This is a genomic window from Streptomyces sp. NPDC058812 (genome assembly GCF_042744565.1).
GTDB classification, from domain to species: Bacteria; Actinomycetota; Actinomycetes; order Streptomycetales; family Streptomycetaceae; genus Streptomyces; species Streptomyces thinghirensis.
Window position 1 is genome coordinate 11,855 of sequence record NZ_JBHYOB010000014.1, and the last position, 113,897, is coordinate 125,751.

Sequence of the window (113,897 nt, forward strand, 5' to 3'; positions counted from 1 at the left end):
GCACCCGACGCGGGCCGCAGTTCGCCAGCAAGCGCGCGTGCACGCGCGGTTCACCGGCACACGTCTGCACCGACCGCTACGGCACCACAAGCACCCCTCGGTGACCACCGTCCAGGAGCGCCCACGCGGAGACGCGCCGCGCGCGTTGGCCGGCGGGTCCCGAACCGTTGCGGTCGGCCACCTTGACGCTCCCTGGGCGCCGGTGAACACTTCCGGTGTCAGTCGACATCGCCGTACATCTCGGCGTATTCCGGTACTGCGTCGCGCGGGCACTCCTGTGCTTCGAGGCCCACTCCCCCACGGGCGGTTCGGCTGCTACGGCACGCTCGTCACTCACGCCCCGCGGCGGAGGTCGCCGGGGGAGACGCACCCCGCACGGGAGGGCCGGGGCCGATCGCCCCGGGCCAGGGCCTAGGAGCCGCCATGAGCAACGGAGACATCTTCGTCGGCGAGATCATCGGTACCGCGATCCTCATCCTCTTCGGCGCGGGTGTCTGCGCCGCCGTGACTCTGAGGTACAGCAAGGCGCGGGCGTCGGGGTGGGTGGTGATCGCGTTCGGCTGGGGGTTCGGCGTGCTGGCGGGCGCCTACACCGCTGCCCCGCTCTCCGGAGGGCATCTCAATCCCGCCGTCACCCTCGGGATCGCCGTAGACACCGGCGAGTGGGGCAAGGTCTGGGTCTACGTGCTGGGGCAGTTCGTCGGCGCGATGATCGGTGCCGTCCTGTGCTACCTCACGTACTTCGCCCAGTTCCAGGCCAACGTCCGCAAGACCGGCACCACCGAGGGCACGGCGGACGAGCCGGTTCCGACGCTCGGCATCTTCTCGACCATCCCGGAGATCCGGAACCCCGTCGCCAACCTGATGACGGAGATCATCGCGACCGTCGGGCTCGTGCTGCCGATTCTCGCCTTCGGGCTGACCGAGGGGCTCGGCGAGTCGGGGACGCTGGTGCTGATCGTGTCGCTGCTCGTCGTCGGTATCGGCCTCTCCCTCGGGGGACCGACCGGCTACGCCATCAACCCCACCCGTGACCTCGGCCCGCGCATCGTGCACAGCTTCCTGCCGATCCCGAACAAGGGCACCTCCGACTGGGGTTACGCCTGGGTCCCGGTGGTCGGCCCGCTGATCGGCGGAGCGCTCGCCGGGCTCATCTACAACGTGGCCTTCTGAACGGCCCACCAGAGCCGTCGCCTCCGCGTCCTCTCCGCCTCGCCTCCGCAGTCCTCTGAACCCAGCCCAAGGGGTAGCCATGACGGACCACTCCACGAAGTACGTCGCCGCGATCGACCAGGGCACCACCTCGAGCCGCTGCATCATCTTCGACCAGGACGGCGCGATCGTCGCCGTCGACCAGCGCGAGCACCGCCAGATCTTCCCCAAGCCCGGCTGGGTGGAGCACGACGCCACCGAGATCTGGTCCAAGGTCCAGGCCGTGGTCGCCGGGGCGCTCGCGGGCGCCGGGCTGCGCGCCGACCGGCTCAGCGCGCTGGGCATCACCAACCAGCGCGAGACGACGGTCCTGTGGGACCGCGCGACCGGCAAGCCGGTGCACAACGCCATCGTGTGGCAGGACACCCGTACGTCCGCGCTGTGCCGCCAGTTGGGCGGCACGGACGGGCAGGACCGTTTCCGCGAACAGACCGGCCTGCCGCTGGCCAGCTACTTCTCCGGGCCCAAGGCGGCCTGGCTGCTCGACAACGTGCCCGGTCTGAGGGCCCGCGCCGAGCGCGGTGAGATCGCCTTCGGCACCATCGACTCCTGGCTGATCTGGAACCTGACCGGCGGCACCGACGGCGGGCGGCACGTCACCGACGTGACCAACGCCGGGCGCACCATGCTGATGGACCTCCGGACACTCCAGTGGGACCCCTCGATCCTCTCGGCGATGAACATCCCCGAGGCGGTACTCCCCGAGATCAGGTCCTCCGCCGAGGTGTACGGCACCGCCGTCGGCCAGCTCGCCGGCGTGCCCGTGGCCTCCGCCCTGGGCGACCAGCAGGCAGCCGTGTTCGGGCAGGCCTGCTACGACGTGGGCACGGCGAAGAACACGTACGGCACGGGCAGCTTCCTGCTGCTCAACACCGGTGACCGGCCCGTACCGTCGAAGAACGGGCTGCTGACCACCATGGGTTACAAGATCGGTGACGAGGCACCCGTCTACTGCCTGGAAGGGTCGATCGCCATCACGGGGGCCCTGGTCCAGTGGTTCCGCGACCAGCTCGGCATCATCCGCAGCGCCGACGAGATCGAGCGGTTGGCGGCGAGCGTGGCGGACAACGGGGGCGCGTACATCGTGCCCGCCTTCTCCGGACTGTTCGCGCCGTACTGGCGCTCGGACGCGCGCGGGGTCGTCACCGGGCTCACCCGGTACGTCACGAAGGCGCATCTGGCGCGCGCGGTGCTGGAGGCGACGAGCTGGCAGACGCGCGAGGTCGTGGACGCCATGTACCAGGACTCGGGGGTACGCATCACGACGCTGAAGGTCGACGGCGGCATGACGAAGAACAATCTGCTGATGCAGCACCAGGCGGACGTGCTGGGCGTGCCGGTGATCCGGCCCCGGGTGTCCGAGACGACCTGCCTGGGGGCCGCGTACGCGGCCGGACTGGCCACCGGTGTGTGGAACGGCCTCGACGAACTCAAGACGCACTGGCAGCGGGACGTCGAGTGGGCGCCCGCCATGGAGGCGTCGGTGCGGGACCGCGAGTACCGCAACTGGCGCAGGGCGGTGGAGAAGAGCTTCGGCTGGATGGAGGACGGCGACGACGACGGCTAGGCGCCGAGCAGGCTCGGAGGGGGCACGCGCGCGTGGAGGTGTCGTCGCCATGCCCCGAGCCGTCAGGTGGTGACGACCCTGCGGCGGTCCGCCGCCTGGGCCATGGCGTGCTGGACCACGCCGACGAGGACCTCCTTGACCGACTCCCGGTCACGGGCGTCGCACATCACCAGGGGCACGTCGGCGTCGAGGTCGAGGGCCTGGCGGACGGTCTCGGCCGGATAGCGGGCCGATCCCTCGAAGCGGTTGACGCCGACCACGAACGGGATGGAGCGGCGTTCGAAGTAGTCGACGGCGGCGAAGCAGTCCTCCAGGCGGCGGGTGTCGGCCAGGACGACGGCGCCGAGCGCGCCCTCGGACAGCTCGTCCCACATGAACCAGAACCGCTCCTGGCCCGGCGTGCCGAAGAGGTACAGCACCAGGTCCTCGCGCAGGGTGATCCGCCCGAAGTCCATGGCCACCGTGGTGGTGTGCTTGCCCTCCACACCGCTGACGTCGTCGACGGGCCGCCCGGCCTCGGTGAGCAGTTCCTCGGTGCGCAGCGGCCTGATCTCGCTGACCGCGCCGACGAGAGTGGTCTTGCCGACGCCGAAGCCGCCGGCCACCAGGATCTTGAGCGTGACGGGCTCGACCGGCGGCTTGCCGCGCTGAGAACGCCCGAAGATCATCGATCTCTTCTCCTTAACGTGCCACTTGCCGTGCCGCTTGCCGTGTCCGGGGGCCGGTTCACAGTGCCCTCAGCCCGCTGATCACATCGCGCAGAATGTCCTCGTCCGGCAGTTCGGCCGGGGGTACGGGCCGGTTCACGTGGACGAGTTCGACGTCCACGAGGTCTCCGATCAGGACCCGCACGACCCCGATGGGCAGGTCGAGTTCGGCGGCGAGTTCGGCGACCGACTGCGGGGTGTCCCGGCACAGCTCGACGATGTCCACGTGTTCCGGGGCGAGCGTGACGTCCGCCTCCGGATCGTCCGCGTGGGGTTCCGTGACGACCACCGCGATCAGGTCGAGGCGGTGCTGGGCCGCGCTGGTGGTGCGGCCGCGCGTCATGGCGTACGGACGGACGACGGGACCGGCCTCGTCGTCGAACCAGTGGTTTCTTCCCTGACCGTCTGCGCTCATGTCATCCCACTTACCCACCCGAGGGCAGATCGGTGCGCGGAGCGGTGCCCAGGTGCACGCCGACCCGCTTGACGAGGAGGGTCATCTCGTAGGCGACCTGGCCGACGTCGGAGTCGGCGGCCGACAGGACGGCCAGGCAGCTGCCGTCGCCGGCGGCCGTGACAAACAGGAAGGCGTCGTCGAGTTCGACGACCGTCTGCCGGACGCTGCCCGCCTCGAAGTGACGGCCCACGCCCTTGGCGAGGCTGTGGAAACCGGACGCCACGGCGGCCAGGTGTTCGCTGTCCTCCCGGGTCAGGTCCTTGGACGCCCCGGTCGCCAGACCGTCGCCGGACAGGACGACGGCTTTGCGGATGCTCGCGACACGGTCCACCAGGTCGTCTAGGAGCCAGTTGAGCTCCCCGGACCTGGTCGAGGTGTGGCCGGTCGCCTTCGGTGCGGTCATCGACCGTCCCCCTTAGTCGTTCCTTGTGGTGCTTGTGGTGCTGTGCCGCCGGGGACGTCGTCCTCCGCGGCGTTCTCCTTGCGGCCGCGCTGCCAGCCGCGCTGGAGCGAGGCCATACGGCTGCGTACTTCCTCGGCGTCCCGGTCGGCGGGGTCGGAGCGGTCCTCGGCGGGCGGTTCGGGGCTCTGCCTGAGCTGGGGGGCCAGGTTGGCCTGCCGTACGCGCCGGGGCAGCGCGCCCGATTCGGATGTGGAGCCCCCGCGCTCGGGAGACGCGCCGCGGCGGCGGGCCGGGAGCGACGGCAGCGCCTCGGACTCCGTGCGGTCGGCGTCACGCCTTTCGGCACGACCCTCCGGGCGACTCTCCATGCGTCCCTCGGCAGGGGCGTCGCCACGGCCACGGGCGCGGTCGGCGGCGCGGTCGTCGCCACGGCCACCGGCGCGGTCGTCGATTCGTTCCGGGCGACGACGGCGGGTGGGCAGGGCGGGTGGCTCGGCCGATCGTGACCGCGGGTCGGTCCTGCCTTCCGCGCGCTCGGCTCCTGCCGGGGAGACCTCGTCCGCGGTGTCCCGGGCGGCCCGTTCCGGCACCGGACGCCCGTGCGAACTGACCAGCTTGGGGGTCCGGCGACGGGGAAGCGCGACCGGCGCGTTCACCTCGTCCTCCTCCTCGCGCTGGGGCGACTCGCCTGTGTGGCCGGGCTCCTGACGTCGCCGTTCGGCGGGGCGGACCTCCTGGTCGTCGTCAGCCGCCACGAGGGAGCGGCGCGGGCGGAACAGACCACCCCGTTCGCTGTCCTCGTCGCCGAGCCCGCCCGGCAGGTCGTCGAGGGCGTCGAGGTCGACCGGCGCCTCGAGTTCGACCGGCCCGTCCAGCAGCGTGGCCGGGCGGCCCGGCAGCCGTGCGGGCACGTGGGCGAGGGGGGAACGGCGGCTCTCCTCCCGCTCCTTCTCCTTGGCGTGCTGAGGACGGTCCAGGCGGAAGCCGACGCCGTTGGTGTCCGGGGCGTCCTCCGTGAGCAGCGCGTCGGGGACGAAGACGACCGCGGTGGTGCCGCCGTACGGGGAAGGCTGGAGGGAGACCCGGACGTTCTGCCGCTGGGCGAGCCGGCTGACGACGAACAGGCCGAGCCGGTCGGTGTCGGACAGCTCGAACTCCGGTGTCTCGGCGAGCCGCAGGTTGGCGTCGAGGAGGGCGTCGGCCGCCATGCCGAGGCCGCGGTCGTGGATCTCCAGGGTGAAACCGTTGGCGACGCGCTCGCCCATGACCTGCACGGCGGTGTGCGGCGGCGAGAAGACCGTGGCGTTCTCCAGGAGTTCGGCCACGAGGTGGGTGAGGTCGGCGACGGCCGGTCCGGTGACGGCGATGCGGGGCAGCCGGCGGACCTCGATGCGCTCGTAGTCCTCGACCTCGGCGACGGCGGCCCGGACCACGTCCATGAGCTGGACGGGCTTGCGCCACTGCCTGGACGGGGCGGCGCCGGAGAGGATGACCAGGCCCTCCGCGTGCCGGCGCATGCGGGTGGTCAGATGGTCGAGGCGGAACAGGTCGGCCAGTTCCTCGGTGTCCTCGGTGCGGCGCTCCATGGTGTCGAGCAGGGTGAGCTGCTTGTGCAGCAGCACCTGGCTGCGGCGGGCGAGGTTGACGAACACCTCGGATACGCCGGCGCGGAGTTCGGCCTGCTTGACGGCGGCTTCCACGGCGGCACGCTGGAGGGTGTTCAGCGCCTGGCCGACCTCGCCCATCTCGTTCTTGTCGTACTCCAGGCGCGGGACCTCTGTCTCCACGTCCACCTGTTCGCCCGCCGAGAGGCGGCGCATCACGCTGGGCAGGCGGACACCGGACGCCTCGTGGGCGTCCAGGCGCAGTTGCCTGAGATCGCGGATGAGGGAGCGGCCGACGCGTACGGACAGGAAGAGCGAGAACAGCAGGGCGATCAGGCCGAGGGCGCCGGCGACGACCACCTTGACGATGGTGTTCATGGCAACCGGGTCGACCCGGTCCTGGTAGCGGTCGGCGGCGTGGTCGTCCAGGGCGCCGAGTTCGTCGAGCACGCTGCCGGCGGCGGTGTCCCAGCTCTTGGCGGTGACGCCGCGGGGCGTGCCGGCCTCACCGGCGACGGCCGCCTCCTCGGCGACGCGCAGGGGCGCGGAGGCGGCGTTCTTCCAGAAGCGCTGGTACCGCCCGCGTTCGGCGGCGGGCAGCAGCGGGAGGTTGATGTCGTACATCATGGTGCGCTGGGCCACGAGGTCGGAGACGTCACGTATCTCGCCGCGGGTGAGCCGACCGGTGACCAGGGCAGAGCCGAGGAGGGCGTCCTCGCGGGAGAGCAGTTCGCGGGCGCGGGAGACGTTGACGAGGGCGCGGTACTGCTTGTCCAGGCTCACGTCGTCGACGACGTGGAGGTTCGCGAGCAGTTCGTGACAGGGGTCGACCAGGCGGTTGTAGAGGCCGAGCGCCTGCGCGCGGTCGACGGTGCCGTCCTCGACGCTGCGGCGCAGCGAGCCGATGCCGTCGAAGGCGTCCAGGACGGCGGTGAGCCGCTCCTCCTCGGCCTGGCCCAGCGCGTCGCGTACGTCGGCGTTCGCGGCGTTGCCGCGGATCTCGGCGATGGCCTCGTCGGTGGCGGTGCGGCTGCGCTGCAGGGCGGAGAGCCCGTCGGAGGCGCGCGGGTCGGCGAGGTGGACGAGGGTCTGGCGGCGTTCCTGCTGGAGGACACGGACGGTGTCCTCGACCGGGTAGCCGATCTCCTCGACGACGGTCGAGACGCTGAACAGCCGGCCCGCCTCGCGTCCCGTCAGGACCGTGGCGAAGGCCCAGATCGCGGTCAGGGACACCAGCGGCACGAGGAGCAGCGCCACGATCTTCCGGCGGATCGACTTCCCGCGAAAGCGCATGGCCTCCCCCAGCTCGACCCCCACCGGCAGGGGGTACACATGTACGTCAACAAACGGCGCGAGCCTACTACTCACGCACGGGTAACTCGAAGACCCGTCCGGAGGCCGAACCTCCGCACCGGAGTCCGGCGATGGCCAGTTGTCCGGTCATTGGGGGAGATTCCCTCCCGGTATCCGGCGGCGGGCGGGGCAGAGCGCCCTTCCGGCCCGGCGGGCGAAATGGCCGAGATTTTTCGACTGCGCGGGATTCTCGGGAATCTTGAGGGCTGGTCGTTCGTCATTCACTACGGGAAATGGAGGCGGAATCGGCCACAGGAGCCGCATCCCGCCCCCGGGCGGCGTAAAGCAGCGCAAGCCGGGCAGCCAGAGGGGAGCCGTGTCTTCGGACACGGACGAGCTGTCTGCTGGCGGTGGGGAGTGACATGTTGATGGGCACGGCGGAGCGGCGCAGGGCGCCCGAGGACGGCGGTGCGGCCGAGTCGACGGCCCGCTCGGTTCCCGAGGCGCCGGATCGCGACATTCCGGCGGCCGGGCCGGACGCGTCGGCACGTAAGCGGTCGGAGGGGTCGGAAGCCCGGGAAGCCCGGGAGCAGTCGGCCTACCGGCCGTTGTGGACGGAGGAGCCCGCGCGGCGACGCCGTCTGCCGGATCCGGTGCGTACGGCGGCCGTGCGCGCGGTGCTCGTCGTCGCCGTGACGCTGATACTGGCGATGGTGGCCTTCCTGTGCACGATGGCGGGATCCTGGCTGGCGTTCCCCATGGTGATCGGCAGCGTGGCGGGCACGGTCGTGGCCACGTGGGGCGTGCTGGACGTCTGGGTGACGCGGCAGGTCTGGAATCAGCGGCACGGCGTGGTGTCGATGCCGAGCAGCACCGCACGGGCCATGCGCCGCGAGCGTCGGAGGGCCAGGCGGCAGGCCCGGTCCGCGGAGCGGGCCCAGGAGCGGATACGCCGGCGGGGCGGTGCGGGGCAGTTGTCGCACTCCTGAGTGGCCGGGTGAAGGGCCGGGCTCCGGCAGTGACCACCCTTCACAGCACCGCCGACTGACCCCGGTCGCCCGCCGACTGGCCCCGGTCACCCGCCGACTGACCCCGGTCGCCCGTCGGCTGGCCCCGTTCGCCCGCCGACTGGCCCCGATCATCTGTCGGCTGCGCCCGACCACCCGTCGGCTGCGTCTGACCGCCCGTCGGCCGCGTCCGCTCGGCGCCGGCGAGTTCGCGTCGGACCCGCATGAAGGAGCGAGGGCGGTCCACGGAGAGCACCGCGGTCGTACGGCCGTCCCGTTCGTAGCGGGCGAGGAAACCGTCGTCGGCCGGGGCGCCGTCGGCGACCACGCCCTCGACGATGCGGACGGTGTCTCCCTCCCGGCGCCGGCCGGCGAACTGGAGGCGGGCTCCGTACTGGTCGGACCAGAAGTACGGCACCGTCCTCACCCACTCCACGGTGCGCCCGGCGAGCAGGTTGGTCACGGCCACCCGGGGCTGCTCCGTGGCGGAGGTCCAGTGTTCCGCGCGCGTGCCCCCGACTCGGGCCACATCGCCGACGGCGACCACCCGCGGCAGCGACGTCACACAGCCGTCGTCGCAGAGGACGCCGTCGTTCAGCACCAGCGGCGAACCCGCCAGCCAGGCGGTGTTGGGTGTGGCGCCGATGCCGACGATCACGACGTCGGCGGGCAGATTCCGACCGTCGGAGAGTGCCACCGAGGTCACGGCGACCGTGCCGCGCAGCGCGGCCACGGAGGCGCCGGTGATGAGCTCGACACCCCCGCGGCGGTGCAGCGTGGCACACACGGCTGCCATCTCGGCGCCGAGTTGGGGCACGAGCGGGAGCGAGGCGGCCTCGACGACGGAGACCGTGTGACCGAGGCCGGCACACGAGGAGGCGGTCTCCGCGCCGATGAAGCCGCCGCCGATCACGACGACCCTGCGCGGACCGCGGGTGAGTTCCGCACGCAGGGCGCGGGCGTCGTCCAGGGTACGCAGAGTGTGGACGCCGGCGAGGCCGTCGCCCGGAAGACGCCGGGCCGAGGCACCGGTGGCGACGACGACGCCGTCGGTGGACACGGTGCGGCCGTCGTCGAGCAGCACGGTCCGGCCGCGGGCGTCCAGGCCGCGGGCACGGACGCCGAGCAGCCACTCGGCGTCCAGGTCGGCGGTCTCCTCGGCATCGGTGAGCGCCAATACTTCCTCGCCGGCCCGGCCGGTGAGGAAGTCCTTGGAGAGGGGAGGCCGGTCGTAGGGGCGGTGGGGTTCGTCACCGACGATCACCAGTCGCCCGTCGAATCCCTGGGCGCGCAGTTCCCGGGCGGCGTACAGGCCGGACAGCGAGGCGCCGACGACGGTCACGGTCCTCATGCGGCGCTACCCTCCTCCGCGGCGACGTGGACGTGAACGACACCCTCGTGGACGGTGACGCGGTGGGTGCGGACGGGCCTACGGGCCGGGAGGCAGGTCGGCCGGCCCGTACGGAGATCGAACGACGCGGCGTGCAGCGGGCATTCGATCAGGCAGCCCTCCAGCCAGCCCTCGGAGAGGGAGGCGTCCTGGTGGCTGCACGTGTCGTCGATGGCGTAGAGATCACCATCGTCGGTGTGGAAGACGGCGATCGGCGGACTCGTTCCGACCCGCGCGGACTCGCCCTTGGGGAGGTCTTCGAGGCGGCAGATGGGAATCATGGGCTCCCCTCTCGGTCCGGAACGCGTGTCCAGACGGGTGCGGGGACGCGTACCCTTCCGGGATCCGGACGCTTCGGTAACATGATGTTTCACATGGCGCACTGGAGAGCGCTATGCGCAACAGAATCCGGGCGGGCGGCCCGTGGCGTCAAGGGCTTCCCGCAGATGCGGTCCGGACGGGGCCGCCAGGTGGTGAGAGTTGAGCCATGACCCGCACACGGAAGCAGCCCGACCATGGTGAGGACCGCGTGGAGAACAAGCAGGTGGGCAGAGGGGCGGCGAGCGGCGTGCAGTCGGTGGACCGCGCCGTGAGCGTGCTGGAGATCCTCGCCCGGCACGGGGAGGCGGGCGTCACCGAGATCGCCGACGAGCTGGACGTGCACAAGTCCACCGCCTTCCGGCTGCTCGGCGTGCTGGAGAACCGCGGCCTGGTGGCCCAGGAGAAGGAGCGGGGCAAGTACTACCTGGGGGCCGGCGTACTGCGCCTCGCGGGGGCGGCGGCAGTGCGCCTGGACATCTCGCAGGAGGGCGTGCCCGTCTGCCGCGAACTCGCCGACGAACTCGGCGAGACGTCGAACATCGCGGTGCTGGACGACGACGCGGCGGTCAACGTCATGCAGGCGCGCGGCACCGCCTCCGTGACGGCACAGAACTGGCTCGGCCGGCGCACCCCGCTGCACGCCACCGCCAGCGGCAAGGTGCTCCTCGCCCACCTGCCGACCACGCTGCGCGAAGGCCTGCTGGCCCGCCCGCTGCACCGGTTCACCGAGCACACGGTCACCGGCGCGGCGGTGCTGCGCGGCGAGTTGGAGACCGTGGCCGGGCAGGGCTACGCGATCACACAGGAGGAGCTGGAGATCGGGCTCGCGGCCGTGGCGGCGCCCGTCCGTTCCCACGACGGCAAGGTGATCGCCTCGATCAGCGTCTCGGGTCCGGTGTACCGGCTGACGCCGGAGCGGCTGCCCGACCTGGCGAAGCGCGCGCTGGCGGCGGGGGTCGAGCTGTCCCGCCGTATGGGCCACGGCTGCTGACCCGGAACGGGCGGCGCGCGGCACGGGACGGCACAGGACGGGGCGGAGCGAGGCGAACGAGCGGCACGGGGCCGGGTATCCGACTGGATTCCTTCGGTCCCGTGCCGTCGCGCGTCCGGCTGGTCTCGGCTCCCGGCGCTTCCCCTCGCTCCTTTTGCCAAGGGTTAACCCGTACCTCTTGACGGCCGCTCGACGGCGTTCTCACTATGTTCCTCATAGCGCAACCCATCGTGCAATGCGCAACAGCAGAGGAGCTTGTCGTGCCACACGAGGTCCGTGCCGTAGTCGCTGTGAAGAAGGGCGCACCGGTCGAGGTGCAGACGATCGTCGTCCCGGACCCGGGACCGGGCGAGGTTCTCGTCGCGGTACAGGCCTGCGGGGTCTGCCACACGGATCTGCACTACCGTGAAGGCGCGATCACGGACGACTTCCCTTTCGTGCTCGGCCATGAGGCGGCCGGCACCATCGAGGCGGTCGGCGAGGGAGTCACCGATCTTCAGCGGGGCGACTACGTGGTGCTGGCCTGGCGGGCGCCCTGTGGCGGCTGCCGCTCCTGCCGACGCGGCCGCCCCTGGTACTGCTTCGACTCCCGCAACGCCGCACAGCCGATGACACTGCTCGACGGCACCCCGCTGACCAGCGCGCTCGGCATCGGCGCCTTCGCCGAGAAGACGCTGGTCGCGGCGGGCCAGGCGGTGAAGGTCGACCCGGCCGCGCGCCCCGAGGCGGCCGGTCTGATCGGCTGCGGCGTGATGGCCGGTTACGGCGCCGCCGTCAACACGGGCAACGTGGGCCGTGGCGACTCGGTCGCCGTCATCGGCTGCGGCGGCGTCGGCAACGCGGCGATCGCGGGTGCCGCCCTCAACGGCGCCATGAAGATCATCGCGGTCGACGTCGACGGCAGGAAACTGGACCGGGCGGAGCGCTTCGGCGCCACGCACACCGTCGACTCCCGCGGCACGGACCCCATCGAGGCGGTCCGCGCCCTCACCGACGGCCACGGCGTGGACATCGCGATCGACGCGGTGGGGCACCCGGAGACCTTCCGCCAGGCCTTCTACATGCGCGACCACGCGGGCGTGCTGGTCCAGGTCGGCGTACCCACGCCGGAGACGGCGGTCGAACTGCCGCTCATCGACGTGTTCTCGCGCGGCGGCGCGATCAAGTCGTCCTGGTACGGCGACTGCCTGCCGAGCCGCGACTTCCCGTTCCTCATCGACCAGTACCTGTACGGACTGCTGGACCTGGGCGCCTTCGTCTCGGAGACCACCTCGCTGGACCGGGTGGAGGAGGCGTTCGCCAAGATGCACCGCGGCGAGGTACTGCGCTCGGTGGTGGTCCTGTGAGCGCCCTCGGGTCGCATCCCTCCCCCCGTGTGGTCGTCATCGGCGCCGGCATCGTCGGCTGCTCGCTCGCCGACGAACTGACCGCCCGCGGCTGGAACGACGTCACCGTCCTCGAGCAGGGCCCGCTGCCCGCCCCCGGCGGCTCGACCTCGCACGCGCCCGGCCTCGTCTTCCGGACCAGCCCGTCCAAGACGCTCACGGCGTTCGCCCAGTACACCGTCGAGAAGTTCACCTCCCTCGCATCGGACGGCGTGCCCTGCTTCCGGCCGGTCGGCGGCCTGGAACTGGCCACCACCCCGGAACGCCTCGCCGACCTGCACCGCAGGGCCGGTCACGCCGCGGCATGGGGAGTGCGCGGCGAGATCGTCGACGCCGCCCGGTGCAAGGAACTCTGGCCGCTCCTCGACGCCTCGGTGGTGCTCGGCGGATTCCACACCCCCGGGGACGGCCTGGCCCGCGCCCTGCACGCGTCCCGCGCCCAGCTGGACCGCGCCACCGCGCGGGGCGCCCGCTTCCTGGACCGGCACACGGTCACCGGCATCGAGCGGCGGGGCGGCAGGGTCACGGGGGTCGTCACGGACCGGGGCACCTTCCCCGCCGACCACGTGGTCTCCGCGGCCGGCTTCTGGGGCCCGGTCATCGGCCGCATGGCCGGGGCCGACGTCCCCCTGCAACCGCTGGCCCACCAGTACGCCAGGACCGGACCGCTGCCGGGGCTGAGCGGCGCCACGACAGAGGCCTCGAAGCCGATCCTCCGCTTCCAGGACCGCGACCTGTACTTCCGGGAGCACACCGACCGCCTGGGCATCGGCTCCTACGCCCACCGTCCGCTGCCCGTGGATCCGTTCGCCGTCCCCGCCTACGACGAGGCCCGCGACCGCAACATGGACATGCCGTCCTCGTACCCCTTCACCCCGGACGACTGGGCGCCGAGCTGGGAGGACTGCCGCCGGCTGATGCCCGCCCTGCGCGAGGCGGAGATCGAGTCGGGCTTCAACGGCGTCTTCTCCTTCACCCCGGACGGCATGCCCGTCCTCGGCGAGTCCCGTACGCTGCGCGGCTTCTGGCTGGCGGAGGCCGTCTGGGTCACCCACTCGGCCGGTGTCGCCAAGGCCGTCGCCGAGTGGATGGTGAACGGGCGGCCGTCGCTCGACGTGCACGAGTGCGACCTCACGCGTTTCGAGGAGGCGCAGCGTTCCCCGGCGTACATTCGTGAGCGCGGCGCACAGCAGTTCGTCGAGGTGTACGACGTCCTCCACCCCCTCCAGCCGATGGAGCGTCCGCGCCCGCTCAGGGTCAGCCCCTTCCACTCACGGCAGCAGCAGCTCGGCGCGTACTTCCTGGAGGGCGGCGGCTGGGAACGCCCGCACTGGTACGAGGCCAACTCCGAACTCGTCAGGAGCGTGACGCTTCCCGACCGCGACGACTGGTCGGCCCGCCACTGGTCCCCGATCGCGGCCGCCGAGGCGCGGGCGACGCGCGAGAAGGTCGCCCTGTACGACATGACCCCGCTGCGCCGCCTGGAGGTCACCGGCCCCGGAGCCCTCGACTTCCTCGACCGCATGACCACCAACAACCTCCGCAAGAAGCCGGGCGCGGTCACCTACACGCTCCTCCTCGACGACACCGGAGGCATCCGCTCCGACCTCACCGTCGCCCGCCTCTCCCCCGATCGCTTCCAGGTCGGCGCCAACTCCCCCGCCGACCTCGACCACCTCCTGCGCCACGCGCCCGACGGAGTGCACATCCGGGACATCACCTCCGGCACCTGCTGCGTCGGCGTCTGGGGCCCGCTCGCCCGCGACCTCGTCCAGCCGCTGACCCCGGACGACTTCTCGCACGAGGCGTTCGGCTACTTCCGCGCCAAGGAGACGTACGTCGGCCATGTCCCGGTCACTGCCATGCGCCTGAGCTACGTCGGTGAACTCGGCTGGGAGCTGTACACCACCGCCGACCTGGGGCTGAGGCTCTGGGACACGCTCTGGGAGGCCGGCCGGGACCTGGGCGTGATCGCGGCCGGGCGTTCCGCCTTCAACTCCCTGCGCCTGGAGAAGGGTTACCGGGCCTGGGGTACCGACATGACCGACGAGCACGACCCGTACGAGGCGGGCGTCGGTTTCGCGGTCCGCATGGACAAGGCGGACTTCGTCGGCAGGGCCGCGCTGGAGCGCGCGGGCGAACCGGCCCGGCGCCTCACGCCCCTCCTCCTCGACGACCCGGCCGCCGTGGTCCTCGGCAAGGAGCCGGTCCACGTGGACGGCACGCCCTCCGGGTACGTGACCAGCGCGGCGTACGGCTACACGCTCGGCCGCTGTGTCGCGTACGCCTGGCTACCGGCCGGTCTGGCCGTCGGCACCGGCGTGCACGTGGAGTACTTCGGCGAGAAGGTCCCCGCCACGGTCGCCGACGAGCCGCTGTTCGACCCGAAGATGACCCGCATCCGCCGCTAGGACGGCCCCAGGAGGCTCCCGATGTCCCCCACCTACGACGTGATCGTCATCGGCCTCGGCGGCATGGGCAGCGCCGCCGCCCACCATCTGTCCGCGCGGGGCACCCGCGTACTGGGCCTGGAGAGGTTCGGCCCGGTGCACAATCGGGGCTCCAGCCACGGCGGCTCCCGGATCACCCGGCAGTCGTACTTCGAGGATCCGGCGTACGTACCTCTCCTCCTGCGTGCCTACGAGCTGTACGAGGACCTGGAGCGGGCCACCGGCCGGGACATCACCGTCCTGTGCGGCGGGGTGATGGTCGGTCGGCCCGACTCGTGGACCGTCTCGGGCTCGTTGCGCTCGGCACGCGAGTGGGACCTGCCGCACGAGGTGCTGGACGCCCGGGAGATCCGCCGCCGTTTCCCGACGCTCACCCCGCAGGACGACGAGGTCGCGCTGTACGAGGCCAAGGCCGGTCTCCTGCGCCCCGAGAACACCGTCGCCGCCCACCTCCAGCTAGCCACCCGGCAGGGCGCCGACCTGCACTTCGACGAGCCGATGACGCGCTGGGAGCCGTACCGGGACGGCGTCCGCGTGCACACCGCCGAGAACACCTACACCGCATCCCATCTGGTGGTCTGCCCGGGCGCCTGGGCACCGCGACTGCTGACGGACCTGGGCGTGCCTTTCACGGTCGAGCGGCAGGTCATGTACTGGTTCCAGCCGAAGCACGGCACCCGTCCCTTCCTCCCCGCCAACCAGCCGATCTACGTCTGGGAGGACGCGGCCGGCGTCCAGGTGTACGGCTTCCCGGCCATCGACGGCCCCGACATGGGTGCCAAGGTCGCCTTCTTCCGCAAGGGGCGGGCCACCACCCCGGAGACCATCGACCGGACGGTGTACGACCACGAGGTCGAGGCGATGGCCGACCACATGTCCGGCCGCGTCCCGGATCTGCCCGGGACCTTCCTCAAGGCCGCGACCTGCATGTACACCACCACAGCGGACGAACACTTCGTCATCGCCCGGCACCCCGCGCACCCCGACTCGACCACCGTGGCCTGCGGTTTCTCCGGGCACGGCTTCAAGTTCGCGCCGGTCGTGGGGGAGATCCTCGCCGACCTCGCCCTGACCGGCACCACCGCCCACCCCATCGGTCTGTTCGACCCGGCCCGACTCGCCGCCGCGCCCGTCTCAGGAGCACTCACGTGACGACGACTCCCCTGTCCCCCGCGTCCCCCAGCCTCATCGCGACCCTGCCGGGCCGCTACTACACCGACCCGGAGGTCTTCCGTCAGGAGCAGCGGCACGTCTTCGAGGCGATGTGGTTCTGTGCCGTCCGCGGCGCCGATCTGGACCGGCCCGGCGCCTTCCGCACCGTTCAGGTCGGCCGGGAGAGCGTCCTCGTCACCCGTACCCGCGCGGGCGAGCTGCGGGCCTTCCTCAACATCTGCCGGCATCGCGGGGCCCGGCTGTGCACGGAGGAGTCCGGGCAGGTGCGCCGCGGCCTCCAGTGTCCGTACCACGCGTGGACGTACGACCTCGACGGCAGGCTGGTGGCCGCGCCCAGCCTGACGAAGATGCCGGACGTCGACCGTTCCGCGTACGGCCTGGTCGGGGTCGCCCTGCGCGAGTGGCTCGGCTACGCCTGGGTGTGCCTGGCCGACACGCCGCCCTCCTTCGAGGAGACCGTGATGGGGGCGGCCGTCGAACGGCTCGGCGACGCGGCCGCGATCGAGCGGTACGGGACGGAGCGGCTGGCGCTGGGCCGGCGGGTGACCTACGACGTGCGCGCCAACTGGAAGCTGATCGTCGAGAACTTCATGGAGTGCTACCACTGCGCGACCATCCACCCCGAACTCACGGACGTGCTGCCGGAGTTCGCCGACGGCTACGCCGCCCAGTACTACGTGGGCCACGGCGCCGAGTTCGGCGAGGAGGTGAAGGGCTTCACGGTCGACGGCAGCGAGGGCTTCGGCAGGCTGCCCGAGGTGGCGAACGACCAGGACCGCCGCTACTACGCCGTCACCGTCAAGCCGACGGTCTTCGTCAATCTGGTACCGGACCATGTGATCCTGCACCGCATGTTTCCGCTCGCCGAGGACCGCACGGTCGTCGAGTGCGACTGGCTGTACGCACCGGACGTCGTGGCCTCGGGGACGGATCTGTCACGGTCCGTGGAGCTGTTCCACCGGGTCAACACACAGGACTTCGCGGCCTGCGAGCGGACCCAGCCGGCGATGTCCTCCCGGGCCTACCGGGCGGGCGGTGTTCTGGTGCCGACCGAGCACCACATCGGGATCTTCCACAAGTGGTTGTTGGAACGGCTCGGTGGCCCTGACTCCGGTGCTGCTGGCTCCCCCTAGGCCGGTGACTGCGCGGGGCGCTTGAACATGCGCGTCGCCGTGATCTCGCTGTGCACCGCCTCGCCCTCGCCCTCACCGGCCGGGACCGGCTGGGGCAGTCCCGGCCGCAGGTGTTCCTCCACGCTGATGTACTTCAGGCCGGCCCTGAGATCGGCGTCATTGCGCAGCCGGATGACCAGCGGGAACTCGGCGAGCGCGGTCGTGTCGAACAGGCCGGTGGTGTACAGGAGCTGGACGCCGAGGGCGTCGGACACGGCCCGCTGGAGCTCCAGCAGGTAGGTGGCGTTCGCCCGCCCGATGGGGTTGTCGAGGAACAGGGTGCCGGCGTGGCGGTGCCGGTCGCGGCCCCGGTCGTTGCTGCGGAGCGCGGCCATCGTGCAGTACAGGGCGATGGCCGCGGTGAGCAGCTGACCGCCGGAGAAGACGTCACCCATCTGGCCGACGGGGACGCGCTCGGCGCGCAGTACCGCGTCGGGCTTGAGGATCTCGACGGCGACGCCCTTGGGCGTCAGGGCGGCGGCGACACCGCGCAGCAGCAGGGACATGCCGTCGCGGCGCAGGTCGGAGTTCTTCTTGACGGCCGCTCGGGTGGCCTCGTCAACAACCTCGCCGAGCCGCTCGGTGAGCGTGGCCTGGTCGGGTTCCTCGAAGCGGATGCGCAGGAACTCCTGCCCCGACCATTCGCCGAGGCCCTCCGGGAGCCGGGAGAGCCGCTGGGCGGAGCGGAGCGTGGCGAGGGCCGACTCGACGAGGCCGCGCAGCCGGTCCACGATCGAGTCGCGGTTGCGTTCCAGCTGGGCCAGTTCGTCGGTCAGGACGCGGAGGCGGGGCGCGAAGGCGTCCGCCCACTTGCCCGCGTGCTCGGGCAGCGCGGAGGCGGGCAGTTCGCGGATCTGCTGGCGGGCGGGGGTGCGGACCTGCTCGTATCGGGTGGAGTTGGCGTGCCGGACGAGGATGTCGCTCGCCTCGCGTACGGCTGCCTCGGCGGCGGACAGGTCGGCGGCGCAGCCGCGCAGCGAGCGGCGGGCCTCGGCGGCGGACTGGCGGGCCTCCTCCAGACCGCCCGGGTAGGGCTCGGGCTCCTCCTGCTCCTCCTCGGGCGTGTGCTCGCGCAGCAGGTCGCGGAGCATGGCGGCGATCTCGTCGAATCCGCCGGCCGCGTCCTCGGCGGCGCGGTGCGTGTCGAGCAGTTCGGCGTGGGCCGCGCGGGCCTGGGTCAGTGCCTCGGTGCGGGAGGCGAGTTCGGCGGTCGCCGTGCGCAGCAGGGTCTGGGCGTGTTCGGCGTCGCGCGGGATGAGTTCCTCGGGGAGTTCGGTGTGGGCGTCGCCGTCCTCGGGTGCGAGCCGTTCGGCCTCGCCGCGCAGCCGGCCGAGCTGTTCGCTCGCGCTCGACATGCGGGTCTCCAGGAGCTGCACCAGTTCCTCGGCGCGGGCGGCGGCGGCCTGCCGGGACGGTCCGTCGGAGCCGTCGGGCGACTCCAGCAGCTGCCCGGCCCTGGTGCGGACCTTGTTGCTGAGCCGGTCCAGCTCGGCGCGGGCCGCGCTCTCGTCGCTCTCCGCGCGGGCCTGCTCGGCGCGCAGGTCGGCGCCGACACCGACCTTCTCGTAGAGCTGGGAGGCGGCGCGGTAGGCCTCGCGGAGGGCGGGCAGGGACGCCTTCGGCGCGTCCGTGCCGTCGTCCGGTGCGTCCTGCGATCCCTCCTGCGGTACGTCGTCGGGGGCGCCGGCGATCTCGGAGCGCTCGGCGCGCAGCGTGCGGGCGGTGCGGCGGGCGTCGTCGGCGGCCCGCTGGGCGGCGCGGCGGTCCTCGTCGGCGGCGCGGGCGCGCTCCAGGCAGGCCTGGGCGCGGGCCTCGGCCTCGGCGCCCTCGTCGGCCAGTTCGCGGAGCTTGGCCTGCCAACCGGCGCGCTCGCGCAGCCGGAAGGCTAGTCCGGCGAGGGCGTCCGCGGCGCGGCGGGCCTTCTGCGCGGCCTCCTGCCGCTCGTCCCGCATCCGTACGGCCTCGGCGGCGCTCTCGTCGGCCTCGGCCCGCGCGGTCCGCGCCTCGGTCAGCTCGGCCTCGGTCTCCTCGGCGAAGGCGCGCGCCTCCTCGGCGGTCCGTGCCAGCTCGGTGAGGCGTCCGGCGGGGCAGCCGGTGCGCCAGGAGGCGAGCCGGGCCGCCAGCTCCCGGTCCTTGCCGAGCCGGGCGGCGAGCGCGCGGATCTCCTCGTCCCGCTCCGTCGCCCGCGCGCGCAGCGCGTGCCGCTCCTCGTCGGCGGCGTGCTCGTCGTGCATGGCGGGGTTCGGCGGTACGAGGAAGACGTCGCCGGTGTCGGAGTCCGGCGCCGGGGTGGGCGCGAGCAGGGCGGCGGCCGTGCCGACGGCGACGGCGGAGCGCGGCAGCAGGGCCGCGTCGCCGAGGACGTCCCGGGCGCGGGTGTGCGAGTCGGGGTCGGTGATGATCACGCCGTCGACCAGTTCGGGACGGGCGGCCAGCACGCGCGCGTGGTCGGCGGGGTCGACGGCCTGCGCGAGGTAGCGCCAGCCGGGCAGGGCGGGGATGCCGTGCTCGCCGAGGAACTCGACGGTGGCCAGTACGTCCGGGCCGGGCGGCAGCAGCCCGCCGTCGCCGAGGGCACCGAGGATGCGGGAGTCGTCGGCGGCGGCGGTGCGCAGCTCGAACAGCTGGCGTTCGGCGGAGGAGACGGTGCCGTCGAGCAGCTCGCGCAGCTCGTCGGCGAAGCGGTCGAGCTCCTCGGGGGTCAGCGCCCCTTCCGAGGCCCTGGGAGGGGTGTTCCGGTCGTCACGGTCCGCGTCCTGGCGGGGTTGGGGGATGCCCGGGCGGGTCTCGGCGGCCAGGCCGAGCAGTTCGGCGAGCCGTTCCTCGGCCGTCAGGGCCTCGGCCGTGCGGTGCTCGGCCTCGTGGGCGCGCTCGGCCGCGGTGGCGGCGTCCGCCGCGCGGGCGGCCGTCAGTTCGGCGCGGCTCTCCGCGGCGGCGGCCTCGCGCGCGTGCTCGGTGGCCCGGCGTGCCGCCTCACGGGCGGTGTCCCAGGCCGCGACGGTCGTCTTCTCGGCGTCGCTGGCCGCGAGGGCGGCGCGGGCGGGGTCGGCGTCGGGCGTGCTGTCGTCGAGCCAGCCGGCGCGGACCGCCTCGGCGGTCTCCTGCTCGACCTCGGTGAGGCGCTGGCGCAGATGCCCGGCCTCGCTGCGGGCGCGCTGCGCCTCGGTGGCCGCGGTGGTGGAGTCCCGGTGGGCGGCGTCGCTCACCTCTTGGAGGGAAGCGGACCGCTCCTCCTCCTCGTTGGCGTGGTGTTCGGCCTTCCCGGCCGCCGCGTGCAGGGCGCGGACGAGTTCGACGGCGGCCTTGGCGCGGGCGGCGAGCGCGGGGGCGGCGTCCCGCTCGGCCTCCTGGATGGCGGCGGACACGCGGGCGACGCGGTCGGCGGCGGCGCGGTGGCGCAGCACGGCCTCGGCGGCCTGCCAGGCGGCGTGCAGGGTGCGGGCGTCGGCGAGTTCGCGCTTCTGCGCGGCGGCCGACTTCTCGGCCCCGGTCAGGGCCAGGGAGGCGTGCCGGTAGGCGAGTTCGGCGGCGATGAGGCCGCTGCGGTCCCGGGCCGACTCGGCGTGCGTGACGGCGTAGGCGGCGGCGGTGACCCGCTGGGCGAGATCGCCGGCCCGGACCCGCTCCTGGGCGCCGCGGGCGGAGAGCCGGCGGGCCAGGGTCCTGGTCCGGCGTTCGGCGGCGGTGTGGATGTCCCGCGCGCGGGTGCGGGCGTCGGCGGCCTCGACGATGCGTCCGAGGAGGTCGACGGACCCGGCGGTGAAGTCGCGTTCGGCGATCAGCTCGGCGCGTCGGCCGAGTTTGTTGCCGAACCCGCTGACCAGGTCGGCGAGTCCGTCGGTGTCGCGGGTGTCGGTGACGGCGCGCAGCAGCAGGTCGGTGAAGTCGGAGTCCTTCTTGACCGCGAAGAGGCCGGCCGCCTCGCCCTCGTCGGCGTTCATCTCGCGCTGGTAGCGGAAGAGTTCGGGGTCGAGACCGAGGTCTCCGAGGTGCTCGATCCAGCGGTCGTGGATCTCTTCCCAGTGCACCTCCAGGTGCGGGTATGCCTTGCCGGCCTCGGTGATGGCGTCCCGGAAGCCCTTCATGGTGCGGCGCCGGCCCTGGGCGCCGGAGACGCCCTCGACGGGCGGGCGTACGGCGGTGGCCTCGGCGACGGGCAGGTTGTCCAGGGTCATTCCGGGGCCCGGCCGGAAGGAGTACCAGGCCTCGGCGAACTTCCGCGGGTCGCCCGAGACCTGGCGACCACGCCACTCGCTGGCCTTGCCGACGACGACGCACTCGCCGGTCTGCACGTGCTGCCACTCCAGCGCCACGTGTCCGCAGTCGTCGGCGAGCAGGAACTTGCGCAGCACGCCGGAGCTGGCGCCGCCCAGGGTGTTGCGGTGGCCCGGCAGCATCACCGAGAAGATCAGCTTGAGCAGGACGGACTTGCCGCCGCCGTTCTCCAGGAAGAGCACGCCGGCCGGCGCCGGCCGGCGCGGCGGGCCGACGGGCTCCTCCTCGAAGAACTCCGCCTGCGCGGGCGCGGGATCGGGCACGGGCTCGCCCACACCGCGCAGGTCAAGCACGGTGTCGGCGTAGCGCGCACCGGCGGGTCCGATGGAGTAGAGGCGGACCCGGGACAGCTCGTACATGGCGGACTCTCGTAAGTCTTCGTGAAAGTGGGGGTGCGGGGGCGTGAGCGGGGTCAGGAGGAGTGGAAGGGCAGTCCGGCGTCGGCGACCAGCTCCAGGTCCTCCGTCTCGTCGGCGGGCAGCAGTGTCGCCGTGCCGTCGGTCACCGGGACGACGCCCAGGTCCAGCAGCTCGGCCATGGCGGCGCTGCCCGCCATGTCGCGCACCTGGAGCTGGTAGCGGGCCGTCGTGCGGTAGGTGCCGCCGTTGTCGTCGCCGGTGCGCTGGAGGAAGCCGGACTCGGTGAGGAAGGCGGCGGCCTTGCCGACGATGCCCGTGGTGGAACCGGGGAGTCTGCGCGCGTCCTTGGTGGCGCCGGTCGCGCTGCGTCTGACCCAGATCCGCCAGGCCGACTCCAGGCCCGGGGCGTCGGTGGCCGGGTCGGTGTTCTCGCCCTGTTCCTCGGCCCGCTCCTCCAGGCGTCGGCAGGCCTGGCGGACGAAGGCGTCCACTCCGTTGACGGTGACGCGGCCGATGTAGCCGTCGTCGGCGAGGTCCTCGGGGCGCGGGTAGGCCATGGCGGCTACGGCGAGGTGGGCCAGTCCGTGCAGGAAGCGGTCGCCGGAGTCGGTGGCGGCACGACGCGCGTAGTCGCCCATGCGGACGGCGAACACCGAGTCCTCGGCGGCGGTCACGGCCATCCCCGCGCGCGGGGACACCTCCAGGACGACCAGCCCGAGCCCGGCCGCCACGGCGTCGGCGAGCCTGGCGAAGGGCGGGTCCTCGCGGTAGCGGCGCAGCAGATCGGCGTACTCCTGGTCGCGCGCGGGCAGCAGCTTGGGCTGGAGGCCGAAGGCGACGAGCCGCGCCGCGTCGGCGGCGTCGGCGGGCGTGACGGCCGCGGTGGCCGGCGCGGCACCCGCCTCCGGTTCGCTCCGGTCGACGTGCTCGGTCACGGTCGGTACTCCTTGCTGTGCTGGTGCTGGTGCTGGCTGTGCTGGTGCTCGGGGGTGAGGTCGTGGGAGCCGGTCATGCCGCCTCCGTGCGGTCCGCGGCCATCCCCGCCGCGTCCAGCAGCGCCGTGCCGACGACGAGGTCGGCGCCGCCGAACTCGGGGTCGTCCAGTTCGGTGCCGTCGTCCACGGCGAACAAGAGCTTCGGTTCGCCCTGGCGGTACGCGGTACCGACGGGCGGGCTGGCCGCGTGGACGGCGAGCAGCGCGACGAGGTACGGCAGCTCGGGATCCCGGGCGCGGGCGTCGGCCAGCAGGCCCGACAGCCGGCGCGGGGCGTCGTGCGGCAGGTCGAGCAGATCCATGGCCGCCGCGAGCTGCTCCTCGCTGAAGCGGCTGTCGTCCGGGGTGGCGATCAGCTCGGGTTCCGGCATCTCGGCGCCCAGGTGCTCCCGCTCCACGGGCGGGGTCAGCAGTATGTCGACGAGGTCACCGACCCGGACGGAGACGGGCGTGCGCATACCGGTGCCGCGGGCGAAGAAGGCGTCGGTGACACGGAGCGCGCGCTCCAGGGGCAACGGCAGGACGGGGGCGACGAGATGGCCGTACAGGTCCAGGCCCGAGGTCGCCAGGGGGGTGGCGAAGGCCTGCCGGTCCTGTTCGGCGCGGAAGAGCGGGCCTGCCTCCAGGAGGCGGGACTGGAGCTGGGTGTGGCGGCGGATGCAGTCCTTGACGATGTCGACGAGTTCGGCCGCGCGGCGCTTGTGCTCGGGGTCCTCGGACTCGTCGCGCGCCTTGCGGATGTTGGTGAGGATCGCGTTCTCGTGGCGGTACCGGTCGGCGACGTGGTCGAGGGCCTCGGCGATCATGTCGGGGACGGCGCTCAGCCAGTCCACCGCGCGGACGTTGCGCCGGGTGGCGTCCAGGGCCCTGCGCAGGGTCTCCGAGTACTGCACGGTCCGGTACCGGGCCTGCTCGGCGGCGAGCTGGGCGTCGGCGAGCCGGCCGCGGCTGATCAGCACCTCCAGCTTGACCTCGGCGGCGATCTGGGCGCTGGTGACGTCGGTGTCCAGGGCGCCGACGAGGACGTTGACCGCCTCGTCGGTGGTGCGGAGGTAGACGGTGCCGCCGGGGCCGGGGACCTCCTCCAGCAGCTTGAAGTCGTAGTCGCGGCGCACATAGGTGCCGTCCGGTCCGAAGGTGCCGTACACCGCGCGGAAGCCGCGGTCGACGCTGCCGACGTTGATCAGGTTCTCCAGGACCCAGCGGGCCACCCGCTCGTGCTCGGCGGCGGGCCGCGCGGGCGCCTGGGCGGCGACCCGCGGGATCAGCCGGGCCACGATCTGGTCGTGGTCGGCGCCCGTGTCGAAGTCCATGTTCAGCGTGACGAGGTCGATGGCGGAGAGGGCGACCTCCGCCATGCCGTACACCGAGTACTCGCCCGCGAGGTTGGCCTTGCGTGCGTCGAGGTCGTGCAACGGCGCCGTGCAGGCGAGCGCGCGCAGCCGCCGCGCCAGTCCTTCGTCGGCGGCCGGGCCCGGGGCAGGGCGCGGCCCCGCGCTGAGCTGGGGCGGAACGCTGTCCGTCGATGCAGGCGAAGTCACGGTGCACAGACTAGGTCCTCGGTCTGACAACGACCCAAACGGCACAGATGGGCCCCGAGGCGACAGGCGTCGCAGGCGGCGCCCCGGTTCGCGGTCCCGCCCGCGGTGGCCTCCAGGGGGTGTCGTTTGGATCTTGCCGGGGTCGCGTCAGTTGAACGGCACCGTTGCCCGGAGCCGGCCTGATCCAACCGACACCCCCTATCCCTCGTCGCCGACCCGCCGCAGGTAGACCTCCACGACGCGCTTCAGCGAGTTCTCGAGGTAGACCGCGAGCAGCCGCTCCGCCGTCTCCCGCTCGCCGGACTCCAGGGCCGCGAGGATCTCCGCGTTCCGTGCGATGTACGGCTCGTGCAGGCGCCTCGGGTCGTCCACGACGTGGAATGCGAGGCGCAGTTCGGCGAAGACGCTGCGCATCAGCTCGTCGGTGCGTTCGCTGCCGGCGAGGGCCACCAGTTCCCGGTGGAAGTGGATGTTGGCCGTACCCACACCTTTCCAGTCACCTTCGCGGGCCGACCGGCGCCCGTCCTCGACGGCCCCGGCGAGTCCCTCCAGGCCGTACGGCGGCTCCCCGAGGCCCCGGACGACGGCGCATTCGACGAGGGCGCGGGTGCGGTAGATGTCCTCGACGTCCTCGACGGTCAGGACCCGGACGAAGACGCCGCGGTTCAGCTCGTGGACGAGCAGGCGTTCGTGGGTGAGCAGCCGGAACGACTCGCGCAGTGTGTTCCGGGAGACGCCGAGCGCGCCACCGATGCTGTCCTCCGACAGGCGGGTCCCGGGCGGGAAGTAACCCTCGGCGATCCGGCTCCTGAGAATGTCCGAGACCCGCTCGGCGGTGCTGGTCCGCCCGAGGAGGGCGCGGTCGTCGGCCAGTCCCGTCAACTGCTCTGCCATGCCCGGAATTCAATCGCAGATACCAGAACGAAACAACATGGGTATTGAGGGATCGTTGAACAATCCTCTACGGTGCCATGACGTGCCGACACGGCGCCCGCTCCCCTCACCCGCGCCGCCGCACCGACCGGCTCGCTCTCGACAAGCACCCTCCGTCCTCCCACTGCGAGGTGCCCATGAGCACAACCCCTCCACCGCAGGCCCTGCCCGCCGAGACCCGTCCCACCGGAGCGGGCGAACACCCCTCGGACAACGGTCCGTTCGGCTGGCTGCGCGCCCTCGGCCCGCGGGGCCGCCGCGCCTTCGGCGGCGCGTTCGGCGGCTACGCGCTCGACTCGTACGACTACTTCACGCTGCCGCTGACCATGGTCGCGCTGGCCGCGTACTTCGGCCTGGACAGCGGTCAGACCGGTCTGCTCACGACGGTCACGCTGGTCGTCTCGGCGATCGGCGGCGCCCTCGCGGGCGTCCTGGCGGACCGCGTCGGCCGGGTCAAGGCCCTGCTGCTCACCGTGATCACCTACGCCGTTTTCACGGTGGCCTGCGGTTTCGCGCCCAACTACGAGACGCTGCTGGTCTTCCGCGCCCTGCAGGGCCTGGGCTTCGGCGGCGAGTGGGCGGTCGGCGCGATCCTGGTCGCCGAGTACGCGAGCGCCAAGCACCGGGGTCGTACTCTCGGCGCGATCCAGAGCTCCTGGGCCGTGGGCTGGGCGCTCGCCGTGGTCGTGTACACGCTGGTGTTCTCGCTGGTCGGCGACGATCTGGCCTGGCGCGTCATGTTCTGGACCGGCGCGCTGCCCGCGCTGCTCGTGGTCTGGGTGCGGCGCAGCGTCCACGACGCGCCCAAGGCCGCCGAGGCCCGCGGGAAGAGCGCGGGGAAGGGCTCGTTCGCGGCGATCTTCAAGCCGGGTACGGCCGACTCGCCGGGCCTGCTGCGCGTCACGCTCTGGGCGAGCCTGCTCTCCACCGGCGTGCAGGGCGGCTACTACACCCTCGCCACCTGGGTGCCGACGTATCTGAAGGACGAGCGCGACCTGTCGGTCGTCGGCACCGGCGGCTACCTGACCTTCCTCATCTCGGGCGCCTTCATCGGCTACCTCACCGGCGGCTACCTCACCGACCGGTTGGGCCGCAGGCGCAACATCTGGCTCTTCGCGCTGCTGTCGGCGCTGTGCATCCTGGCGTACGCGAACATCCCCAGCGGCGCCAACACCCTGCTCCTGGTGCTCGGTTTCCCGCTCGGCTTCTGCATGTCGGCGATCTTCAGCGGCTTCGGTTCGTACCTGAGCGAGCTGTATCCGACGGCCGTGCGCGGCGCCGGCCAGGGCTTCACGTACAACACCGGACGCGCCGTGGGCGCCGTGTTCCCGACCACGGTCGGCTTCCTGGCCGACAGCTGGGGCGTGGGCGGCGCGCTGGTCTTCGGCGCCATCGGCTACGGCATCGCGGCGCTGGCTCTGCTGGGGCTGCCCGAGACTCGCGGAAGGGAACTGGCATGAAGCACTCGCACCACGTGACCGGGGACCGGCCGATCGCCCTCGTCGACGAGCACGCGCGCGCGTGGAGCCCGAAAACGGCCCGCTCCCGCTTCCGGGAAGGGCTCACCGGCCCCACGGCCGGAGTCGCGGCCGGCCGCACCCAGGCCAACCTGATCTCGGTGCCCGCCGACTGGGCGTACGACATGCTGCTGTTCTGCACCCGCAATCCGAAGCCCTGCCCGGTCCTCGACGTCACGGACGCCGGGTCCTGGACCACCGCGCTCGCCGACGGTGCCGACCTGCGCACCGATCTGCCGCGCTACCGGGTGTGGCGGGACGGCGAACTGGTGGACGAGCCGACGGACGTACGCGCGCACTGGCGGGACGACCTGGTGTCGTTCCTGATCGGCTGCAGCTTCACCTTCGAGTGGGCGCTGACCGCGGCCGGCGTCCCGATCCGCCATGTCGAGCAGGGGCGCAACGTCCCGATGTACGTCACGACGCGGCAGTGCCGTCCGGCCGGGCGGCTGCACGGGCCGATGGTGGTGTCCATGCGCCCGGTGCCGCCCGCCCATCTGTCGGCGGCGATCCGCGAGACCAGCCTGCTCCCGGCGGTGCACGGCAGCCCGGTGCACTGCGGCGACCCGTCGGCGCTCGGCATCGACGACCTGGACCGGCCGGACTTCGGCGACCCGGTGGACAGCGAGCCGGACGACATCCCGGTGTTCTGGGCGTGCGGGGTGACCCCACAGGCGGCGGTCATGGCCTCGCGGCCGCCCTTCGCCCTCACCCACGCGCCGGGGCAGATGTTCCTCACCGACGCACGGGACGAGCAGTACCGCGTGGCCTGATCCCGGGATGTCCCGACACAGGCCGGAGACCGGAGACACTGGAGACATGACCTCGATCGACCTCAACGCCGACCTAGGCGAGGGATTCGGCCGCTGGCGGCTCACCGACGACGCGGGCCTGCTCTCGGTCGTCACCAGCGCCAACGTGGCCTGCGGCTTCCACGCCGGGGATCCGGTCACCATGCGGCGGGTGTGCGAGCTGGCGGCCGAGCGGGGCGTGACGATCGGCGCCCAGGTCTCCTACCGGGACCTGGCCGGTTTCGGGCGGCGCGCGATGGACGTGCCGCCCGCCGAGCTGGCGGCCGAGGTGGCCTACCAGATCGGCGCCCTGGAGGTGTTCGCGCGCGCGGCCGGCACCCGCGTTGCGTACGTCAAGCCGCACGGTGCCCTGTACAACCGGGTGGTGCGGGACGCGGAGCAGGCCGCGGCGGTCGTCGACGGTGTGCTCCTCGCGGGTGGCGCGCTGCCCGTGCTCGGGCTGCCCGGCTCACGCGTGCTGGAGCTGGCCGGCCGGGCCGGGCTGCCGGTCGTCACGGAGGCGTTCGCCGACCGCGCGTACACCGACGAGGGCGCGCTCGTGCCGCGCGGGCAGGAGGGCGCCGTGGTCGCCGATCCGGACGCCGTCGTGGAGCGCTCGGTGGGCCTGGCCGTCTCCGGCACGGTCACCGCCCGCTCCGGGGCACGTGTCGAGGTCCGGGCCCGCTCCCTGTGCGTGCACGGCGACACGCCCGGCGCGGTGGAACTGGCCCGCCGGGTCCGGCAGCGGCTGGAGGCGTCGGGCGTCCGCGTGGAGGCCTTCGCATGAACGTCCTGCCGGTCGGCGACGACGCCCTGCTCGTCGAGGTCTCCTCGGGCGACGAGGCGGAGGCACTGCACGCGGAGCTGCTGCGGCGCCGCGCGGAGGGCACCCTCGCGGCCCGGGAGATCGTCCCCGCGGCCCGCACCGTCCTCCTCGACGGCCTCACCGACCCGGCCCGGCTGGCGTCCGAACTGGCCGCCGCCGAGGTGCCGTCCGCTCCCCCGCGCGCGGGGCACGTCGTCGAGATCCCGGTCCGCTACGACGGTCCGGACCTGGCCGACGTCGCCGCGCACTGGGGTGTGGCGGAGGACGAGGTGGGCCGCATCCACGCGGGTACCGAGTTCCACGTCGCCTTCTGCGGGTTCGCGCCCGGGTTCGGCTACCTCACCGGTCTGCCCGCGCGCTACGACGTCCCGCGCCGGGACACGCCGCGCACGGCCGTCCCGGCCGGTTCGGTGGCACTGGCGGGTCCGTACACCGGTGTGTATCCGCGCTCGTCGCCGGGCGGCTGGCAGTTGATCGGCACCACGGACGCCGTGCTGTGGGACCACACGCGCGTGCCCGCGGCGCTGCTGTCGCCGGGCACGCGCGTGCGGTTCGTCGCCCGTGGACACCTGCACGAGCGTCAGGGGGGTTCATGACGGACCGTGCGCTCGCCGTCGTCCGGGCCGGGGCCCTGACCACCGTGCAGGACCGGGGCCGCCCCGGACACGCGCACCTCGGCGTCCCCCGCTCCGGGGCGCTCGACGCCCCCGCGGCGGCGCTGGTTCTCCGGCTGGTCGGATGCCCGCCCGACGCCGCCGTCCTGGAGACCACGCTCACCGGCTGTGCCGTGCGTCCGCGTTGCGCGGTGACGGTGGCGGTCGGCGGCGCCCCCTGCCCGGTGACGGTGGACGGACGGCCGGTGCCCTGGGGCGCGCCGGTCGACGTGCCGGCCGGTGCGCTGCTGGACGTCGGAGCGGCCGACTCCGGCGTCCGCAGCTATGTGGCCGTCTCCGGCGGCGTCCTCGTCGAGCCGGTCCTCGGCAGCCGCTCCACCGACCTGCTGTCCGGCCTCGGGCCACCGCCCCTCACGGACGGCACGGTGCTGCCCCTGGGGCGGCCGCGCGAGCATTACGCGCGCGTGGACGTCGCCCCGCAGCCGCCGCCCCCCTCGGAGCTGGTCCTGCGGGTGACGCCGGGCCCGCGCGCCGACTGGTTCACGCCGGAGGCGGTACGGACGTTCACCTCCCGCGCGTACCGGGTGTCGCCCGCGAGCAACCGCATCGGACTGCGCATGGACGGACCGGCGCTGCAACGCGCCCGCCCGGGCGAACTCCCCAGTGAGGGCATGGTGCTTGGCTCGGTTCAGGTGCCGCCCGACGGCAGGCCGGTCGTGTTCCTGGCCGACCATCCGACGACCGGCGGCTACCCGGTGATCGGCGTCGTCCGCGGCGCCGACCTCCCGGCGGCGGCCCAGACGCCACCGGGGACCCCGGTGCGCTTCGTCGCCGTACGCAGACACTGACACCGCGGCGCCGCCCGCGCGTACACCGGGTGCCCGACGCCACTGCTGCCGGTCCGCGTACTGCCGTGCGCGAGCACCGACGCCGTACGACGACGGCGAGGTGCCCGCGCCGGGTGCCTCTGTGGTCCGCGCTCCGTCCGTGGCGCCGCGCGACCGTACCGGCACGCTCCGGGGCGCCGCCGGTCACGCCGCCTCCGGTCGCTCCGTCGTCGACAGCGCCGCGAGCGCGGCGGAGACCGCGGCGGACGCGCGCAGGTCGAGCCGGGCACTCGTCCCGCGCGCGTGGTGGCGCAGTTCGTCGGCGGCCAGCGTCAGCAGTTGGGGCAGCAGGTCCGTACAGCGCCGGGCCACCCAGCCGGTGCCGGCCGTGGCCAGCCACCACAGGCTCGCCGACCTGGTGGGAGCGGGGGACTCGTTCTCGGGCGAGGGCGCGGGCCCGGTGGCGTGGCCGCGCTCGGCGAGCAGGGCGTGGAAGCGCAGGGCCAGCTGCCGGTGGCCCCGCTCTCCGGGGTGCAGCCGGTCCGCGCTCCACATCGCGCGGTCCGTGATCCAGTCGCCCTCGCCCGCGTGCAGGTGGACCGCCCCGTACCGGTCGGACAGGGCGTGCACGACGGCGTTGACCGCCCGTTGCCGCCGGGCCAGTGGGCGGGCCAGCGCTCCCGGCAGCCCGAGCATCGCCCCGGGGTCCGGCAGGCACGCCGTGAGCAGCAGCGCGCCCTGTCCCGTGAAGGCGGCGTACACCGTGTCGAGCCGGGCGGCGACGGCTCCGAGGTCGAAGGAGCAGCGCAGGGTGTCGTTGACGCCGACGACGACGGACGCGACGTCGGGGCGCAGGGCGAGGCCCGCGGGCAGTTGCCGCTCGGCGACGTCCCGGGCCTGCGCCCCGCTGAAGGCGAGGTTGGTGAACTCCGCGGGCTCCTCGGCGAGCCCGGCGGCGAGCAGTGCGGCCCAGCCACGCCACTCGTCGCGCACCGGGTCCCCCACGCCCTCGGTCAGCGAGTCCCCGAGGGCCACGAACCGGACGGGTCTCATGACACGGCCTCCGGCAGCACGGGGAGCGCGGGAGCCGTCGCGTCGTGCGCGGCCAGGAACGCCCCGACCGCCGCGTCCCAGCCGAAACACTCCGCACGCGCGCGTGCCGCCTCCCGCCGGTCCGCCTCCCGGCGTCCGAGGAGCAGGTCCACGGCGTCCGCGAAGGCCTCCCCGTGGTCGGCGGCGACGGCCCCGGTGGAGCCGATCACCTCCGGCAGCGCCGAGGACGCGCTGGCCACCACGGGCGTGCCGCAGGCCATCGCCTCCAGCGCGGCGAGTCCGAAGGTCTCGGCCGGTCCGGGAGCCAGGCACACGTCGGCGGACGCCTGGAGCGCGCCGAGCAGCCCGCGGTCGGCGACGTGGCCGAGGAAGGTCACCGGCAGCCCGCGCTCCCGCGCCCGCTGTTCGAGCCTCGGGCGCAACGGCCCGTCCCCGGCCACCACCAGCACCGCCCGCTCGCCGCGCCGAAGCAGCGCCGCCAGCGCGTCGAGCGCCGTGCCCGGCCGCTTCTCCACGGACAGCCGGGAGCACATCACCAGCAGCGTCTCGTCCACGCGCGCGTGCCGGGAGCGCAGCCCGGGATCGCGCAGCGCCGGGTGCCGCCCGGCCAGGTCGACGCCCAGGGGAGCCCGTACGACGTTGCGGGCCCCAATGCGGACGAACTCCCGCTCGGCGAACTCCGTCGTGCACACCACACGCGCGTAGGTGTGCGCCGTGCGGATGTTCAGGGCGTCGGCGGTGCGCCGGGCCGCCTCTTCGGGCAGGCCCCAGGTGCGCAGTACACCGTCGGTGGTCTCGTGGGAGACCATCACGGCGGGGACCCTGGCCCGCCGTGCCCACTTGCCGGTCCAGCGCAGCGTGGTCCGGTCGGAGACCTCCAGCCGGTCGGGTGCCAGCTCCTCCAGCAGCGCCGCCACCCGCCGCTTGCCGGTCAGGACGCGGTAGCCGCCGGTGCCCGGCAGCGGCGGTCCCGGAAGGGTGATCACCCGGCCCTGCTCGGTCTCCCGGTCGTCGGCGTGCTCGCCGGGGACGACGAGGACGGGGTCGTGTCCGGCCGCACGGAAGCCCTTGCCCAACTCGCGCAGCGCGGTGCGCAGGCCGCCGGACGCGGGTGCGACGAAGTTGGCGAGCCGGACGATCCGCAGTGCGCCGCTCATGCCGCCAGCACCGCCTTCCGCGTGGCGAGTACGTCCGTGTAGTGCCCGATCAGCCGGTCGCCGACGGCCGCCCAGGTGCGCCCCTCGACGGCCGCGCGCCCGGCCGCCCCGTAGGCGGCCCGCAGCGCGGGGTCGGCGGTCAGCGACCACACCGCGTCCCGTACGGCGGCGGCATCGCGCGGTGGCACGAGCAGCCCGGTGCGCCCGTGGGCGACAAGGTCCAGCGGGCCGCCCGCGGCGGGCGCGACGACGGGCACGCCGCTCGCCATGGCCTCCTGCACGGTCTGGCAGAACGTCTCGAAGGGGCCGGTGTGCGCGAAGACGTCCAGCGAGGCGAAGAGCCGGGCGAGATCGTCGCCGGTACGGCGGCCGAGGAAGAGCGCGCCCGGCAGGGCCTGCTCAAGACCGGGCCGGCTGGGCCCGTCGCCGACGACCACGACTCGCACGCCGTCCAGGCCGCAGACACCGGCCAGCAGCTCCACCTGCTTCTCGGGGGCGAGCCGCCCGACGTAGCCGACGATCAGCTCACCGTGCGGGGCCAGTTCGCGGCGCAGGGCCTCGTCGCGCCGGTCGGGCCGGAAGCGGACGGTGTCCACGCCGCGTGGCCAGAGCGAGACCCGGGGCACACCGTGCGCCTGGAGGTCGCGCAGTGCCGCGCCGGACGGGGCGAGGGTGAGGTCGGCGGCGGAGTGCACGGAGCGGATGCGCCGCCAGGCGGCCGCCTCGCCCGCTCCCATGTACGTACGGGCGTATCCGGCGAGGTCGGTCTGGTAGACGGCCACGGCGGGGACACCGAGCCGGGCGGCGGCGGCCATGCCCCGGACGCCGAGGACGAAGGGGCTGGCCAGGTGGACGAGGTCGGCGCGGTGCTCGGCGATCGCGGCGGCCACGCGCCGGCTGGGGAGGGCGACGCGTACCTGGGGGTAGCCGGGGAGCGGGAGGGAGGGGATCCGGACGAGAGGGCACGCGGTGGAGGTGTCCGCCTCGTTGCCCGGAGCGGTGGCCGGGGCGACGACGACGCAGTCGTGCCCGCGGCCGACGAGGTGCCGGGCGGTCTGGAGCGCGCAGTGGGCGACGCCGTTCACATCGGGGGGAAAGGATTCGGTCACGATGACGACACGCATACGGGTGTTGTCGCCGGACTGGACGTGCTCGCGTCAACGTCGATCTTTCCGGCCGAGGAACGTCCCATGAGCGTTGCCCTGCTCACCCGGGCAGGTCAGCCCGCGGCCACACCCGACGTACCCGCGGGCCATCCGTCGTTCAGACGGAGGGGTTGCCACCCGGCGCCACGGAGGGGTTGCCACCCGGCAGCACGGAGGGGTCGGCACCCCGCGGCACGGAAGGCTGCCACCCCACGGCACCTGGTGGTGACGCCCGCGCGCGGAGCCGCCCCGCCGTCGGCGACGGGGGCGCCGCCCATGCCGGGAGTCCCTCTCTCTGGCCTCCGGCGGGCTTGGGACCGCCGGGACCGCTTGGCGCACGCGGGACCCGGTCTTCGTGGACCGATGGGGCGGCGCCCGGGGCGGGCCGCGTCAGTGCGGAAGGACGGCCACAGGCCCGCGCAGGCTTCTCCGTCCGCTCACGCCGAGCCGCCGCGGGCCGGCCCGTCCGCTCACACGGCCGGCGCGTCCGGTCCGAAGCGGCTGCGTACGGCCGTCTGGACCTCGTCCTCCTCGGCGGGATCGGCGGCGAGCCTGCGCAGGCGTTCGACGACGCGGTTGTCGCCGGTCTCGGCGTGGCGGGCGGCGAGTTCGCGGGTGGTCTCCTCGCAGTCCCACAAGCACTCGATGGCGAAGCCTGCGGCGAAGGACGGGTCGGTGGCGGCCAGCGCTCGGGCGGCCCGCCCGCGCAGGTGGGAGGAGGCGGTCTCGCGGTAGATGTGGCGCAGTACGGGCGCGGCGCAGGCGATGCCGAGCCGTCCGGTGCCGTCGACGAGGGTCCACAGGGTCGGCGCGTCGGGGCCTTCGCCGCGTACCGCCTCACGCAGTGCGGCGAGGACGAGGTCGCGGTCCTGGGCTCCGCCCCGGCAGGCGAGCACCCGCCCGGCGGCGGCGCCCAGGGCGTCGGGTCGGTGCACCCAGCGGCGCGCCAGGTCGACGGCGGCGAGGCTGCGCATGCGCTCGAAGGCGGCGACGGCGGCCTCCACGACCGGTGTCGAGCCGTTGGTCACGGCGCCCTCGATCAGGTCGAGGGCGTCCGGATCGTGGCCGTCGGCGAGATAGCGCAGGGCGGTGCAGCGGGCGCCCTCGTCGCCGGACCGCGCGGCCTCGACGATCTCGGGCCGGTCCTCGGGGCCGGCGACGGCCGTGAGACACCGGGCGGCCGGCACGTGGAGCGCGGCGCCGCGCTCGACGCCCTGCTGGGCCCACTCGAAGACGGCCCGCACGCTCCAGCCCGGACGCGGTCCGGTGGGGCTCATCTGCCGCTGCCAGCGGTCGAAACAGCCCGTCTCGTGGGCGGCACGCACGCGCGTGGCGATCGATTCGCGCGGGTCGTCGGCCCACAGCCGCCAGGGCCGGGGTTCGAAGGCGTCCCGCACGGCGACGGCCAGCTCGGCGTCGCCCTCGGCATCGTGCGGGAAGCGTGCCAGCACGGGCGCGGCGAGCGAGCGCAGACCGGCGTCGTCGTCGCGCAGCGCCAGTTCGTCCAGGGCCCACGCCCAGTTGACGCCGTGGGCGGCGTACCTGCGCAACAGCTGGAGCGCGTCCAGCCTGCCGTAGGAGGCCAGGTGCCCGAGGACCGCGAGGGCCAGCCCGGTGCGTGACTCGTCGGCCTCGAGGACGTCCTCGGGATCGAAGAGGTGGGCCTCGATCGCGTCCAGCTCGCCGTTGAGGTCGAGGTAGAGGCGGGCGTAGTAGAGGGAGCGGTTCTCGACCTGCCAGTCGTGGCGGGGGTCGTGCAGCACGCAGTGGTTCAGTGCCGCGAGCGCTTCGGCGCGCGGAGCGGTGAGCGCATGCAGCGTGCCGTCGCCGCGACCCCGCTGAAGCAGGCCGAGCAGCGTACCGCTGGGCGCTATGACCGGATCGAACATGGGAAACAGCCTCACATCAAGCGTCGACGCAACCGGGGAGCACGCGTTACCTGGCCGTGCGCCAACACGTCGGAGCGCCCGCCGTCTCTTGCTTGCTGAAGACCATGTTCCTCTGCCTCTCGTCGGTGGCCCTTGCGGGCCGTGTCACGGCCCGCGCGGTGCGGCAACATCTGCCCAGCCATCACGTCCGTGAACCACGTCGTCATGATGACCCGGCGGTCACATCTGCCGCGACCGAAATTTCGGCGGCCTGTTACCGCCTCCCCCGTTATTCGTATTTTCCCTGGTCAGAAAGAGTGGAGCAGACCCGGAGCAGTACCGGATCGGCTTCCGGTCACTGAGCGCCGAACAGCTCCAGCAGCTCGGTGCGGGCGAACATCCGCGCCGTGTCGACGGCCGACGGGGTACCGGCGGACGGATCCGCGCCGGCCTCCAGAAGCGCCCTGGTCACTTCCGTCTCACCCTTGAAGGCGGCACCGGCGAGCGGGGTCTGGCCCCGGTCGTTGACGCGGTCGGCCTCGGCGCCACGGGCCAGCAGCGCGCGCACCGCGTCGGCGTGGCCGTGGTAAGCGGCGAGCATGACGAGGGAGTCGCCGCGGTCGTTGGTGAGATTGGCGGGAACACCGGCGTCCACATAGGCCACCAGTTCCTCGGTCCGGCCCTGCCGGGCCAGATCGAAGATCTTCGTCGCCAGCTCCACGACCTCCGGGTCGGGGGCTTCACTCATCGGCCGGACCACCTCTCACTACGCATGCCGGGGACTGAGCGCACGACCGCGAGCGGTGCGGCCGTGCGAGTGAATCGCCAGGGTACTGGCTCGCGCCGCACATGAGCCGAAGTGCCCGAGGTAAAGATCAGCACGGACCCGGCAGGGCGCAACAGCCCTGCTCAACCGGCCCAAGGACTACTCCGCCACGTGGGGCAATTCCGGAAAATTTCCCCCATTTGCACCTTTTATCGTATGGATACATGCTGTGAGCCTGGAAGTACTCATGGTGACTGTCCCCGCGAACCAGGAGAACTCACATGATCCTCTCGATCTCAGGCGTGGTCCTGCTCGGCATCGTCGTCTTCATCTTCTTCCGCAAGGACGGCCTCAAGGCCTCGCACGCGCTGGTCGCGGTCCTGTTCGGCTTCTATCTGGCGAGTACGGCCATCGCCCCGAGCATCAAGGCGGGCGGCGAGAGCCTGGCGGGCCTCCTCGGCGGAATCAAGTTCTGACGGCCCGCTTCCCCGCCCGACATCCGCACGTACGCACTCCCAGGAGGCAGCAGTGGCCCGGCGGCCCCTCCCCCGCATTCTGAGCAACGGCGGCGCACAGCTCGCCCGGAGCCGGGAGCTGGCCCGGACGGCGGCCGACAGCGCCACCGACGTCCTCCAGCCGCTGATCACGATCGCCCGCGGTCTGCGCCGCCTGGCCGCGGCCGCGCGGCGCAGATGGACCGAGACCCCCAAGGACCGGCGCGGCGCGCTGCTGTTCCTGGTGGCCTCGGTGGTCCTGGTCGTGGCACTGGTGCCGTACGGCCCGCTGCTGGCCGTCATCGCCCTGATGGCGGCGGCGGCCTGGCAGGGCAGGGACCGCACCCCGCCGGAGCCGGACGGCCCCGACGACTCCCAGACCAGGCGCCTCCAGTCGCTCTACGAGGCGCTCGTCCCGTACTTCTCCCTCGCCGAGGACCCCGACCCCCTGTACTCCCACGGCGGCTCGTGGGAGAAGGCGTTCCCCGCGTACGAGTTCGACGACACCGGCCGCTTCGCCCACCTGGTGATCCGCTACCCCGCGTACTTCACCGACGGGGAGGCCGAGGCCCGCGCCCGGATCGAGCACCTGCTCACCGCCAAGTCCGGGCGGGGCCGGGAGTACCGCTTCACGTGGGACGAGGAGGCCAACCACCTCTCCGTCGACGTACTCGCGGCGCTGCCCACCGACATCGCCGCCCAGCGCTTCGTGACGGCGCCCGGCGAGACCGTCCTCGGCTTCACCGACCCGACCCGGGTCCAGCGCACCCTCCCGCTCACCCACGGCGAGGAGCGGCGCGACGTGCCCCCGGTCGTCTGGCGTACCGGCATCCGCTCGACCGAGCCCCACCTGCTGGTCCTGGGGCAGCCCGGTACCGGCACGTCCACCCTGCTGCGCTCGGTCGCACTGCAGGCCCTGCACCACGGCGACCTGCTGATCGTCGACGGCGGCGGCACCGGCGAGTACGCCTGCCTGGTCGGCCGGGACGGCGTCCTGGCCGTCGAGTGCGGCCTCACCGGAGCGCTGACCAGCCTGGAGTGGGCCGCCTCCGAGACGGAACGCCGGCTGATCTCCCTCAACCGGGCCCGCCAGGAGGGCCGGCCCGCACCCGACGACACCAAGCGGCCGCTGTGGGTCTTCATGGACCGGCCGAGCGCGTTCCCGCACCTGGCCGCCGCGGACGGCCGCAAGGACCCGCAGTCCCTCCTCCAGGTCCCCCTGCGGCACGGCCGCGCCGCGAACGTGACGGTGGTCGTCGCCGACCAGCTGGACTCCCTGGACAGCCTCAGCGACGCCGTACGGCAGCACACGCGCGCGCGTGTCGTCCTCGGCCCGGCCACGCCGGACGAGGTGGCTGCGGTGCTCGGCGCTCCCCCGCACACCACGCCCGTGGACCAGGTTCCGCCCGGCCGGGGATACGCCCGCCTGGGCAGCGGACCGGTGCACCGCCTCCAGGTCCCGGCCACGCCGGACCCCTACGACGACGCGACGAGCGACGCCCACCGACAGGCGGTGCTCGACCTGCTGCCCCCGCGCACGACCCCGGCGGACGGTGAGCGGGTGCCCGTGGACGAAGGGGCGGCCGAGAAGAAGATCTCCATCGAGAAGAAGGCCGTCACGGACCAGCCCGAGCCGGAGAGGCCGGAGGCGGACGCCGAGCCGACGCCGGACACCGAGCCGACGCCGGTCGCGGTGAAGGCGGTGGTCCAGGAGGTGACCGCGGTCGAGCCGGCCACGCCGGAGACGGTTCCCGCGAAGGCGGTAGCGGCCGAGACCTCCTGACGAACGCCGGCCCGGCCACGGCCCCGGCGCGCATCCCCTGCCGACCGGCCCCAGGACGGCTCGGGCTCGCCACGATCCGGCGCCCGGGCCGCCTTCCCTGTCCGAAGCCGCTTGCCACCGAGACGTCGGCCGTCAGGACGCCACCCCTTGGGAACGGACAGAGGCGACCCGCCCCTCCCGGCAGCTCCCCGCCTACGCCACGAACGTCCGCGGTGCCTCACCGCCCCCGACGCCTCCGTTCTCCACCAGCCGGGCAGCCGCGGCCAGTCGCGCCGCCGCCTCCTCGGCCACCGCGCCGCCGACGGTGAACGGCAGCCGGACGTATCCCTCGAAGGCCCCGTCGACCCCGAAGCGCGGCCCCGACGGGACCCGCACGCCCACGCGCTCCCCCGCCTCGGCGAGCCGAGAGCCCGAGAGGCCCCCGGTCCGCACCCACAGCGTGAGCCCGCCCCGCGGCACCTCGAACTCCCAGTCGGGCAGTTCCCGGCGCACCGCGGCCACCAGCTCGTCCCGGTTCCGGCGGGCCTGCTCGCGCCGCACCTGGACGGCCTGCTCCCAGCCGCCGGTGCTGAACAGCCAGTGCACGGCCAGCTGCTCCAGTACGGGCGTGCCCAGGTCGGCGTACGCGCGCGCGGCGACCAGGCTGCGGATCACGTCGGGTGCGGCACGGACCCAGCCGATGCGCATCCCCGCCCAGAAGGCCTTGCTGGCGGAGCCCACGGTGACGACCGTGGACCCGGCCGGGTCGAAGGCGCACACGGGGCGCGGCATCTCGACCCCGTCGTCCAGCCACAGCTCGCTCATCGTCTCGTCGGCCACGAGCACCGTCCCCGCCGACCGGGCGGCCTCCACCAGCCGCCGCCGCTGGTCGTCGTCGGCGAGCGCGCCGGTGGGGTTGTGGAAGTCGGCGACGACATAGGCGATGCGGGGCGCGGCCTCGCGCAGCACCTGGCGCCAGCGGTCCACGTCCCAGCCGGTGAGCCCCTCGGCCATCGCGACCGGGACCAGCCGGGCCCCGGCCTCGCGCATCAGCTGGAGGATGTTGGCGTACGAGGGCGACTCCACGGCGATGCGCTCGCCGCGCCCCCCGAAGAGGTGGCAGATGGCGTCGATGGCGCCCATCGCCCCCGTGGTCACCATGATCTGTTCGGGCATGGTCGGGATCCCGCGCGCGGTGTAGCGCTCGGCGATCATCGCGCGCAGCGCGGGCAGTCCGGCCGGATAGTCGCCATGGGTGTGCGCGTAGGGGGGAAGCTCCTCCAGAGCGCCCTGCACGGCCCGGGTGAGCCAGGGCTCGGGCGCGGGGAGCGCCGCGCAGCCCAGGTCGATCAGCGAGCCGAGGGCCTCGGGCGGCAGTGGTTCCAGGCCGCGCGCCGGCAAGGGGTTCCCGGCCGGTACGGCGGTCCAGCTGCCCGCGCCGCGCCGGGACTCCAGGAAGCCCTCGGCGCGCAGCGCCTCGTAGGCGGCGGCGACGGTGGTGCGGCTGACGGTCAGGGCCAGGGCCAGCTCGCGTTCGGCGGGCAGCCGGGCGGCGACCGGGACGCGCCCTTCGAGGACCAGCAGCCGGACGCCGTCGGCGAGCGCACGGTAGGCGGGCGGGCGGCGGGTGCCGGGCCCGGCGGGACGGTCCTGCTGGGAGCCGAGCAGCCGGGCGAGCTGCCCCGCCCCCACGGCCGAGGTCCACTGCGCCATGGAAATCAGTCCACCTTCCCCGAATTGGCCATGGTTGGCTCTGCTTCTCAAGCCACAGGGTGTCATGCAGCAGGCCACTACCACCACACAGGGGGCACCTCTTGTCCAGGCAGCGATCCGGGCAGCGGCATCTCGCACGACGACTGACACAGCTCTACGGCGGTCTCGTGCTGTACGGCGCGAGTTCGGCGCTGCTGGTCAGGTCGGGACTCGGTCTGGAGCCCTGGAACGTGTTGCACCAGGGCCTCGCGGAGCGCACCGGCCTGTCGATGGGCGTGGTGCTGACCCTCCTGGGCGCGGCGGTGCTGCTGCTGTGGATCCCGCTGCGCCAGCGACCGGGCCTCGGCACGGTCTCCAACGTGCTGGTGATCGGCGCCGCGATGGACGCCACGCTGGCCGTCGTGCCCGACGCCCACGGCTGGACGCCGCGCATCGCCATGATGGTGGCGGGGATCGTCCTGAACGGCGCGGCGACCGGGCTGTACATCGCCGCACGGTTCGGCCCCGGCCCACGGGACGGCCTGATGACCGGGCTGAACCAGCGCACGGGACTCTCGGTGCGCCTGGTGCGCACGGCCGTCGAGGTCACCGTCGTGGTGACGGGTTTCGCCCTCGGCGGCACGGTCGGTGCCGGCACCCTGCTGTACGCCGTGGCGATCGGCCCGCTCGCCCAGGTGTTCCTGCGCGTGTTCGCCGTCCCGTCGGCATCCGACGGCAGCACGGTGGTTGCCGCCGGTCGACCCCGGCGCGCGATACTGCGTCGGTGACCACCCCGATACGCCATCCGCGCCACCCCTACCTGGATCACCCCGGCCCCATCGCCTTCGCCCACCGGGGCGGTGCGGCGGACGGCCTGGAGAACACGCTGCGGCAGTTCCGGCGCGCGGTCGAGACGGGCTACCGGTACATCGAGACCGACGTCCACGCCACGCGGGACGGGAAACTCGTCGCCTTCCACGACGCGACGCTGGACCGGATGACGGACGGGGCCGGCCGGATCGCCGACCTCTCGTGGGAGAAGGTGCGCCGCGCGCGCGTGGCGGGCGGGGAACCGGTGCCGCTCTTCGAGGAGCTCCTGGAGACCTTCCCCGAAGTGCGCTGGAACATCGACGTGAAGGCGGAGCCGGCGCTGCTGCCGCTCCTGGAGCTGATCGAGCGGACGGACACCTGGGACCGCGTCTGCGTCGGTTCGTTCTCCGAGGCACGGGTGGTCCGCGCCCAGCGCCTGGCCGGCCCGCGACTGGCCACCTCGTACGGCACCCGGGGCGTCCTCAACCTGCGGCTTCGCTCCTGGGGCGTGCCGGCCGCGCTGCGCCGCTCGGCGGTGGCCGCGCAGGTGCCCGAGGCCCAGTCGGGCATCCAGGTGGTCGACCACCGCTTCGTGCGCGCCGCCCACGCGCGCGGGCTCCAGGTGCACGTCTGGACGGTGAACGACCCGGACCGCATGCACCGGCTCCTGGACCTGGGAGTGGATGGCATCATGACCGATCACATCGACACACTGCGCAAGGTCATGGAGGACCGCGGCGTCTGGGTCTGAGACGGTCCGGGACCGTCCGAGGTCCGCGGCCGAACCCTCGGGACGTCGCGCGTTCACGGGGAAGCGAGGGCACGGGTGGGCACCGACACCCTGCGGACGGACGCGGCCGACGGGGCCGCCGACCGGCGGCGCGAACAGCACGGCTGGTACTTCTACGACTGGGCGTGCTCGGTCTACTCCACGAGCGTGCTCACCGTGTTCCTGGGGCCCTATCTGACGTCGGTCGCCGAGGCGGCGGCGGACGCGGACGGATACGTCCACCCGCTCGGCATACCCGTGCGGGCCGGGTCGTTCTTCGCGTACTCGGTGTCGCTGTCGGTGATCGTGGCGGTGCTGGTGATGCCCCTGGTGGGCGCCGCCGCCGACCGTTCGGGCCGCAAGAAGCCGCTGCTGGCCGCCGCCGCGTACACCGGGGCCGCGGCCACGACCTGCATGTTCTTCCTCGACGGCGACCGCTACCTGCTGGGCGGACTGCTCCTGGTCGTCGCCAACGCCGCGCAGTCCGTGGCGATGATGCTCTACAACTCCTACCTGCCCCAGATCGCCCCGCCCGAGGAGCGCGACGCGGTCTCCTCGCGCGGCTGGGCGTTCGGCTACGCGGCCGGGGCCCTGGTGCTGGTCGCGAACCTGATCCTCTACACGGCCCACGACTCCTTCGGGCTGAGCGAGAGCGCGGCGGTCCGCGTCTGCCTGGCGTCGGCCGGCCTGTGGTGGGGCGCCTTCGCGCTCATCCCGCTACGGCGGCTGCGCGACCGCAGCGCTCCCGCACAGGAGCGCGGGAGCGCGCGGGAGGCCGCCCTTCCCGGGTTCCGGCAGCTCGCGGCGACCGTCCGCGACATGCGGCGCCGTCCGCTGACCCTGGCCTTCCTGCTGGCGTACCTCGTCTACAACGACGGCATCCAGACGGTGATCTCCCAGGCCTCGATCTACGGCTCCGAGGAACTGGATCTCGGACAGTCCACGCTCATCGTGGCCGTCCTGCTGGTCCAGCTACTGGCAGTGGCGGGCGCGCTGGCGCTGGGCCGGCTGGCCCGGACGTACGGGGCCAAGCGCACGATCCTCGGATCGCTGGTGGCCTGGACGGTCACGCTCGCGGCCGGGTACTTCCTGCCGGCCGGGGAGCCGGTGTGGTTCTTCGTGCTGGCCGCCGGGATCGGGCTCGTCCTGGGCGGCAGCCAGGCACTGTCCCGCTCCCTGTTCTCCCACCTGGTCCCGCCCGGCAAGGAGGCCGAGTACTTCTCGGCGTACGAGCTGAGCGACCGCGGGATGAGCTGGCTCGGGCCGCTGCTGTTCGGGCTCACCTACCAGCTGACCGGGAGCTACCGGGACGCGATCATCTCGCTGGTGGCTTTCTTCGCCCTCGGTTTCGTGCTGCTCGCGCGGGTCCCGGTGCGGCGGGCGATCGGCGACGCGGGCAATCCCGTACCCGAAAGGATTTAGCACTCGGCGCGAAAGGGCTGTAGTGTACGCGTTTGGCCTGCCAGGCGTACCGTTACTGCGCGTCAAAGGTGCCGAAACGCTATGTCACATCTGCTAGCAGAGGTGACAAACCGGACGTCGGCGGGTACTGCACTGGTTGCAAGGCTGCGACTGCGACGGCGACGCAGACGCCCGGAACGGGAGTCGGGACGGGAATCTTTACCGCCGCCCGGACGTTGACCGGATGACGACGACAGCGACACCTGTCCTGTGGGCGACAAGCCCGGGAGGCACGATTCATGAGTGAGCGAGCTCTTCGCGGCACGCGCCTCGTGGTGACCAGCTACGAGACGGACCGCGGCATCGACCTGGCACCGCGCCAGGCCGTGGAGTACGCATGCGAGAAGGGGCATCGATTCGAGATGCCCTTCTCGGTCGAGGCGGAGATCCCGCCGGAGTGGGAGTGCAAGGTCTGCGGGGCCCAGGCACTCCTTGTGGACGGCGACGGCCCTGAGGAGAAGAAGGCCAAGCCCGCGCGTACGCACTGGGACATGCTGATGGAGCGGCGCACCCGCGAGGAACTCGAAGAGGTCCTCGAGGAGCGGCTGGCCGTTCTGCGCTCCGGCGCGATGAACATCGCGGTACATCCGCGAGACAGCCGCAAGAGTGCGTAGCGGGAAACCGTAAGCAGCACAACCGAACACCGCGGGTGCCGTACGTGAGCTTCACGTACGGCACCCGCGGTTTTGGTGTGTCCCCCTTGACCGGGGCCGGGCCGCGGACCGCTCAGTGCGTCAGCGGAGGACGCGGGCCCTGCGGTGCGTCGTCGGGGTCGTCCCGTATGACCTCGCCCTGCACGACCTTGCCGTCCGGCTGGTGCATGCGGGCCTGGCGGAAGGCGTCGCCCAGGGTGCCCGGGCCGGCCTCCCGGAGCTTGCGCTCCACCGTCCGCTCGGCGTAGCGGCTCACCGCCTTCTGCACGGGGGGCAGCAGCATCAGCAGGCCCAGCGCGTCCGAGATCAGGCCGGGGAGGATCAGGAGCAGTCCGCCCAGCATCATCAGGCCGTTGCCCTCGCTGTTCGGGCGGGCTTCGGGCATGACGCCGGCCTGCTGCTGTTGCAGCGTCTCCGTGAGGTTCCGGAAGGCCCGGCGGCCCGCACTCTTGATCACCACGGACCCGAGGACGATGCCGCCCGCCAGCAGCAGGAAGACCACGAAACCGCTGGAGGCACCCGCGACCACGGTCAGCAGCCAGATCTCCAGCACGAGCCACGCGGCGATGCCCAGCGGCAGGAACGTGCGCAGCCTGGAGCGCGGGGGCCGGGCGGGGGAACTGGGGGTCTGAGCGCCAGTCGTCATACCCCCAGTGTGCCTGGCCCCGGCTCAGCGCGGCGTAAGGGGAGGATCAGGCGTTCTTGTCAGTCGCCTGTGTCGACTTGTCGCCCGACTCGGCCGGCTTCTTGTCGCCCGACTCGGCCGGCTTCGCGGTCGGCTCGGCGTCCCCCCGCTTCACGACCGGCCCGTCCGCCGCCCCGCCGGGCTGCCTGTCGCGGCCCAGGACCTTGCCGACCCGCTCCCCCACTCCCCACGTGGTGACCCGCCACAGCGCCTCCACGAGGATGTCGCGGCTCATCTTGGAGTCGCCGAGTTCACGCTCGACGAACGTGATCGGCACCTCGACGACGTGGTAACCCGCCTTGATCGCCCGGCGGGCGAGGTCGACCTGGAAGCAGTAGCCCTGGGAGGAGACCTCTTCCAGGCCGAGCCCTTCCAGGGTCTCGCGGCGGAAGGCTCGGTAGCCGCCCGTGATGTCGCGCAGCGGCAGGTCCAACGCGAGGCGTGAGTACATGCTGCCCCCGCGGGAGATGAACTCGCGGGACTTGGGCCAGTTCACCACCCTGCCGCCGGGCACCCAGCGGGAGCCGAGCACCAGGTCGGCGCCCTTGAGGGCGGTCAGCAGGCGGGGCAGTTCCTCGGGCTGGTGGGAGCCGTCGGCGTCCATCTCGATCAACACGCCGTAGCCGTACTCCAGGCCCCAGCGGAAGCCCGCGAGGTAGGCGGCGCCCAGGCCTTCCTTGCCCTTGCGGTGCAGGACCTGGACGTGGTCGTCCTCGGCGGCCAACTCGTCGGCGAGCTTGCCGGTGCCGTCGGGGCTGTTGTCGTCGGCGACCAGAACGTGCGCCTCGGGGACCGCCTCACGCACGCGCGCGACGATCGCCTTGATGTTCTCCACCTCGTTGTAGGTCGGAATGATCACCAAGGCCGTGCCCAGGGGGCCGAACCGCCTCCCCTGCCCCGCTTCCGCGGGCGTCCCGTCGCCGTCGTTCACCGCTGCCCCTTCATGTCCGTACGCAGAGGACCACCATAATGGCCGCGGCCTGCGGCGACGTGACAGGACGTCCGTACGGTGGTGTCGTTTTCCCAGGACCGGGGTATGGATGGCCGATTAGGGCCGTTTGCACGGCGGATGGGGGCCCGGCGCCCTTCGGGCCGACCTGGGACCCGCCGGCTGCGGGTCGACCTAAGCCGTTGTCTACTGAGCGCCCGGGCCCCACCCGGGTCACACCTCCCGACCGGCCGGAACGTTCCCTCGTCGCGGCGCGAGCGCTGAGCCTGGCTCCCAGTGGCGGTGCCCCGGTGCGGCACACCGTCCCTGACCCAGCGGCGCCGCGACGCGTGCGCGGAAGATTCCCCGGTCGGACGTCCGGTGGTGGACTCGGCCGAACCTACCGGCCCCCCGCCGTCGCCTGTCAACAGTCGTTCGACCTGCGGCTTCCATGTCAAAGCCCAGGTCAGCGCGGAGGACGCGCAGGTCGTACGCGGGAGAAGATCATCGCTCCGTCGGCCGTGTGGATCACTCGCCCGGCCGTACGAAGACCGTGCGGCCGCCCACCACGGTGCGCAGGCAGACGGGCAGGTCCCGGCCCGGAGTCAGATCCGGCAGGCCGGGGGTGCCGGAGCGCGGGTCGGTCGACCAGCGCGCCACCCGGTCGTCGGGGGCCTGGACCACGAGCTCGCCGGTACGCCACACGGCGTAGTCGGCGGGCGCGCCCGGCACCAGGACGCCCGCGTCGTCACGTCCGATCGCCCGCCAGCCGCCGCGCGTGTGCGCCGTGAACGCCGCGCGGACGGAGACGCGGTGCTCCGCCGTGCGGTGGAAGGCGGCGGCCCGGACGGTGCCCCACGGGTCGAGGGGCGTGACCGGGCTGTCGGAGCCGAAGGCGAGCGGGACGCCGGCGCGCAGCAGGGCGGCGAAGGGGTTGAGTGTGCGGGCCCGCTCGGCGCCGAGGCGCTGGGCGTACATACCGTCCTCACCGCCCCACAGCGCGTCGAAGGCGGGCTGGACGGACGCGGTCAGGCCCAGCTCCGCGAAGGCCGCGACGGTCTCGGGGGTGAGCATCTCGGCGTGCTCGACGCGGTGGCGGGCGGCGCGGACGCGGGCGAGGCCGACCTTGTCGGCGGCGGCGCGCACGCCCTCCACGACGGCGGTCACGGCGGCGTCGCCGATGGCGTGGAAGCCCGCCTGGAGGCCGGCCTCGGTGCAGGCGACGACGTGGGCGGCGACCGCGGCGGTGTCCAGGTAGGCGGTACCGGTGTGGCCCGCGTCCGCGTACGGCTGGTGCAGGCAGGCGGTGTGGGAGCCGAGGGCGCCGTCCACGAAGAGGTCGCCGGCGGCGCCGATCGCGCCCAGCTCCCGCGCCTTGTCGACGTCCTGTTCGGCCCAGTAGCCGATCACGCGCGGCCCGGCCTCCTCGGCCGCCAGCCGCAGCAGGCCGGTGAGATCGTCCTCGGAGGAGATCTCCGGTCCTGCGCACTCGTGAACGGTTCCGATACCGAGGGAGACGGCGTGCGCGAGGGCGGCGCGCTGGGCCTCGGCGCGCTGGGCGGGGGCGACGGCCCCGAGGGCGGCGGCGCGTACGGCGTGGTGGGCGCCGGCGGTGAGCGGGCCGTCCGCGCGGGCGACGTCACCGGGGACGAGGCCGAGCAGGGCGGTGGTGACGACGGCCGAGTGGACGTCGACACGGCTGAGGTAGAGGGCGCGGCCGCCGGTGGCCTCGTCCAGCTCGGCGCGCGTCGGGGGCAGCCCGTCGGGCCAGCGGGAGGCGTCCCAGCCGTGGCCGAGGAGGACCCGGTCGTCCGGGCGGGCCGCGGCGAAGTCCCGTACGAGGGCGAGGGCCGCCTCACGGGTGGGGGCGCCGGTCAGGTCCAGGCCGGTGAGGGCGAGGCCGGTGGACGTGGTGTGCACGTGTGCGTCGGTGAACGCCGGGGTGACCAGGGCGCCGTCCAGGTCGACCACCTCGTCCACACCGTCCGCGAAGGCGTCCGCGGCGCCCTCGGAGCCGACCCAGGCGACCTGGCCGCGTTCGACGACCATCGCCGTCGCGAAGGGGTCGGCGGGACTGTGGACCTCACCGCGGCGCAGCAGGACGGTCGTGGACGGGGTGGTGGGCTCGCTCATGAGCACCAGTCTCGCCCCTCGCGCGTACGGCTCCGCACGCAGGTCGCCACCGCGCGGCGTGTGGGCGCCCCGGACGACCGGATCCGCGCGGGCAGGGCCGCGCGGCCGCCGGTCAGATCCGCGGTGGCCGGGCCTCGTACGGCGTCGACAGCACCACGGTGGTCCGCGTCGACACCCCTGCGAGGGAACGCACCCGGGCGAGCAGTTCCTCCAGTCCGTGCGGGGTCGACACGCGCACCTTGAGGATGTAGTTCTCGTCGCCCGCCACGCTGTGGCAGGCCTCGAGTTCGGGGACGCCGGCCAGGCGGTCCGCGATGTCGTCGGGGGCACTGGGGTCGAAGGGTTTCACCGAGATGAAGGCGGTGATCGGCAGCCCGACGGCCTCCGGGTCGACGACCGCGGCGTAACCGCGGATGACGCCACGCTGTTCCAGCCGCCGCACCCGCTGGTGCACGGCCGACGTGGACAGGCCCGTGGCCTTGCCCAGGTCTGTGTAGCTCATCCGCCCGTCCTTGACGAGCAGCTGCACGATCTGTCGGTCCAGCTCCTCCATGGCGCAAGAACCTACAGTGCGGTTGATCTCCTCGGATACCTGAGCGGCCGAGGTCATGCCCGGTTCGTGATGTGACGGGGAGTCGGTCGGCGGGCCGAGTGGGGACAAACCCGCCGCACGGGGCACCTGCGAACGGCATGTGACGAAGACCACACCCTCCGAACAGTCTCCGTGATGTTCTCGTGATTACCCCGGAGGGGGGACGGGAAGTGCTTGCTGTGGTCGAGGCCGCAGTGCCGTCACGGCCCAGCCCGAGGGGGAGAATCCCATGCAGAGTCTTAAGCGCCCTGGTCGTACCGCGCCCAAGCGGCAGCAGCCGGTCGTCGAGCCCGTATCGGAGGGCGTCGAACCCGACGCCTTCGACGACGAGGAACTCGACACCTACGACACCTTCGAGATGTACCGGGTGATCTGCCCGGACTGCGCTCAGCCCATCGCCCTGCTGGCGGACGAGGAGGCGCTCCCGGAGCACGCCCTGTGCGCCTCGCCGTGGAACCCGTTCGGGCTCTCGGTCTGCGCCGGCACCGGCCGCCGGGCCACCGAGGCCCGGCCCGCCGACGAGTCGTTCCAGCCCCACGAGCAGGACACCGCCCTGCTGTTGACGCTCCCCCAGGGCCTCGACTGGCGGACGCAGCCCTTCTCCCACGTCGGCGGCCCGGGCTCGCGCCCGATGCGTGTGCCGACGATGCGGCGCGAGGCGGCCTGAGCGGCCACAGTCCGGGGGGACACCCGATTCCGCCGGCCCACCCGCGCCACGGCTCACAGCTGGCCGCCGTGGTGCGGGGCGGTGCGTTCTTCCCCGGCCGGTCGGACCGGTGCGGTGCGACGGTACGTCAGGTCCGGTACGGCAACGGCGACTCGACGGCGGACGCCCGCGAACTCACGCCCGATTCCGCGGGCCGGTGACCTGTCCGCCTTTGCCGCGTTGCCCGGGTATGACCCCCACGTACTCGGCGGCCGGGCGTCGGCGCCGTGTGTTCGTCCCGGTGCCCGCGGGACCGGTTCCGCCCGATCCGCAACTCCCGGACCCGCCGATCTACCGTGAGCTGATGCGGACCTGGGCCGACCGTGGCCGCACCCTGCCGGGGCGCCACGACCCGGAGTGGGTCCGGCTCGTGGCGCCTCCGCGCGGCCTCGGCGACTTCTTCACCACCGGGGACCTGTTCACCACCGGCGACTTCCGCGTCGCCGGCGCCTTCAGCGTCCCTCTGGACCCGCGAGGTGACGGGCGATGACCATCCGCTGGATCTGGTTGGTGCCCTCGACGATCTGCAGCACCTTGGCCTCGCGCATGTACCGTTCGGCCGGGAAGTCCGCGGTGTAGCCGTACCCGCCGAGGATCTGCACGGCGTCGGTGGTGGCCCGCATCGCCGTGTCGGTGCAGTGCAGCTTGGCCATGGCCGCCTGCTTGGCGAACGGCAGTCCGGCGTCGCGCAGCCGCGCCGCCGTCAGGTACAGCGCGCGGCCGGCCTCGATCTGGGTCGCCATGTCGGCGAGCATGAAGCGCAGCCCCTGGAAGTCGGAGATCGGCTTGCCGAACTGCCGCCGGTCGGCCGCGTACGACACCGCCTCGTCCAGGGCCGCCTGGGCCACACCGATGGCGCAGGCGGCGATGCCCAGCCGCCCGGAGTCGAGTGCGGACAGGGCGATCGCGAAGCCCTGGCCCTCGCCTCCGAGGCGCCGGGCGTCGGAGACCCGCACGCCGTCGAGGTGGACCTGCGCGGTGGGCGAGCCCTTCAGCCCCATCTTCTTCTCGGGCACCGCGGCGCTCAGCCCCTCGGCGTCGGCGGGGACGAGGAAGGCGGTGATCCCGCGCGGCCCCTCCTCGCCCGTGCGCGCCATGACGGTGTAGAAGTCGGCGATGCCACCGTGCGTGATCCACGCTTTGGTACCGGTGAGCACCCAGTCGTCGCCGTCCCGTACGGCCTTGGTGCGCAGCGAGGCGGCGTCCGACCCCGAGGCGGGTTCGGAGAGGCAGTAGGCGCCGAGCAGGCCGCCGCCGAGCATCGCGGGCAGGTGCTCGATCTGCTGCTCCTTGGTGCCGTAGGCGGCGAGCGCGTAGGAGGCGAGCGTGTGCACGCTGACGCCGAGACCGACGGTGAGCCGGGCCGCGGCGAGTTCTTCGAGGACCTGGAGATAGACCTCGTACGGCTGCTCGCCGCCGCCGTACTCGGCGTCGTAGGGCAGACCGAGCAGGCCGGAGTCGGAGAGCAGGGTGAAGACTTCGCGGGGGAAGCGTCCGGCGTCCTCCTCCTCGGCCGCGCTCGGGGCGATCTCACGCTGCGCGATGTCGCGGACGAGCGAGATCAGATCCCGTGCCTCGTCCGTGGGCAGTTGCCGGTCCACCGGCTGCGGGGCGCGGTCGGGCATGGCGACGCTCTCCTCCCTGTCGGGCACATCGGCGGACGTGCGCCTTGGGTGGAGGCGGTTCCGCCGGGTCGTTCGGGCCTGGCCGATGCTCGCACTCCCGGGTCGCGGAAGCGGCTGACCAGCGGCTGTGCGCTGTGAGTATGCCCGATCGGAGGCATGGAGTCACCAGTTAACGACCGCTTACTTCAAGAAATGCTCCGGCCGGTACGGAAGGGGCCGATTCCGGTGCCCGCGCCGCGCCCGTGCCCGTGCCCGTGCCCGTGCCCGTGCCGGGAAAATGGTCCGAACCATTGACCCCACTGGTCTAGTCCTCCTACGGTGACGGCCCGAACGCCTTACCGCGTTCATGCCAATCGGCGCGCGTTCCCTCTTCCCCCCACGAGGAGACACCCGATGCACGTCCCGCACCTCCCCCGCGTCCGCCCCGTCCGGGCGCTCTTCTCCGCGCTGTGTTCCGTCGCCCTCGGCGCGGGGCTGCTGGCCGGCGCCGGCACGACCACGGCCACGGCCGCCCCGGGGACGCCCGCCGCGGGGGCCTCGGCCGGTTCCAAGGTCGTCGGCTACTTCACCGAATGGGGCACCTACGACCGCAAGTACCACGCCAAGAACATCGAGACGTCCGGTTCGGGCGCCGAGCTGACCCACATCAACTACGCGTTCGGCAACGTCACCGGCGGCAAGTGCGCCATGGGCGACGCGTACGCGGCGACCGACCGGGCGTACACCGCGGCCGAGTCCGTCGACGGGGTCGCCGACACCTGGGACCAGCCGCTGCGCGGCAACTTCAACCAGCTGCTCAAGCTGAAGAAGAAGCACCCGGACCTCAAGATCCTTTGGTCCTTCGGCGGCTGGACCTGGTCCGGCGGCTTCGCGGAGGCCGCGAGGAACCCGGCCGCCTTCGCCCGGTCCTGCCACGACCTGGTCGAGAACTCCAGGTGGGCCGACGTCTTCGACGGCATCGACATCGACTGGGAGTACCCGAACGCCTGCGGTCTGAGCTGCGACACCAGCGGCCGGGACGCGTTCCCGAAACTGATGAGCGCGCTGCGTGCCGAGTTCGGCCCGGACTACCTGGTGACCGCGGCGATCACGGCCGACGCGACAACCGGCGGCAAGATCGACGCGGCCGACTACGCGGGCGCGGCCCAGTACGTCGACTGGTACAACCTCATGACGTACGACTTCTTCGGTGCCTGGGACGCCACCGGCCCGACCGCTCCGCACTCCCCGCTGAACTCGTACTCCGGCATTCCGAAGGCGGGCTACCACACCTCGGCGACGATCGCGAAGCTCAAGGGCCTCGGCGTTCCGTCGTCGAAGCTGCTGCTCGGCATCGGCTTCTACGGCCGCGGCTGGACCGGCGTCACCCAGTCCGCCCCCGGCGGCACCGCGACCGGCCCGGCGAAGGGGACGTACGAGAACGGCATCGAGGACTACAAGGTGCTCAAGTCCAAGTGCCCGGCGACCGGCGCGGTGGCCGGCACCGCGTACGCCAAGTGCGGAAGCGACTGGTGGAGCTACGACACTCCGCAGACCATCGCTACCAAGATGACGTACAAGAACCAGCAGGGCCTGGGCGGCACGTTCTTCTGGGAGCTGAGCGGTGACACGGCCGACGGTGAGCTGATCAAGGCGATCGACTGACTGACCCACGGGGGGGGGCGGAGGGGCGGAGGCCGGCTCGGGTCTCCGCCCCTCCGCTGCGCCTGTCAGGGGTCGCGGCGGGCGGGTGCCGGGGCCGGGTAGGCGGGGTCCAGTTCCTCGACGGCGCGCAGGGTGCCGCCGAGCGTCTTCACGAGCAGGTCGCGCATGCTCTCGCGGGGCAGTACGGGACGGCCGATCCAGTCCAGGGTGGCGCCCTCGACGCTGCACACCCAGGAGAGCAGTCCCATGCGGGCCAGCTGTCCGACGTCGGAGCGGCCGTACGCCCCTTCGGCGATGGTGGCGACGATCGCCTCGCGGACACCGTCCCGGATGGCGTGCACCTCGGCGTCGAAGCCGACTCCGCCGCTGACGATCGTGCGGTAGGCGGCCTGGTTCTGCTCGGCGTAGCGCAGATAGCCGTCGATGGTGCGGTGGACGCGGTCCACCTGGGGCAGTTCGGTGCCACGCGCGGCGGTGGTGACCAGGTCGGCGACGGAGTCCTGGATGATCGCCAGGTAGTAGCCCCGCTTGGACTGGAAGTAGTAGTAGATCAGCCCCTTGGCGACATGCGCCTGGCGGGCGATGTCGTCCATCGAGAGCGCGTCGTACGACGTGTCGGCGAACAACCTCCGCCCGATGGCGATGAGTTCGGCGCGGCGTGCCGCCGAGCGCTCCGTGCCGCGGGCCCGGGGACGGGCGTCGGCGCGCTGTTGACTAATATTCAATTTCGACCCTGGTCTCCTGCTGACGGCGGGACCTCCGCAGTATGGCAGGTCGGATCGTGGGGCAGGTCACACGAGGGTCACGTCACAGCAGACCCAGCTGCACCACGAACATCGCGATCACCACGACAAGGGTCCAGCCCATGACGTGCTCGAGGATCTTCGGACCGTCGTCCTTGGGGCCGCCGGTACGGACACGGGCGGCGGTGGCGGTGTGTGCGGTCATGGCTTCTCGCTGATCTCGACGTTCGATGGACTCCCCCGGCCCCCCAGCGGTTTGACCCTGTCCACCTTGCCACCGTGAGCGGCTTTTGCGGCGGAGACGTTGGTCACAGCGGACGGCCCCCGGCGGTGCCTCTGGTGGGCCGGGGGCCGTCGTCGCGGTGGGGGTCAGCGCACGCCCACCGCCGCGAGGGCCTTGCGCTGGCGCGGACTCGGGTGGGCCGGGAAGTAGAGGTAGCAGACGCCGCCGGTGCCGGAGGCGACCTTGCCACTGGCGTTGTACCGCTTGGTCCTGAGCCAGATGTTCTCCCACTCGCGCCGTTTGTAGACGCGCCGCACTGCCTCGTTGTCGTCCGAGGCCGGGTCGTTGGCGATCACGTCGCCGTCGGCGGTGAAGCCGATCACGGTCATCAGGTGTCCCGAGGTGCCGTACCCGGCCCCCGTCAGCTCCTTCTCCAGGAAGGACTGGGACGTTATGGCCGGGATGCCGGCCGCGATCAGCGTCTCCAGGTCGGTGAGGGAGCCGAGGCGGGTGACCACGCCCTGGAGGTCCTTGAAGGTGGCCGCGTAGGCGGCGTTGAAGGGCCAGTTGCCGCAGCCGGCGTACTGGTAGTCGTACGTGTACCTGGCCGCGTGGCAGACCTGCGGGTCGGCGTAGGAGGGGTTGACCCAGGCGAGCTGCTCCTCGGTGAGGCGACCGCCCCAGTACTCGATGATCATCTGCGAGGAGGTGGGGCTGCACCAGGCCTCGCCGCCGTTGTCGTACTCGGGGTACTGACCCTTGTGGATCTCCTGCGAGTAGCGCGGAACGCGCAGCTCCTGGGCGAGGCCGGGGGTGGAGGCGGGGACGGTGAAGCGGTCGGGGACGTCGGAGCCCATCGCGCCGAGCCGCCATACGGTGGGCGTGCTCCGCGTGCCGGGACGGCGGTAGAGGGTGAGCCTGAGCCGGTAGGAGGCCAGGCGCAGCCCCGTGGAGGCGTCGTCGATGGCGAACGTGTCCGTCCAGACGCTGCTCCTGCCGTCGCCCTGGTCGTCGACCGAGGTCCGCCGGATGTCCTGGTCGCCGTCGCCGGCCGCCCAGCGGCCCATCACGTACCAGGGAGTGTCCGTGCCGTCGGAGTAGGTGCCCTTCAGCTCGACCTGGAGCCAGGTGCCGCTCGGGGTGTGCGCGTTCCAGGAGGCGATGACCTCGGTCGAGGGCACGGCGAGCCGGTGGACGGGCGAGGTCCAGGTCGCGTACTCCCAGGCCGCGGTCCTGCCGGTGTGCGGGTCGGTGTAGTCGGCGGTGCCTGCCGGGGCGCCGAGCACGACACCGGGCCGGGCGCCCGCGACGGGGCGGGTGCCCTGCACGGTTCCGCGCCGCCAGTCGCGGAACGTGGTCCAGGCGCGGTAGTCGACCTGTCGGCCGGTGGCACGGTCGGGGTCCGCGCCGCCGGTGCCCGTGCCGGGCGTGGCTTCGGCGGTGGCCGGGATCGCGCTGCCCGCCACGGCGGCGGCGACGGCTGCGGCCAGGACGGTTCTGCGGGACGGCTGTTCGGCTCTGCTCATGGGCGGAAGACCCCCAGGTGTCCGAGTCGGGCGGGTCCGTTGCACGGTTGTGCGCCAACTATGGCCGCAGGCGCCCACTCCTGCCAGCACTTCTGCGCACGCCACGCCACGAATATTGGTGTCGACCAGTGGCGCGGAGGGCGGGGAGGGCGGGGAGGCGGAGGCTCACCCGCTCCGGTCCGGTGCAATCCGCTCCGGTCCGGTCCGGTAGGCGTGGCGCTCGGGAGCGGCGGACGGCCGTTAAAGTGCGGGACGAACGATGTCCGCCCCGACGTGCAGCCCAGGACCCGCCATCCGCAGCCCAGGAATCGCCATCCACGACCTCGCAGCCCGGCTCCGCCGGCTTCCCCCTTCCTGCGGGCCGGTGCGCCTGATCGGCGTCGACGGGTACGCCGGCTCCGGGAAGTCCACGTTCGCCGGGCGGTTGGCCGGCGAGCTGGGCGGCGTGCCGGTGCTGCACCTCGACGACATCGCCAGCCACGACCAACTGTTCGACTGGACCGGGCGGCTGCTGAGCCAGGTGATCGAGCCCCTGATGCGCGGCGACACCGCGCACTACGCCACCTACGACTGGCGGGCCCGGTCCTTCGACGCGTCGCGCCCACTGCCGCCGGCCCCGGTGGTCCTGGTGGAGGGCGTCGGCGCCGGCCGCGAGGCGCTGCGTCCGCACCTGGCCCACCTGCTCTGGATGGAGCTGCCGCGCGAGGAGGCGTGGACACGCGGACGGGCGCGCGACGGAGCGGAGCAGCGGACGTTCTGGGACGGGTGGATCCCGGCGGAGCGCCGGCACTTCGCCGACGACCCCTCGCGCCCCTTCGCGCATCTTCTGGTACGGCAGAGGGAGAAGGGGTACGAGGTGCTTCCGGGGCCCGCGGGAACCGCCACCGCGGCCTACTTCCTCACTCAGGGTGACGGACCCTCCGCAGTGTGCTGAACTCGTGAAGATCGCCGCCTGGCAACTCGCCGGAGTGCCCCAACTCCGCTTGACCCGGGGGCCGTACAGGTCTTACGTTCTGAATGTGCGGCCATTCGGAGCCGCCGGCAGACGCGAAGCCCCCGGTTGTTCCCCCGTGATCGGGGGCTTCGTTCTGCCCTGAGCGCGTTTTCCGGCTGCTCCGTGGCGCGAACCGCTCACCCACGGTCACCGCCCCGCGCGCCCCCCCCATCCGCTTCCACCTCGCACAACGGCCTGTCCCGGCACCCTTCGGAGGAAAGACCGCCGCGGGTACGATGCCCTCGGTGCGACCTACGGGCGGTTTCCGCGCGCACCTTGCAACTCCGGTCCGCGGCACAGCCGTTGACCGAGGCGGTCGGCGGGCGACGGCTCGGCGGCATACCGACGGGGGCACGGTACGTGGGGGACGGGATGGACTTCGGCACGCAGGGCGCACAGGCCCCGGCCGACCTCGCCTGGCTGCGCGGCGTGGACGCCTACACCATGGGGGCCTATCCGCAGGCGGAGGAGGAGTTCCGGGCCGCGGTGCGCATCGACCCCACGATGGCCGACGGCTGGCTGGGACTCCACGCGCTGCGCGTCGACACCACCAACGCGCTGCTCAGGATGTTCCGGCACCGGGACCGCTTCGGCGAGCAGCGCGCCCGCCACCGCCGCACGCTCAACTCCTGGTACTGGCTGGGCTGGTGGGTGCAACCGGTGCTGGAGAGCCCTCGCGATCTGCTGCTGGCGCACGCCTCGCACTGGCTCGACGGCCGCCACGTCCCGGAACTGGACCGGGCCCTGGCCGGGCTGCCGCCCGTGGACGCCGACCCCCAGGTCCGCTTCCTGCACGCCTGCCGCGCCTACCTCGTCAAGGACTGGGAACAGCTCGTCCGGCACACCGACCCACTGCTCGGCGACCCCCTGCTGGGCATCGAGGCCGGCCTGTTCAGCGGCATGGCCCGGGTGCGCCTGGAGATGTACGGGCAGGCCGAACCGCTGCTGTCGGCGGCCCTCATGCGGTGCCGCAGTGAGCAGCCCCAGCGCAAGGAACTGCGCTACTGGCTGGCGCGGGCCCACGAGGGCACGGGCCGCAGCGCCGCGGCGCTGCCGCTGTACCGGGCCGTGCACCGCGTCGACCCGGCCTTCATGGACACCTCGGCGCGGCTGGCGGCGATCGCCGAGGGCGACGGCTACGACGACTCCACCGACCTCGCGGGGCTCGCCCAGGCCGGTCTGGGCGCGGAGGGCCTGGACGGTCTCGACCCCCTCTTCGGCACCGAGGAGCGCGACCTCAAGGTCTCCGCGCCCGACCCCTCGCCGGCCGCCGCCCCGCTGCCCCCGCTGAGCGGTCCGTCGGTGCGCGAGAAGCCCGACGGACCGGACCCCTCCCTGCCCACCGGGCCCACCGACCCCGCGTTACTGGAGGAGGCGCTCGCCGAGCTGGAGCGCATGGTGGGGCTGGAGCCGGTGAAGCGTCAGGTGAGGGCCCTGTCCGCGCAGCTGAACATGGCGCGGTTGCGGGCCGGGCAGGGCCTGCCGGTCCAGCCACCCAAACGGCACTTCGTCTTCTCCGGCCCCTCCGGCACCGGCAAGACCACCGTGGCCCGCATCCTGGGCCGTGTCTTCTACGCCCTCGGCCTGCTCGGCGGCGACCACCTGGTGGAGGCGCAGCGGGCCGACCTGGTCGGCGAGTACCTCGGCCAGACCGCCGTGAAGGCCAACGAACTGATCGACTCCGCGCTCGGCGGCGTCCTCTTCGTCGACGAGGCGTACTCCCTGTCCAACTCCGGTTACGGCAAGGGCGACGCGTACGGCGACGAGGCGTTGCAGGTGCTGCTGAAGCGGGCCGAGGACAACCGGGACCACCTGGTGGTGATCCTGGCCGGCTATCCCGAGGGCATGGACCGGCTGCTGACGGCCAACCCCGGGCTGTCCTCCCGCTTCACGACGCGGGTCGACTTCCCGTCGTACCGGCCGCTGGAGCTCACCTCCATCGGTGAGGTGCTCGCGGCCGAGAACGGGGACGGGTGGGACGAGGAGGCGCTCGACGAGCTGCGCTCGATCGCCGGGCACGTGGTGGACCAGGGCTGGATCGACGAGTTGGGGAACGGGCGGTTTCTGCGGACGCTGTACGAGAAGAGTTGTGCGTACCGGGATCTGCGGTTGTCGGTGTATCCGGGGGTGTTGAGCCGGGATGACCTGGCTACGTTGCGGTTGCCGGACTTGATGCAGGCGTATGGGGAGGTGCTGTCGGGGAGGGGACCGGCGGATCCGTCGGCGTTGTAAGGCGCCGGTTGTCGGTGCGGGCCAAGGGTAGGTGCGCAGCTGGGGCGGCGGAGCTGCCCGCAGCTGCGGGGCTAAGTCGCCAGGGTCACCTCTCTGTGGGCCGGGTCGCGTACCTCTCCCACCAGCAGTTCCAGTACGTCCTCCAGGGCGACCAGGCCGAGCACCTTCCCGGACGCGTCCGTCACCTGGGCCAGATGGGTCGCCGCCCGGCGCATCACGGTGAGGGCGTCGTCGAGGGGCAGTTCGGGGCGGAGGGTCGTCATCGGACGCCAGAGCTGCCCCGGGACGGCCCGGTCGGAGTCCTCGGAGTCCAGGACCAGGTCGAGGACGTCCTTGACGTGGAGGTACCCCATGAAGGCCCCCTTCTCCGCCGCGACCGGGAAGCGCGAGTACCCGGTGCGGGCGGTGAGCGCGACGATCTCGCCCGGCGTGACCGAGGGGCTGACCGTGATCAGGGACTCGCGCCCGAGCAGTACGTCGGTGACCGGGCGGGAGCCGAGTTCCAGGGCGTCCTCCAGGCGTTCCTGCTCCTCCGGGTCGAGCAGGCCCGCCTGGCCGGCGTCCTCCACCAGCCGGTTGAGCTGCTCGCTGGTGAAGACCGCCTCGACCTCGTCCTTGGGCTCGACGTGGAAGAGCCGCAGGATGCCCTGGGCGCAGGCACCGAGCGCGGCGGTGATCGGCCTGCAGAGGCGGGCGAAGGCGACGAGGCCGGGGCTGAGCCACAGTGCGGCCTTCTCGGGGGCGGCCATCGCGAGGTTCTTCGGGACCATCTCACCGATGACGAGGTGGCAGAAGACCACCGCGGCCAGCGCGATCACGTAGCCGAGCGGGTGGATCACGCCGTGCGGCAGGTGGATCCACTCGAAGACCGGCTCCAGCAGGTGGGCGACCGTCGGCTCGGCGACCGCGCCGAGCGTCAGCGAGCAGACGGTGATGCCGAACTGCGCGGCGGCCATCATCTGCGGCAGCCGCTCCAGCCCGTACAGCACCTGCCGGGCCCGGGCGGTGCCGAGCGGTTCGATCTGGCTGCGGCGTACCGAGACGAGCGCGAACTCGGCGCCGACGAAGAAGCCGTTGGCGAGCACGAGCAGCGCCGCGAAGAGGAGTTGCAGGACGCTCATCGGGCGGCCTCCAGCACGGACACCGGCGCCGTTCGCACCAGCCGTATCCGTTCGGCGCGGTAGTGGCCGACCTGCCGGACGGCGAGCCGCCAGCCGGGCAGTTCCGCCCGGTCTCCGACTGCCGGGATGCGGCCGAGCAGGTCGGCAACGAGCCCGGCCACGGTCTCGTACGGTCCCTCGGGAGCGTCGAGGCCGATGCGCCGCAGGGCGTCGACGCGGCAGCTGCCGTCGACGTCCCAGGCGGGGCGGCCGTCCTCGGGCGGGGCGGGCGCGAGTTCGGGTACGTCGAGGACGTCGTGCTCGTCGCGGACCTCTCCGACGATCTCCTCCACGATGTCCTCCAGGGTGACGACGCCGGCCGTGCCGCCGTACTCGTCGACGACGACCGCGATGGGCTGCTCGCTGCGCAGGCGGGTGAGCAGCGGTCGTACGGGCAGGGTCTCGGGGACGAGCAGCGCCGGGCGGGCGATCCGGCCGGTCGGGGTACGCAGCCGGTCGTGCGCGGGTACCGCGAGGGCGTCCTTGAGGTGGACCATGCCGACGATCTCGTCGATCTTCTCCCGGTAGACGGGGAAACGGGACAGGCCGGTGGCGCGGGTCAGGTTGACCACGTCCTCGGCGGTGGCCGAGGACTGCAGGGCGCTGACCTTCACGCGCGGGGTCATGACGTGCTGCGCGGTCAGTTCGCCCAGCGACAGGGTCCGTACGAAGAGGTCGGCCGTGTCCTGTTCCAGCGCGCCGGCCCGGGCGGAGTGCCGGGCCAGGGAGACCAGTTCGCCGGGGGTGCGGGCGGAGGCCAGCTCTTCGGCGGGTTCGAAGCCGAGCGCGCGGACCAGGCGGTTGGCCACGGCGTTCAGCGCGGCGATCACCGGGTGGAACAGCCGGGCGAAGGCGTGCTGCGGGCCCGCGACGAAGCGCGCGACCTGCAGGGGCTTGGACACCGCCCAGTTCTTGGGCACCAGCTCGCCGATCACCATCTGGACGGCCGAGGCCAGCAGCATGCCGACGACGACGGAGACACCGGGTACGGCGCCTTCGGGGAGGCCGGTCGCGGTGAACGGGCCGTCCAGGAGCTGGGCGAGCGCCGGTTCGGCGAGCATGCCGACCACGAGCGAGGTGATGGTGATGCCGAGTTGGGTGCCGGAGAGCTGGAAGGACAGCTCCTTGAGTGACTCGACGACCCGGCGGGCACGCCGGTCGCCGTCGGCGGCTGCCTGCTCGGCGTCGGGGCGTTCGACGGTCACCAGGCCGAACTCCGCGGCGACGAAGAAGCCGTTGGCGAGAATCAGCAGGAAGGCGGCTGCCAGGAGCAGCAGGGGGGTGGTGGTCACGATGCCGCCGCCTGGGGGGAGTCACAGCAGGGGGCGGCGCAGGTACTGCAGGACGATCCGTCCATCGCCGGAGGGAGTCACTCCTCGGGTAGCGGGGACCCCCGCGCACCGGGCGGAGCGACGGGGGCGAAGACGCGACGGCCGCGTCTTCGTTCCCAGATTAATCACGAGAAGGGCGCCCGTGGCAGGGCCGCCGCTCCGCGTCAGCCGCGGGGAGCGTCGGGGCTGGCGGCGGAACGGTCCGCGACGAGGGCGCGCAGAGCACGCGCGTCCTGGATGGCACGCTGCCGTGCGATGCCCGGCTGGATGCCGAGGGCGGGCAGGCTGGTGCCGTCGCTGAGGTCCAGGAACGCCCAGGGGTCGCCCTGCCGGAGGTTGACCCGGAGGATCTCGGCCCAGGCGAGGCGCCGCTTGGTGGTGAGGTTGACGACGGTGACGCCCGCCTCGTCGGCCGTGACCCGGGGCCGGGCCAGCACGAACAGGACCCCGGCGAGGAGGAGGGCCGTCAGCACGAAGCTGAGGCGCTCTCCCGTACCGAGGCCGTCCAGCAGCATGCCGACCGCCGTGATGGCCGCGAACGTGGCGACGGCGAGGACGGTCAGGACCGCACGGGTACGCCCCGGCCGGAAGGTCACGGGCAGTGCGGGCAGGTCCGGCGTGTTGTCCGGCGAGGTGTCGGGCATGGCGTCGCTCCGGGTCGCGCTCAGAGACGGCAGGCGTGGATGGCCGTGGTCAGGATGGCCCGGGCACCGATCTCGTACAGGTCGTCCATGATCCGCTGGGCCTCCTTGGCGGGGACCATCGCGCGGACGGCGACCCAGCCCTCGTTGTGCAGCGGGGAGACGGTCGGGGACTCCAGGCCGGGGGTGAGCGCGACGGCCTTCTCCAGCTGCTCCACGCGGCAGTCGTAGTCCATCATCACGTACGTCCGGGCCACCAGGACGCCCTGCAGGCGGCGCAGGAACTGCTGCACCTTGGGCTCGGTCGTCTCGTCGGGCTCCGCGCCGGAGCGGCGGATCACGATGGCCTCGGACTTCATGATGGGCTCGCCGAAGACCTCCAGGCCCGCGTTGCGCAGGGACGTCCCGGTCTCGACGACGTCCGCGATGACCCCGGCGACACCGAGTTCGATGGCGGTCTCGACGGCGCCGTCGAGGTGGACGACGGAGGCCTCGACACCCCGGTCGGCCAGGTGCGCCGCGACGATGCCCTCGTAGGAGGTGGCGACGGTCCGGCCCTTGAGGTCCTCGACGCCGTTCGCGGTGCCCGGCTTGCCCGCGAAGCGGAAGGTGGAGCGGGCGAAGCCGAGCGGGAGGATCTCCTCGGCGTCGGCGCCGGAGTCGATCAGCAGGTCGCGGCCGGTGATGCCGATGTCGAGCTTGCCGGACGAGACGTAGATCGCGATGTCGCGGGGGCGGAGGTAGAAGAACTCGACCTCGTTCGTCGGGTCGACGATCCGCAGTTCCTTGGACTCGCGGCGCTGCTGGTAGCCGGCCTCATGCAGCATCTCCCCCGCGGGGCCTGACAGGGAACCCTTGTTGGGGACGGCGATGCGCAGCATGAGGTCGGCTTCCTTTGCGTGAAGGGGTGAAGAAAAGGGGGGGCTGGGCTTTACAGGTGGGCGTAGACGTCGTCCAGGGAGATCCCGCGGGCGACCATCATCACCTGGACGTGGTACAGCAGCTGGGAGATCTCCTCGGCCGCCGCCTCCTTGCCCTCGTACTCGGCGGCCATCCAGACCTCGGCGGCCTCCTCGACGACCTTCTTGCCGATGGCATGGACCCCCTTGTCCACCAGCTCGGCGGTGCGGGAGGTGGCGGGGTCGCCGTTCGCGGCCTTGTGCTGGAGCTCGGTGAAGAGCTCCTCGAAAGTCTTCTTGGACATGGTGGCGCCCACTTTACGCGTAGTGCCGGCCGGCCTAACGCCACGGTTCGGATACTGAGCGGAGGGTGGCCGCCGTGGCCACCGCCGCGGTCACCGCCTCGTGGCCCTTGTCCTCGCTGGAGCCCTCGATTCCGGCCCGGTCCAGGGCCTGCTCCTCGGTGTCGCAGGTGAGCACGCCGAAGCCGACGGGGACGCCGGTCTCCACGGAGACCTGGACCAGGCCCTGGGTCACGCCCTGGCACACGTAGTCGAAGTGGGGGGTGCCGCCGCGGATGACGACACCGAGGGCGACGATCGCGTCGTAGCCGCGGCCCGCGAGGACCTTGGCGACCACCGGGAGCTCGAAGCTGCCGGGGACCCTGAGCAGGGTCGGCTCGTCGATGCCCAGCTCGTGCAGGGCGCGCAGGGCGCCGTCCACCAGTCCGTCCATCACCTTGTCGTGCCACTGTGCCGCGACGACGGCGACCCGCAGGTCCCCCACGTTGCGTACGGACAGCTCCGGTGCACCCTTGCCGCTCACGTCTCTCCTCGCGTTCCTTGCTTACTGGTTGCCGCAGGTGGACACGGGCGTCGTGTCCAGCCAGGGCAGGTCGTGTCCCATCCGGTCCCGCTTGGTGCGCAGGTAGCGGAGGTTGTGCTCGCCGGCCTGGACGGGCATCGGCTCGCGGCCGGTGACCTCGATCCCGTGCCGGACGAGGGCGTCGCTCTTGTCCGGGTTGTTGGTCATCAGGCGCACGGCGCGCACGCCGAGGTCGTCAAGGATCTGGGCCCCGGCGCCGTAGTCGCGGGCGTCGGCGGGCAGGCCGAGTTCCAGGTTGGCGTCGAGCGTGTCCCGGCCGCGCTCCTGGAGTTCGTAGGCGCGCAGCTTGGACATCAGGCCGATGCCGCGCCCCTCGTGGCCGCGGAGGTAGACGACCACGCCCCTGCCCTCGGCCTGGATGCGGTCCAGGGAGGCGTCCAGCTGGGGTCCGCAGTCGCAGCGCTGGGAGCCGAAGACGTCGCCGGTGAGGCACTCGGAGTGGATGCGGACCAGGACGTCCGTCCCGTCACCGATGTCGCCGTGGACGAGGGCGACGTGCTCGACGCCGTCGACGGTGGAGCGGTAGCCGTACGCCGTGAACTCGCCGTGCCGGGTGGGCAGCCGGACCTCGGCCTCGCGGCGGACGGTGGGCTCCTCGCTGCGGCGGTAGGAGATGAGGTCCTCGATGGAGATGATCGTCAGCCCGTGCTTGCGGGCGAACGGGATCAGCTCGGGCAGCCGCAGCATGCGCCCGTCCTCGCCGGCGATCTCGACGATGGCGCCGGCCGGGCGCAGGCCCGCGAGGCGGGCGAGGTCGACGGCGGCCTCGGTGTGGCCGTTGCGGACGAGTACGCCGCCGGAGCGGGCGCGCAGCGGGAAGATGTGCCCGGGGCGGACCAGGTCGGTGGGTTCGGCGGTGCCGCTCGCCAGGAGCTGGAGGGTGGTGGCGCGGTCCGAGGCGGAGATGCCGGTGCTCACGCCGTGCGCGGCGGTGGCGTCCACGGAGACCGTGAAGGCGGTCTTCATCGACTCGGTGTTGTCGTCGACCATCTGCGGGAGGCGGAGCCGGTCCAGTTCCTCGCCCTCCATGGGGGCGCAGATCAGGCCGCGGCACTCGCTCATCATGAAGGCGACGATCTCCTCGGTCGCCTTCTCCGCGGCGATGACGAGGTCGCCCTCGTTCTCGCGGTTCTCGTCGTCGACGACCACGACCGGGCGGCCGGCGGCGATGTCGGCGACGGCCTGTTCGACGGGGTCGAGGGTGAGGTCCTCGTAGCCGTCCGTGCTGTAGAGGATGGGTGCCGTGCTCATGCGGGCGCTCCTTCCGGGACGGGCCGCGCCGCGGTACGGGAGCGCAGCCACCAGTCGCGCAGGCCCCACAGGACGAGCGCGCCGTAGATGACGTAGACGAAGCCGGAGAAGGCGAAGCCGTTGGCGAAGTTCAGCGGGACGCCGACCAGGTCGACCAGCAGCCAGGCGAACCAGAACTCGACCATGCCGCGCGCCTGGGCGTACATGGCGACGACGGTGCCGACGAAGATGTACGCGTCCGGCCAGGGGTCCCAGGACAGGGTCGGGTAGGCGGTGAACAGACCGCCCACCGCGAGGGTGCCGACGGCGGCCGCGGCGAGCAGGGCGCCGCGCTCGCGCCAGGTGGCGAAGCGGACTGCGATGGAGCCGTCCTGGGTCTGCTGTCGGCCGCGGTTCCACTGCCAGAAGCCCCAGGTGGCGACGGCCATGACGACGATCTGCTTGCCGGCGCTGCCGGAGAGGTGGGCGGTGGCGAAGGCCGTGAAGAGGATGAGCCCGGAGACGAACTGCACGGGCCAGGTCCAGATGGAGCGCCGCCAGCCGAGCGCGAGGCCGAGCAGACCGATCACGTTGCCGATCATGTCCGACCACTTGATGTGCTGGTCGAAGAGCGTGAACGCCTCGGAGTTGAGCCAGTTCACTTGGTGCCCCCCTGGGCGGTGAGCAGTCGCTCCACGTACTTGGCGATGACGTCCACCTCGAGGTTGACCGGGTCGCCGGGCTGCTTCAGGCCCAGCGTGGTCAGGGCGAGGGTGGTGGGGATGAGGCTGACGGTGAAGAAGTCGGGACCCGCGTCGACGACGGTGAGGCTGATGCCGTCGACGGTGATGGAGCCCTTCTCCACGACGTAGCGGGCGAGGTCCGCGGGCAGGGAGATCTTCACGAGCTCCCAGTGCTCGGAGGGCTCGCGCTCCAGGATCTCGCCGGTGCCATCGACGTGTCCCTGCACGATGTGCCCGCCGAGGCGGGCGCCGACGGCGGTGGGGCGCTCCAGATTGACGCGGGAGCCGGTGGTGAGGACGCCCAGGCTGGAGCGGTTCAGGGTCTCGGCCATCACGTCGGCGGTGAACTCGTCGCCCTCGTGGTCGACGACCGTGAGGCAGACGCCGTTGACGGCGATGGAGTCGCCGTGCTGTGCGCCTTCGGTGACCAAGGGGCCGCGCAAGCGGAAGCGACAGGCGTCGTCGAGCGTCTCGACGGCGGTGATCTCGCCCAGCTCTTCGACGATTCCGGTGAACACTTCCCGGGTCCTCCTGCCTCTTCGGGCACGGACTCCGGGGCTGTCGGTAACGACAGAGATCGCGAGCGAGGACACCGGGAACGACGCCGGACGGGACCCGCCCGGCAGCGGGCGAGCCCAGAGGTCGGCGGCGCGCACGTATGCTCGCCCGCCGCGCACTGCCTCCCATCCGGACTTTAACCGTCGGTCCAGGAATTTCACCTGGTCAACCGGCCGCTGGAGGCGACCGGGTCGCGGACTGTAACCGCCGGTTCGGACTTTCACCGACCCCGGAGTGCGCTGCTTCTGGTACAGGGCCAGTGTGCCACGCCTGATCGCCGTTCATGCGGACGGACTGTGTGGGGTGGCTCACAGAAAGCTGCCCCATGCGACTCGGGCGCGGCACGGCCGTCTCCAACTGGCCCGTCGCCGCCCCACCTTGAGATTGGTCCATACCTATTGACTCACTGGTCTAGTCCTCTCTAGGGTCTGCGCAACTTCCGTGGAGAGGAACCGACTGTGCCTTCCCCCTCACGCTCCAGAACCGGCCGCGGAGCGAGACCGGCCCTGCTCGCGGCGGCCGCCGCCGTCGCCGGACTGGTGCTCGCCGGCCTCCCGGCGACCGCGTCGCAGGCCGCCGACCAGGCGAGCTGCCGCCCCGACGGCCTCTACCAGACCCCCGGCGTCGACGTCCCCTACTGCTCGGTCTACGACTCCGCGGGCCGCGAGAAGATGGGCGCCGACCACCCGCGTCGCGTGATCGGCTACTTCACGAGCTGGCGCACCGGCAAGGACGGCAAGCCCGCCTACCTCGCCTCCGACATCCCGTGGGACAAGATCACCCACATCAACTACGCCTTCGCGCACGTGGACGGCGGCAACAAGCTGTCCGTCGGTTCGGACAGCGCGAAGAACCCGGCGACGGGCATGACGTGGCCCGGGGTCGAGGGCGCCGAGATGGACCCGGACCTCCCCTACAAGGGCCACTTCAATCAGCTGAACAAGTTCAAGAAGCAGCACCCGGACGTCAAGACCATGATCTCGGTGGGCGGCTGGGCCGAGACGGGCGGCTACTTCGCCGACGACGGCGGCCGCGTGGACTCGGGCGGCTTCTACTCGATGGCCACCAACGCCGACGGCTCGGTCAACCAGGCCGGCATCGAGACCTTCGCGGACTCGGCGGTCGACTTCGTCCGGAAGTACGGCTTCAACGGCGTGGACATCGACTACGAGTACCCGACGACGATGAAGGACGCGGGCAACCCGCTCGACTGGGCCTTCGCGGGCGGCCGCCGGGCCGGGCTGGTCGAGGGCTACGCGGCGCTGATGAAGACGCTGCGCGAGAAGCTCGACCGCGCGGGCGCCGCGGACGGCAGGCACTACCTCCTCTCGGTCGCCGCCCCCTCCTCCGGATACCTGCTGCGCGGCATGGAGACCTTCCAGGTCCAGAAGTACCTGGACTACGTCAACATCATGTCGTACGACCTGCACGGCGCCTGGAACGAGCACGTGGGCCCGAACGCCTCCCTCTTCGACGACGGCAAGGACTCCGAACTCGCCGCCGCCGGCGTGTACACCACCTCCCAGTACGGCGGCATCGGCTACCTCAACACCGACTGGGCCTACCACTACTTCCGCGGTTCGATGCCGGCCGGGCGCGTCAACATCGGGCTGCCGTACTACACGCGCGGCTTCAAGAACGTCACCGGCGGCACCGACGGGCTCTGGGGCAAGGCACCCTCCACCGACTGCCCGGCGGGCTCCGGCCTGACCAAGTGCGGTGACGGCGCGGTCGGCATCGACAACCTGTGGCACGACCTGGACACCAACGGCGAGGAGTCGCCCGCGGGTTCCAACCCGATGTGGCACGCCAAGAACCTGGAGAAGGGCGTCGTCGGCGACTACGTCACCGACTACGGCTTCCCGGCCGGCACGAAGCTCACCGGGACGTACGCCCGCAAGTACGACTCCACCCTGGTCGCGCCCTGGCTGTGGAACGCCGAGAAGAAGGTCTTCCTGTCCACCGAGGACGAGCAGTCGGTCAAGGCCAAGGCGGACTACGTGGTCGACCGCGGCATCGGCGGCACGATGGTGTGGGAGCTCGCGGGCGACTACGCCTGGGACGCGGGCCGGGGGCAGTACGTGCCGGGCTCGACGCTGACGGACACGATGTACGACACGTTCAAGAACGCCTCCCCCTACGGTGCCGAGCGCGCCACGATCGACATGCCGGCCGAGGCGCTCGACGTCGACGTGGAGTTCGGGCAGTTCCCGCTCGGCGACTCCAACTACCCGATCAGCCCCACGCTGAAGATCACCAACAACACGAGGACGGCCCTGCCCGGCGGTACGGAGTTCCGGTTCGACTACGCCACCTCCGCGCCCGGCAATGCCAAGGACCAGTCCGGCTGGGGCACTTCGGTGATCCGCAGCGACCACACGGGCGGCAACGTGGGCGGCCTGAAGGGCGACTACCACCGGGTGTCGCTGAAGCTGCCGGCCTGGCAGTCGCTGGCGCCGGGGGCGTCCACCGAGGTGGACTTCGTGTACTACCTGCCGGTGTCGACGCCGTCGAACTGGACGGTCTCCTTCGACGGGAAGACGTACGCCCTGGCGGGTGATCTGTCCCGGGGAACGACCCTGGTGGAGCCCGGGACGGAGACGCCGGGCCCGACGCCCACGCCCACCCCCACGGGAACCGGGTCGCCGAGCCCGAGCCCGACGGACGGCACCGGGCAGTGCACGGCCCCGGCCTGGGACGCGGCCACGCCGTACGGCGGCGGCATCACGGTGTCCCACGAGGGGCACTCGTGGAAGTCCAAGTGGTGGACGAAGGGCGAGGAGCCCGGCACCACCGGCGAATGGGGCGTCTGGCAGGACCTCGGCGCCTGCTGACCCCCGCGAGACCGGCCCGGCGGCGGTGACGAAGGCCCTTGCCCGCCGCCGGGTCTCCACGCCCGCCGGGTCTCCCCGAGGCGCCCGCCGGGCTTCTGGCAGGGTGAGGCGCATGACGACCACGACCGCCGAGGAGTTCGAGCGCCACCGGCCCCGTCTGTTCGGCCTGGCGTACCGCATGCTGGGTTCGGCCGACGAGGCGGAGGACACGGTCCAGGACGCCTACCTGCGCTTCAGCGGGGCCGACCGGGCGGGCATCGAGCAGCCGGCCGCCTGGCTGGCCAAGGTCGTCACCAACCTGTGCCTCGACCGTCTCACCTCGGCCCGCGCCCGGCGCGAGACCTACGTCGGCGCATGGCTGCCGGAGCCGGTCCTGACCTCCGACGGCGCCCTCGGCCCGCTGGAGTCGGCCGAGCGGCGCGACGCCGTGTCGACGGCGATGCTCGTCCTGCTGGAGCGGCTGACGCCGACCGAGCGGGCGGTGTACGTGCTGCGCGAGGCGTTCGCGTACGGGCACCGCGAGATCGCCGAGGCGCTGGAACTGACCGAGGCGAACTGCCGTCAGCTCTACCGGCGGGCCGTGGCACGGGTGGGTGAGCCGGGGACGCGTTTCCCGCCCTCGCCCGAGCGGCAGCAGGAGCTGGTCACGTCGTTCCTCACGGCGGCCCGTGACGGCGACCTGGCCGGGCTGGAGAAGGTGCTCGCCGAGGACGTGGTCTGGTGGAGCGACGGCGGTGGCAAGGTGACCGCGGCGCGGCGCCCGATCGAGGGCCGCACGAAGGTCGTCCGCTTCGTGCTGGGCGGACTCCCGAAGTTCGCGGCCGGCTGGGACGTCTCCGTCACCGAGGTCAACGGCGCCGGCGCGCTGGTCGCACGGGCCGGCGACACGGTCGTCGGTGTCCTGTCGTTCGAAGTGCGCGACGGGCTCATCACGCAGGTGCAGGCCATGATGAACCCGGACAAGCTGGACTTCGTACGCCGTCAGCTCGGGCAGCCCTGACATTCCCTCGCCGGAAGTGTCACATCCGGCACCGGCCACGTCGTCCCAGCTGACGGCGGGGCGCTCCGTCCGGGAGCGTCCGCCGCGGCGAAGGGGATGAACAGAATGACCACGATCCTGGTGACCGGCGGCACCGGCACGCTCGGACGGCTCGTCACCGAGCGGCTGCGCGCGGACGGGCACGAGGTGCGGGTGCTCAGCCGGCACGCCCAGCCGTACGCCGTCGACCTGCGTGCGGGCGGCAGTGGTCTGGACGTGGCGCTCGGCGGTGTGGACACGGTCGTGCACTGCGCGACCAGCCCGCGCGGCGGCGACGAACGGGCGGCCACGAACCTGATCGCGGCGGCACGGCGGGCCGGGGTGGCGCACCTGGTCTACATCTCGATCGTCGGCGTGGACCGGGTGCCCCTCGGCTACTACCGGTCCAAGCTCGCCGTCGAGCGGCTGGTGGAGGAATCGGGACTCGGCTGGACCGTGCTGCGGGCGACCCAGTTCCACGACCTGGTGGTGCAGGTGCTCCAGGCGCTGGCCAAGGCCCCGGTCGTACTGCTGCCGGCCCGTGTCTCCGACCAGCCGGTGGAGGTGGCGGAGGTCGCGGAGCGGCTCGCCGAGCTGGCCGGTGGCGCGCCCGCCGGGCGGGTGGCGGACCTGGGCGGGCCCGAGGTACGGACGTTCGAGTCGCTGGCCCGTGCCTATCTGGGCGCGACGGGGCGCCGGCGGGCCGTGGTGAAGGTGCCGCTCGCGGGGAAGACTTACCGGGGGTTCCGCGCGGGTGGGCACCTCGCGCCCGAGCGGGCGGTGGGCAAGGGGACGTTCGAGGAGTACCTGGCGGGGCGGTTCGGCGGCGGGACGGGCGGGCGGCGCGGATGAGCGGAAGGCGCGGATGAGCAGACGGACGTGGCTGCGGGCGGGGCTGGGGCTGCTCGCCGGCGCGCAGGTGGTGGTGGGGCTGTGGATCCTGCTGCTGCCCGAGCTGTTCTGGAAGTGGCCCTGGGTGTCGCACCTGCCGCCCTACAACGAACACCTGCTGCGGGACTTCGGCGGGGCGAGCGTCGCGCTCGCGGTGGTGCTGTGCTCGGCGGTGGCGGCGATGGAACGGCGGCTCGTGATCACGGCGCTGGTGGCCTACCTGGTGTCCTCCGTGGCCCACCTCGTCTTCCACGCCCAGCACCTGGAGCCCCTGTCCGCGGCGAGCGGTGCGGGGTTCATGGCGCTGCTGGGGGTGGCGGTCCTGCTGCCGACGGCACTGCTGTGGCTGGCGGCGGACGGGGCGGCCTTCCGGGAGCCCGGGCACGGAGGGCGTCAGTCCTCGCTCTGAGCGGATCCCGCCGCGGAACGCGGATGGGAGCGAATGCCCCGGCGGCAAGCGGCATGCGCGCTGTTCCGCCGGGACGTCCGCTTGGATCAGGGCCGCTCGGGCGGCGCGAACAGCTCGTCCTGGGCGCGGTCGCGGGCGGTCAGCAGGGCTCCGCGCAGGACCGCGCCGCCGCCCAGCGTGCTGGACCGTACCTCGGTGGCGAGCGGCGACATCCGGGTGAGGCGGTGCTGGACGCGTGCGGCGAGGGCGTCGGCGCCGGCCCGGCCGACCTCACCGGCCAGCACCAGACAGCCGGGGTCCAGGACGGAGACGACGGCGGCGGCACCGAGGGCGACCCGGTCGGCGAGCACGTCGAGGAAACGCTCGGCCGCCGGGTCCGGGCGGTGGCCCCGGCCCGTTCCCGACCGGCGTACCGCCTCTCGTACCAGCGCGGCGGCGTGCGGCTCGGGTCCGTCGGACGTCGCCGTCACGCCGTGCCGCGCCGCGAGGGCGGTCACCGCCGCCGCCCCGGCCACGGAATGGAAGCCGCCGTCGCAGTCGGTGGCCGACGGCAGGCCCGAGGTGCCGGGCACCGGCATGAAGCCGACCTCGCCGGCGCCGCCGGAGACGCCCCGCCGCAGCGTGCCGTCGAGGACGACCGCGGCGCCGATGCCCAGGCCGAGCCAGAGCAGGACGAACGTGTCCCGGTCCCGGGCAGCCCCGTCGCGCTGCTCGGCCAGGGCGGCCAGGTTGGTCTCGTTCTCGACGCCGACCCGCGCCTCGGGGAACTTCTCCTGCAACGCGGCCATCAGCCGCCGGTGCCACTCGGGCAGACCGGTGGAGTCGCGCAGCTCGCCGCTCGCCGGGTCGATCAGGCCGGGTGCGCCGATGCCGACGGTGTGCAGCCGGTCGGCCCCGGCCTCCTTCGCCGCCCGCTCGACCAGGCTCACCGCCTGCTCCACCGCGGGCCCGGTGCCGGTGTCGTCGCCGATCGGCACGGACCCCTCGGCCAGCACCCGGCCGAGCAGGTCGGAGACCAGCACGGCGACGCCCCCGGTGCGTACGTCGAGGGCGGCGAGGTGGGCGCGCTCGGCGACGATGCCGTACAGCTTGGCGTTCGGCCCCCGGCGCTGCTCGCCCGACTCCCCCGCCACCTCGATGAGGCCGGAGGCGGTGAGGCGTTCGACGAGGTCGGCCACGGTGGGGCGGGACAGGCCGGTCAGCTGCTTCAACTGCCCTGCCGTCAACGGGCCCTCCTGCTGGAGCAGGCGCAGGGCGAGCCGGTCGTTGATGGCCCGGGCGGTGCTCGGGGATGCGGGCATGCCGGGATCCTTCCAGATCGGCGGCGCGGGGGCCCCACGCCGGTAATCCCCTATCTATCAGGCAGGGTTCCTGATAGTTTACGCGGCGCAAAGACGCCAGGCGGCCGAGCCGGCAGCGCAGATCCGACGGGAGGGGCCCGAGAATGAGCGCAGTGGTCTACGAGCAACGCACGGTGAGGCGCGCGCGGTATGCCGTGGCGGCCGTGTTCGCCGTGCACGGTGCCGTCACCGGCTCGTTCGCCACGCGCGTGCCGTGGATCCAGGACCACGCCGGGGTGAGCGCGGGCCAGTTGGGTCTGGCGCTCGCGTTCCCGGCGCTCGGCGCGTCGGTCGCCATGCCCCTGGCCGGCAGCGTCAGCCACCGCTTCGGCGCCCGCACCGCCCTGCGCGGTCTGCTGGCCCTGTGGACACTGGCGCTGGTCCTGCCGGCCCTCGCCCCGAACCTGCTCACCCTGTGCCTGGCCCTGTTCGTCTACGGCGCCACGGCGGGCATGTCGGACGTGGCGATGAACGCGCTCGGCGTCGAGATCGAGAACCGGCTCGACAAGTCGATCATGTCGGGCCTGCACGGCATGTGGAGCGCTGGTGCCCTGATCGGTTCGGCGGCCGGCACGCTCGCCGCCCACCTGGGCTCGGACGCCCGGCTGCACCACGTCCTGGCCGCCTCCGTGCTGACCGTCGCGGGCCTGGTCGCCTGCACCTGGGTGCTGGACCTCCAGCCCGCCGAGGACGAGGACCCGCCCCCGAGGTTCGCGCTGCCGCCCAGGTCGGCGCTGCTGATCGGCGCGGTCGGTTTCTGCGCGGTGTTCGCGGAGGGCGCGAGCCTGGACTGGTCGGCGGTCTACCTGCGGGACCAGTTGGAGGCCTCGGCCGGTCTGGCGGCGGCGTGCACGACGGGCTTCACCCTCACCATGGCCCTGGCCCGGTTCGCCGGGGACAAGGTGGTGGACCGGTTCGGCGCGGTGCGCACGGTCCGGGTGAGCGGTGTACTGGCCACCCTCGGCGGCCTGCTCATCGTCGTCGGAGGCCATCCCGCGGTGGCGATGACCGGCTTCGCGCTGATGGGTCTCGGGATCGCCGTGGTCGTCCCGCTGTGCTTCGCGGCGGCCGGGCGCGCCGGCTCCAACCCCAGCCTGGCCATCGCGGGCGTCGCCACCATCACGTACACCTCGGGTCTGGTCGCCCCGAGCGCGATCGGCGGTCTGGCCCAGGCGACCAGCCTGGTGGTGTCGTTCGGTCTGGTGACCGCGCTGGCCTGCTGCCTGGTGGTGTTCGCGAAGGTGCTGCGCGCCGGGGACCGGGACCGCCCGAAGATCACTCCGTCGAACGCAGGAGTGCCCGACCGGCAGCCCTGAAGGTGTCGCTCCACGGCGCCGGGCGCAGCGTCCCGGAGTCGAGCCGGACCAGCACCCGGGCGCCGTGGGCGTACGTGGTGGCGCCGTCCGCCGAGCAGAACCGGAAGCCGTACGTCAGCCCGGTCGTGCCGAGCCGCTCCAGCCAGAGGTGGACGGCGTACGCGCCCGGCCGGGTGACCGGCGCCTCGTAGCTGATCGTCAGTTCCTTGACCGCGTTGCAGGCGTCGCCGGCCGCCGCCCAGTCGCCCTCGAAGCGGAAGCCGTGCTCGGTCCACAGCTCGGCCCAGGCCCGCTCGACCATCACCGGGTAGCGGGCGTTGTGCAGCAGGCCGAGCGCGTCCAGGTCGTCGAAGTGGACGGTGACGGGGACGAGCCGGCCGTAGGAGAGAAGGGGCGCGGCGGGGGCTTCGGCGGTCACGGGCGGGGCTCCTGGTCTTGCTCGGCTGTGCTCACGTACGGCCGGCCGCACGCGCTCACGTACGGCGGCCCTCTCCATCCTAAGCGGACGCTCAGCAGCGGTCGCCGGGAAGGTGCTGGTCAGCGGGGGGGGCGCGGGGCGGGGGACCGCCCGGCACCCCTGACAATGGTGCGGACAGTCCTCACGTACAGAGAAAGCGAAACCTCACCATGGACCTCGGCGTGCGCTGGAAGCTGCACGGTGACGGGCGCACGCCCGCACCCGGAGCGGTGGTCCGCCCCGACGAACGGCTCTCGTGGCCCCGCACGGCCGGGCTCGGCGCCCAGCACGTGGTGGCCATGTTCGGGGCGTCCTTCGTGGCTCCGGTCCTGATGGGCCTGGACCCCAACCTCGCGATCATGATGTCGGGCGTGGCGACCGTCATCTTCCTGCTCGCCACCCGCGGCCGGGTGCCCAGCTACCTCGGCTGCTCGCTCTCCTTCGTCGGTGTCGCCGCGGTGATCCGCGCCCAGGGCGGCACCAGCGCCACCGTGACCGGCGCGGTGCTGGTGGTCGGCGCCGCGCTGTTCCTGGTGGGCCTCGCCGTGCAGCGGTTCGGGGCGCGGATCATCCACGCCGCGATGCCGCCCATCGTCACCGGCGCGGTGGTGATGCTGATCGGCTTCAACCTGGCCCCCGTCACCGCGTCCACCTACTGGCCGCAGGACCAGTGGACGGCGCTGCTGGTGATGCTGTTCACCGGTCTGGCCGTGGTCTGCCTGCGCGGGTTCTGGTCCCGCATCGCGATCTTCCTGGGGCTGGTCTTCGGTTACGTACTCTCCTGGGTCCTCGACCGGGTCTTCGGCAAGATCCACTCGGTGGACGGCAGCGGCAAGCTCACCGACCACTGGCGGCTGGACTTCTCCGCCGTGGGCCAGGCCGACTGGATCGGCCTGCCGTCCTTCCACGGGCCGAGCTTCGAGTGGTCGGCGATCCTGGTGGCCCTGCCGGTCGTCATCGCGCTGGTCGCGGAGAACGCCGGACACGTCAAGGCGGTCGGCGAGATGACCGGCGACCCGCTCGACGACAAGCTCGGCACGGCGATCTCCGCGGACGGCGTCGGCTCGATGCTGTCCACCGCGGTCGGCGGCCCGCCCAACACCACGTACTCCGAGAACATCGGCGTGATGGCGGCGACCCGCGTCTACTCGACGGCGGCGTACTGGGCCGCCGCGGGCTTCGCCCTCCTCTTCGGCCTCTGCCCGAAGTTCGGCGCGGTCGTCGCCGCGATCCCGGGCGGTGTGCTGGGCGGCATCACCGTCATCCTCTACGGCATGATCGGGCTGCTCGGCGCCCAGATCTGGATCAACGCCAAGGTGGACCTGCGCAATCCGCTGAACCTGGTGCCGGCCGCCGCGGGCATCATCATCGGCGTCGGCAACGTCAGCATGGAGTTCACCGACACCTTCTCCCTCAGCGGCATCGCGCTCGGCACCGTGGTCGTCATCACCGGCTACCACGCGCTGCGGGCCTTCGCCCCGGCCCACCTCAAGACGCAGCAGCCGCTGCTGGACGAGGGCACGTCGTCGTACGACGAGAAGACCGGCGACGGCGGCGACGGGTCCGGCGACGGGTCTCAGCGCGCCAAGTCGTAGGCGTAGGACGGCGTGAAGGTGCCCGGCTCGCCCTTGCAGCCGTCCGACTCCCCGGGCAGCTTGACCCACAGGTAGGCGTCGACGCGCCCCATGCCGGTGCTCAGGGTCGGTGCGCGACCGAGCTTGCGGCCGTCCGGGTCGCACCACTCGCCGTCGGAGGGGGCGCCGTTGCCGTTGCGGCTGGTGTCGATGACGGCGCCCAGGCTCGCGGGGCCGCCGAGGGCGTCGAGGACCGCGCGGTCGTAGGCGACCTCGTCGGCGGTGGCGTGGAAGTTGGAGACGTTGCTGAAGATGCCGTCGGAGGAGTCGGCCGAGGCGGCGCCCGCCTGCTTGAGCCAGCCCGCCTGCTTGGCGGGCGCGTGCCAGCCGGAGTGCCCCGCGTCGAAGTAGACCCGGGCGTTCGGATTGGCGTCCTTCAGGACCCGCCCCGCGCGGGCCAGGGAGGCGAAGCGGTCGGCGCGTTCACCGGCGGACATGCACTCGGCCTGGGCGACCGAGTCGGGCTCCAGGACGACGATGACGTCGCCGGTGCCGAGCCCGGCGGCGAAGCGGTCGATCCAGTCGTCGTAGGCGTCGAGGTCGGGCGCCCCGCCCTGGGAGTGGCCGCCGCAGTCGCGGTCGGGTATCGCGTACGGCACGACGACCGGCACCCGGCCCGCCTCGGCACCGCCCGAGGTGACGGCGCGGACCCGGGAGGTGATGGTCGCGGGCGTGTGGTCGGCGAACCACACGGCGGCCGGATGGTCGGCTATCCGCGACTCGATGACGCCCTGACGCGGGTCGCCGGGGTGGGCCCGGACCCAGTCGAGGACCTGGGACTCGGGGTGCCGGTAGAGCCGGGTGGAGGCCGCGGCGGCCCGGGGCTTCTCCTTCCCGGCCTCTTCGGACTTCTTCCTCGGTGAGGGACTGGGACTCGCCTTCCTCGCCGAGGCGGAGGGCGCGGCGGAGACCGACGGCGTCGTCGACGGGGACGGGGACGGGGACGGCACGACGGGCGGGGACTGCAGCCGCGGTGACCGTGTCACCTCCGGACGGGCCTCGTCCGCCCCGCCGCCGTCGTCGCCGAGCGCGGACAGCATGCCGGTCGCGGTGCCCACCGCGACCACGACGGACGCCGCCGCGACCATCGCGCTGCGGCGGGCGGCCCGCCTGCGCTCGGCCCTGCGAGCGGCCAGGCGCCGGGCACGAAGGCCTGACACGTAGGGTTCCCCCTCCCCCGCACGGCGGGCGCGTTCCCCCGTTCTGGGGAAGCGTCGGGCCCGCCGGCACTCCCGCCAGCCTAAAGCTGCGACCCTGCCGCCATGGCGCACTGCGAACAAGTCCCGGCGGCCGTCCGGACGGTGGACACGGTCCTCTCTCGGATGCGCGCCCTCGACACGACGCTGCCCGCCCGGGACGGGGTGGCCGTCTTCAACCGCGTCTACCTGACCGTCACCGAGGCGGTCGACCGGCACATCGACACCGGTCGCTTCACGGACGCCCGGGCCGCGACCGCGCTGGACGTGCGGTTCGCGGAGCGCTACCTGGCCGCCCTCGACGCGCTGGAGGACGGGCGCCGGCCGCCCGCGTGCTGGCGGCCCCTCTTCCAGTTCCGCCGCCATCCCGGCGTACGGCCGCTGCAGTTCGCGCTGGCGGGCATCAACGCGCACATCGGCCACGATCTCGCGCTGGCCGTGGTGGACACCTGTCGTACGCTCGGCTGCGAACCCGTCGATCTGGAGGACGAGTTCGACCGGGTGGGTGATCTCCTCGTGTCGCTGGAGGAGCGCATCCGCGATGAGCTGATGCCCGGTCCCGACCTCCTGCAGATCGCCGACCCGCTGACCCATCTGCTCGGCTCCTGGAGCCTGGAGCGCGCCCGCGACGCCGCCTGGGTGGCGGCCCGCGCGCTGTGGGCGCTGCGCCGGCTGCCCGACGTCGCCGGGGAGTTCACCGAACGGCTGGACTCGGCGGTGGGCTTCGCGGGCCGCATGCTGCTCACCCCGCTGCCGGACTGATCCGTCCGGCGTTCCCGGTGCGCGCTCCCGGAACTCCCGTGCGACCGTTGTACGTTGAAACCTTGGGCAACATCGCACCCCGACTGCGAAGGAGCACCCAGGCATGACGACCCGGCTCGGACTCGGCCTCCCCCAGATGCGGCAGTACGACCTCGGCGAGGACGTCCCCGACGTGGCCCGCGCGGCGGAAGGGATCGGCTACGAGAGCCTGTGGGTCTTCGAACGTGCCCTGTTCCCCGAGCCCGCCACGCAAGGGCTGTACGGCATCGAAGGGCTGCCCTGGCCGGACCAGTACCGCGATGTGGCGGAACCGCTGGTCACCCTGACTCTCGCCGCCGCGGCCACCGAGCGGGCGGAGCTGGGCTCCAGCGTGCTGGTCGCCCCGCTGCACGTCCCCTTCCAGCTCGCGAAGGCGCTGGCCTCGCTGGACGCGGCGAGCGGCGGCCGGGTCGTCGCCGGCTTCGGCACGGGCTGGTCGCACGACGAGTACGCGGCGGCGTCCGTGCGGCCCTTCGCCGAGCGCGGGCGGGCCCTGGACGAGCTGATCGAGGTGTGCCGCGCGGTCTGGGGGCCGGACCCCGTGGTGTACGACGGCGAGTTCACGAAGATCGCGTCCGCCGTGGTCGGCCCCAAGCCCGCCCGGCCGATCCCGGTCCTGCTGGCGGCGGGCAGCGGCAGGGCCCGGCGCCGGCTGGTCGACCACGCCGACGGCTGGCTGCCGAACGCCCTCGGCGCCGAGACCGTGGCCGAGCAGTGGCGGCGGCTGCGGGACCTGGCCGCCGAGCGCGGCCGTACGGAGCCGATCCGGACGGTGCTGCGGGCCAACGCCCGCTACCGAAAGGCGCCTCTGGCCCCCTCCGGCCGGAGTCCCTTCCACGGCGACGTCGACCAGATCGTCGAGGACCTCGCCGCACACGCCGAGATCGGCCTGGACGAGATCCTCCTCGACCTCCAGAGCACGGCCCGGGACGCCGAGGAGCTGAAGGACATCGCCGCGGAGGTGTACGAGAAGGCGCGGGCGAACGGGATCTAGCCAGGGGGTGTCTGACAATTCACGTCGTCGCCCGAAGGGCGGCCTCGCGGCGTCAGGTGCGTGCTCTGGGGGTCCCCCCGGCCGGAGGCTGGGGGAGTGCCGGGCGTAGAGCCTCGTACTGGATGTACTTGGCTCTGCGCCCGGTGCGGCGAGAGTGCGTGCATGGCGTCGCGAGGCAGGCGGGAACTGTCAGACAGGCCCTAGTCCTCGGGCAGCTCGACCGGCGCGATCTCGTCGTAGACGTCACCCGGGCCGGGGTTGGTCGCGTCGGTCTCCCCGCCGAAGTGGTGCATGACGCCCCAGACCGCGTTCAGCGCGGTCTGGACGGCGCCCTCGGCCCAGCCGGCCGTCCAGGAGATGTCGTCGCCGGCGAGGAAGATGCCCCGCTTGTCCTCCGGCAGCCCCTCCTGCATGAAGTGCGTGAACAGGCGCCGCTGGTAGCGGTAGTGACCGGGCAGGTTGGCCTTGAACGCGCCCATGAAGTAGGGCTCGTTCTCCCAGGAGACCGTCACCGGGTTGCCGATGATGTGCTTCCTGATGTCGACCTTCGGGTAGATCTCGCCGAGCGACTTCAGCATGACCTCCATCCGCTCGTTCGCGGACAGCGGGAGCCACTTCAGGCTGTCGTCGCACCAGGTGTAGGAGAGGCAGATGACGGCGGGCTTGTCGGGTCCGTCGTCCAGGAGGTAGGTGCCGCGGGTCATGCGGTCGGTGAGCGTCATCGACATGACGTCCCGGCCCGTGTCCTCGTCCTTGTCCAGCCAGAAGGGCCGGTCGACCGGCACGAAGAGCTTGCTGGACTCCATGTAGTGGGTGCGTTCGATCGCCGTCCAGTGGTCGATCGGGAACAGCGAGTCGTCGCAGGCGATCTTCGAGAGCAGCATCCAGGACTGGGCGGTGAAGATCGCCGCCTGGTACGTGCGGATGTCGCCGTCGGCGTCGGTCACGGTGATGCGGTTGCCGGCGGTGCGGGTGAGCCGGGTCACCGCCGGGCGCGGCTCGCCGTCCACGTGCAGGGACTTCAGCGATGTGCCGTGGGGCCAGTGGACGATCTTCTCCGGCTCACGCTCCCAGAGCCTCAGCGGCAGTTGCTGGGAGCCGCCGACGATACCGCGGTGGTGGTCGTCGGCCTCGGTGTAGACGACGCGGAGGATCTCCAGGATGGAGTTGGGGAAGTCGGTGTCCCAGCCGCCGGTGCCGAAGCCGACCTGGCCGAAGATCTCGCGGTGGCGGAAGGACTTGAAGGCCTCCGAGTCGCAGAGGAAGCCGTAGAAGGTCTGGTTGTCGAGCTTCTCGACCAGCTTCGCCCAGATCTCGCGGATGCGCGGCACGTCGCGCTCGCGCAGGGCGCGGTTCATGTCGGAGAAGTCGGCGCCCTCTTCGAGGCACTTCGCCCAGGCGTCGGCGACGTCGCGGTAGACCTGGGGCAGGTCGTCCAGCGTCTCGGCGTAGTGCGACTCGCCCTTGAGGTCGACGACGGTCGAGGGCGTCGCCTCGGCGAGCGGGTTGGGGAAGGGGCTGGTCTTCAGGCCCACCAGGTCGATGTAGTGCTGGAGGGCGGTGGAGGACGGCGGGAAGCGCATCGCGCCCATCTCGGCGGTCAGGGACGGGTCGCACCCGTCGAAGCCCACGGTGCGCAGTCGCCCGCCGATCTCGTCGGCCTCGTACACGACGGGCTTGAGGCCCATCTTCATCAGCTCGTAGGCGGCCACGATGCCGGACAGCCCGCCGCCGATGACCGCGACCTCGGTGCCGTGCTCGGTCGCGGGTATCTGGCCGAGGCCCGCCGGGTGGGCGAGGAAGTCGTCGTACGCGTACGGGAAGTCCGGCCCGAACATGGTGATCGGCGGCTGCTGCTCATCTGCGTGCTCGATCGCGTTGGGCACGGTGGACGTCATGGGGTACGGGCTCCTTGCACAGGTGGAACGGGGGTGGGGGCTCGGGGCCCGGGACTCAGACGAGGGGCCCGTAGAGGCCGGGGCGGCGGTCCTTCAGGTACGGGTTGGCCTCGCGGGAGGCGGCGAGGAAGTCCGGGTCGACGTCGGCGAGGACCAGCTCCTCGGCGCGCCCGGCGCGGGCGCGGGCGGTCCCGTCGGGTCCGGCGAGTGCGGACAGCCCGACGAACTCGAACTCGCCCTCCCGGCCGACGCGGTTGACGTACGCCACGTACATCTGGTTCTCGAAGGCCCGCACCGGCACGACGGACTCGGCGACGAACTGGAACGGGTGCATCTGCGCGGTCGGGACGAGCAGCAGGTCGGTGCCGGCCAGGGCGTGGGCGCGGACGTTCTCCGGGAACTCCACGTCGTAGCAGATCATCAGGCCGACGGTCACCCCGTCGAGCTGGGCCTGGACGACGGGCTGCTCGCCGGGCGTGAAGTGGTCGCGCTCGAAGCAGCCGAAGAGGTGGGTCTTGCGGTAGTTCGCCACTCGGGTGCCGTCGACGGAGATCAACTGGACGGAGTTGAAGACGCTCTCGCCCGCCCGCTCCGGGTAGCCGTACGCGACGGCGAGTCCGTGGCGTCCGGCGATCTCCGCGACGGCGTCGGCGGAGTCGCCGTCGGCCGGCTCGGCGAGGACGGCGACGTCGTCACCGATCGCGTACCCGGTCAGGAACAGCTCGGCGGTGACCAGCAGCCCCGCCCCCGCGGCGGCGGCCCGGCCCGCGGCCGCGTCGAGGACCTTGAGGTTCTCGGCGGTGGAGCCGGGCCGGCCGGAGCTCTGGAGCAGGGCGGTGCGCATGCGTGTTCCTCACCGGTGGGAGGGGGTCGGGGGGCCAGATAGACGGTACGGTCGGCGGACTCGGCCGGACAAGAAGGACCTGTTGCGCGCCGGTGAGCGGATCGTTGCGTTCGCGGGGCACCCCACGGCGATTCGTTGTGCGCCCCACCCACCCGGGGCGGCCCTGGGCCCCGCCGCGCGCTCACGCCCGCTGCCTGCCGTACCCGCGGCTCCTTCCTGAGAGGCAGATCGGGCCCCTCCTTCCCCGCCGCGCGGCGGAGGGCGTGCCCGCCCTGGGCGCGATGTGGCGGGAGCGCGGCGCCGGGACAGTGGTGGGCGTCCAGTTCGCCAGTTTCCGCCTGCTGAGAGGACCTCCATGAAACGCCGTACGATGACCGCCGCACTCTGCGCCGCCCTGCTCCTCACCGCCGTCACGACGGGCGCCGCGGTCGCCTCCGGCCCCCACGAGGAGCGGCCCCCGAGGGAGGCCGCCGCGCTCACCGGCAGCGCCAAGCTGTACCGGTCGGCCGGGGACGACATCACCTTCACCTTCGACGCGCATCTGGCGGCCGAGAACAACGACGACCCGCTCAAGGCCACCGGAACATTCGAGTTCAGCCACTACCTGAACGGCGAGGGCGCCCGGGCGAAGGTCGACGTCGACTGCCTGCTGACCGGCGGTGACGTGGCCGTCGTCTCCGGCGTCATCACCGACTCCGACCTGCCCGGCGCCGAGGGCAGGCGGGTCGGCGTCACGGTCCACGACCGCGGCGGCCACGACCGCCTCGGTTACAGCTGGGCCTCGACGGGCAGCCCCACGGAGGGCGCGGAGCTGCCCCGGTGCGTGTCCTCGGCACCCTTCGAGAAGGTCAGGAAGGGAACCGGCGACTTCGAGGTCGTGCCCTGGCAGCCGCGGCTGTAGTGCGGGCGGCGGCGGCCAGCAGCAGCGCCGTCAGCAGATACGGCACCGCGGACAGGGCGAACGCGGTGCCGTGCCCCGCCACCGTGGCGACCGCCGCGTACGCGCCGTAGGTGGTGAGGGTGCCCAGCTCGGTGCCGAGGCCGGCGACCGAGGTCAGGGTGGCCCGGCCGGTGTCCTGGATGCGCTGCTGGAGACGGGCGTCGGCCAGCACGGTCGCCAGCTGGAAGCCGCCGAAGGCCAGCGCGACCAGGACCAGGGCGGCCGGTGTGCCCGCCGCGGCGCCCACGGCCAGGGCCAGCGCCGAGCCGGTGAGCAGGGCGGCGAACCCGGTCGTGGTCAGGCGTTCGGCGGCACCGGCCAGCAGGCTGCCGGCCGTGGCGCCGGCCCAGATCACCAGCAGCAGCCAGGGGACGGTCTCCTGCGCCACGCCGGTGTCGCGCGCCAGCAGCGGCGTGTACTCGTCGAGGGCGCCCCACACGGCGGTCACGGCCGGTACGAGGAGCAGCGCGCCGCGCACGGACCGGTCGGTGCGGGCCTCCGCGAGTCCGGCACGCAAGGTCGCGGACCATCGGTCGCCGTCGGCGGACGGTGTGCGGTGCTCGGGGAACCGGGTGGCCACGACCGCCCCGGCCAGGCAGACCAGCACGCTCGCCGCGCCCACCGCCTCGTATCCGCCCCAGGCGAACACCGGCCCGGCCAGGCCCATCGCGGTCATCGTCGCGGCGATCCCGACCGCCCGCGCCCGGCCCATGACGCGGGCGTACCGGTCGGCCGCGCCGGCCCGGTCCAGTTCGTCGTAGACCAGCGCCTCCAGCGCTCCCGAGCCGAGCGCTCCCCCGGCGCCCCACAGCACGAAGCCGAGCGCGAAGGCGCCGTAGGAAGGCACGAGCACCCACAGGGCGAACCCGGCGGCGGTGAGCAGCGGGCCCAGCACCAGCAGCAGCCGCCGGGAGACGGCGTCGGCCCAGGCGCCGGAGGGCACCTCCAGAACCACGCTGGTCAGCGACCACACGGCGAACAGGGAGGACATCTGCCAGACGGACAGACCGGTGTCGCTGAACAGCAGCGCGTACACCGGGTACAGCAGGACGAATTCGTCGCAGAACGCGGAGCCGTACAGCGTGCGCGTCAGCCGCCGGATACCGGCGGGGGCGGGGGCACGCTCGGGTGAGAGAGTCATGAGGCCTTCCCGAGGGGGCGGATCGGACACCGGAGGTACGGCGTCCGAGGCGGCCCCCGGGAGGAGGCACTGCTGGTGGATCAATGTCGCCAGGTCATGACACCGATGCTAGACGGCACACGGCCCGCTGCCCACCGATTACCCGTGCCCACCGACTGACTGCCCGTGCCCACCGACTACGTGGGTGACCCCGACGAGAAGCGCCGCAGCAGCGGCGACAGCACCAGCACGGACCGGGTCCGCTCCACGAACGGCTCCCCGGCGATCCGCTCCAGGACCCGTTCGAAGTGCCGCATGTCGGAGGCGAAGACCTGGGCGACCGCGTCCGCGTCCCCGGTGACGGTGGACGCGGCCACGACCTCCTGGTAGCGCTCCAGGCCCCGCTGGATGGTCTCCGGCGAGGTGTTGCGGCGGCAGAAGATCTCGACGAACCCCTCGGTCTCCCAGCCGAGCGCGGCGGGGTCGACCCGTACGGTGAATCCGGTGATGGCTCCGGTGGCGCGCAGCCGGTCCACGCGCCGTTTCACGGCGGGCGCGGACAGGCCGACGGACTGCCCGATGTCCGCGTAGGAGCGGCGGGCGTCCTCGGCGAGGGCGTGCACGATGCGTTCGTCGAGATCGTTCAGCACTGCGGGGGGTTCACTTCGTTTCTGGAGCTACTGGAGCTACTGCTGCTTCTGGGCTTCTGAGGTGTCCGGCGTGGCGAGCCGGGAACGACGATGGCCGTACCCGAAGTAGAACACGAGCCCGACGGCCATCCAGACACCGAAGACCACCCAGGTGACGGTGGACAGGCTGCCCATCATCCAGACGCAGAAGGCGAAGCCCAGCGCCGGCAGGACCGGTGCCAGCGGCACCCGGAAGGTGCGGTGCATGTCCGGACGGGTCCGGCGCAGCACCACGACGGCCACGTTGACCAGGGCGAAGGCGAAGAGGGTGCCGATGCTGGTGGCGTCGGCGAGCTGCCCGAGCGGGATCGCGGCGGCCAGGACGCCGCAGAACAGGGAGACGATCAGTGTGTTGGCGCGGGGCGCGCCGCTCTTCGGGTGGACCCGGGAGAACACCTTGGGCACGAGCCCGTCGCGGGACATGGCGAACAGGACGCGGGTCTGGCCGTAGAGCACGGTCAGGACGACGCTGGCGATGGCGACGACCGCGCAGAACGCCAGCAGGGTGCCCCAGAACTCCTGCCCGGTGACGTCGGTCATGATCTGGGCGAGGGAGGCCTCGGAGTCGGTGAAGGTCCGCCAGGGCCTGGCGCCGACGGCGACGGCCGCGACGAGGACGTACAGCACCGTGACGATGATCAGGGACAGCATGATCGCCCGGGGCAGGTCGCGCTGGGCGTTCTTCGCCTCCTCACCGGCGGTGGAGGCGGCGTCGAAGCCGATGTACGAGAAGAAGAGCGTCGCGCCGGCCGCGCTGACGCCGGCCATGCCGAGCGGCATGAAGTTCTCGTAGTTGCCGGAGCGGAAGCCCTGCACGCCGATCGCGCAGAACATCACCAGCGCGGCGATCTTGACGACGACCATGATCGTGTTGGCGCGGGCGGACTCGCGGGCACCGCCCAGCAGGAAGGTCATGGCGAGGAGCACGACGATCAGCGCGGGCAGGTTGAAGATGCCGCCGTCGCCGGGCGGCGCCGAAAGCGCGGCCGGGATGGTGACGCCGATGGTGCCGTCGAGGAGTTCGTTGAGGTACTCGCCCCAGCCGACGGCGACGGCGGCCACGGACACGCCGTACTCCAGGACCAGACACCAGCCGCAGATCCAGGCGACCAGCTCGCCCATGGTGGCGTAGGCGTACGAGTACGAGGAGCCGGCGACCGGGATGGTGCCGGCCAGCTCTGCGTAGGACAGGGCGGAGAAGAGTGCCGTGAGGCCGGCGATGACGAAGGAGAGGGTGACGGCCGGGCCGGCCTTCGGGACGGCTTCGCCGAGGACGACGAAGATGCCGGTACCGAGGGTGGCGCCGATGCTGATCATCGTGAGCTGCCACAGGCCGAGGGACCGGCGGAGGGTGCCGCCCTCGCCCTGGCCGCCCTCGGCGACCAGCCGTTCCACGGGTTTGCGGCGCATGAGGCGCGCGGCCAGGCCCGGGGACGAGGGGGTGGCCGGTCCGTCGTGGTGCGGGGGTGCGCCTTGGTCAAGCACGCGTTGACTCCTTTGTCGCTGCCGGTCGCGCCCGTCGGTGTGAGCGGACGGGCTCGCGGCGGGCTCTGGAGCGGCGGGGACCGGCGGGCACGCTCGTGAAGAGCGGGAACCCACCGAGCGGAGTCCCCGCCACGCCACGTACAGCGCAGAACACTACGAGGGGTGCGGTCTCCCGGTAATGCAGCAACCTTGCGCATCTCCGCACGATCGTTGCGTTCACCGGGGCCGGGCGCGTGTTCGTTGCGCGGAGGCTGTGGAGCGTTGCGTACGGAGGTCGGCGGGCAGTGGATCGTCCCTGGTCAGCGGCCGTCCGGCTCGCCCGCGATCGCCCGCGCCTCAGCCGCGTCCGCCGCGTCGAAACCGATCTCTCCGGGCCGGTCGCGTGCGGCCTCCTGGGCGTCGATCCAGCGCAGGTGCGCCTCCCAGGCGGCCTGCTTGCTGGTGCCCAGCGCGGCCCCGATCTGCGACCAGGAGGCGCCGGCCTCCCGGGCCGCCCGGACGGTGAGCTGGCGCCCGTAGGCCGCCTTGCGGGCCACCACCTCGCTCAGCGCGAGCAGTTCGAGGAGCTGGGTGCGGTCGAGCGCCTCCTCGTCACTGCCGTCCCCGGCCAGGGACTCACGGGTGCGCAGCTCGTCGAGACGGGCCACGGCGGTCAGCAGGGTGTACTGCGGCTCGATGCTCTGCGGTGCCGTCATGCGCCCCGCGTCGCGTCAGGGTGACTTGACGTCAAGCCACCCTGACGACGCCCGGACTCAGGTGTGCTCAGCTCCAGCTGGCGTGCAGCGGCTTGCCCTCGGCGTAGCCGGCGGCGCTCTGGATGCCGACGACGGCCTTCTCGGCGAACTCCTCCAGGGAGGCGGCACCGGCGTAGGTGCAGGAGGAGCGGACGCCCGCGATGATCGAGTCGATCAGGTCCTCGACGCCCGGGCGGGTCGGGTCGAGGAACATCCGGGAGGTGGAGATGCCCTCCTCGAACAGCGCCTTGCGGGCCCGGTCGTAGGCCGACTCCTCGGAGGTGCGGTTGCGCACCGCGCGCGCGGAGGCCATGCCGAACGACTCCTTGTAGGGGCGGCCGTTGGCGTCGTGCTGGAGGTCGCCCGGGGACTCGTAGGTGCCCGCGAACCACGAGCCGACCATGACGTTGGACGCACCGGCCGCGAGGGCCATCGCCACGTCGCGCGGGTGCCGGATGCCGCCGTCGGCCCACACGTGCTTGCCGTACTTCTTCGCCTCGGCGGCACACTCCAGGACCGCGGAGAACTGCGGCCTGCCGACACCGGTCATCATGCGGGTGGTGCACATGGCACCGGGGCCGACGCCGACCTTGATGATGTCGGCGCCCGCCTCGATCAGGTCGCGCACGCCCTCGGCGGAGACGATGTTGCCCGCGACGATCGGGACCCGCGGGTCGAGGTCGCGCACCACCTTGACGGCGCCGATCATCGACTCCTGGTGGCCGTGCGCGGTGTCGATGACGAGGGTGTCCACGCCCGCGTCGAGGAGCTGCTTGGCCTTGCCCGCGACGTCGCCGTTGATACCGACGGCGGCGGCGATGCGGAGCCTGCCGTTCGCGTCGGTCGCCGGGGTGTACAGCGTGGCGCGCAGGGCGCCCTTGCGGGTCAGGATGCCGGCGAGGCGGCCGTCCTTGTCGACGGCGGGCGCGTAGCGGCGGTTGGCGGCGTCGAGGGTGTTGAAGGCCTCGCGCGGGTCCATGCCCGCGTCGATGAGGATCAGGTCCTTGGACATGACCTCTTCGAGCTGGGTGAAGCGGTCCACGCCGGTCAGGTCGGTGTCGGTGACCACGCCGACGGGCTTGCCGTCCCCGTCGACGACGACACCGGCGTTGTGCGCGCGCTTGGGCAGCAGGGACAGCGCGTCGGCGACGGTCTGGTGCGGCGCCAGCACGATCGGGGTGTCCAGGACGTGGTGGCGGCTCTTCACCCAGGAGACGACGTCGGTGACGACCTCGATCGGGATGTCCTGCGGGATGACCACCAGGCCGCCGCGCCGGGCCACCGTCTCGGCCATGCGGCGTCCCGCGATGGCGGTCATGTTGGCGACGACGAGCGGGATGGTGGTGCCCGTGCCGTCCGGGGAGCCGAGGTCCACGCCCTGCCGGGAGCCCACGGCGGAGCGGCTCGGCACCATGAACACGTCGTCGTACGTCAGGTCGTACGAGGGCTGGATGTCATTCAGGAAACGCACGTGCTGCACATCCCAGTCGATCAGAGGTGGCCCCCGGACAGGTCAGCCAGGGGGAAAGAGCACGTACTTCATTCTCCCATGGCTGATGGCCGATAACCCCCGGGCAGATCATCCAGGCTGGTCAGCGACCTCCTTGGAGGATCCTCCAGGGCCGAGGGTCACGAAGAGCCCCGGACCGCGGTCCGTCGCCTCGGCGAAGACCTCCTCGGCGACGGACCACTCGTCCGGCCGCTCCCGCGCGTACGCGCCCCACCCCCGTACGACGAGCACCAGGCCCCGGTCCGCCGCGCCCTCGGGCCAGACGGAGGGGTCGGCGAGGGAGTCGGCGAGCGCGTCCCAGTTCCGGCCGAACCAGCCGGGCAGCGCCAGGTCACGGGCGCAGCGGTCCATCAGGCCCGCCTTGTCCGTGACCCCGTCGAGGTCCAGCGTGACCACGAGCCGTCCCGCGGGGTCCTCGTTCATGTCGCGCCCTTCTCCCTCTGCTGATCGCCTGGTCGCCCGATCGCCCGATCGGTCGTCAGATGCCGTCGGGGTCCGTCCGGTTGAGTGTCGACTTCGGCGCCGAGCCCACCGTCATCAGGTAGTCCGCGGCCGACGTGTCCGTCACCAGGCTGGTGACGAGACCGGAGCGCAGCACCGCGTCGATGGCCGCCGCCTTGCGCTGCCCGCCCGCGATCGCCACGACCTCGGGGATACGGCGGAGCTGGTCGGCCTTGACCGTGATGCACCGCTCCCCCAGGTCCCGGCCGACCCGGCGTCCCTCGGCGTCGAAGAGGTGCGCGGACATCTCGGCGGCGACACCGAGCGAGGCGTAGTGCGCGCGCTCCTCGTCGCTGAGCATGTCGTGCACCGTAGAGATGCCGGGCTCCCAGGAGCCGATGGAGACGCAGGCGACCGTGACCTTGTCGAAGTACTCGAAGGCCCGGGCGATCCCGGTCTGGTGGCGCAGCGCCTGCGCGGTCGCCGCGTCCGGCAGCAGCATCGGCGCGTAGATGGGGTGGGCGTCGCCGCCCGACACCTGGGCGGCACGGCGCACGGCCTCGACCGAGCCGCGCTCGGCGGTCCCGGCGTCGTACACGCCCGTCAGCTGCACCACCGTGCACGGCGGCAGCTTGTCGAGCGCCGCCGCCATGTGGATGGTGGACCGGCCCCAGGCCAGGCCCAGCACGTCGCCCTCGTTGACCAGCTCGCCGAGCAGGTCGGCGGCCACCTCTCCCAGGTTCTCCGGGTCGGGCGTCTCCTCGGCGTCGGCCGGGGACTCCACCACGACGGCGTGCCGGAGACCGTAGCGGGCCCGCAGGGCGTCCGAGCGCTCGGCGTCCAGCTCGGCCGGCACCCGGATCTCGATTCGTACAAGGTCTCGCTCGAGGGCGGTCTCGAGGACCCTGGCCACCTTGAAGCGGCTGACGCCGAACTCCTCCGCGATCTGGATCTTGGACTTGCCCTCGAGGTAGAAGCGGCGGGCCATGGCCGCCGCCTGGACCAGCTCAGCGGGTCCCATCCGCATGGCTGAACGGCCCGCCGACATACCCGACACGGCGATCTCCTCACTGCTGTTCACACTCTGGATACGCCGTTCATCCTTGCAGATTCGGCGCACTTGATCAGCCCTGATGGGAGCCGTTCACGTTCTGTTCCTCAGTGGTCGCACGCCCAGGACGCCTTGGCGGTCGCCGCCTCGGCCTGCGTGCGCAATGCACGTACCGCCTCGGCCGGGTCGGACGCCCCGTACACGGCGGAACCCGCGACGAAGACGTCGGCGCCGGCGTCGGCGCACTGCTCGATCGTCGATGCCGACACCCCGCCGTCGACCTGGAGCCACAGCTCCAGACCGTGCTTCTTGATCAGCTCACGGGTGCGCCGGATCTTCGGGAGCATGATGTCGAGGAACGCCTGCCCGCCGAAGCCCGGTTCAACCGTCATGATCAGCAGCATGTCGAGTTCCGGGAGCAGATCCTCGTACGGCTCGATGGGCGTCGCGGGCCGCAGCGCCATGGACGCGCGGGCGCCCTTGGCCCGGATCTCCCGGGCGAGCCGCACCGGCGCGGCGGCCGCCTCGACGTGGAAGGTGACGGAACCGGCTCCCGCCTCCACGTACTGGGGCGCCCAGCGGTCGGGGGCCTCGATCATCAGGTGGCAGTCCAACGGGGTGTCCGTCGCCCTGGCCAGGGATTCCACGACCGGCACGCCGAGCGTGAGGTTCGGGACGAAATGGTTGTCCATGACGTCGACGTGGAGCCAGTCTGCTCCCCCGACCGCCTTGGCCTCGTCCGCGAGGCGGGCGAAGTCGGCGGACAGGATGCTGGGGTTGATCTGCGCGGCCATGCCCCAAGACTGCCATGCCCTCCGGGGGTGGGGCGGGACGGGTCCCCAGGGGACGCGGTTGTTCTTCGGCCGCGGGCGGTGTGTGGCTGGTCGCGCAGTTCCCCGCGCCCCTGCGGAGCGCCTGCGTGGGCCTGCGTCTACGCGGTACGGCGGATCAGGGACAGGTACATCGCGTCGGTGCCGTGCAGGTGGGGCCAGAGCTGGATGTCGGGGCCCTCGCCGAGGTCGGGGACGCCGGGCAGGAGCGGGCGGGCGTCGATGAGTTCGGTGCCGGGGTGCTGCTTGAGGACGTCCGCGACGACGGCGCGGGTCTCCGCGAGGTGCGGTGAGCAGGTCGCGTAGCCGACGACGCCGCCGGTCCGCACCGCTTCCAGGGCGCCGCGCAGCAGCCCGCGCTGGAGCGGGGCGAACCCGTCCAGGTCCTCGGGACGGCGCCGCCAGCGCGCCTCGGGGCGGCGGCGCAGGGCACCGAGCCCGGTGCACGGTACGTCGACCAGGACGCGGTCGAAGCTGCCGGGCCGCCACGCCGGGCGGGTCCCGTCGGCCGCGATCACCTGGTACGGCCCCAAATTCCCGTCCAGTGCCTTGGCCACAAGACCGGCCCGGTGCGGCTGCTTCTCGGAGGCGAGCAGGAAGGCACCGCGCTCGGCGGCCAGGGCGCCGAGGAGCGCGGCCTTGCCGCCCGGCCCGGCACATCCGTCCAGCCAGCGCCGGTCCGGCCCGTCCAGGGGCGCGTTCGCCAGCGCGAGCGCGACGAGCTGGCTGCCCTCGTCCTGCACGCCGGCCCGGTTCTCCCGTACGGCGTCGACGGCCCCGGGCTCGCCGCCCTCGCTCAGCCGCACCGCGTACGGCGACCAGCGCCCCGGTACGGCGGCCTCCTCGCCCAGCAGCTCGTCGGCCGTGGCCCGTCCGGGGCGGGCGACCAGGGTGACCTCGGGCCGCTCGTTGTCCGCGGCCAGCAGCTCCTCGATGCCGGACCGGCCGCCGCCGAGCGAGTCCCACAGCGCGGAGACGACCCAGCGCGGATGCGAGTGCACGACGGCGAGGTGGTCCTCGGGGTCCTCGTCGTAGGGCGGGGCGACCCGCTCCACCCACCCGTCGAGATCGTCCCGCGCGACCTTGCGCAGCACGGCGTTGACGAACTTGGCCCGCCCGTCGCCGAGCACGACCCGCGCCAGCTCCACGGTGGCGGACACGGCGGCGTGGCTCGGGATCCGCGTCCCGAGCAGCTGATGGACACCGAGGCCGAGCACATCCAGCACCGGCGGGTCGACCTCCCGCAGCGGCCGGTCGACGCAGTCGGCGATGATCGCGTCGTACGTTCCCTGCCGGCGCAGCGTCCCGTAGACCAGCTCGGTCGCGAGGGCCGCGTCCCGGGCGTCGAACTTCTCGGGCCCCTCCTTCTCCCGTGCCTTGCGCAGCAGCGGCGGCAGGACGAGGTTGGCGTACGCGTCCCGCTCGTCGACGGCCCTGAGCGCCTCGAAGGCGAGGACGCGGACGGGATCCTTCTGGGGTCTGCGGTACGGCTTGCCGGGCTTGCGGGGACGGCGGGGCTGCTCGCTCACGAAAAGGTGCTCCGGGTGTGGGATGAAGTGCGCCCACCAGCGTACGCCGGGCCGGTGAGCGGCGGTGCCAAGGCGCAGGTCAGCCGCCGAGCGACTCGCCCTCGGCGATCCGCACGCCGCGCGCCCAGTCCGCGGCCCGCATCGGCTTCTTGCCCTGGGCCTGCACCCACAGCAGCTCGACGGCGTGGGAGCCGGTGCCGACGTGCACGTTGTTCTTGCCGGCGGCGAGCTGCCCCGGGGCGAGATCCGTCCGGTCGGGAGCGGGCAGGGCCTGCACGAGCTTGAGCCGCTCGCCCCGGAAGGTGGTCCAGGCGCCGGGGGCCGGGGTGCAGCCGCGCACCACCCGGTCCACGCGCAGCGCCGGGGCGGACCAGTCGACCCGGGCGTCCTCGACGGTGATCTTCGGGGCGAGGGTGACGCCGTCGGCCGGCTGCGGTACGGCCTTCAGGCTGCCGTCCTCGATGCCGTCCATGGTGGCCGCGAGCAGCCCGGCGCCGGCGAAGGCGAGCCGGGTCAGCAGGTCGCCGCTGGTGTCGGTGGGCCGGACGGTCTCGGTGACCGTCCCGTAGACGGGGCCGGAGTCGAGGCCCTCCTCGATCAGGAAGGTGGACGCGCCGGTGATCTCGTCGCCCGCCATGAGCGCGTGCTGCACGGGAGCGGCACCGCGCCAGGCGGGCAGCAGTGAGAAGTGCAGGTTGACCCAGCCGCGGGCGGGCACGTCGAGGGCCACGCGGGGCAGCAGGGCACCGTAGGCGACGACGGGGCAGCAGTCGGGCGCGATCTCGCGCAGCCGCTCCAGGAACTCCGGGTCGCGCGGTTTCGCGGGCTTGAGCACCTCGATCCCGGCCTCCTCCGCACGTTCGGCCACGGGAGAGGCGACCAGCCGGCGCCCGCGCCCGGCCGGAGCGTCGGGCCGCGTGACGACGGCGGCCACCTCGTGGTGCTCGGAGGCGATCAGGGCGTCCAGGGCGGGAACGGCGACCTCGGGGGTACCGGCGAAGACGAGCTTCATGGGTGGGACGGGCCTCTCGGGCGGGGGCGGGTGCGGGCGACGCACCAGTCTACGAGCCCGGAGACCACGAGCAGCCGCCGACGGCGACGCACCCCCAGGGCGGACCGGACCCCGGCCTCTCGACCGACTGGAACCGAGTGGTGCGCGGGTGGGAGAGAGGGCAGCCGACGGCCGAAGGCCGAGGCGCGCACCCCGCGAAAGCAGGCGCACGCATATGCCGCCACGCCCCCACCCCGTGACCACCGGAGCGCCCACGCGTTGGTCAAGGAAGAGTTGACCACCGGACCGCCCGCGCGGCCCGATTCCTTTCAACGCCGGTTCGAGAGGCTTGTTCATGGCCGACCACGCAACCCACGACGCCCAGGCTCGGGCCAGCCTGCACTTGCTGGTGCGGGACATCGAGCGGGTCCGCCGGCAGGTGGACGCACTGCGTACCCTCACCGCCCAGTTGGGCAACGTCTACCGCCCGCGCCGCTCCGGCCCCTCCACGGGCTTCGTCGTCTACGGGCGGGCCCCCGCCCCGACGGTCCGTCTCGCCCAGGAGCTGCGGGACAGCGTCGAGACCCTGGTCACGGCCGCCGTGGACTTCGACCGTTCGCTCGGCTTCTCGTGGGACGCGGTGGGCTCCGCACTCGGCGTCACCAAGCAGGCGGTGCACCGCCGCTACGGCTCCCGCCGCGCCGCGACCCAGGCGGCTCCCGCCGAGACCCCCGAGCACGCACCGGAACCGACGGGCACCCACCCGGTCAACGTGGGCTCCGGCCTCCCCACCGTGCCCACGGTCCCGGCCGCCCGGTCCATGCCGACCCAGCCGACGGCGGGCAGCCCGGCCCTGCGCGACGACGTCCGGCCGACGGCCTTCCCCGGCCCGCGCAACGGCTGAGCCGCGACGGCCCACCAGCCCGCTGTCCGCCCGGTTCACGCTGGAGGACAGCGGGTTCCCGTGTGTGTACGCCTCCGCGCACGCCCTCACCCGATGTCGGGCGGGTCGATCCGCACCCACACCGCCGCGTCGCTCCCCCGCGCCATCCGCGCCGCCTGAGCGGCCTTCAGCGCACCGGCCAGCGCCGCCCCGCGCCCCGGCGGCACCCGGACCAGCGCCCGCTCCCAGTGCTCCCCGGGCGGAGGCGAGCCCACCCGCCGCGGACGCCCCGCGGCCGTGACCGGCAGCGGCACCGGGCCCAGCACCTCGGCCTCGCGGGGCAGCTCGACCGCGCCGAGGAAGGCGGCCACCGCCTCCGCCGGTCCCGCCACGGCCGCCATCCGCGACACCGGCGGAAAGCCCAGCTCGGCCCGCTCGGCCAGTTCCCGCACCGCATGGCCGACGGGGTCCCAGCGCACCAGCGCCTGCACCGGCCGCAGGGTCGGCTCGGCGACCGCGACGACGGTGCCCCCGGCGCTCTGCGGGCGCACCAGCGCGGAGGCGGCCAGCCAGCGCCGCAGCGCGTCCTCACCGGCGCGCAGGTCCGGCCGCCCGAGCATCGCCCAGCCGTCGAGCAGCAGGGCCGCCGCGTAGCCGCCCTCGGCGACGGGTTCGGCGCCCGGGGTGCTCACCACCAGCGCGGGCGTCTCCGGCACGGTGTCCAGCACATGCTCGCGCCCCGAGGTGCGCACCGGCACCGCCGGGAACGCCCGCCCCAGTTCCTCGGCGGTGCGGCGGGCCCCCACGATCTGGGCGCGCAACCGGAACGCCCCGCACTCCGGGCAGTGCCACCCGCCCTCCTCGCGTCCGCACCAGCCGCACCGCAGCGCGGCCCCGGACTCCTGCCCCTCCAGCGGCCCCGAGCAGTGCCGGCATCGGGCGGGCGTCCGGCACGCGGCGCACGCCATCCGTGGTACGTAGCCCCGCCGGGGCACCTGTACGAGCACCGGTCCGTGCCGCAGCCCGTCCCTGACGGCCTGCCAGGCGAGGGTCGGCAGCCGTGCGGCGCGGGCGGCCTCGTCCCGGGCGAGGTCCTGGTCCCCCACCGTCCGCACCAGCGGGGCGGCGGCCCGCACCTGCTCCCGCGCGGCGACCAGTGGCCGGGCCCAGCCGGTCTCCACGAGCTGGGCGGCTTCCACGGTGCAGTTCCAGCCGCCCAGCAGGAAGGCGCACCTGTCCTGGGCGGCGCGCAGCAGCAGCACCTCGCGCGCGTGCGGCTGCGGAGCGTGCGGCTCGCTGTGGCTGTCGTCGCCGTCGTCCCACAGGGCGACCAGCCCCAGGTCCCGCACCGGCGCGAACATCGCGGCACGGGTCCCGACGACGGCCCGCACCGCCCCTCGGCGCACCGCGAGCCACTGCGCGTACCGCTTCTCGGGTCCGGCGTCGGCGGTGAGCACCGCGTGCCGTCCCTCGCCCAGCAGGGCGGTCAGCGCGGCGTCGGCGCGGGCGACGGCCCTCCCGTCCGACAGGACGACGAGCGCGCCCCGGCCGGAGGCCAGCGTCGCCGCCACCGCCCGCGCCAGCTCCTCGCTCCACTGCGGACCGGGCAACGCGTTCCACACCGCGCGCGGCGCACCCCCCGAGGCGAGGGCCGCCACGAACGCGGCCCCCTGCTCATACCGCGTCCAGGGCCCCGGCTCGGGCACCGGCGGCGGGGGCATCGGATCGGGTGACGTCCGCTTCTCGGCGCGCGCGTTGCGCGGCGGTACGGCGAGCTGCAGCACGTCGGCGAGGCTGCCCGCGTACCGGTCGGCGACCGCCCGCGCGAGTCCGAGCAGCTCCTCGTCGAGCACCCGCTCGGGCGAGACGACCTGGGCCAGCGCGGCGAGGGGACCCGAGTACTCGGACTCGGCGAGCCGCTCGATCAGGAAGCCGTCGACGAGCCCCCCGCCCTCACGCCGCCCGTCCCGCACCCGGTGCCGCCCGGCGCCGAACCGCACCCGCACCCGCACCCCGGGCTGGGCGTCGGCGTCGAGTTCCTCGGGCACGGCGTAGTCGAAGTACCGGTCGAGGTGGAGTACGCCCTTGTCGACGAGGACCCGGGCGACCGGCAGTTCCCTGGCGAGCGCGGCTCCGCGCCAGGTCCGCGGCTTGGCCCGCGGCGCCTTCGCCTCGCGCACGCTCGCCCGGATGAGCGCGAGCTGCTCGGGCGGCGCGTCCTGAGCGCCGCCGCCCGCCGGTTCGTTCTCGCTGCTCACGCCTGCATTCCTACCAAAGGCCACTGACAAACGACGGTGCCCGGACGCGCACCGCTGCGCCACGTGCCCGCCCCTGCACACGCGCGGACACACCGAGGCCCGGCGTCCCCACCGGGGACACCGGGCCTCGCGACGTGCCGTCGGGCGGGGCGCGTCGGGCGCCTTACAGACCCGCTGCCTGCCGCAGCGCCTCCACGCGGTCCGTGCGCTCCCAGGTGAAGTCGGGAAGCTCGCGGCCGAAGTGGCCGTACGCCGCGGTCTGGGCGTAGATCGGGCGGAGCAGGTCGAGGTCACGGATGATGGCGGCCGGACGGAGGTCGAAGACCTCGTCGATCGCCTTCTCGATCTTCTCGGTGTCGATCTTGGCGGTGCCGAAGGTCTCCACGAAGAGACCGACCGGCTCGGCCTTGCCGATGGCGTAGGCGACCTGGACCTCGCAGCGGGCGGCGAGGCCCGCGGCGACGACGTTCTTGGCGACCCAGCGCATCGCGTACGCGGCGGAGCGGTCGACCTTGGACGGGTCCTTGCCGGAGAAGGCGCCGCCGCCGTGGCGGGCCATGCCGCCGTAGGTGTCGATGATGATCTTGCGGCCGGTCAGGCCGGCGTCGCCCATCGGGCCGCCGATCTCGAAGCGGCCGGTCGGGTTGACCAGGAGGCGGTAGTTCTCCGTGTCGAGCTTGATGCCGTCGTCGAGCAGCGCCTTCAGCTCCGGCTCGACGACGAATTCCTTGATGTCGGGAGCCAGCAGGGACTCCAGGTCGATGTCGCTCGCGTGCTGGGAGGAGACGACGACCGTGTCGAGACGGACGGCCTTGTCGCCGTCGTACTCGATGGTGACCTGCGTCTTGCCGTCCGGGCGCAGGTAGGGGATCGTGCCGTTCTTGCGGACCTCGGACAGGCGCTTGGACAGGCGGTGCGCCAGGAAGACCGGGAGCGGCATCAGGGTCGGCGTCTCGTCGGACGCGTAGCCGAACATGAGGCCCTGGTCACCGGCGCCCTGCCGGTCCAGCTCGTCCTCATCGCCCTCGACGCGGTTCTCGTAGGCCGTGTCGACGCCCTGCGCGATGTCCGGCGACTGGGCGCCGATGGAGACCGAGACACCGCAGGAGGCGCCGTCGAAGCCCTTCTTCGAGGAGTCGTAACCGATCTCCAGGATCTTGCCGCGGACGAGGTTGGCGATGTCCGCGTAGGCCTTGGTGGTGACCTCTCCGGCCACGTGCACCAGACCGGTGGTGATCAGGGTTTCGACGGCGACCCGAGAGGTCGGGTCCTCACGCAGAAGCGCGTCGAGAATCGTGTCGCTGATCTGGTCAGCGATCTTGTCGGGGTGACCTTCGGTCACGGACTCCGAGGTGAACAGGCGACGGGACACAACGCTCCCTGGGGTTGCAGCGGCTGCTGGCTGATCATTGGTGGACGGCACGGGGAGCTGCACCCGGCGACGTCCGAGAACAGTTTATCGGTCGCACTCCACCACGGGCCCACCCGTCTCGCCTCTCGGAAGGGCTGTGACCTGCGGCACGGGCATTCTGCCTGGAACGCAGCACCCTTGGCCAGGGCCGCCACGCTCGAATGCGCGGGGTTCGCGAGCCGGGTGGCGTGAATGAGTCGTTCAGCCGAGCCGTTCGGCCACGAGGTCCCACACCGTTTCGGCCAGGGCTTCCTTGGGGCCGTGCGCCACCGGGGTCTCGCTGCCGTCGGCGCCGAGGACCACGGCCTCGTTCTCCTCGGACCCGAAGGTCTTGCGCTCCCCCACCTCGTTGACCACGAGGAGGTCGCAGCCCTTGCGCTTCAGCTTCGCCCGGCCGTTGGCGAGTACGTCGTCGGTCTCGGCCGCGAAGCCGACGACCACCTGCCCGGAGCGGGCCCGGTCCGTGGAGATCTCCGCGAGGATGTCCGGGTTGCGCACCAGGGTGATCGGCGCGGGTTCCTGGTCGTCCTTCTTCTTGATCTTCCCGGCGGCGTACGTCGCCGGGCGGAAGTCCGCGACCGCCGCGGCCATGACGACGGCGTCGGCGTCCGCCGCGGCGCGCAGCATCGCCTCGCGCAGCTCCACGGCCGTGCCCACCGGGACCACGTCGACGCCCGCCGGGTCCGGCAGCGACGGGTTGGCCGCGACCAGCGTGACGCGGGCGCCCCGGGCGGCGGCGGTGCGGGCGAGGGCGTAGCCCTGCTTGCCGGAGGAGCGGTTGCCGAGGAAGCGGACCGGGTCGAGGGGCTCCCGGGTGCCGCCGGCGCTGACGACGACGTGCCGTCCGGCGAGGTCCGGCTCGCGCACGCCGCGGGCGAGCACCCGGCGGCAGACCTCGAAGATCTCGCCCGGGTCGGGCAGCCGTCCCTTGCCGGTGTCGACGCCGGTGAGGCGGCCGACGGCCGGTTCGATCACGAGGGCGCCGCGCCGGCGCAGCGTCGCCACGTTCTCCTGGGTGGCCGGGTGCTCCCACATCTCGGTGTGCATGGCGGGGGCGAAGACGACCGGGCAGCGGGCCGTGAGCAGTGTGTTGGTGAGGAGGTCGTCGGCGAGGCCGTGGGCGGCCTTGGCGAGCATGTCGGCGGTGGCCGGGGCGACGACGACCAGGTCGGCGTGCTGGCCGATGCGCACGTGCGGGACCTGGTGGACGTCGTCCCACACCTCGGTCGACACGGGATTGCCGGACAGCGCGGACCAGGTGGCGGCGCCGACGAAGTGCAGCGCGGACGCGGTGGGGACGACCCGGACCTCGTGCCCCGACTCCGTGAACCTGCGCAGCAGCTCACAGGCCTTGTACGCGGCGATGCCGCCGCTGACCCCCAGAACGACCTTGGGCTTGTCCACCGTCTCTCCCCGTCTCCCCGGCTCGGATGTCGCGTACGACCCATCACACACCACAGGCCCGACAGTCGGACTGCCGGGCCTGTGGAAAAGTCAGCGTGAGGCTGAAAATAATACCGCCGGTGTTACTGCGCCGGACCCTCGATGGCCTCGGAGGTCAGCAGCCCCGCGTTGATCTCGCGCAGGGCGATCGAGAGCGGCTTCTCGTGGACGTGGGTGTCCACGAGGGGACCGACGTACTCGAGGAGGCCCTCACCGAGCTGCGAGTAGTACGCGTTGATCTGGCGGGCCCGCTTGGCCGCGTAGATCACGAGGCTGTACTTCGAGTCCGTGGCCTCGAGGAGCTCGTCGATCGGCGGGTTGATGATGCCCTCGGGCGCGGAGATGGAAGAGGACACGCTCTACCTTCCGATGGATGGGAAAGATTCAGTCGGGACAATCGCAGGGTGACCAGTAGCGATCACACGACGTTCGTCAAGGCTAGCAGCTCGCGCGCCACGTCCTCGACGGAGGTGTTGACCAGGGTCTGGTCGAACTCCGGCTCGGCCGCCAGCTCGACCTTGGCCGCGGTGAGGCGGCGCTCGATCACTTCCGGCGGCTCGGTGCCCCGGCCGGTGAGCCTGCGCACCAGCTCCTCCCAGGAGGGCGGGGCCAGGAACACCAGCTGGGCCTCGGGCATGGACCCGCGGACCTGCCGCGCGCCCTGGAGGTCGATCTCCAGGAGCACCGGCTCACCGGCCTCCAGGCGCTCCAGTACGGCCGCACGCGGTGTGCCGTAGCGGTTGCCGGCGAACTCGGCCCACTCCAGCAGCTCACCGTTGGCGATCAGCTTGTCCATCTCCTCGTCGGTGACGAAGAAGTAGTGGACACCGTGCTGCTCGCCGGGGCGGGGCCTGCGGGTCGTCGCCGAGACCGACAGCCAGACCTCGGGGTGTTCCTTGCGCATATGGGCGACGACCGTGCTCTTGCCGACCCCCGAGGGGCCGGAGAGCACGGTCAGCCGCGGACGTGCGTCCGGGGGTACGGGGGACGTCCCCCGGGGTGTTGCAGCCATGCAGCGATTATTCCAGCAATCCCGGAGTGGTCCGGACTCAGCTGCCGGTGCTGCCGAACTCGCGCTCCAGGGAGGCGATCTGGTTGGAACCGAGTCCACGCACGCGGCGGCTCTCGGAGATGCCCAGTCGCTCCATGATCTGCTTGGCGCGGACCTTGCCCACGCCCGGCAGGGACTCGAGGAGGGCGGAGACCTTCATCTTGCCGATGACGTCGTTCTCCTGGCCCTGCTTGATGACCTCGTGGAGGGAGGCGCCGGAGTGCTTGAGTCGATTCTTGACCTCGGCCCGCTCCCGGCGAGCCGCGGCGGCCTTTTCGAGCGCGGCTGCGCGCTGTTCAGGGGTAAGGGGCGGAAGAGCCACGCCTACGTCACCTCGGATGTCGAACTGTCGGATACGGACCGGTGAGGAACCTAGTCGCCCCACACCTGGGGAGCCACGAGCAACACGCTTGCCCGCGGACTCTCGTCGGAGACTAGCGGTCAAGTCCGCCGGAGTCAGCGAGAACAGCGGAAAAGTCCTGGTCAGCCTCCGTCAGGACGGACATTTAAGACATATTGCCTCGGATTTGAGGATGTATCCAGAGTCAGGACGCCGTGACCGCGGTCCTGATCTCCGCCGCGAAACGGTCCGCGGCCTTCCGCAACGCGGCCACATCGGGACCGTGACGCAGAACACCCCGGCTGACGTTCGGAACGACGTTGCGCACCGCGGCGCCGAAGACCCGCGGCAGATCCGCGGGGGTGGCTCCCTGGGCGCCGATGCCGGGCGCGAGGAGCGGGCCGTTGATGCCCAGGTCGTACGATGACAGGTCGCCGAGGGTGGCGCCGACCACCGCGCCGAAGGACCCGAGGGGCTCCTCCCCGGCGTTCTCGGCGGCCAGGTGCGCCAGCACCGTCGCCCCGACGCTCCGCCCGTCGGCCCGGACCGCGTGCTGGACCTCGCCGCCCTCCGGGTTGGAGGTCAGCGCCAGCACGAACAGGCCCGCACCGCTCTCGCGCGCCATGTCGACGGCCGGCTTCAGGGACCCGTAGCCGAGGTACGGCGAGACGGTCAGCGCGTCCGAGAACAGCGGGGCGTCCTTGCGCAGGAACGCCTCGGCGTACGCGGCCATGGTCGAGCCGATGTCGCCGCGCTTGGCGTCCATGACGACCAGGGCGCCGGCCGCCCGCGCCTGCTCGACCGACTTCTCCAGTACGGCGACGCCGCGCGAACCGAAGCGCTCGAAGAAGGCGCTCTGCGGCTTGAGCACGGCGACCCGGCCGGCCACCGCCTCCACGACGGTGCGGCTGAAGCGCTCCAGACCGGCCACGTCGTCGTTCAGACCCCACTCGGCGAGCAGGGAGGCGTGCGGGTCGATGCCGACGCACAGCGGCCCGCGCTCGTCCATCGCGCGGCGCAGCCGGGCGCCGAAGGGTTCGAGTACCGTCATGCGTTCTTCCTGACGTCGGCGCCGACCGCGTCGGCGAGGGTCGCGTACGGGCTCTGCCGCAGGCGCGCGGCGAGTCCCTTGTGGATGGTGCGGCCCCAGAAGGGGCCCTCGTAGATGAACGCGCTGTAGCCCTGGACCAGCGTGGCCCCGGCCAGGATGCGCTGCCAGGCGTCCTCGGCGGTCTCGACGCCACCGACGCCCACCAGGGTGATCCGGTCGCCCACGCGCGCGTAGAGGCGGCGCAGCACCTCCAGGGAGCGCTCCTTGAGCGGTGCGCCGGACAGGCCGCCGGTCTCCCGGACGAGCACCGGCGAGGACGTGAGGCCGAGTCCCTCGCGCGCGATGGTGGTGTTGGTGGCGATGATCCCGTCCAGGCCCAGCTCCACGGCCAGGTCGGCGACCGCGTCGACGTCCTCGTCGGCGAGGTCGGGCGCGATCTTGACCAGAAGCGGTACGCGCCGCGCGGTGACGGCGCGGTCGGCGGCCTCGCGGACGGCGCTCAGGAGCGGACGCAGGTGGTCCACCGCCTGGAGGTCGCGCAGCCCGGGCGTGTTCGGGGAGGAGACGTTGACGACCAGGTAATCAGCGTGCGGAGCGAGCCGCTCGGCGGACTTCACGTAGTCGCCGACGGCCTCCTCCTCCGGGACGACCTTCGTCTTGCCGATGTTGACGCCGACGACGGTCCGCAAGACGGGCGTGCGGGAGGCCAGGCGGGCGGCGACGGCCAGTGAGCCGTCGTTGTTGAAGCCCATGCGGTTGATCAGGGCGCGGTCGGCCACCAGCCGGAACAGCCGCTTCTTGGGGTTGCCGGGCTGCGGCTCCCCCGTCACGGTGCCGATCTCGACGTGGTCGAAGCCGAGCATCGCCATGCCGTCGATGGCGACCGCGTTCTTGTCGAAACCGGCGGCGAGGCCGAAGGGCCCGTGCATACGCAGGCCGAGAGCCTCGGTGCGCAGCTCCTTGAAGCGGGGCGCCAACACGGCCGCGACGAAGGTGCGCAGGACGGGAACGCGGACGGCGAGGCGGATCCAGCGGAAGGCCAGGTGGTGGGCCTGCTCCGGGTCCATGCGGGAGAAGAAGAGCTTGAAGAAGATCTTGTACATGGTGTCCTCGTGAAGCCTCATGAAGGGCTCATGAAGAGGGGGACACCGTTTCCGGTGTCCCCCTCGGGGCTGCTAGGGGGCGTCGTTTGGATCTTGCCGGGGTCGCGGGGCCTGGCACGCCCGTCCGCGGCGTTGCCTGGAGCCGGCCTGATCCAAACAACACCCCCTTGGGCCTGTCTGACAGTTCCCGCCTGCCTCGCGACGCCACGCACGCACTCTCGCCGCACCGGGCGCAGAGCCAAGTACATCCAGTACGAGGCTCTACGCCCGGCACTCCCCCAGCCTCCGGCCGGGGGGACCCCCAGAGCACGCACCCGACGCCGCGAGGCCGCCCTTCGGGCGACGACGCGAATTGCCAGACAGGCCCTAGTCGCGGGCCGCGGTCAGGAACTCCGCGTGTTCCTGGAGTGAGCGCACTCCCACGTCGCCGCGGCCCAGGGCGTCGATGCCCTGGACCGCCGCGGCGAGCGCCTGGACCGTCGTCAGGCACGGCACGGAGCGGGCCACCGCCGCCGTACGGATGTCGTAGCCGTCGAGACGGCCGCCGGTGCCGTACGGGGTGTTGACGATGAGGTCGACCCCGCCGTCGTGGATGAGCTGGACGATGGTCTTCTCACCGTTCGGGCCGGTGCCCTCGGACTGCTTGCGCACGACCGTGGCGTTGATGCCGTTGCGCCTGAGCACCTCGGCGGTGCCGGAGGTGGCGAGCAGCTCGAAGCCGTGGGCGACCAGCTCGCGGGCCGGGAAGATCATCGAACGCTTGTCGCGGTTGGCGACCGAGATGAACGCCCGTCCCTTGGTCGGCAGCGGCCCGTACGCGCCCGCCTGCGACTTGGCGTACGCCGTGCCGAAGACGGAGTCGATGCCCATGACCTCGCCGGTGGAGCGCATCTCCGGGCCGAGGACCGTGTCGACACCGCGGCCGTGGATGTCCCGGAAGCGGGACCACGGCATCACGGCCTCCTTGACGGAGATCGGCGCGTCCAGCGGCAGCTCGCCGCCGTCGCCGGTGGCCGGGAGCAGGCCCTCGGCGCGCAGCTCGGCGATGGTCGCGCCGAGCGAGATGCGGGCGGCGGCCTTGGCCAGCGGCACCGCGGTCGCCTTCGAGGTGAAGGGGACGGTGCGCGAGGCGCGCGGGTTGGCCTCCAGGACGTAGAGGATGTCGCCCGCCAGCGCGAACTGGATGTTGATCAGGCCGCGCACGCCGACGCCCTTGGCGATGCCCTCGGTCGAGGCGCGCAGCCGCTTGATGTCGAAGCCGCCGAGCGTGATCGGGGGCAGGGCGCACGCCGAGTCGCCGGAGTGGATGCCGGCCTCCTCGATGTGCTCCATGACGCCGCCGAGGTACAGCTCCTCGCCGTCGTACAGGGCGTCGACGTCGATCTCGATCGCGTCGTCCAGGAACCGGTCGACCAGGACCGGGCGGGACGGGCTGATCTCGGTCGACTCGGCGATGTAGGCCTCCAGGCGGGTCTCGTCGTAGACGATCTCCATGCCGCGTCCGCCGAGGACGTAGGAGGGCCGCACCAGGACCGGGTAGCCGATCTCGTCGGCGATGGCCTTGGCGCCGGCGAAGGTGGTGGCGGTGCCGTGCTTGGGGGCGGGCAGGCCCGCCTCGGCCAGGACGCGGCCGAAGGCGCCCCGGTCCTCGGCGGCGTGGATGGCCTCGGGCGGGGTGCCGACGACCGGCACGCCGTTGTCCTTGAGCGCCTGCGACAGGCCCAGTGGGGTCTGGCCGCCGAGCTGGACGACCACGCCCGCGATCGGGCCGGCCTGCTGCTCCGCGTGGACGATCTCCAGGACGTCCTCCAGGGTGAGCGGCTCGAAGTACAGCCGGTCGGAGGTGTCGTAGTCGGTGGAGACGGTCTCCGGGTTGCAGTTGACCATCACGGTCTCGTAGCCGGCGTCGCTGAGCGCGAAGGAGGCGTGGACGCAGGAGTAGTCGAACTCGATGCCCTGGCCGATGCGGTTCGGTCCCGAGCCCAGGATGATGACGGCCGGCTTCTCGCGCCGCGCGACCTCGGTCTCCTCGTCGTAGGAGGAGTAGAAGTACGGCGTCTTCGCGGCGAACTCGGCGGCGCAGGTGTCGACCGTCTTGTAGACCGGCCGGATGCCGAGCGCGTGCCGGACCTCGCGGACGACGTCCTCGCGCAGGCCGCGGATCTCGCCGATCTGCTGGTCGGAGAAGCCGTGCCGCTTGGCCTCGGCCAGCAGGTCGACGGTCAGCTCGGGCGCCTCGGCCAGCTCGTCGGCGATCTCCTTGATGAGGAAGAGCTGGTCGACGAACCAGGGGTCGATCTTCGTGTACTCGAAGACCTCCTCGGGCGTGGCGCCCGCGCGGATGGCCTGCATGACGGCGTTGATCCGGCCGTCGGTCGGCCGGACGGCCTCGCGCAGCAGCTCCGCCTTGTCGCCGGGCTCGCCGACGAACGTGAACTGGCTGCCCTTCTTCTCCAGCGAGCGCAGCGCCTTCTGGAAGGCCTCGGTGAAGTTGCGGCCGATGGCCATGGCCTCGCCGACCGACTTCATGGTGGTGGTCAGCGTGGAGTCCGCGCTCGGGAACTTCTCGAAGGCGAAGCGCGGAGCCTTGACGACCACGTAGTCGAGGGTCGGCTCGAAGGAGGCCGGGGTCTCCCGCGTGATGTCGTTCGGGATCTCGTCCAGCGTGTAGCCGACGGCGAGCTTGGCCGCGATCTTGGCGATCGGGAAGCCGGTCGCCTTGGAGGCGAGCGCCGAGGAACGCGACACGCGCGGATTCATCTCGATGACGATCACGCGGCCGTCCGCGGGGTTCACCGCGAACTGGATGTTGCAGCCGCCGGTGTCGACGCCGACCTCGCGGATGATCGCGATGCCGACGTCACGGAGCACCTGGTACTCGCGGTCGGTCAGCGTCATGGCGGGCGCGACGGTGATCGAGTCGCCGGTGTGGACGCCCATGGGGTCGAAGTTCTCGATGGAGCAGACGACCACGACGTTGTCGTTCTTGTCGCGCATCAGCTCCAGCTCGTACTCCTTCCAGCCGAGGATGGACTCCTCCAGGAGCACCTCGGTGGTCGGCGAGAGGGTGAGGCCCTGCCCGGCGATGCGGCGCAGTTCCTCCTCGTCGTGGGCGAAGCCGGAGCCGGCGCCGCCCATGGTGAAGGAGGGGCGGACGACGACCGGGTAGCCGCCCAGCTCCTCGACGCCCTTGAGGACGTCGTCCATGGAGTGGCAGATGTAGGAGCGGGCGGACTCGCCGTGGCCGATCTTCTTGCGGACCTCCTCCACGACGTCCTTGAACAGGTCGCGGTCCTCGCCCTTGTTGATGGCCTCCACATTGGCGCCGATCAGCTCGACGCCGTACTTCTCCAGGACGCCGTTGCCGTGCAGCGAGATGGCGGTGTTCAGGGCCGTCTGGCCGCCCAGGGTGGGCAGGAGCGCGTCGGGCCGCTCCTTGGCGATGATCTTCTCGACGAACTCGGGGGTGATCGGCTCGACGTAGGTGGCGTCGGCGATCTCCGGGTCGGTCATGATCGTCGCCGGGTTGGAGTTCACCAGGACGACGCGCAGGCCCTCGGCCTTGAGCACGCGGCACGCCTGGGTGCCGGAGTAGTCGAACTCGGCGGCCTGGCCGATGACGATCGGGCCGGAGCCGATGACCAGGACGGACTGGATATCGGTGCGCTTAGGCACGCTGGCCCTCCATCAGGGAAACGAAGCGGTCGAACAGGTAGGCGGCGTCGTGCGGGCCGGCTGCCGCTTCGGGGTGGTACTGGACGCTGAAGGCCGGCTTGTCGAGGAGCTGGAGGCCCTCCACCACGTTGTCGTTGAGGCAGACGTGGGAGACCTCGGCGCGGCCGTAGGGGGTGTCGGAGACCTTGTCGAGCGGGGCGTCGACGGCGAAGCCGTGGTTGTGCGCGGTGACCTCGACCTTGCCGGTCGTACGGTCCTGCACCGGCTGGTTGATGCCGCGGTGGCCGTACTTCAGCTTGAAGGTGCCGAAGCCGAGCGCGCGACCCAGGATCTGGTTGCCGAAGCAGATGCCGAACAGTGGGGTGCCGCGCTCCAGGACGCCCCGCATCACGGAGACGGGGTGGTCGGCGGTGGCGGGGTCGCCGGGGCCGTTGGAGAAGAACACACCGTCGGGGTTGACGGCGTAGATGTCCTCGACGGTGGTCGTGGCGGGCAGGACGTGCACCTCGATGCCGCGCTCGGCCATGCGGTGCGGGGTCATGCCCTTGATGCCGAGGTCGACGGCGGCGACGGTGAACTTCTTCTCGCCGATCGCCGGGACGACGTACGCCTCGGTGGTGGCGACCTCGGCGGAGAGGTCGGCGCCGGTCATCTCGGGGGCTTCCTGGACGCGCGCCAGCAGTGCGGCGTCGTCCTGGATCGCGTCACCGCTGAAGATGCCGACGCGCATGGCGCCGCGCTCGCGCAGGTGGCGGGTGAGGGCGCGGGTGTCGATGCCCGAGACGCCGACGACGCCCTGGGCGGCCAGCTCCTGGTCCAGCGAGCGCGTGGAGCGCCAGTTGGAGGGCACGCGCGCGGGGTCGCGCACGACGTAGCCGGAGACCCAGATCCTCTTGGACTCCATGTCCTCGTCGTTGACGCCGGTGTTGCCCACGTGCGGCGCCGTCATGACGACGACCTGGCGGTGGTACGACGGGTCGGTGAGGGTTTCCTGGTAGCCGGTCATGCCGGTGGAGAACACGGCTTCGCCGAACGTGGCCCCCACGGCCCCGTAGGCACGGCCGCGGAAGATCCGGCCGTCCTCCAGGACGAGTACGGCGGGAGCCTTGCCGGCTCCCCTGGTGGAGGTCGTCATCGCGCGCCTTCCGTTTCCGTCTTGTTGATCATGTCGTTCAGGGTTTCGACCCACTCGTTGTGCTCGGCCGCGTGGTCGGAGCGGAAGCCGGAGTCGATCATCTTGTCGCCGTGCGCCCAGGTGACGACCAGCAGGCCGCCCTCGGTGAGGACCTTGCCGGCGATGCCCTTGTCGAGCCGGGCCTCGCGCAGTGCGGCGACGGGGACGAAGAAGTCGTTCGCGCCGGGGCGTACGACGTCCAGTCCCGCCTCCGTCAGCGTCAGCTCGACCCGGCTGCGGGTGCCCAGGCCGTGCGCCACGATGCGGTCCAGCCACTGCCCGGCGGTGGTGGAGCCGTGGTAGCGGCCGCTCAGGGTCAGTTTCGCCGGACCGGGCGTGTCCGGCGCGCCGGGCAGCTCAGGGAGGTCGCCCTGGAGGGTGCTGCGCCACTTCCAGCCCTCGCGCATCAGCCAGTAGACGAGCGCGACGAACAGGGCGAGGCCGACGACCCAGCCGACGCGGGCGGCCCAGTCGGTCACTTCCGCCGATTCCTTCTCGGCGGCCAGCAGGATTACAGGTGTCACGTGAGCTTCCCGTCGACGAGCGTGGCCTTGCCCCGCAGCCACGTGTGCGTCACACGGCCCGGCAGCTCGCGACCCTCGTACGGGGTGTTGCGGCTGCGCGAGGCGAAGCCCGCGGGGTCCACCTGGCCACGGTATGCCGTGTCGACGAGGGTGAGGTTGGCGGGCTCACCAGCCGAGACGGGACGGCCGTGCCCGGTGGCCTGTCCGATCTGCGCGGGCTTGAAGGACATGCGGTCGGCGACGCCGGTCCAGTCCAGCAGGCCCGTGTCCACCATGGTCTCCTGGACCACCGACAGCGCGGTCTCCAGGCCGACCATGCCCATGGCGGCGGCGGCCCACTCGCAGTCCTTGTCCTCGTGCGGGTGCGGGGCGTGGTCGGTGGCGACGATGTCGATGGTGCCGTCGGCGAGCGCCTCGCGCAGGGCCATGACGTCGCGCTCGGTGCGCAGCGGCGGGTTGACCTTGTAGACCGGGTCGTACGACCGGACCAGCTCGTCGGTGAGGAGCAGGTGGTGCGGGGTGACCTCGGCGGTGACGTCGATGCCGCGGGACTTGGCCCAGCGGACGATCTCGACAGACCCGGCCGTCGACAGGTGGCAGATGTGGACCCGGGAGCCGACGTGCTCGGCGAGCAGCACGTCCCGCGCGATGACCGACTCCTCGGCGACGGCGGGCCAGCCGCCGAGGCCCAGCTCGGCGGAGACGACGCCCTCGTTCATCTGCGCGCCCTCGGTGAGCCGAGGCTCCTGGGCGTGCTGGGCGACGACGCCGTTGAAGGCCTTCACATACTCCAGGGCGCGGCGCATGATCACCGCGTCGTGGACGCACTTGCCGTCGTCGGAGAAGACGGTGACGCCGGCCGCGGACTCGTGCATGGCGCCCAGCTCGGCGAGCTTGACGCCCTCCAGGCCGACCGTGACGGCGCCGATGGGCTGCACGTCGCAGTAGCCGGACTCCTTGCCGAGCCGCCAGACCTGCTCGACGACGCCGGCGGTGTCGGCGACCGGGAAGGTGTTGGCCATGGCGAAGACGTTGGTGTAGCCGCCGCTCGCCGCGGCGCGGGTGCCGGTGAGGACGGTCTCGGAGTCCTCGCGGCCGGGTTCGCGCAGGTGGGTGTGGAGGTCGACCAGGCCGGGCAGCAGCACCTTGCCGTCGGCCTCGACCACCTCGGCGCCCTCGGCACTCAGCCCGGTGCCCACCTCTGCGACGGTCCCGCCGTCGATCAGCACGTCCTGCGGCTCGCCGCCGAGCACCTTCGCACCGCGGATCAGGGTCTTGCTCATCTTCTTTACTTCTCCTCGGTGGTGCGGGCGTGGGTGACGGCGGGTTCGTTGCCGCCGAGCAGCAGGTACAGGACGGCCATCCGGATGGAGACGCCGTTGGTGACCTGCTCGACGACGGTGCAGCGGTCGGAGTCGGCGACCTCCGCCGTGATCTCCATACCGCGGACCATCGGGCCGGGGTGCATCACGATGGCGTGGTCGGGCATCCGCGCCATGCGGTCGCCGTCGAGGCCGTAGCGGCGGGAGTACTCGCGCTCGGTCGGGAAGAACGCGGCGTTCATGCGCTCGCGCTGGACGCGCAGCAGCATCACCGCGTCGGACTTGGTCAGCGTCGAGTCGAGGTCGTAGGAGACCTCGCACGGCCAGGTCTCGACGCCGACCGGCAGCAGGGTGGGCGGGGCGACGAGGGTGACCTCGGCGCCGAGGGTGTGCAGCAGGTCGACGTTGGAGCGGGCGACCCGGCTGTGCAGGATGTCGCCGACGAGGGTGATCCGGCGTCCGTCCAGGTCCTTGCCGAGTCCGGCGTCGGGGCCGATCAGGCGGCGGCGCATGGTGAAGGCGTCCAGCAGAGCCTGGGTGGGGTGCTGGTGGGTGCCGTCGCCGGCGTTGATCACGTGGGCGTCGATCCAGCCGGAGGTGGCCAGGCGGTACGGGGCGCCGGAGGCGCTGTGCCGGATGACGACCGCGTCGACGCCCATGGCCTCCAGCGTCTGGGCGGTGTCCTTGAGGGACTCGCCCTTGGAGACGCTGGAGCCCTTGGCGGTGAAGTTGATGACGTCCGCGGACAGGCGCTTCTCGGCGGCCTCGAAGGAGATCCGGGTCCGGGTGGAGTCCTCGAAGAAGAGGTTGACGACGGTACGGCCGCGCAGGGTCGGCAGTTTCTTGATCGGCCGGTCGGCGACCCGGGCCATCTCCTCGGCGGTGTCGAGGATCAGGATGGCGTCGTCGCGGGTGAGGTCGGCGGCCGAGATGAGATGACGCTGCATCTGTGAGGCTCCGTAAGGCGATTCATGCGGAAGAGCGGGATAATTCGGGCGGCCGGGTACGCGTGCGGGCGCACCGAGCGGGCGTACGGCACGGCTGGACGCGTACGCGAGGTGCTAGGGGTGGGCGCCCGGGGTGGCCGGCTTGGCACCGAGCAGCACGGTGTCGCGACCGTCCTCCTCGGCGAGCTGGACCTTGACCGTCTCCCGCAGCGACGTGGGGAGGTTCTTGCCGACGTAGTCGGCGCGGATGGGCAGTTCGCGGTGGCCGCGGTCGACGAGGACGGCGAGCTGCACCGCGCGCGGACGGCCGATGTCGTTCAGCGCGTCGAGGGCGGCGCGGATGGTGCGGCCGGAGAAGAGCACGTCGTCGACGAGGACGACCAGGCGGCCGTCGATGCCGTCGCCGGGGATCTCGGTGCGGGCCAGCGCTCGCGGCGGGTGCATGCGCAGGTCGTCGCGGTACATGGTGATGTCGAGCGAGCCGACCGGAATCTTGCGCTCGGTGATCTGCTCGAGCTTGTCGGCGAGCCGCCGGGCGAGGAAGACGCCACGGGTCGGAATGCCGAGGAGCACCACGTCGTCGGCGCCCTTGGCGCGTTCGACGATCTCGTGGGCGATGCGCGTCAGGACCCGCGCGATGTCGGGCCCTTCGAGAACGGGCCGGGCTTCTTGCTGCTTGTCCATAAGAAACGGACCTCCTTCTCCGCCTCACGGGACGGACCTTAAAGGACGTCGGATATGCGCCACCTACGGTATCAGGCTCACAGAGTCGTCCTGCCGACCCCCCTGACACTCTCCCGTCACCCTTTTGCCGCACCCGCGCCACCCGTTCGGCGTAACGGATCGCGGATATCACGGAAGAGTCGGTGCGGACCATTCGGCTTGACGCAGGAGAGTAACGCTGCGTAACCTCACAGTGAGTTACCAGCCGCGCGGCTCGCAACACAGCAGGCCGCGTCGACACCTTGTCCGGGGAGCCATATGTCCAGCGAATACGCCAAACAGCTCGGGGCCAAGCTCCGGGCCATCCGCACCCAGCAGGGCCTTTCCCTCCACGGTGTCGAGGAGAAGTCCCAGGGCCGCTGGAAGGCCGTCGTGGTCGGTTCGTACGAGCGCGGCGACCGTGCCGTGACCGTGCAGCGCCTCGCCGAGCTGGCGGATTTCTACGGCGTTCCCGTACAGGAACTGCTCCCGGGCACCACCCCGGGCGGTGCCGCCGAGCCGCCGCCGAAGCTGGTCCTGGACCTGGAGCGGCTGGCCACGGTACCGGCCGAGAAGGCGGGCCCGCTCCAGCGGTACGCGGCCACGATCCAGTCGCAGCGCGGTGACTACAACGGCAAGGTGCTCTCGATCCGCCAGGACGACCTGCGCACACTCGCCGTCATTTACGACCAGTCGCCCTCGGTCCTCACCGAGCAGCTGATCAGCTGGGGTGTGCTGGACGCGGACGCGCGCCGCGCGGTGGCGTCCCACGAGGACCTCTGAGCAGCAGCCGCCTCAGCAGAAACGTGCCGCCGGGGTGGCCGGAACCAAGCGGTTCCGGCCACCCCGGCGGCTTCTTGTGTGCCTCGGGTTCTGTGCCTCGGGTTGCGCCTCGGGCGTCAGGCGGTACGGGCAGACGCGCCGGAGGGCCCGCAGCGCGCCTGCTGCGGGCCCTCCGGCGTGGTTGGCCTCTCCCGGGGTGTGGGGCCTCTCTCAGCTCTCGTCGCGACGCAGCGAGGGCTTGAGGTCCTTCAAGCGGCCGAGCAGGCCGTTGACGAACGCGGGCGACTCGTCCGTGGAGAACTCCTTCGCCAGCTGCACCATCTCGTCCAGGACGACGGCGTCCGGGGTCGCGTCGACCCAGATCAGCTCGTACGCGCCCAGGCGCAGGATGTTGCGGTCGACGACCGGCATGCGGTCGAGCGTCCAGCCGACCGAGTACTGGGCGATGAGCTCGTCGATGCGCTTCGCGCGCTCGGCGTAGCCCTCGACCAGCTCCATCGTGTACTCGCTCACCGGCGGCTGCCGGGTGTCGGACCGGGCATGCCGGACCCAGTCGGCGAGGACCGTCAGGACGTCGGCGCCGCGCTGATCGCCCTCGAAGAGGATCTGGAAGGCGCGCTTGCGGGCCGTGTTGCGGGCAGCCACGGTTAGCTGTTCACCCGGCCGAGGTAGTCGCTGGAGCGGGTGTCGACCTTGATCTTCTCACCGGTGGTGATGAAGAGCGGGACGTTGATCTGGTGACCGGTCTCCAGGATGGCGGGCTTGGTGCCGCCGGTGGAGCGGTCGCCCTGGACGCCCGGCTCGGTCTCCTGGATGGTGAGCTCGACGGCGGCGGGCAGCTCGACGAAGAGCACCTCGCCCTCGTGCTGCGCGACGGTGGCGGTGAAGCCCTCCACCAGGAAGTTGGCGGCGTCGCCGACGGCCTTGCGGTCGACGTGCAGCTGGTCGTAGGTCTCCATGTCCATGAAGACGAAGTAGTCGCCGTCCATGTACGAGAACTGCATGTCACGCTTGTCGACAGTGGCCGTCTCGACCTTGACGCCGGCGTTGAAGGTCTTGTCGACGACCTTGCCGGAAAGCACGTTCTTGAGCTTGGTGCGCACGAAGGCGGGGCCCTTGCCGGGCTTGACGTGCTGGAACTCGACGACGGACCAGAGCTGGCCGCCTTCGAGCTTGAGCACCATGCCGTTCTTGAGGTCGTTCGTGGAAGCCACGGTTGCGGAATCTCCTGGACTGGACTGACGTGGACGACCCCGGTGCCGGCCCGCGCACAGCGCGAAGGCTAGAGCGCGAGCAGCTCCTTGGTCGTGATGGTGAGTAGCTCGGGTCCGCCGTCCGCCTCGGGGCGCACGACGAGCGTGTCATCGATCCGGACCCCGCCCCGGCCCGGGAGGTGAACCCCCGGTTCGACGGTGACCGGCACACAAGCGTCCAGTTTACCCATGGCCGCGGGGGCCAACTGCGGGTCCTCGTCGATTTCGAGTCCGACACCGTGACCGGTGAGCGTCGGAAGGTTCTCCGCGTACCCCGCCGAGTCCAGTGCCTGGCGGGCGGCGCGGTCCACGTCGCGGCAGGCGGCGCCGGGTGCGAGGGCCTCCCGGCCGGCCCGCTGGGCCGAGAAGACGAGGTCGTACAGCTCGATCTGCCAGTCGGCCGGCGAGGTGCCGATGACGAACGTACGGCCGATCTCGCAGCGGTAGCCGCGGTAGGTCGCGCCCAGGCACACGGAGAGGAAGTCGCCCTCCTCCACGCGCCGGTCGGTGGGCCGGTGACCGCGGCGTCCCGAGTTCGGGCCCGTGCCGACGGAGGTGGGGAAGGCGGGGCCGTCGGCGCCGTGGTCGACCAGGCGGCGCTCCAGTTCCAGCGCGAGGTGCCGTTCGGTGCGGCCGACCAGGATGGACTCCAGGAGTTCGCCGAGGGCCTGGTCGGCGATCTCGGCGCCGATGCGCAGACAGGAGATCTCCTCCTCGTCCTTGACCACCCGAAGCTGCTCGACCGCCTGACCGAGGTCGGTCAGGCGCAGCCGGGGCGCGACCGAGCGCATGGCACGGTGCCGGACCACGGTGAGGTGGTGGTCCTCCGTGGCGAGGGACTCGGTGCCCTGGGCCGCGGCGAGGCCGGTGGCCGCGACGGCCGCGTCGCCGCCGGGCCCGGGCAGCACGCGCACCGGCAGGGACTCGTCGGGCCGGCCCTGTGCCGACCGGTCGTCCGGCGGGCCGGAGCAGACCAGGAGATCCTCGGTCCTGCCCAGCAGCAGTACGGCGCCGTGCGGGGCCGCGCCCGCGAGATAGCGCACGTTGGCGGGCCGGGAGACGAGCGCCGCCGCGCTGCCGCCCGCGTTGCAGCGTTCTCGTAGGCGCGTCCGGCGGGCCGCGTACACCTCTGACATGGACCGAGCGTATGAGCTCCGCCGGGGGTGCGCCGCTTGGGTGGGCCGAGTGGGCGGGGCCGGGGGATGCCGGGTGCGCCCATGGGGGTGGGGCCTTGTGTCGTATGGCGTCTGAACGCCGGTGGGGGTTGCTCGCGCCCCGCGGCAGAGCCGCGAATCGATACAGCCCCGCGCTCCTACGGGCGCTTACCAGCTGGGTGGGCTGGCTATCGAGCGGGAGAGGACCTCGTCGAGGAGGTGGGCGGTTTCCGGAACGTCCAGTTGGGAGTTGTCGATGATCGGAAGACCCGAGCCGTACCAGCCGGCCATCCGGCCGTGGATGCGGGCCACCTCCTCGTCGGTGAGGCGCCGGTTGCCGCTGCGTTCGGCGTTGCGCTCCAGGACGATGTCCAGGCCCGGCAGGAGGACGACCGGGAGCAGGCCGGGGCCGACGTGCCGCTTCCAGCCGCCGAGGCCGACGACCGGGCGGTCCGGGAAGACCGCGTCGTCGAGGATGCAGGAAATCCCGTTGGCGAGGAAGTTGCGCGCGGAGAAGCCGCAGGTGCGGCGGGCGAGGCGGTACTGGGCCTCGGAGTGCTCGTTCCACCCGGTCTGGGGGTCGGCGAAGCCGGAGCGGACCCATTCGCGGACGTCGTCGAGGCTGATGTGCGCGGTGGGGACCCGGCGGTGGTCCGCCCAGTACTTGGCGACGCTGGTCTTGCCGGCGCCCGCGGGGCCGATGAGCAGTACCGCGAGGATGGTCGTGGTGGGGTCGGGCGCGGCTGCCGTGGCAGGGGGAGCGCTGGGTACGGCCACGGGGCCGCCGGGCGGCAGCGGTACATGGCCGGTGGTGTCGGGCACGGGCGCGACGGGAGCCGCCTGGTGCGGACGCGGAGCCTGGTGCGGGCCCGGGGCCGGTGCCTGCTGGGGGGCCACGAGGGGTGGGGCCTGCCGGGGCGTCACAGGGGGCGGGGCCTGCACGGGATACCCCGG

General features: G+C 72.5%; 101 protein-coding genes and 1 riboswitch (1 of these 102 cut by a window edge). Of the genes, 35 read left to right on the forward strand and 66 right to left on the reverse strand.

Annotated elements, in window-relative coordinates; all coding sequences use genetic code 11:
• The first annotated feature begins 423 nt into the window (after positions 1-423).
• Together ACFW48_RS26115 and glpK are read left to right on the forward strand one after the other, a co-directional pair.
• Complete coding sequence (locus tag ACFW48_RS26115; protein WP_386318413.1) at positions 424-1,173, forward strand: MIP/aquaporin family protein; 750 nt, start codon at positions 424-426, stop codon at positions 1,171-1,173.
• Between the two features lie 79 nt (positions 1,174-1,252).
• A complete protein-coding gene (gene glpK / locus ACFW48_RS26120; RefSeq protein ID WP_386318415.1) occupies positions 1,253-2,779 on the forward strand; it encodes a glycerol kinase GlpK in 1,527 nt (508 codons plus the stop codon).
• A gap of 62 nt (positions 2,780-2,841) precedes the next feature.
• Here the strand turns inward: glpK and ACFW48_RS26125 are convergent, their stop codons facing one another.
• The 4 genes from ACFW48_RS26125 to ACFW48_RS26140 are packed head-to-tail and all read right to left on the reverse strand — an operon-like array spanning position 2,842 to position 7,243.
• Positions 2,842-3,447 carry an ATP/GTP-binding protein gene (locus tag ACFW48_RS26125; protein ID WP_345638957.1) on the reverse strand — a complete coding sequence of 202 codons (606 nt, stop codon included), beginning with the start codon at positions 3,445-3,447 and terminating at the stop codon, positions 2,842-2,844.
• Positions 3,448-3,505: 58 nt separating this feature from the next.
• Positions 3,506-3,901 carry a DUF742 domain-containing protein gene (locus tag ACFW48_RS26130; RefSeq protein ID WP_386318417.1) on the reverse strand — a complete coding sequence of 132 codons (396 nt, stop codon included), beginning with the start codon at positions 3,899-3,901 and terminating at the stop codon, positions 3,506-3,508.
• A gap of 10 nt (positions 3,902-3,911) precedes the next feature.
• A complete protein-coding gene (locus ACFW48_RS26135) occupies positions 3,912-4,346 on the reverse strand; it encodes a roadblock/LC7 domain-containing protein (protein ID WP_386318419.1) in 435 nt (144 codons plus the stop codon).
• Complete coding sequence (locus tag ACFW48_RS26140; RefSeq protein WP_386318421.1) at positions 4,343-7,243, reverse strand: nitrate- and nitrite sensing domain-containing protein; 2,901 nt, start codon at positions 7,241-7,243, stop codon at positions 4,343-4,345. The genes ACFW48_RS26135 and ACFW48_RS26140 overlap by 4 nt, the downstream gene beginning before the upstream one ends.
• A 428-nt stretch (positions 7,244-7,671) precedes the next feature.
• On the opposite strand from ACFW48_RS26140, the gene ACFW48_RS26145 reads away from it, so the two are divergent.
• Positions 7,672-8,232, forward strand: a complete 561-nt coding sequence (locus tag ACFW48_RS26145; protein ID WP_386318679.1) for a hypothetical protein — start codon at positions 7,672-7,674, stop codon at positions 8,230-8,232.
• 40 nt (positions 8,233-8,272) lie between these two features.
• Here ACFW48_RS26145 and ACFW48_RS26150 read toward each other — a convergent pair whose 3' ends face one another.
• Both ACFW48_RS26150 and ACFW48_RS26155 read right to left on the reverse strand, forming a co-directional pair.
• A complete protein-coding gene (locus tag ACFW48_RS26150) occupies positions 8,273-9,601 on the reverse strand; it encodes an NAD(P)/FAD-dependent oxidoreductase (RefSeq protein ID WP_386318422.1) in 1,329 nt (442 codons plus the stop codon).
• Positions 9,598-9,921 (reverse strand): bifunctional 3-phenylpropionate/cinnamic acid dioxygenase ferredoxin subunit, encoded by a 324-nt coding sequence (locus tag ACFW48_RS26155; RefSeq protein WP_386318424.1) that lies wholly within the window; start codon positions 9,919-9,921, stop codon positions 9,598-9,600. The genes ACFW48_RS26150 and ACFW48_RS26155 overlap by 4 nt, the downstream gene beginning before the upstream one ends.
• Before the next feature lie 287 nt (positions 9,922-10,208).
• Here ACFW48_RS26155 and ACFW48_RS26160 point away from each other — a divergent pair, with 287 nt between their 5' ends.
• The 5 genes from ACFW48_RS26160 (at position 10,209) to ACFW48_RS26180 (ending at position 17,093) form a co-directional block, all read left to right on the forward strand.
• Positions 10,209-10,952 (forward strand): IclR family transcriptional regulator, encoded by a 744-nt coding sequence (locus tag ACFW48_RS26160; RefSeq protein WP_386318680.1) that lies wholly within the window; start codon positions 10,209-10,211, stop codon positions 10,950-10,952.
• A 260-nt stretch (positions 10,953-11,212) separates the two neighbouring features.
• The gene (locus ACFW48_RS26165; RefSeq protein ID WP_386318425.1) at positions 11,213-12,298 is read left to right on the forward strand and encodes an S-(hydroxymethyl)mycothiol dehydrogenase; all 1,086 of its coding nucleotides are present in this window, start codon (positions 11,213-11,215) and stop codon (positions 12,296-12,298) included.
• Positions 12,295-14,748, forward strand: coding sequence for an FAD-dependent oxidoreductase (locus tag ACFW48_RS26170; RefSeq protein WP_386318426.1), 2,454 nt, complete (start codon positions 12,295-12,297; stop codon positions 14,746-14,748). Before ACFW48_RS26165 ends, ACFW48_RS26170 begins: the two co-directional genes overlap by 4 nt.
• A 21-nt stretch (positions 14,749-14,769) precedes the next feature.
• Complete coding sequence (gene solA, locus ACFW48_RS26175) at positions 14,770-15,939, forward strand: N-methyl-L-tryptophan oxidase (protein WP_386318427.1); 1,170 nt, start codon at positions 14,770-14,772, stop codon at positions 15,937-15,939.
• The gene (locus ACFW48_RS26180; protein WP_386318428.1) at positions 15,936-17,093 is read left to right on the forward strand and encodes an aromatic ring-hydroxylating dioxygenase subunit alpha; all 1,158 of its coding nucleotides are present in this window, start codon (positions 15,936-15,938) and stop codon (positions 17,091-17,093) included. Before solA ends, ACFW48_RS26180 begins: the two co-directional genes overlap by 4 nt.
• On the opposite strand, the gene ACFW48_RS26185 is transcribed toward ACFW48_RS26180, so the two are convergent.
• The 4 genes from ACFW48_RS26185 to ACFW48_RS26200 form a co-directional block, all read right to left on the reverse strand.
• Positions 17,090-21,766, reverse strand: coding sequence for a hypothetical protein (locus ACFW48_RS26185; RefSeq protein ID WP_386318430.1), 4,677 nt, complete (start codon positions 21,764-21,766; stop codon positions 17,090-17,092). The genes ACFW48_RS26180 and ACFW48_RS26185 overlap by 4 nt on opposite strands.
• A 53-nt stretch (positions 21,767-21,819) precedes the next feature.
• On the reverse strand, positions 21,820-22,701 hold the full coding sequence (locus tag ACFW48_RS26190) for a hypothetical protein (protein ID WP_386318432.1): 882 nt from the start codon (positions 22,699-22,701) through the stop codon (positions 21,820-21,822).
• 73 nt (positions 22,702-22,774) lie between these two features.
• Positions 22,775-24,301: a hypothetical protein gene (locus ACFW48_RS26195; protein WP_386318434.1), complete on the reverse strand. Its 1,527-nt coding sequence runs from the start codon at positions 24,299-24,301 to the stop codon at positions 22,775-22,777.
• A 198-nt stretch (positions 24,302-24,499) separates the two neighbouring features.
• Positions 24,500-25,195, reverse strand: a complete 696-nt coding sequence (locus ACFW48_RS26200; RefSeq protein ID WP_386318436.1) for a GntR family transcriptional regulator — start codon at positions 25,193-25,195, stop codon at positions 24,500-24,502.
• Positions 25,196-25,371: 176 nt separating this feature from the next.
• Here ACFW48_RS26200 and ACFW48_RS26205 point away from each other — a divergent pair, with 176 nt between their 5' ends.
• Genes ACFW48_RS26205 through ACFW48_RS26225 form a run of 5 tightly spaced genes read left to right on the forward strand, consistent with a single transcriptional unit; the run spans position 25,372 to position 29,830 of the window.
• Positions 25,372-26,694, forward strand: a complete 1,323-nt coding sequence (locus tag ACFW48_RS26205) for an MFS transporter (RefSeq protein WP_386318438.1) — start codon at positions 25,372-25,374, stop codon at positions 26,692-26,694.
• Positions 26,691-27,524, forward strand: coding sequence for a putative hydro-lyase (locus tag ACFW48_RS26210; RefSeq protein WP_386318440.1), 834 nt, complete (start codon positions 26,691-26,693; stop codon positions 27,522-27,524). The genes ACFW48_RS26205 and ACFW48_RS26210 overlap by 4 nt, the downstream gene beginning before the upstream one ends.
• A 46-nt stretch (positions 27,525-27,570) precedes the next feature.
• Positions 27,571-28,329, forward strand: coding sequence for a LamB/YcsF family protein (locus tag ACFW48_RS26215; RefSeq protein ID WP_386318442.1), 759 nt, complete (start codon positions 27,571-27,573; stop codon positions 28,327-28,329).
• Positions 28,326-28,964 carry an allophanate hydrolase subunit 1 gene (locus tag ACFW48_RS26220; RefSeq protein ID WP_386318444.1) on the forward strand — a complete coding sequence of 213 codons (639 nt, stop codon included), beginning with the start codon at positions 28,326-28,328 and terminating at the stop codon, positions 28,962-28,964. The genes ACFW48_RS26215 and ACFW48_RS26220 overlap by 4 nt, the downstream gene beginning before the upstream one ends.
• On the forward strand, positions 28,961-29,830 hold the full coding sequence (locus ACFW48_RS26225) for a biotin-dependent carboxyltransferase family protein (protein ID WP_386318446.1): 870 nt from the start codon (positions 28,961-28,963) through the stop codon (positions 29,828-29,830). The genes ACFW48_RS26220 and ACFW48_RS26225 overlap by 4 nt, the downstream gene beginning before the upstream one ends.
• Positions 29,831-30,013: 183 nt before the next feature.
• On the opposite strand, the gene ACFW48_RS26230 is transcribed toward ACFW48_RS26225, so the two are convergent.
• From ACFW48_RS26230 to ACFW48_RS26250, 5 genes are all read right to left on the reverse strand, one after another.
• Complete coding sequence (locus ACFW48_RS26230; protein ID WP_386318448.1) at positions 30,014-30,862, reverse strand: SGNH/GDSL hydrolase family protein; 849 nt, start codon at positions 30,860-30,862, stop codon at positions 30,014-30,016.
• Positions 30,859-32,019: a glycosyltransferase gene (locus ACFW48_RS26235; RefSeq protein ID WP_386318450.1), complete on the reverse strand. Its 1,161-nt coding sequence runs from the start codon at positions 32,017-32,019 to the stop codon at positions 30,859-30,861. The genes ACFW48_RS26230 and ACFW48_RS26235 overlap by 4 nt, the downstream gene beginning before the upstream one ends.
• Positions 32,016-33,143 carry a glycosyltransferase family 4 protein gene (locus tag ACFW48_RS26240; protein WP_386318452.1) on the reverse strand — a complete coding sequence of 376 codons (1,128 nt, stop codon included), beginning with the start codon at positions 33,141-33,143 and terminating at the stop codon, positions 32,016-32,018. Before ACFW48_RS26240 ends, ACFW48_RS26235 begins: the two co-directional genes overlap by 4 nt.
• A 491-nt stretch (positions 33,144-33,634) precedes the next feature.
• Positions 33,635-35,053, reverse strand: coding sequence for a HEAT repeat domain-containing protein (locus tag ACFW48_RS26245; protein ID WP_386318454.1), 1,419 nt, complete (start codon positions 35,051-35,053; stop codon positions 33,635-33,637).
• A gap of 334 nt (positions 35,054-35,387) precedes the next feature.
• The gene (locus tag ACFW48_RS26250; RefSeq protein ID WP_210961399.1) at positions 35,388-35,780 is read right to left on the reverse strand and encodes an ankyrin repeat domain-containing protein; all 393 of its coding nucleotides are present in this window, start codon (positions 35,778-35,780) and stop codon (positions 35,388-35,390) included.
• Between the two features lie 299 nt (positions 35,781-36,079).
• Between ACFW48_RS26250 and ACFW48_RS26255 the strand changes: the two genes are divergently transcribed.
• A complete protein-coding gene (locus tag ACFW48_RS26255; RefSeq protein WP_003977410.1) occupies positions 36,080-36,274 on the forward strand; it encodes a hypothetical protein in 195 nt (64 codons plus the stop codon).
• Positions 36,275-36,326: 52 nt separating this feature from the next.
• Positions 36,327-38,075, forward strand: coding sequence for a hypothetical protein (locus ACFW48_RS26260; RefSeq protein ID WP_386318456.1), 1,749 nt, complete (start codon positions 36,327-36,329; stop codon positions 38,073-38,075).
• Positions 38,076-38,267: 192 nt separating this feature from the next.
• On the opposite strand, the gene ACFW48_RS26265 is transcribed toward ACFW48_RS26260, so the two are convergent.
• On the reverse strand, positions 38,268-39,767 hold the full coding sequence (locus tag ACFW48_RS26265; protein WP_386318458.1) for a PLP-dependent aminotransferase family protein: 1,500 nt from the start codon (positions 39,765-39,767) through the stop codon (positions 38,268-38,270).
• A gap of 101 nt (positions 39,768-39,868) precedes the next feature.
• Between ACFW48_RS26265 and ACFW48_RS26270 the strand changes: the two genes are divergently transcribed.
• From ACFW48_RS26270 to ACFW48_RS26285, 4 genes are all read left to right on the forward strand, one after another.
• Positions 39,869-40,534, forward strand: a complete 666-nt coding sequence (locus tag ACFW48_RS26270; protein ID WP_386318460.1) for a YitT family protein — start codon at positions 39,869-39,871, stop codon at positions 40,532-40,534.
• Positions 40,531-41,307 (forward strand): glycerophosphodiester phosphodiesterase, encoded by a 777-nt coding sequence (locus ACFW48_RS26275; RefSeq protein WP_386318462.1) that lies wholly within the window; start codon positions 40,531-40,533, stop codon positions 41,305-41,307. The genes ACFW48_RS26270 and ACFW48_RS26275 overlap by 4 nt, the downstream gene beginning before the upstream one ends.
• 75 nt (positions 41,308-41,382) lie before the next feature.
• Positions 41,383-42,747 (forward strand): MFS transporter, encoded by a 1,365-nt coding sequence (locus ACFW48_RS26280; RefSeq protein WP_386318464.1) that lies wholly within the window; start codon positions 41,383-41,385, stop codon positions 42,745-42,747.
• A gap of 278 nt (positions 42,748-43,025) precedes the next feature.
• A complete protein-coding gene (locus ACFW48_RS26285; protein WP_003977404.1) occupies positions 43,026-43,400 on the forward strand; it encodes an RNA polymerase-binding protein RbpA in 375 nt (124 codons plus the stop codon).
• A 112-nt stretch (positions 43,401-43,512) separates the two neighbouring features.
• On the opposite strand, the gene fxsA is transcribed toward ACFW48_RS26285, so the two are convergent.
• From fxsA to ACFW48_RS26305, 4 genes are all read right to left on the reverse strand, one after another.
• A complete protein-coding gene (gene fxsA, locus ACFW48_RS26290; RefSeq protein ID WP_386318466.1) occupies positions 43,513-44,085 on the reverse strand; it encodes an FxsA family membrane protein in 573 nt (190 codons plus the stop codon).
• Between the two features lie 46 nt (positions 44,086-44,131).
• The gene (locus tag ACFW48_RS26295) at positions 44,132-45,055 is read right to left on the reverse strand and encodes a polyprenol monophosphomannose synthase (protein ID WP_386318468.1); all 924 of its coding nucleotides are present in this window, start codon (positions 45,053-45,055) and stop codon (positions 44,132-44,134) included.
• Positions 45,056-45,580: 525 nt separating this feature from the next.
• Complete coding sequence (locus ACFW48_RS26300; RefSeq protein WP_386318470.1) at positions 45,581-47,185, reverse strand: amidohydrolase; 1,605 nt, start codon at positions 47,183-47,185, stop codon at positions 45,581-45,583.
• A gap of 112 nt (positions 47,186-47,297) precedes the next feature.
• Positions 47,298-47,738, reverse strand: a complete 441-nt coding sequence (locus ACFW48_RS26305; RefSeq protein ID WP_121745856.1) for an Lrp/AsnC family transcriptional regulator — start codon at positions 47,736-47,738, stop codon at positions 47,298-47,300.
• 268 nt (positions 47,739-48,006) lie between these two features.
• On the opposite strand from ACFW48_RS26305, the gene ACFW48_RS26310 reads away from it, so the two are divergent.
• Entirely contained in the window at positions 48,007-48,444 is a 438-nt protein-coding gene (locus tag ACFW48_RS26310; protein ID WP_386318472.1) for a hypothetical protein, read from the forward strand.
• Between the two features lie 229 nt (positions 48,445-48,673).
• On the forward strand, positions 48,674-48,973 hold the full coding sequence (locus ACFW48_RS26315) for a hypothetical protein (RefSeq protein ID WP_386318474.1): 300 nt from the start codon (positions 48,674-48,676) through the stop codon (positions 48,971-48,973).
• Here the strand turns inward: ACFW48_RS26315 and ACFW48_RS26320 are convergent.
• On the reverse strand, positions 48,936-50,108 hold the full coding sequence (locus tag ACFW48_RS26320; RefSeq protein WP_386318476.1) for an acyl-CoA dehydrogenase family protein: 1,173 nt from the start codon (positions 50,106-50,108) through the stop codon (positions 48,936-48,938). The two genes, ACFW48_RS26315 and ACFW48_RS26320, sit on opposite strands and share 38 nt — an antisense overlap.
• A 393-nt stretch (positions 50,109-50,501) precedes the next feature.
• Between ACFW48_RS26320 and ACFW48_RS26325 the strand changes: the two genes are divergently transcribed.
• A complete protein-coding gene (locus ACFW48_RS26325; RefSeq protein WP_386318478.1) occupies positions 50,502-51,752 on the forward strand; it encodes a glycoside hydrolase family 18 protein in 1,251 nt (416 codons plus the stop codon).
• A 65-nt stretch (positions 51,753-51,817) separates the two neighbouring features.
• Here the strand turns inward: ACFW48_RS26325 and ACFW48_RS26330 are convergent, their stop codons facing one another.
• From ACFW48_RS26330 to ACFW48_RS26340, 3 genes are all read right to left on the reverse strand, one after another.
• Positions 51,818-52,477 carry a TetR/AcrR family transcriptional regulator gene (locus tag ACFW48_RS26330; protein ID WP_386318479.1) on the reverse strand — a complete coding sequence of 220 codons (660 nt, stop codon included), beginning with the start codon at positions 52,475-52,477 and terminating at the stop codon, positions 51,818-51,820.
• 82 nt (positions 52,478-52,559) lie between these two features.
• Entirely contained in the window at positions 52,560-52,700 is a 141-nt protein-coding gene (locus ACFW48_RS26335) for an SCO1431 family membrane protein (RefSeq protein WP_386318481.1), read from the reverse strand.
• A gap of 164 nt (positions 52,701-52,864) precedes the next feature.
• Complete coding sequence (locus ACFW48_RS26340; protein ID WP_386318483.1) at positions 52,865-54,244, reverse strand: peptidase C39 family protein; 1,380 nt, start codon at positions 54,242-54,244, stop codon at positions 52,865-52,867.
• 259 nt (positions 54,245-54,503) lie between these two features.
• On the opposite strand from ACFW48_RS26340, the gene ACFW48_RS26345 reads away from it, so the two are divergent.
• Both ACFW48_RS26345 and ACFW48_RS26350 read left to right on the forward strand, forming a co-directional pair.
• On the forward strand, positions 54,504-55,178 hold the full coding sequence (locus ACFW48_RS26345; protein ID WP_386318485.1) for a uridine kinase: 675 nt from the start codon (positions 54,504-54,506) through the stop codon (positions 55,176-55,178).
• Between the two features lie 432 nt (positions 55,179-55,610).
• Positions 55,611-57,470, forward strand: a complete 1,860-nt coding sequence (locus tag ACFW48_RS26350) for an AAA family ATPase (protein ID WP_386318487.1) — start codon at positions 55,611-55,613, stop codon at positions 57,468-57,470.
• Positions 57,471-57,541: 71 nt separating this feature from the next.
• On the opposite strand, the gene ACFW48_RS26355 is transcribed toward ACFW48_RS26350, so the two are convergent.
• The 9 genes from ACFW48_RS26355 to ACFW48_RS26395 form a co-directional block, all read right to left on the reverse strand.
• Positions 57,542-58,591, reverse strand: a complete 1,050-nt coding sequence (locus ACFW48_RS26355) for a hemolysin family protein (protein ID WP_386318489.1) — start codon at positions 58,589-58,591, stop codon at positions 57,542-57,544.
• Positions 58,588-59,922 carry a hemolysin family protein gene (locus ACFW48_RS26360; RefSeq protein ID WP_386318491.1) on the reverse strand — a complete coding sequence of 445 codons (1,335 nt, stop codon included), beginning with the start codon at positions 59,920-59,922 and terminating at the stop codon, positions 58,588-58,590. Before ACFW48_RS26360 ends, ACFW48_RS26355 begins: the two co-directional genes overlap by 4 nt.
• 203 nt (positions 59,923-60,125) lie before the next feature.
• A complete protein-coding gene (locus ACFW48_RS26365) occupies positions 60,126-60,605 on the reverse strand; it encodes a PH domain-containing protein (RefSeq protein ID WP_386318493.1) in 480 nt (159 codons plus the stop codon).
• 20 nt (positions 60,606-60,625) lie between these two features.
• Positions 60,626-61,483, reverse strand: a complete 858-nt coding sequence (gene hisG / locus ACFW48_RS26370) for an ATP phosphoribosyltransferase (RefSeq protein WP_386318495.1) — start codon at positions 61,481-61,483, stop codon at positions 60,626-60,628.
• 50 nt (positions 61,484-61,533) lie between these two features.
• Positions 61,534-61,806 carry a phosphoribosyl-ATP diphosphatase gene (locus ACFW48_RS26375; RefSeq protein WP_030951748.1) on the reverse strand — a complete coding sequence of 91 codons (273 nt, stop codon included), beginning with the start codon at positions 61,804-61,806 and terminating at the stop codon, positions 61,534-61,536.
• Between the two features lie 34 nt (positions 61,807-61,840).
• Positions 61,841-62,326: a 6,7-dimethyl-8-ribityllumazine synthase gene (ribH, locus tag ACFW48_RS26380; RefSeq protein WP_043375214.1), complete on the reverse strand. Its 486-nt coding sequence runs from the start codon at positions 62,324-62,326 to the stop codon at positions 61,841-61,843.
• A gap of 21 nt (positions 62,327-62,347) precedes the next feature.
• On the reverse strand, positions 62,348-63,637 hold the full coding sequence (locus tag ACFW48_RS26385; protein WP_386318497.1) for a bifunctional 3,4-dihydroxy-2-butanone-4-phosphate synthase/GTP cyclohydrolase II: 1,290 nt from the start codon (positions 63,635-63,637) through the stop codon (positions 62,348-62,350).
• Complete coding sequence (locus ACFW48_RS26390; RefSeq protein ID WP_386318499.1) at positions 63,634-64,278, reverse strand: nicotinamide riboside transporter PnuC; 645 nt, start codon at positions 64,276-64,278, stop codon at positions 63,634-63,636. The genes ACFW48_RS26385 and ACFW48_RS26390 overlap by 4 nt, the downstream gene beginning before the upstream one ends.
• A complete protein-coding gene (locus ACFW48_RS26395; protein WP_386318501.1) occupies positions 64,275-64,877 on the reverse strand; it encodes a riboflavin synthase in 603 nt (200 codons plus the stop codon). The genes ACFW48_RS26390 and ACFW48_RS26395 overlap by 4 nt, the downstream gene beginning before the upstream one ends.
• Before the next feature lie 151 nt (positions 64,878-65,028).
• Positions 65,029-65,159: riboswitch (FMN riboswitch) on the reverse strand.
• Between the two features lie 216 nt (positions 65,160-65,375).
• Between ACFW48_RS26395 and ACFW48_RS26400 the strand changes: the two genes are divergently transcribed.
• The 4 genes from ACFW48_RS26400 (at position 65,376) to ACFW48_RS26415 (ending at position 70,069) form a co-directional block, all read left to right on the forward strand.
• Positions 65,376-67,751 carry a chitinase C-terminal domain-containing protein gene (locus ACFW48_RS26400; RefSeq protein ID WP_386318503.1) on the forward strand — a complete coding sequence of 792 codons (2,376 nt, stop codon included), beginning with the start codon at positions 65,376-65,378 and terminating at the stop codon, positions 67,749-67,751.
• 112 nt (positions 67,752-67,863) lie between these two features.
• Entirely contained in the window at positions 67,864-68,751 is an 888-nt protein-coding gene (locus ACFW48_RS26405; protein ID WP_386318505.1) for an RNA polymerase sigma-70 factor, read from the forward strand.
• Between the two features lie 105 nt (positions 68,752-68,856).
• Positions 68,857-69,621, forward strand: a complete 765-nt coding sequence (locus tag ACFW48_RS26410) for an SDR family oxidoreductase (protein ID WP_386318507.1) — start codon at positions 68,857-68,859, stop codon at positions 69,619-69,621.
• A gap of 13 nt (positions 69,622-69,634) precedes the next feature.
• A complete protein-coding gene (locus ACFW48_RS26415) occupies positions 69,635-70,069 on the forward strand; it encodes a hypothetical protein (protein ID WP_386318508.1) in 435 nt (144 codons plus the stop codon).
• An 86-nt stretch (positions 70,070-70,155) separates the two neighbouring features.
• Here the strand turns inward: ACFW48_RS26415 and ACFW48_RS26420 are convergent, their stop codons facing one another.
• Entirely contained in the window at positions 70,156-71,370 is a 1,215-nt protein-coding gene (locus ACFW48_RS26420) for an ROK family transcriptional regulator (RefSeq protein WP_386318509.1), read from the reverse strand.
• Positions 71,371-71,513: 143 nt separating this feature from the next.
• Between ACFW48_RS26420 and ACFW48_RS26425 the strand changes: the two genes are divergently transcribed.
• On the forward strand, positions 71,514-72,725 hold the full coding sequence (locus tag ACFW48_RS26425) for an MFS transporter (RefSeq protein ID WP_386318511.1): 1,212 nt from the start codon (positions 71,514-71,516) through the stop codon (positions 72,723-72,725).
• Here ACFW48_RS26425 and ACFW48_RS26430 read toward each other — a convergent pair.
• Positions 72,685-73,143, reverse strand: a complete 459-nt coding sequence (locus tag ACFW48_RS26430) for an acyl-CoA thioesterase (protein WP_386318513.1) — start codon at positions 73,141-73,143, stop codon at positions 72,685-72,687. The genes ACFW48_RS26425 and ACFW48_RS26430 overlap by 41 nt on opposite strands.
• 209 nt (positions 73,144-73,352) lie before the next feature.
• On the opposite strand from ACFW48_RS26430, the gene ACFW48_RS26435 reads away from it, so the two are divergent.
• Positions 73,353-74,777 (forward strand): uracil-xanthine permease family protein, encoded by a 1,425-nt coding sequence (locus ACFW48_RS26435; RefSeq protein WP_386318515.1) that lies wholly within the window; start codon positions 73,353-73,355, stop codon positions 74,775-74,777.
• Here ACFW48_RS26435 and ACFW48_RS26440 read toward each other — a convergent pair.
• Positions 74,759-75,904, reverse strand: a complete 1,146-nt coding sequence (locus ACFW48_RS26440; RefSeq protein WP_386318681.1) for a glycoside hydrolase family 6 protein — start codon at positions 75,902-75,904, stop codon at positions 74,759-74,761. The genes ACFW48_RS26435 and ACFW48_RS26440 overlap by 19 nt on opposite strands.
• A gap of 174 nt (positions 75,905-76,078) precedes the next feature.
• Between ACFW48_RS26440 and ACFW48_RS26445 the strand changes: the two genes are divergently transcribed.
• Together ACFW48_RS26445 and ACFW48_RS26450 are read left to right on the forward strand one after the other, a co-directional pair.
• Complete coding sequence (locus ACFW48_RS26445) at positions 76,079-76,774, forward strand: DUF5995 family protein (protein ID WP_386318517.1); 696 nt, start codon at positions 76,079-76,081, stop codon at positions 76,772-76,774.
• A gap of 103 nt (positions 76,775-76,877) precedes the next feature.
• Positions 76,878-77,807 carry an LLM class F420-dependent oxidoreductase gene (locus ACFW48_RS26450; RefSeq protein ID WP_386318519.1) on the forward strand — a complete coding sequence of 310 codons (930 nt, stop codon included), beginning with the start codon at positions 76,878-76,880 and terminating at the stop codon, positions 77,805-77,807.
• A gap of 200 nt (positions 77,808-78,007) precedes the next feature.
• On the opposite strand, the gene ACFW48_RS26455 is transcribed toward ACFW48_RS26450, so the two are convergent.
• Positions 78,008-79,705 carry a flavin monoamine oxidase family protein gene (locus ACFW48_RS26455; RefSeq protein ID WP_386318521.1) on the reverse strand — a complete coding sequence of 566 codons (1,698 nt, stop codon included), beginning with the start codon at positions 79,703-79,705 and terminating at the stop codon, positions 78,008-78,010.
• 55 nt (positions 79,706-79,760) lie between these two features.
• The gene (locus ACFW48_RS26460) at positions 79,761-80,549 is read right to left on the reverse strand and encodes a carbon-nitrogen hydrolase family protein (RefSeq protein WP_386318523.1); all 789 of its coding nucleotides are present in this window, start codon (positions 80,547-80,549) and stop codon (positions 79,761-79,763) included.
• 355 nt (positions 80,550-80,904) lie between these two features.
• On the opposite strand from ACFW48_RS26460, the gene ACFW48_RS26465 reads away from it, so the two are divergent.
• Entirely contained in the window at positions 80,905-81,450 is a 546-nt protein-coding gene (locus tag ACFW48_RS26465) for a Repetin (protein WP_386318525.1), read from the forward strand.
• Here the strand turns inward: ACFW48_RS26465 and ACFW48_RS26470 are convergent.
• From ACFW48_RS26470 to fmt, 10 genes are all read right to left on the reverse strand, one after another.
• On the reverse strand, positions 81,398-82,630 hold the full coding sequence (locus ACFW48_RS26470; protein WP_386318527.1) for an MFS transporter: 1,233 nt from the start codon (positions 82,628-82,630) through the stop codon (positions 81,398-81,400). The two genes, ACFW48_RS26465 and ACFW48_RS26470, sit on opposite strands and share 53 nt — an antisense overlap.
• Before the next feature lie 176 nt (positions 82,631-82,806).
• The gene (locus ACFW48_RS26475) at positions 82,807-83,259 is read right to left on the reverse strand and encodes an Lrp/AsnC family transcriptional regulator (protein WP_055415902.1); all 453 of its coding nucleotides are present in this window, start codon (positions 83,257-83,259) and stop codon (positions 82,807-82,809) included.
• A 36-nt stretch (positions 83,260-83,295) separates the two neighbouring features.
• On the reverse strand, positions 83,296-84,783 hold the full coding sequence (locus tag ACFW48_RS26480; protein ID WP_386318529.1) for an amino acid permease: 1,488 nt from the start codon (positions 84,781-84,783) through the stop codon (positions 83,296-83,298).
• Positions 84,784-85,082: 299 nt separating this feature from the next.
• Complete coding sequence (locus ACFW48_RS26485) at positions 85,083-85,478, reverse strand: hypothetical protein (RefSeq protein ID WP_386318531.1); 396 nt, start codon at positions 85,476-85,478, stop codon at positions 85,083-85,085.
• Positions 85,479-85,545: 67 nt separating this feature from the next.
• Positions 85,546-86,988: a GuaB1 family IMP dehydrogenase-related protein gene (locus ACFW48_RS26490; RefSeq protein WP_386318533.1), complete on the reverse strand. Its 1,443-nt coding sequence runs from the start codon at positions 86,986-86,988 to the stop codon at positions 85,546-85,548.
• 108 nt (positions 86,989-87,096) lie between these two features.
• Complete coding sequence (locus tag ACFW48_RS26495; protein ID WP_386318535.1) at positions 87,097-87,450, reverse strand: barstar family protein; 354 nt, start codon at positions 87,448-87,450, stop codon at positions 87,097-87,099.
• Positions 87,451-87,505: 55 nt separating this feature from the next.
• Positions 87,506-88,549, reverse strand: coding sequence for a sugar-binding transcriptional regulator (locus ACFW48_RS26500; RefSeq protein WP_386318537.1), 1,044 nt, complete (start codon positions 88,547-88,549; stop codon positions 87,506-87,508).
• 77 nt (positions 88,550-88,626) lie between these two features.
• Entirely contained in the window at positions 88,627-89,313 is a 687-nt protein-coding gene (gene rpe / locus ACFW48_RS26505) for a ribulose-phosphate 3-epimerase (RefSeq protein ID WP_055415908.1), read from the reverse strand.
• A gap of 137 nt (positions 89,314-89,450) precedes the next feature.
• Positions 89,451-90,878 (reverse strand): RsmB/NOP family class I SAM-dependent RNA methyltransferase, encoded by a 1,428-nt coding sequence (locus ACFW48_RS26510; protein WP_386318539.1) that lies wholly within the window; start codon positions 90,876-90,878, stop codon positions 89,451-89,453.
• A gap of 79 nt (positions 90,879-90,957) precedes the next feature.
• Complete coding sequence (gene fmt / locus ACFW48_RS26515) at positions 90,958-91,890, reverse strand: methionyl-tRNA formyltransferase (RefSeq protein WP_386318541.1); 933 nt, start codon at positions 91,888-91,890, stop codon at positions 90,958-90,960.
• Between the two features lie 334 nt (positions 91,891-92,224).
• Between fmt and ACFW48_RS26520 the strand changes: the two genes are divergently transcribed.
• Complete coding sequence (locus ACFW48_RS26520) at positions 92,225-92,773, forward strand: hypothetical protein (protein WP_345637718.1); 549 nt, start codon at positions 92,225-92,227, stop codon at positions 92,771-92,773.
• Between the two features lie 86 nt (positions 92,774-92,859).
• Here the strand turns inward: ACFW48_RS26520 and ACFW48_RS26525 are convergent, their stop codons facing one another.
• The 14 genes from ACFW48_RS26525 to pyrR all read right to left on the reverse strand — a co-directional run bounded on the left by ACFW48_RS26525 (position 92,860) and on the right by pyrR (position 109,735).
• Positions 92,860-95,010 (reverse strand): primosomal protein N', encoded by a 2,151-nt coding sequence (locus tag ACFW48_RS26525; protein ID WP_386318543.1) that lies wholly within the window; start codon positions 95,008-95,010, stop codon positions 92,860-92,862.
• A 163-nt stretch (positions 95,011-95,173) separates the two neighbouring features.
• Complete coding sequence (gene metK / locus ACFW48_RS26530; protein ID WP_121745891.1) at positions 95,174-96,382, reverse strand: methionine adenosyltransferase; 1,209 nt, start codon at positions 96,380-96,382, stop codon at positions 95,174-95,176.
• A gap of 240 nt (positions 96,383-96,622) precedes the next feature.
• Entirely contained in the window at positions 96,623-97,825 is a 1,203-nt protein-coding gene (gene coaBC, locus ACFW48_RS26535; RefSeq protein WP_386318545.1) for a bifunctional phosphopantothenoylcysteine decarboxylase/phosphopantothenate--cysteine ligase CoaBC, read from the reverse strand.
• A 122-nt stretch (positions 97,826-97,947) separates the two neighbouring features.
• Complete coding sequence (gene rpoZ, locus ACFW48_RS26540; RefSeq protein WP_003977348.1) at positions 97,948-98,220, reverse strand: DNA-directed RNA polymerase subunit omega; 273 nt, start codon at positions 98,218-98,220, stop codon at positions 97,948-97,950.
• A gap of 62 nt (positions 98,221-98,282) precedes the next feature.
• Positions 98,283-98,876, reverse strand: a complete 594-nt coding sequence (gene gmk / locus ACFW48_RS26545) for a guanylate kinase (protein ID WP_386318547.1) — start codon at positions 98,874-98,876, stop codon at positions 98,283-98,285.
• A 37-nt stretch (positions 98,877-98,913) separates the two neighbouring features.
• Positions 98,914-99,237, reverse strand: a complete 324-nt coding sequence (locus tag ACFW48_RS26550; RefSeq protein WP_003977346.1) for an integration host factor — start codon at positions 99,235-99,237, stop codon at positions 98,914-98,916.
• A 223-nt stretch (positions 99,238-99,460) separates the two neighbouring features.
• The gene (pyrF, locus tag ACFW48_RS26555) at positions 99,461-100,306 is read right to left on the reverse strand and encodes an orotidine-5'-phosphate decarboxylase (RefSeq protein WP_386318549.1); all 846 of its coding nucleotides are present in this window, start codon (positions 100,304-100,306) and stop codon (positions 99,461-99,463) included.
• Positions 100,303-101,409 (reverse strand): quinone-dependent dihydroorotate dehydrogenase, encoded by a 1,107-nt coding sequence (locus tag ACFW48_RS26560; protein ID WP_386318682.1) that lies wholly within the window; start codon positions 101,407-101,409, stop codon positions 100,303-100,305. Before ACFW48_RS26560 ends, pyrF begins: the two co-directional genes overlap by 4 nt.
• Before the next feature lie 366 nt (positions 101,410-101,775).
• Complete coding sequence (carB, locus tag ACFW48_RS26565) at positions 101,776-105,084, reverse strand: carbamoyl-phosphate synthase large subunit (protein WP_386318551.1); 3,309 nt, start codon at positions 105,082-105,084, stop codon at positions 101,776-101,778.
• Positions 105,077-106,219 (reverse strand): glutamine-hydrolyzing carbamoyl-phosphate synthase small subunit, encoded by a 1,143-nt coding sequence (gene carA / locus ACFW48_RS26570; RefSeq protein ID WP_386318553.1) that lies wholly within the window; start codon positions 106,217-106,219, stop codon positions 105,077-105,079. Before carA ends, carB begins: the two co-directional genes overlap by 8 nt.
• A complete protein-coding gene (locus tag ACFW48_RS26575; protein ID WP_386318555.1) occupies positions 106,216-106,782 on the reverse strand; it encodes a hypothetical protein in 567 nt (188 codons plus the stop codon). Before ACFW48_RS26575 ends, carA begins: the two co-directional genes overlap by 4 nt.
• On the reverse strand, positions 106,779-108,065 hold the full coding sequence (locus ACFW48_RS26580) for a dihydroorotase (RefSeq protein WP_386318557.1): 1,287 nt from the start codon (positions 108,063-108,065) through the stop codon (positions 106,779-106,781). The genes ACFW48_RS26575 and ACFW48_RS26580 overlap by 4 nt, the downstream gene beginning before the upstream one ends.
• A 5-nt stretch (positions 108,066-108,070) precedes the next feature.
• Positions 108,071-109,051 (reverse strand): aspartate carbamoyltransferase catalytic subunit, encoded by a 981-nt coding sequence (locus tag ACFW48_RS26585; RefSeq protein ID WP_386318559.1) that lies wholly within the window; start codon positions 109,049-109,051, stop codon positions 108,071-108,073.
• 114 nt (positions 109,052-109,165) lie between these two features.
• On the reverse strand, positions 109,166-109,735 hold the full coding sequence (pyrR, locus tag ACFW48_RS26590; protein ID WP_210961453.1) for a bifunctional pyr operon transcriptional regulator/uracil phosphoribosyltransferase PyrR: 570 nt from the start codon (positions 109,733-109,735) through the stop codon (positions 109,166-109,168).
• A gap of 297 nt (positions 109,736-110,032) precedes the next feature.
• On the opposite strand from pyrR, the gene bldD reads away from it, so the two are divergent.
• Positions 110,033-110,536, forward strand: coding sequence for a transcriptional regulator BldD (gene bldD / locus ACFW48_RS26595; RefSeq protein ID WP_055415924.1), 504 nt, complete (start codon positions 110,033-110,035; stop codon positions 110,534-110,536).
• A 210-nt stretch (positions 110,537-110,746) separates the two neighbouring features.
• Here the strand turns inward: bldD and nusB are convergent, their stop codons facing one another.
• The 4 genes from nusB to ACFW48_RS26615 form a co-directional block, all read right to left on the reverse strand.
• Positions 110,747-111,181, reverse strand: coding sequence for a transcription antitermination factor NusB (gene nusB, locus ACFW48_RS26600; RefSeq protein WP_055415925.1), 435 nt, complete (start codon positions 111,179-111,181; stop codon positions 110,747-110,749).
• Positions 111,182-111,183: 2 nt separating this feature from the next.
• The gene (gene efp / locus ACFW48_RS26605) at positions 111,184-111,750 is read right to left on the reverse strand and encodes an elongation factor P (RefSeq protein WP_055415926.1); all 567 of its coding nucleotides are present in this window, start codon (positions 111,748-111,750) and stop codon (positions 111,184-111,186) included.
• Positions 111,751-111,818: 68 nt separating this feature from the next.
• The gene (locus tag ACFW48_RS26610; protein ID WP_386318562.1) at positions 111,819-112,925 is read right to left on the reverse strand and encodes an aminopeptidase P family protein; all 1,107 of its coding nucleotides are present in this window, start codon (positions 112,923-112,925) and stop codon (positions 111,819-111,821) included.
• Positions 112,926-113,111: 186 nt separating this feature from the next.
• On the reverse strand, positions 113,112-113,897 hold the 3' portion of the coding sequence (locus ACFW48_RS26615) for a Pro-rich N-terminal domain-containing protein (protein WP_386318564.1). 129 nt of this gene lie beyond the right edge of the window; only the last 786 of its 915 coding nucleotides appear in the window; the start codon falls outside the window, past its right edge; it ends in the stop codon at positions 113,112-113,114.

Bases quoted from the DNA above. Each gene is read 5' to 3' on its own strand.
- ACFW48_RS26115 (WP_386318413.1), top strand. From the start codon at position 424: ATGAGCAACGGAGACATCTTCGTCGGCGAGATCATCGGTACCGCGATC.
- glpK (WP_386318415.1), top strand. From the start codon at position 1,253: ATGACGGACCACTCCACGAAGTACGTCGCCGCGATCGACCAGGGCACC.
- ACFW48_RS26125 (WP_345638957.1), bottom strand. From the start codon at position 3,447: ATGATCTTCGGGCGTTCTCAGCGCGGCAAGCCGCCGGTCGAGCCCGTC.
- ACFW48_RS26130 (WP_386318417.1), bottom strand. From the start codon at position 3,901: ATGAGCGCAGACGGTCAGGGAAGAAACCACTGGTTCGACGACGAGGCC.
- ACFW48_RS26135 (WP_386318419.1), bottom strand. From the start codon at position 4,346: ATGACCGCACCGAAGGCGACCGGCCACACCTCGACCAGGTCCGGGGAG.
- ACFW48_RS26140 (WP_386318421.1), bottom strand. From the start codon at position 7,243: ATGCGCTTTCGCGGGAAGTCGATCCGCCGGAAGATCGTGGCGCTGCTC.
- ACFW48_RS26145 (WP_386318679.1), top strand. From the start codon at position 7,672: ATGGGCACGGCGGAGCGGCGCAGGGCGCCCGAGGACGGCGGTGCGGCC.
- ACFW48_RS26150 (WP_386318422.1), bottom strand. From the start codon at position 9,601: ATGAGGACCGTGACCGTCGTCGGCGCCTCGCTGTCCGGCCTGTACGCC.
- ACFW48_RS26155 (WP_386318424.1), bottom strand. From the start codon at position 9,921: ATGATTCCCATCTGCCGCCTCGAAGACCTCCCCAAGGGCGAGTCCGCG.
- solA (WP_386318427.1), top strand. From the start codon at position 14,770: ATGTCCCCCACCTACGACGTGATCGTCATCGGCCTCGGCGGCATGGGC.
- ACFW48_RS26185 (WP_386318430.1), bottom strand. From the start codon at position 21,766: ATGTACGAGCTGTCCCGGGTCCGCCTCTACTCCATCGGACCCGCCGGT.
- ACFW48_RS26200 (WP_386318436.1), bottom strand. From the start codon at position 25,195: ATGGCAGAGCAGTTGACGGGACTGGCCGACGACCGCGCCCTCCTCGGG.
- ACFW48_RS26205 (WP_386318438.1), top strand. From the start codon at position 25,372: ATGAGCACAACCCCTCCACCGCAGGCCCTGCCCGCCGAGACCCGTCCC.
- ACFW48_RS26210 (WP_386318440.1), top strand. From the start codon at position 26,691: ATGAAGCACTCGCACCACGTGACCGGGGACCGGCCGATCGCCCTCGTC.
- ACFW48_RS26215 (WP_386318442.1), top strand. From the start codon at position 27,571: ATGACCTCGATCGACCTCAACGCCGACCTAGGCGAGGGATTCGGCCGC.
- ACFW48_RS26220 (WP_386318444.1), top strand. From the start codon at position 28,326: ATGAACGTCCTGCCGGTCGGCGACGACGCCCTGCTCGTCGAGGTCTCC.
- ACFW48_RS26225 (WP_386318446.1), top strand. From the start codon at position 28,961: ATGACGGACCGTGCGCTCGCCGTCGTCCGGGCCGGGGCCCTGACCACC.
- ACFW48_RS26230 (WP_386318448.1), bottom strand. From the start codon at position 30,862: ATGAGACCCGTCCGGTTCGTGGCCCTCGGGGACTCGCTGACCGAGGGC.
- ACFW48_RS26235 (WP_386318450.1), bottom strand. From the start codon at position 32,019: ATGAGCGGCGCACTGCGGATCGTCCGGCTCGCCAACTTCGTCGCACCC.
- ACFW48_RS26240 (WP_386318452.1), bottom strand. From the start codon at position 33,143: ATGCGTGTCGTCATCGTGACCGAATCCTTTCCCCCCGATGTGAACGGC.
- ACFW48_RS26245 (WP_386318454.1), bottom strand. From the start codon at position 35,053: ATGTTCGATCCGGTCATAGCGCCCAGCGGTACGCTGCTCGGCCTGCTT.
- ACFW48_RS26250 (WP_210961399.1), bottom strand. From the start codon at position 35,780: ATGAGTGAAGCCCCCGACCCGGAGGTCGTGGAGCTGGCGACGAAGATC.
- ACFW48_RS26255 (WP_003977410.1), top strand. From the start codon at position 36,080: ATGATCCTCTCGATCTCAGGCGTGGTCCTGCTCGGCATCGTCGTCTTC.
- ACFW48_RS26265 (WP_386318458.1), bottom strand. From the start codon at position 39,767: ATGGCGCAGTGGACCTCGGCCGTGGGGGCGGGGCAGCTCGCCCGGCTG.
- ACFW48_RS26285 (WP_003977404.1), top strand. From the start codon at position 43,026: ATGAGTGAGCGAGCTCTTCGCGGCACGCGCCTCGTGGTGACCAGCTAC.
- fxsA (WP_386318466.1), bottom strand. From the start codon at position 44,085: ATGACGACTGGCGCTCAGACCCCCAGTTCCCCCGCCCGGCCCCCGCGC.
- ACFW48_RS26300 (WP_386318470.1), bottom strand. From the start codon at position 47,185: ATGAGCGAGCCCACCACCCCGTCCACGACCGTCCTGCTGCGCCGCGGT.
- ACFW48_RS26305 (WP_121745856.1), bottom strand. From the start codon at position 47,738: ATGGAGGAGCTGGACCGACAGATCGTGCAGCTGCTCGTCAAGGACGGG.
- ACFW48_RS26310 (WP_386318472.1), top strand. From the start codon at position 48,007: ATGCAGAGTCTTAAGCGCCCTGGTCGTACCGCGCCCAAGCGGCAGCAG.
- ACFW48_RS26315 (WP_386318474.1), top strand. From the start codon at position 48,674: ATGACCCCCACGTACTCGGCGGCCGGGCGTCGGCGCCGTGTGTTCGTC.
- ACFW48_RS26320 (WP_386318476.1), bottom strand. From the start codon at position 50,108: ATGCCCGACCGCGCCCCGCAGCCGGTGGACCGGCAACTGCCCACGGAC.
- ACFW48_RS26325 (WP_386318478.1), top strand. From the start codon at position 50,502: ATGCACGTCCCGCACCTCCCCCGCGTCCGCCCCGTCCGGGCGCTCTTC.
- ACFW48_RS26335 (WP_386318481.1), bottom strand. From the start codon at position 52,700: ATGACCGCACACACCGCCACCGCCGCCCGTGTCCGTACCGGCGGCCCC.
- ACFW48_RS26340 (WP_386318483.1), bottom strand. From the start codon at position 54,244: ATGAGCAGAGCCGAACAGCCGTCCCGCAGAACCGTCCTGGCCGCAGCC.
- ACFW48_RS26345 (WP_386318485.1), top strand. From the start codon at position 54,504: ATGTCCGCCCCGACGTGCAGCCCAGGACCCGCCATCCGCAGCCCAGGA.
- ACFW48_RS26350 (WP_386318487.1), top strand. From the start codon at position 55,611: ATGGACTTCGGCACGCAGGGCGCACAGGCCCCGGCCGACCTCGCCTGG.
- ACFW48_RS26355 (WP_386318489.1), bottom strand. From the start codon at position 58,591: ATGAGCGTCCTGCAACTCCTCTTCGCGGCGCTGCTCGTGCTCGCCAAC.
- ACFW48_RS26365 (WP_386318493.1), bottom strand. From the start codon at position 60,605: ATGCCCGACACCTCGCCGGACAACACGCCGGACCTGCCCGCACTGCCC.
- hisG (WP_386318495.1), bottom strand. From the start codon at position 61,483: ATGCTGCGCATCGCCGTCCCCAACAAGGGTTCCCTGTCAGGCCCCGCG.
- ACFW48_RS26375 (WP_030951748.1), bottom strand. From the start codon at position 61,806: ATGTCCAAGAAGACTTTCGAGGAGCTCTTCACCGAGCTCCAGCACAAG.
- ACFW48_RS26385 (WP_386318497.1), bottom strand. From the start codon at position 63,637: ATGAGCACGGCACCCATCCTCTACAGCACGGACGGCTACGAGGACCTC.
- ACFW48_RS26405 (WP_386318505.1), top strand. From the start codon at position 67,864: ATGACGACCACGACCGCCGAGGAGTTCGAGCGCCACCGGCCCCGTCTG.
- ACFW48_RS26410 (WP_386318507.1), top strand. From the start codon at position 68,857: ATGACCACGATCCTGGTGACCGGCGGCACCGGCACGCTCGGACGGCTC.
- ACFW48_RS26415 (WP_386318508.1), top strand. From the start codon at position 69,635: ATGAGCAGACGGACGTGGCTGCGGGCGGGGCTGGGGCTGCTCGCCGGC.
- ACFW48_RS26420 (WP_386318509.1), bottom strand. From the start codon at position 71,370: ATGCCCGCATCCCCGAGCACCGCCCGGGCCATCAACGACCGGCTCGCC.
- ACFW48_RS26425 (WP_386318511.1), top strand. From the start codon at position 71,514: ATGAGCGCAGTGGTCTACGAGCAACGCACGGTGAGGCGCGCGCGGTAT.
- ACFW48_RS26435 (WP_386318515.1), top strand. From the start codon at position 73,353: ATGGACCTCGGCGTGCGCTGGAAGCTGCACGGTGACGGGCGCACGCCC.
- ACFW48_RS26440 (WP_386318681.1), bottom strand. From the start codon at position 75,904: ATGGTCGCGGCGGCGTCCGTCGTGGTCGCGGTGGGCACCGCGACCGGC.
- ACFW48_RS26445 (WP_386318517.1), top strand. From the start codon at position 76,079: ATGGCGCACTGCGAACAAGTCCCGGCGGCCGTCCGGACGGTGGACACG.
- ACFW48_RS26450 (WP_386318519.1), top strand. From the start codon at position 76,878: ATGACGACCCGGCTCGGACTCGGCCTCCCCCAGATGCGGCAGTACGAC.
- ACFW48_RS26455 (WP_386318521.1), bottom strand. From the start codon at position 79,705: ATGACGTCCACCGTGCCCAACGCGATCGAGCACGCAGATGAGCAGCAG.
- ACFW48_RS26460 (WP_386318523.1), bottom strand. From the start codon at position 80,549: ATGCGCACCGCCCTGCTCCAGAGCTCCGGCCGGCCCGGCTCCACCGCC.
- ACFW48_RS26465 (WP_386318525.1), top strand. From the start codon at position 80,905: ATGAAACGCCGTACGATGACCGCCGCACTCTGCGCCGCCCTGCTCCTC.
- ACFW48_RS26470 (WP_386318527.1), bottom strand. From the start codon at position 82,630: ATGACTCTCTCACCCGAGCGTGCCCCCGCCCCCGCCGGTATCCGGCGG.
- ACFW48_RS26485 (WP_386318531.1), bottom strand. From the start codon at position 85,478: ATGACGGCACCGCAGAGCATCGAGCCGCAGTACACCCTGCTGACCGCC.
- ACFW48_RS26495 (WP_386318535.1), bottom strand. From the start codon at position 87,450: ATGAACGAGGACCCCGCGGGACGGCTCGTGGTCACGCTGGACCTCGAC.
- rpe (WP_055415908.1), bottom strand. From the start codon at position 89,313: ATGGCCGCGCAGATCAACCCCAGCATCCTGTCCGCCGACTTCGCCCGC.
- fmt (WP_386318541.1), bottom strand. From the start codon at position 91,890: ATGAAGCTCGTCTTCGCCGGTACCCCCGAGGTCGCCGTTCCCGCCCTG.
- ACFW48_RS26520 (WP_345637718.1), top strand. From the start codon at position 92,225: ATGGCCGACCACGCAACCCACGACGCCCAGGCTCGGGCCAGCCTGCAC.
- gmk (WP_386318547.1), bottom strand. From the start codon at position 98,876: ATGGCTGCAACACCCCGGGGGACGTCCCCCGTACCCCCGGACGCACGT.
- pyrF (WP_386318549.1), bottom strand. From the start codon at position 100,306: ATGACGGTACTCGAACCCTTCGGCGCCCGGCTGCGCCGCGCGATGGAC.
- ACFW48_RS26560 (WP_386318682.1), bottom strand. From the start codon at position 101,409: ATGTACAAGATCTTCTTCAAGCTCTTCTTCTCCCGCATGGACCCGGAG.
- carA (WP_386318553.1), bottom strand. From the start codon at position 106,219: ATGACGACCTCCACCAGGGGAGCCGGCAAGGCTCCCGCCGTACTCGTC.
- ACFW48_RS26580 (WP_386318557.1), bottom strand. From the start codon at position 108,065: ATGAGCAAGACCCTGATCCGCGGTGCGAAGGTGCTCGGCGGCGAGCCG.
- ACFW48_RS26585 (WP_386318559.1), bottom strand. From the start codon at position 109,051: ATGCAGCGTCATCTCATCTCGGCCGCCGACCTCACCCGCGACGACGCC.
- pyrR (WP_210961453.1), bottom strand. From the start codon at position 109,735: ATGGACAAGCAGCAAGAAGCCCGGCCCGTTCTCGAAGGGCCCGACATC.
- bldD (WP_055415924.1), top strand. From the start codon at position 110,033: ATGTCCAGCGAATACGCCAAACAGCTCGGGGCCAAGCTCCGGGCCATC.
- ACFW48_RS26610 (WP_386318562.1), bottom strand. From the start codon at position 112,925: ATGTCAGAGGTGTACGCGGCCCGCCGGACGCGCCTACGAGAACGCTGC.